This is a genomic window from Paracoccus sp. TOH, assembly GCF_030388245.1.
In the GTDB taxonomy this organism is placed as follows: Bacteria; Pseudomonadota; Alphaproteobacteria; order Rhodobacterales; family Rhodobacteraceae; genus Paracoccus; species Paracoccus simplex.
Window position 1 is genome coordinate 1 of record NZ_CP098360.1, and the last position, 112312, is coordinate 112312.

Annotated in this window: 107 protein-coding genes, 1 tRNA gene and 1 pseudogene (1 of these 109 cut by a window edge); 59 read left to right on the forward strand and 50 right to left on the reverse strand. The window is 66.7% G+C overall.

From position 1 onward, the window contains the following. The 3 genes from dnaA to recF all read left to right on the forward strand — a co-directional run bounded on the left by dnaA (position 1) and on the right by recF (position 3623). Positions 1 to 1347 carry a chromosomal replication initiator protein DnaA gene (gene dnaA / locus NBE95_RS00005; protein ID WP_289893869.1) on the forward strand — a complete coding sequence of 449 codons (1347 nt, stop codon included), beginning with the start codon at positions 1 to 3 and terminating at the stop codon, positions 1345 to 1347. 84 nt (positions 1348 to 1431) lie between these two features. Beyond that, entirely contained in the window at positions 1432 to 2550 is a 1119-nt protein-coding gene (dnaN, locus tag NBE95_RS00010) for a DNA polymerase III subunit beta (RefSeq protein ID WP_289893870.1), read from the forward strand. Continuing rightward, the gene (recF, locus tag NBE95_RS00015) at positions 2547 to 3623 is read left to right on the forward strand and encodes a DNA replication/repair protein RecF (protein WP_289893871.1); all 1077 of its coding nucleotides are present in this window, start codon (positions 2547 to 2549) and stop codon (positions 3621 to 3623) included. Before dnaN ends, recF begins: the two co-directional genes overlap by 4 nt. Before the next feature lie 53 nt (positions 3624 to 3676). Here the strand turns inward: recF and ade are convergent, their stop codons facing one another. Next, positions 3677 to 5458 carry an adenine deaminase gene (gene ade, locus NBE95_RS00020; protein ID WP_289893872.1) on the reverse strand — a complete coding sequence of 594 codons (1782 nt, stop codon included), beginning with the start codon at positions 5456 to 5458 and terminating at the stop codon, positions 3677 to 3679. Between the two features lie 64 nt (positions 5459 to 5522). On the opposite strand from ade, the gene recO reads away from it, so the two are divergent. Further along, positions 5523 to 6251 carry a DNA repair protein RecO gene (recO, locus tag NBE95_RS00025; RefSeq protein WP_289893873.1) on the forward strand — a complete coding sequence of 243 codons (729 nt, stop codon included), beginning with the start codon at positions 5523 to 5525 and terminating at the stop codon, positions 6249 to 6251. Positions 6252 to 6263: 12 nt separating this feature from the next. Here the strand turns inward: recO and NBE95_RS00030 are convergent, their stop codons facing one another. The 3 genes from NBE95_RS00030 to NBE95_RS00040 form a co-directional block, all read right to left on the reverse strand. After that, positions 6264 to 6608 (reverse strand): META domain-containing protein, encoded by a 345-nt coding sequence (locus NBE95_RS00030; RefSeq protein ID WP_289893874.1) that lies wholly within the window; start codon positions 6606 to 6608, stop codon positions 6264 to 6266. A 47-nt stretch (positions 6609 to 6655) separates the two neighbouring features. Beyond that, positions 6656 to 7078 (reverse strand): META domain-containing protein, encoded by a 423-nt coding sequence (locus NBE95_RS00035; RefSeq protein WP_289893875.1) that lies wholly within the window; start codon positions 7076 to 7078, stop codon positions 6656 to 6658. A 77-nt stretch (positions 7079 to 7155) separates the two neighbouring features. Continuing rightward, positions 7156 to 8811 carry an acyl-CoA dehydrogenase family protein gene (locus tag NBE95_RS00040; protein ID WP_289893876.1) on the reverse strand — a complete coding sequence of 552 codons (1656 nt, stop codon included), beginning with the start codon at positions 8809 to 8811 and terminating at the stop codon, positions 7156 to 7158. 577 nt (positions 8812 to 9388) lie between these two features. On the opposite strand from NBE95_RS00040, the gene tssI reads away from it, so the two are divergent. The 3 genes from tssI to NBE95_RS00055 are packed head-to-tail and all read left to right on the forward strand — an operon-like array spanning position 9389 to position 13686. Further along, entirely contained in the window at positions 9389 to 11416 is a 2028-nt protein-coding gene (gene tssI, locus NBE95_RS00045) for a type VI secretion system tip protein TssI/VgrG (RefSeq protein ID WP_289893877.1), read from the forward strand. Continuing rightward, positions 11413 to 12354 (forward strand): hypothetical protein, encoded by a 942-nt coding sequence (locus tag NBE95_RS00050; RefSeq protein WP_289893878.1) that lies wholly within the window; start codon positions 11413 to 11415, stop codon positions 12352 to 12354. The genes tssI and NBE95_RS00050 overlap by 4 nt, the downstream gene beginning before the upstream one ends. Then, a complete protein-coding gene (locus NBE95_RS00055) occupies positions 12355 to 13686 on the forward strand; it encodes a hypothetical protein (RefSeq protein ID WP_289893879.1) in 1332 nt (443 codons plus the stop codon). It abuts the gene before it with no gap. On the opposite strand, the gene NBE95_RS00060 is transcribed toward NBE95_RS00055, so the two are convergent. Continuing rightward, positions 13687 to 13950, reverse strand: a complete 264-nt coding sequence (locus NBE95_RS00060) for a PAAR domain-containing protein (RefSeq protein ID WP_289893880.1) — start codon at positions 13948 to 13950, stop codon at positions 13687 to 13689. Between the two features lie 294 nt (positions 13951 to 14244). On the opposite strand from NBE95_RS00060, the pseudogene NBE95_RS00065 reads away from it, so the two are divergent. The 10 genes and pseudogenes from NBE95_RS00065 to NBE95_RS00110 all read left to right on the forward strand — a co-directional run. Then, positions 14245 to 15027: pseudogene (locus NBE95_RS00065) on the forward strand (IS5 family transposase); the annotation flags it as partial. A 67-nt stretch (positions 15028 to 15094) separates the two neighbouring features. Further along, positions 15095 to 15268 (forward strand): hypothetical protein, encoded by a 174-nt coding sequence (locus tag NBE95_RS00070; protein ID WP_289893881.1) that lies wholly within the window; start codon positions 15095 to 15097, stop codon positions 15266 to 15268. A gap of 858 nt (positions 15269 to 16126) precedes the next feature. Continuing rightward, on the forward strand, positions 16127 to 16357 hold the full coding sequence (locus tag NBE95_RS00075; RefSeq protein WP_289893882.1) for a helix-turn-helix domain-containing protein: 231 nt from the start codon (positions 16127 to 16129) through the stop codon (positions 16355 to 16357). Then, the gene (locus tag NBE95_RS00080; RefSeq protein WP_289893883.1) at positions 16347 to 17207 is read left to right on the forward strand and encodes a DNA-primase RepB domain-containing protein; all 861 of its coding nucleotides are present in this window, start codon (positions 16347 to 16349) and stop codon (positions 17205 to 17207) included. The genes NBE95_RS00075 and NBE95_RS00080 overlap by 11 nt, the downstream gene beginning before the upstream one ends. A 418-nt stretch (positions 17208 to 17625) precedes the next feature. Beyond that, positions 17626 to 17886: a VapE domain-containing protein gene (locus NBE95_RS00085; RefSeq protein ID WP_289893884.1), complete on the forward strand. Its 261-nt coding sequence runs from the start codon at positions 17626 to 17628 to the stop codon at positions 17884 to 17886. Then, positions 17880 to 18509 carry a VapE domain-containing protein gene (locus tag NBE95_RS00090; RefSeq protein ID WP_289893885.1) on the forward strand — a complete coding sequence of 210 codons (630 nt, stop codon included), beginning with the start codon at positions 17880 to 17882 and terminating at the stop codon, positions 18507 to 18509. Before NBE95_RS00085 ends, NBE95_RS00090 begins: the two co-directional genes overlap by 7 nt. Positions 18510 to 19145: 636 nt before the next feature. Then, entirely contained in the window at positions 19146 to 20411 is a 1266-nt protein-coding gene (locus NBE95_RS00095) for a site-specific integrase (protein ID WP_289893886.1), read from the forward strand. After that, positions 20365 to 20598, forward strand: coding sequence for a hypothetical protein (locus tag NBE95_RS00100; protein WP_289893887.1), 234 nt, complete (start codon positions 20365 to 20367; stop codon positions 20596 to 20598). The genes NBE95_RS00095 and NBE95_RS00100 overlap by 47 nt, the downstream gene beginning before the upstream one ends. 51 nt (positions 20599 to 20649) lie before the next feature. Beyond that, positions 20650 to 20940: a hypothetical protein gene (locus tag NBE95_RS00105; protein ID WP_289893888.1), complete on the forward strand. Its 291-nt coding sequence runs from the start codon at positions 20650 to 20652 to the stop codon at positions 20938 to 20940. Between the two features lie 94 nt (positions 20941 to 21034). Beyond that, positions 21035 to 21193 carry a hypothetical protein gene (locus NBE95_RS00110; protein WP_289893889.1) on the forward strand — a complete coding sequence of 53 codons (159 nt, stop codon included), beginning with the start codon at positions 21035 to 21037 and terminating at the stop codon, positions 21191 to 21193. A gap of 4 nt (positions 21194 to 21197) precedes the next feature. Here NBE95_RS00110 and NBE95_RS00115 read toward each other — a convergent pair whose 3' ends face one another. From NBE95_RS00115 to NBE95_RS00125, 3 genes are all read right to left on the reverse strand, one after another. Next, positions 21198 to 21545, reverse strand: a complete 348-nt coding sequence (locus tag NBE95_RS00115) for a hypothetical protein (protein ID WP_289893890.1) — start codon at positions 21543 to 21545, stop codon at positions 21198 to 21200. 120 nt (positions 21546 to 21665) lie between these two features. Continuing rightward, positions 21666 to 21839: a hypothetical protein gene (locus NBE95_RS00120; protein WP_289893892.1), complete on the reverse strand. Its 174-nt coding sequence runs from the start codon at positions 21837 to 21839 to the stop codon at positions 21666 to 21668. Continuing rightward, complete coding sequence (locus tag NBE95_RS00125; RefSeq protein ID WP_289893893.1) at positions 21836 to 22171, reverse strand: hypothetical protein; 336 nt, start codon at positions 22169 to 22171, stop codon at positions 21836 to 21838. Before NBE95_RS00125 ends, NBE95_RS00120 begins: the two co-directional genes overlap by 4 nt. 368 nt (positions 22172 to 22539) lie before the next feature. On the opposite strand from NBE95_RS00125, the gene NBE95_RS00130 reads away from it, so the two are divergent. The 5 genes from NBE95_RS00130 to NBE95_RS00150 all read left to right on the forward strand — a co-directional run bounded on the left by NBE95_RS00130 (position 22540) and on the right by NBE95_RS00150 (position 24676). Continuing rightward, positions 22540 to 22881 (forward strand): helix-turn-helix transcriptional regulator, encoded by a 342-nt coding sequence (locus NBE95_RS00130; protein ID WP_289893894.1) that lies wholly within the window; start codon positions 22540 to 22542, stop codon positions 22879 to 22881. Positions 22882 to 22999: 118 nt separating this feature from the next. Beyond that, a complete protein-coding gene (locus NBE95_RS00135; RefSeq protein WP_289893895.1) occupies positions 23000 to 23524 on the forward strand; it encodes a hypothetical protein in 525 nt (174 codons plus the stop codon). A 32-nt stretch (positions 23525 to 23556) separates the two neighbouring features. Then, positions 23557 to 23949, forward strand: coding sequence for a hypothetical protein (locus tag NBE95_RS00140; RefSeq protein WP_289893896.1), 393 nt, complete (start codon positions 23557 to 23559; stop codon positions 23947 to 23949). Positions 23950 to 24087: 138 nt separating this feature from the next. Further along, positions 24088 to 24303, forward strand: a complete 216-nt coding sequence (locus tag NBE95_RS00145) for a hypothetical protein (protein WP_289893897.1) — start codon at positions 24088 to 24090, stop codon at positions 24301 to 24303. A gap of 133 nt (positions 24304 to 24436) precedes the next feature. Continuing rightward, entirely contained in the window at positions 24437 to 24676 is a 240-nt protein-coding gene (locus NBE95_RS00150) for a hypothetical protein (protein WP_289893898.1), read from the forward strand. Positions 24677 to 25064: 388 nt separating this feature from the next. Here the strand turns inward: NBE95_RS00150 and NBE95_RS00155 are convergent. The 4 genes from NBE95_RS00155 to NBE95_RS00170 all read right to left on the reverse strand — a co-directional run bounded on the left by NBE95_RS00155 (position 25065) and on the right by NBE95_RS00170 (position 28385). Beyond that, positions 25065 to 25139, reverse strand: a tRNA-Val gene (locus tag NBE95_RS00155). Positions 25140 to 25213: 74 nt separating this feature from the next. Next, on the reverse strand, positions 25214 to 25498 hold the full coding sequence (locus NBE95_RS00160) for an HU family DNA-binding protein (RefSeq protein ID WP_289893899.1): 285 nt from the start codon (positions 25496 to 25498) through the stop codon (positions 25214 to 25216). A 67-nt stretch (positions 25499 to 25565) separates the two neighbouring features. Further along, positions 25566 to 27983 carry an endopeptidase La gene (lon, locus tag NBE95_RS00165; protein WP_289893900.1) on the reverse strand — a complete coding sequence of 806 codons (2418 nt, stop codon included), beginning with the start codon at positions 27981 to 27983 and terminating at the stop codon, positions 25566 to 25568. Between the two features lie 201 nt (positions 27984 to 28184). After that, positions 28185 to 28385, reverse strand: coding sequence for a CsbD family protein (locus tag NBE95_RS00170; RefSeq protein WP_019352530.1), 201 nt, complete (start codon positions 28383 to 28385; stop codon positions 28185 to 28187). A 428-nt stretch (positions 28386 to 28813) separates the two neighbouring features. Between NBE95_RS00170 and NBE95_RS00175 the strand changes: the two genes are divergently transcribed. Genes NBE95_RS00175 through NBE95_RS00210 form a run of 8 tightly spaced genes read left to right on the forward strand, consistent with a single transcriptional unit; the run spans position 28814 to position 38022 of the window. Next, positions 28814 to 31087, forward strand: coding sequence for a NosR/NirI family protein (locus NBE95_RS00175; RefSeq protein WP_289893901.1), 2274 nt, complete (start codon positions 28814 to 28816; stop codon positions 31085 to 31087). A 1-nt stretch (position 31088) separates the two neighbouring features. Further along, positions 31089 to 33023 (forward strand): TAT-dependent nitrous-oxide reductase, encoded by a 1935-nt coding sequence (gene nosZ, locus NBE95_RS00180; protein WP_289893902.1) that lies wholly within the window; start codon positions 31089 to 31091, stop codon positions 33021 to 33023. Continuing rightward, positions 33023 to 34363 carry a nitrous oxide reductase family maturation protein NosD gene (locus NBE95_RS00185; RefSeq protein ID WP_289893904.1) on the forward strand — a complete coding sequence of 447 codons (1341 nt, stop codon included), beginning with the start codon at positions 33023 to 33025 and terminating at the stop codon, positions 34361 to 34363. The genes nosZ and NBE95_RS00185 overlap by 1 nt, the downstream gene beginning before the upstream one ends. Then, positions 34360 to 35220, forward strand: a complete 861-nt coding sequence (locus NBE95_RS00190; protein WP_289893905.1) for an ABC transporter ATP-binding protein — start codon at positions 34360 to 34362, stop codon at positions 35218 to 35220. Before NBE95_RS00185 ends, NBE95_RS00190 begins: the two co-directional genes overlap by 4 nt. Then, the gene (locus NBE95_RS00195) at positions 35220 to 36038 is read left to right on the forward strand and encodes an ABC transporter permease subunit (RefSeq protein ID WP_289893906.1); all 819 of its coding nucleotides are present in this window, start codon (positions 35220 to 35222) and stop codon (positions 36036 to 36038) included. The genes NBE95_RS00190 and NBE95_RS00195 overlap by 1 nt, the downstream gene beginning before the upstream one ends. Beyond that, entirely contained in the window at positions 36038 to 36562 is a 525-nt protein-coding gene (locus tag NBE95_RS00200; protein ID WP_289893907.1) for a nitrous oxide reductase accessory protein NosL, read from the forward strand. The genes NBE95_RS00195 and NBE95_RS00200 overlap by 1 nt, the downstream gene beginning before the upstream one ends. Then, complete coding sequence (locus NBE95_RS00205; protein WP_289893908.1) at positions 36552 to 37481, forward strand: FAD:protein FMN transferase; 930 nt, start codon at positions 36552 to 36554, stop codon at positions 37479 to 37481. The genes NBE95_RS00200 and NBE95_RS00205 overlap by 11 nt, the downstream gene beginning before the upstream one ends. 40 nt (positions 37482 to 37521) lie before the next feature. Then, positions 37522 to 38022, forward strand: a complete 501-nt coding sequence (locus tag NBE95_RS00210) for a DUF2249 domain-containing protein (RefSeq protein WP_289893909.1) — start codon at positions 37522 to 37524, stop codon at positions 38020 to 38022. On the opposite strand, the gene NBE95_RS00215 is transcribed toward NBE95_RS00210, so the two are convergent. The 4 genes from NBE95_RS00215 to NBE95_RS00230 all read right to left on the reverse strand — a co-directional run bounded on the left by NBE95_RS00215 (position 38019) and on the right by NBE95_RS00230 (position 40864). Then, positions 38019 to 39233, reverse strand: a complete 1215-nt coding sequence (locus NBE95_RS00215) for an NnrS family protein (protein WP_289893910.1) — start codon at positions 39231 to 39233, stop codon at positions 38019 to 38021. The genes NBE95_RS00210 and NBE95_RS00215 overlap by 4 nt on opposite strands. Positions 39234 to 39312: 79 nt before the next feature. Continuing rightward, positions 39313 to 39747, reverse strand: coding sequence for a pseudoazurin (locus tag NBE95_RS00220; RefSeq protein WP_289893911.1), 435 nt, complete (start codon positions 39745 to 39747; stop codon positions 39313 to 39315). Positions 39748 to 39844: 97 nt separating this feature from the next. Then, positions 39845 to 40585 carry a Crp/Fnr family transcriptional regulator gene (locus tag NBE95_RS00225; protein WP_289893912.1) on the reverse strand — a complete coding sequence of 247 codons (741 nt, stop codon included), beginning with the start codon at positions 40583 to 40585 and terminating at the stop codon, positions 39845 to 39847. A 45-nt stretch (positions 40586 to 40630) separates the two neighbouring features. Further along, the gene (locus NBE95_RS00230) at positions 40631 to 40864 is read right to left on the reverse strand and encodes a hypothetical protein (RefSeq protein WP_289893913.1); all 234 of its coding nucleotides are present in this window, start codon (positions 40862 to 40864) and stop codon (positions 40631 to 40633) included. A 132-nt stretch (positions 40865 to 40996) separates the two neighbouring features. On the opposite strand from NBE95_RS00230, the gene NBE95_RS00235 reads away from it, so the two are divergent. Genes NBE95_RS00235 through NBE95_RS00260 form a run of 6 tightly spaced genes read left to right on the forward strand, consistent with a single transcriptional unit; the run spans position 40997 to position 46313 of the window. After that, positions 40997 to 41449, forward strand: a complete 453-nt coding sequence (locus NBE95_RS00235; protein ID WP_289893914.1) for a cytochrome c — start codon at positions 40997 to 40999, stop codon at positions 41447 to 41449. 12 nt (positions 41450 to 41461) lie between these two features. Continuing rightward, positions 41462 to 42832, forward strand: a complete 1371-nt coding sequence (locus NBE95_RS00240; protein ID WP_019351573.1) for a cbb3-type cytochrome c oxidase subunit I — start codon at positions 41462 to 41464, stop codon at positions 42830 to 42832. Between the two features lie 4 nt (positions 42833 to 42836). Continuing rightward, entirely contained in the window at positions 42837 to 43628 is a 792-nt protein-coding gene (locus NBE95_RS00245) for a CbbQ/NirQ/NorQ/GpvN family protein (protein WP_289893916.1), read from the forward strand. Between the two features lies 1 nt (position 43629). Further along, positions 43630 to 45537 (forward strand): nitric oxide reductase D protein, encoded by a 1908-nt coding sequence (locus NBE95_RS00250; RefSeq protein ID WP_289893917.1) that lies wholly within the window; start codon positions 43630 to 43632, stop codon positions 45535 to 45537. Further along, the gene (locus NBE95_RS00255) at positions 45537 to 46073 is read left to right on the forward strand and encodes a cytochrome c oxidase subunit 3 (protein ID WP_289893919.1); all 537 of its coding nucleotides are present in this window, start codon (positions 45537 to 45539) and stop codon (positions 46071 to 46073) included. The genes NBE95_RS00250 and NBE95_RS00255 overlap by 1 nt, the downstream gene beginning before the upstream one ends. Before the next feature lie 15 nt (positions 46074 to 46088). Next, positions 46089 to 46313, forward strand: a complete 225-nt coding sequence (locus NBE95_RS00260; RefSeq protein WP_289893920.1) for a cytochrome C oxidase subunit IV family protein — start codon at positions 46089 to 46091, stop codon at positions 46311 to 46313. On the opposite strand, the gene NBE95_RS00265 is transcribed toward NBE95_RS00260, so the two are convergent. From NBE95_RS00265 to hmpA, 3 genes are all read right to left on the reverse strand, one after another. Continuing rightward, positions 46310 to 47023, reverse strand: a complete 714-nt coding sequence (locus NBE95_RS00265) for a Crp/Fnr family transcriptional regulator (protein ID WP_289893921.1) — start codon at positions 47021 to 47023, stop codon at positions 46310 to 46312. The two genes, NBE95_RS00260 and NBE95_RS00265, sit on opposite strands and share 4 nt — an antisense overlap. A 95-nt stretch (positions 47024 to 47118) precedes the next feature. Further along, a complete protein-coding gene (locus NBE95_RS00270; protein WP_289893922.1) occupies positions 47119 to 47583 on the reverse strand; it encodes a hypothetical protein in 465 nt (154 codons plus the stop codon). A gap of 12 nt (positions 47584 to 47595) precedes the next feature. Then, a complete protein-coding gene (hmpA, locus tag NBE95_RS00275) occupies positions 47596 to 48804 on the reverse strand; it encodes an NO-inducible flavohemoprotein (protein WP_289893923.1) in 1209 nt (402 codons plus the stop codon). A gap of 115 nt (positions 48805 to 48919) precedes the next feature. Between hmpA and NBE95_RS00280 the strand changes: the two genes are divergently transcribed. Continuing rightward, positions 48920 to 49375, forward strand: a complete 456-nt coding sequence (locus NBE95_RS00280) for an Rrf2 family transcriptional regulator (protein ID WP_289893924.1) — start codon at positions 48920 to 48922, stop codon at positions 49373 to 49375. 12 nt (positions 49376 to 49387) lie between these two features. On the opposite strand, the gene NBE95_RS00285 is transcribed toward NBE95_RS00280, so the two are convergent. The 7 genes from NBE95_RS00285 to NBE95_RS00315 are packed head-to-tail and all read right to left on the reverse strand — an operon-like array spanning position 49388 to position 60265. Beyond that, positions 49388 to 49912, reverse strand: coding sequence for a DUF2478 domain-containing protein (locus NBE95_RS00285; RefSeq protein ID WP_289893926.1), 525 nt, complete (start codon positions 49910 to 49912; stop codon positions 49388 to 49390). After that, on the reverse strand, positions 49909 to 50727 hold the full coding sequence (locus NBE95_RS00290) for a peptidylprolyl isomerase (RefSeq protein ID WP_289893927.1): 819 nt from the start codon (positions 50725 to 50727) through the stop codon (positions 49909 to 49911). Before NBE95_RS00290 ends, NBE95_RS00285 begins: the two co-directional genes overlap by 4 nt. 5 nt (positions 50728 to 50732) lie before the next feature. Continuing rightward, positions 50733 to 51536, reverse strand: coding sequence for a respiratory nitrate reductase subunit gamma (narI, locus tag NBE95_RS00295; RefSeq protein WP_289893928.1), 804 nt, complete (start codon positions 51534 to 51536; stop codon positions 50733 to 50735). Positions 51537 to 51548: 12 nt separating this feature from the next. Continuing rightward, complete coding sequence (gene narJ / locus NBE95_RS00300) at positions 51549 to 52250, reverse strand: nitrate reductase molybdenum cofactor assembly chaperone (protein WP_289893929.1); 702 nt, start codon at positions 52248 to 52250, stop codon at positions 51549 to 51551. Continuing rightward, on the reverse strand, positions 52247 to 53767 hold the full coding sequence (gene narH, locus NBE95_RS00305; protein ID WP_289893930.1) for a nitrate reductase subunit beta: 1521 nt from the start codon (positions 53765 to 53767) through the stop codon (positions 52247 to 52249). The genes narJ and narH overlap by 4 nt, the downstream gene beginning before the upstream one ends. Next, entirely contained in the window at positions 53764 to 57528 is a 3765-nt protein-coding gene (locus NBE95_RS00310) for a nitrate reductase subunit alpha (RefSeq protein ID WP_289893931.1), read from the reverse strand. Before NBE95_RS00310 ends, narH begins: the two co-directional genes overlap by 4 nt. 22 nt (positions 57529 to 57550) lie before the next feature. Then, positions 57551 to 60265, reverse strand: coding sequence for an MFS transporter (locus tag NBE95_RS00315; RefSeq protein WP_289893932.1), 2715 nt, complete (start codon positions 60263 to 60265; stop codon positions 57551 to 57553). A gap of 255 nt (positions 60266 to 60520) precedes the next feature. Between NBE95_RS00315 and NBE95_RS00320 the strand changes: the two genes are divergently transcribed. Together NBE95_RS00320 and NBE95_RS00325 are read left to right on the forward strand one after the other, a co-directional pair. Beyond that, the gene (locus NBE95_RS00320; RefSeq protein ID WP_289893933.1) at positions 60521 to 61261 is read left to right on the forward strand and encodes a helix-turn-helix domain-containing protein; all 741 of its coding nucleotides are present in this window, start codon (positions 60521 to 60523) and stop codon (positions 61259 to 61261) included. A gap of 82 nt (positions 61262 to 61343) precedes the next feature. Beyond that, positions 61344 to 62276: a sugar-binding transcriptional regulator gene (locus NBE95_RS00325; RefSeq protein ID WP_289893934.1), complete on the forward strand. Its 933-nt coding sequence runs from the start codon at positions 61344 to 61346 to the stop codon at positions 62274 to 62276. Between the two features lie 66 nt (positions 62277 to 62342). Here NBE95_RS00325 and NBE95_RS00330 read toward each other — a convergent pair whose 3' ends face one another. From NBE95_RS00330 to NBE95_RS00395, 14 genes are all read right to left on the reverse strand, one after another. Continuing rightward, positions 62343 to 63797 (reverse strand): FGGY-family carbohydrate kinase, encoded by a 1455-nt coding sequence (locus tag NBE95_RS00330; protein ID WP_289893935.1) that lies wholly within the window; start codon positions 63795 to 63797, stop codon positions 62343 to 62345. A gap of 6 nt (positions 63798 to 63803) precedes the next feature. Continuing rightward, entirely contained in the window at positions 63804 to 64460 is a 657-nt protein-coding gene (locus tag NBE95_RS00335; RefSeq protein ID WP_289893936.1) for an HAD-IA family hydrolase, read from the reverse strand. Between the two features lie 3 nt (positions 64461 to 64463). After that, the gene (locus NBE95_RS00340; RefSeq protein WP_289893938.1) at positions 64464 to 65927 is read right to left on the reverse strand and encodes a mannitol dehydrogenase family protein; all 1464 of its coding nucleotides are present in this window, start codon (positions 65925 to 65927) and stop codon (positions 64464 to 64466) included. A gap of 8 nt (positions 65928 to 65935) precedes the next feature. Further along, positions 65936 to 66934 (reverse strand): ABC transporter ATP-binding protein, encoded by a 999-nt coding sequence (locus NBE95_RS00345; protein ID WP_289893940.1) that lies wholly within the window; start codon positions 66932 to 66934, stop codon positions 65936 to 65938. A gap of 13 nt (positions 66935 to 66947) precedes the next feature. Continuing rightward, positions 66948 to 67778, reverse strand: coding sequence for a carbohydrate ABC transporter permease (locus tag NBE95_RS00350; protein WP_019351648.1), 831 nt, complete (start codon positions 67776 to 67778; stop codon positions 66948 to 66950). A gap of 4 nt (positions 67779 to 67782) precedes the next feature. Next, positions 67783 to 68652 (reverse strand): sugar ABC transporter permease, encoded by an 870-nt coding sequence (locus NBE95_RS00355; protein ID WP_289893941.1) that lies wholly within the window; start codon positions 68650 to 68652, stop codon positions 67783 to 67785. A 116-nt stretch (positions 68653 to 68768) separates the two neighbouring features. Next, positions 68769 to 70076, reverse strand: a complete 1308-nt coding sequence (locus NBE95_RS00360; RefSeq protein WP_289893942.1) for a sugar ABC transporter substrate-binding protein — start codon at positions 70074 to 70076, stop codon at positions 68769 to 68771. Between the two features lie 146 nt (positions 70077 to 70222). Next, complete coding sequence (gene queF / locus NBE95_RS00365; RefSeq protein ID WP_289893943.1) at positions 70223 to 70687, reverse strand: preQ(1) synthase; 465 nt, start codon at positions 70685 to 70687, stop codon at positions 70223 to 70225. Between the two features lie 18 nt (positions 70688 to 70705). Then, a complete protein-coding gene (gene queE / locus NBE95_RS00370; RefSeq protein WP_289893944.1) occupies positions 70706 to 71413 on the reverse strand; it encodes a 7-carboxy-7-deazaguanine synthase QueE in 708 nt (235 codons plus the stop codon). Then, entirely contained in the window at positions 71410 to 71763 is a 354-nt protein-coding gene (locus NBE95_RS00375) for a 6-pyruvoyl tetrahydropterin synthase family protein (RefSeq protein WP_289893945.1), read from the reverse strand. The genes queE and NBE95_RS00375 overlap by 4 nt, the downstream gene beginning before the upstream one ends. Further along, positions 71763 to 72464 (reverse strand): 7-cyano-7-deazaguanine synthase QueC, encoded by a 702-nt coding sequence (gene queC / locus NBE95_RS00380; RefSeq protein ID WP_289893946.1) that lies wholly within the window; start codon positions 72462 to 72464, stop codon positions 71763 to 71765. The genes NBE95_RS00375 and queC overlap by 1 nt, the downstream gene beginning before the upstream one ends. 94 nt (positions 72465 to 72558) lie before the next feature. After that, positions 72559 to 73983, reverse strand: coding sequence for an alkaline phosphatase D family protein (locus NBE95_RS00385; RefSeq protein ID WP_289893947.1), 1425 nt, complete (start codon positions 73981 to 73983; stop codon positions 72559 to 72561). A gap of 108 nt (positions 73984 to 74091) precedes the next feature. Next, entirely contained in the window at positions 74092 to 74922 is an 831-nt protein-coding gene (locus tag NBE95_RS00390) for a DUF72 domain-containing protein (protein WP_289893948.1), read from the reverse strand. A 55-nt stretch (positions 74923 to 74977) separates the two neighbouring features. Next, positions 74978 to 76036, reverse strand: coding sequence for a GlxA family transcriptional regulator (locus NBE95_RS00395; protein ID WP_289893949.1), 1059 nt, complete (start codon positions 76034 to 76036; stop codon positions 74978 to 74980). A gap of 629 nt (positions 76037 to 76665) precedes the next feature. Here NBE95_RS00395 and NBE95_RS00400 point away from each other — a divergent pair. Then, positions 76666 to 77244, forward strand: a complete 579-nt coding sequence (locus NBE95_RS00400; RefSeq protein ID WP_289893950.1) for a YciI family protein — start codon at positions 76666 to 76668, stop codon at positions 77242 to 77244. Positions 77245 to 77289: 45 nt separating this feature from the next. On the opposite strand, the gene NBE95_RS00405 is transcribed toward NBE95_RS00400, so the two are convergent. The 3 genes from NBE95_RS00405 to NBE95_RS00415 all read right to left on the reverse strand — a co-directional run bounded on the left by NBE95_RS00405 (position 77290) and on the right by NBE95_RS00415 (position 80000). Beyond that, the gene (locus tag NBE95_RS00405; RefSeq protein WP_289893951.1) at positions 77290 to 77715 is read right to left on the reverse strand and encodes a nuclear transport factor 2 family protein; all 426 of its coding nucleotides are present in this window, start codon (positions 77713 to 77715) and stop codon (positions 77290 to 77292) included. A 47-nt stretch (positions 77716 to 77762) separates the two neighbouring features. After that, the gene (locus NBE95_RS00410) at positions 77763 to 78404 is read right to left on the reverse strand and encodes a glutathione S-transferase N-terminal domain-containing protein (RefSeq protein ID WP_289893952.1); all 642 of its coding nucleotides are present in this window, start codon (positions 78402 to 78404) and stop codon (positions 77763 to 77765) included. A 240-nt stretch (positions 78405 to 78644) separates the two neighbouring features. Beyond that, entirely contained in the window at positions 78645 to 80000 is a 1356-nt protein-coding gene (locus NBE95_RS00415; RefSeq protein WP_012112698.1) for an IS1380-like element ISPme1 family transposase, read from the reverse strand. Here NBE95_RS00415 and NBE95_RS00420 point away from each other — a divergent pair. From NBE95_RS00420 to NBE95_RS00435, 4 genes are read left to right on the forward strand one after another with little or no spacing between them, the layout of a single operon-like run. Then, the gene (locus tag NBE95_RS00420; protein WP_289893953.1) at positions 79999 to 80988 is read left to right on the forward strand and encodes a hypothetical protein; all 990 of its coding nucleotides are present in this window, start codon (positions 79999 to 80001) and stop codon (positions 80986 to 80988) included. The genes NBE95_RS00415 and NBE95_RS00420 overlap by 2 nt on opposite strands. Continuing rightward, positions 80985 to 82817, forward strand: coding sequence for a glycosyl transferase (locus tag NBE95_RS00425; RefSeq protein ID WP_289893954.1), 1833 nt, complete (start codon positions 80985 to 80987; stop codon positions 82815 to 82817). Before NBE95_RS00420 ends, NBE95_RS00425 begins: the two co-directional genes overlap by 4 nt. Positions 82818 to 82854: 37 nt before the next feature. Further along, on the forward strand, positions 82855 to 84006 hold the full coding sequence (glf, locus tag NBE95_RS00430; RefSeq protein ID WP_289893956.1) for a UDP-galactopyranose mutase: 1152 nt from the start codon (positions 82855 to 82857) through the stop codon (positions 84004 to 84006). A gap of 34 nt (positions 84007 to 84040) precedes the next feature. Further along, entirely contained in the window at positions 84041 to 85042 is a 1002-nt protein-coding gene (locus NBE95_RS00435; RefSeq protein WP_289893957.1) for a hypothetical protein, read from the forward strand. A 37-nt stretch (positions 85043 to 85079) separates the two neighbouring features. On the opposite strand, the gene NBE95_RS00440 is transcribed toward NBE95_RS00435, so the two are convergent. From NBE95_RS00440 to NBE95_RS00455, 4 genes are all read right to left on the reverse strand, one after another. Beyond that, positions 85080 to 86459 carry an efflux transporter outer membrane subunit gene (locus NBE95_RS00440; protein WP_289893958.1) on the reverse strand — a complete coding sequence of 460 codons (1380 nt, stop codon included), beginning with the start codon at positions 86457 to 86459 and terminating at the stop codon, positions 85080 to 85082. A 102-nt stretch (positions 86460 to 86561) separates the two neighbouring features. Continuing rightward, entirely contained in the window at positions 86562 to 89693 is a 3132-nt protein-coding gene (locus tag NBE95_RS00445; protein ID WP_289893959.1) for an efflux RND transporter permease subunit, read from the reverse strand. Positions 89694 to 89699: 6 nt separating this feature from the next. Continuing rightward, positions 89700 to 90854, reverse strand: coding sequence for an efflux RND transporter periplasmic adaptor subunit (locus NBE95_RS00450; protein ID WP_289893960.1), 1155 nt, complete (start codon positions 90852 to 90854; stop codon positions 89700 to 89702). 90 nt (positions 90855 to 90944) lie between these two features. Beyond that, positions 90945 to 91511, reverse strand: coding sequence for a TetR/AcrR family transcriptional regulator (locus tag NBE95_RS00455; RefSeq protein ID WP_289893961.1), 567 nt, complete (start codon positions 91509 to 91511; stop codon positions 90945 to 90947). Between the two features lie 221 nt (positions 91512 to 91732). On the opposite strand from NBE95_RS00455, the gene NBE95_RS00460 reads away from it, so the two are divergent. The 13 genes from NBE95_RS00460 (at position 91733) to NBE95_RS00520 (ending at position 105714) form a co-directional block, all read left to right on the forward strand. Then, positions 91733 to 92638: a dihydrodipicolinate synthase family protein gene (locus NBE95_RS00460; protein ID WP_289894873.1), complete on the forward strand. Its 906-nt coding sequence runs from the start codon at positions 91733 to 91735 to the stop codon at positions 92636 to 92638. A 1-nt stretch (position 92639) separates the two neighbouring features. After that, positions 92640 to 94145, forward strand: coding sequence for an aldehyde dehydrogenase (locus tag NBE95_RS00465; protein ID WP_289893962.1), 1506 nt, complete (start codon positions 92640 to 92642; stop codon positions 94143 to 94145). Position 94146: 1 nt separating this feature from the next. Then, on the forward strand, positions 94147 to 95493 hold the full coding sequence (locus NBE95_RS00470; RefSeq protein WP_289893963.1) for an FAD-binding oxidoreductase: 1347 nt from the start codon (positions 94147 to 94149) through the stop codon (positions 95491 to 95493). Further along, a complete protein-coding gene (locus NBE95_RS00475) occupies positions 95493 to 96467 on the forward strand; it encodes a LysR substrate-binding domain-containing protein (RefSeq protein ID WP_289893964.1) in 975 nt (324 codons plus the stop codon). The genes NBE95_RS00470 and NBE95_RS00475 overlap by 1 nt, the downstream gene beginning before the upstream one ends. A 259-nt stretch (positions 96468 to 96726) precedes the next feature. Further along, a complete protein-coding gene (locus NBE95_RS00480; RefSeq protein WP_019351712.1) occupies positions 96727 to 97578 on the forward strand; it encodes a glycine betaine ABC transporter substrate-binding protein in 852 nt (283 codons plus the stop codon). A gap of 74 nt (positions 97579 to 97652) precedes the next feature. Then, positions 97653 to 98717: a glycine betaine/L-proline ABC transporter ATP-binding protein gene (locus tag NBE95_RS00485; protein ID WP_289893966.1), complete on the forward strand. Its 1065-nt coding sequence runs from the start codon at positions 97653 to 97655 to the stop codon at positions 98715 to 98717. Between the two features lie 9 nt (positions 98718 to 98726). After that, a complete protein-coding gene (locus tag NBE95_RS00490; protein ID WP_289893968.1) occupies positions 98727 to 99554 on the forward strand; it encodes an ABC transporter permease subunit in 828 nt (275 codons plus the stop codon). Continuing rightward, positions 99551 to 100381, forward strand: coding sequence for an ABC transporter permease subunit (locus NBE95_RS00495; RefSeq protein WP_289893969.1), 831 nt, complete (start codon positions 99551 to 99553; stop codon positions 100379 to 100381). Before NBE95_RS00490 ends, NBE95_RS00495 begins: the two co-directional genes overlap by 4 nt. A gap of 3 nt (positions 100382 to 100384) precedes the next feature. Beyond that, complete coding sequence (locus tag NBE95_RS00500; protein WP_289893970.1) at positions 100385 to 101386, forward strand: 4-hydroxyproline epimerase; 1002 nt, start codon at positions 100385 to 100387, stop codon at positions 101384 to 101386. 130 nt (positions 101387 to 101516) lie between these two features. Next, positions 101517 to 102647 carry a carboxylate-amine ligase gene (locus NBE95_RS00505; RefSeq protein WP_289893971.1) on the forward strand — a complete coding sequence of 377 codons (1131 nt, stop codon included), beginning with the start codon at positions 101517 to 101519 and terminating at the stop codon, positions 102645 to 102647. A 71-nt stretch (positions 102648 to 102718) separates the two neighbouring features. Further along, positions 102719 to 103216 carry a superoxide dismutase family protein gene (locus NBE95_RS00510; protein ID WP_289893972.1) on the forward strand — a complete coding sequence of 166 codons (498 nt, stop codon included), beginning with the start codon at positions 102719 to 102721 and terminating at the stop codon, positions 103214 to 103216. Positions 103217 to 103382: 166 nt separating this feature from the next. After that, entirely contained in the window at positions 103383 to 103658 is a 276-nt protein-coding gene (locus NBE95_RS00515; protein WP_289893973.1) for a hypothetical protein, read from the forward strand. A gap of 517 nt (positions 103659 to 104175) precedes the next feature. Beyond that, positions 104176 to 105714 carry a CHAD domain-containing protein gene (locus NBE95_RS00520; RefSeq protein WP_289893974.1) on the forward strand — a complete coding sequence of 513 codons (1539 nt, stop codon included), beginning with the start codon at positions 104176 to 104178 and terminating at the stop codon, positions 105712 to 105714. Between the two features lie 409 nt (positions 105715 to 106123). Here the strand turns inward: NBE95_RS00520 and glcF are convergent, their stop codons facing one another. From glcF to NBE95_RS00535, 3 genes are read right to left on the reverse strand one after another with little or no spacing between them, the layout of a single operon-like run. Then, positions 106124 to 107419, reverse strand: a complete 1296-nt coding sequence (glcF, locus tag NBE95_RS00525; protein ID WP_289893975.1) for a glycolate oxidase subunit GlcF — start codon at positions 107417 to 107419, stop codon at positions 106124 to 106126. A 1-nt stretch (position 107420) separates the two neighbouring features. Further along, positions 107421 to 108554, reverse strand: a complete 1134-nt coding sequence (locus NBE95_RS00530) for an FAD-binding protein (protein ID WP_289893976.1) — start codon at positions 108552 to 108554, stop codon at positions 107421 to 107423. Then, entirely contained in the window at positions 108551 to 109996 is a 1446-nt protein-coding gene (locus NBE95_RS00535; RefSeq protein WP_289894874.1) for an FAD-linked oxidase C-terminal domain-containing protein, read from the reverse strand. The genes NBE95_RS00530 and NBE95_RS00535 overlap by 4 nt, the downstream gene beginning before the upstream one ends. A gap of 143 nt (positions 109997 to 110139) precedes the next feature. Between NBE95_RS00535 and NBE95_RS00540 the strand changes: the two genes are divergently transcribed. After that, positions 110140 to 110916, forward strand: a complete 777-nt coding sequence (locus tag NBE95_RS00540) for an FCD domain-containing protein (RefSeq protein ID WP_289893977.1) — start codon at positions 110140 to 110142, stop codon at positions 110914 to 110916. A 59-nt stretch (positions 110917 to 110975) separates the two neighbouring features. Further along, positions 110976 to 112312, forward strand: the 5' portion of a protein-coding gene (locus NBE95_RS00545) for a PLP-dependent aminotransferase family protein (protein WP_289893978.1). 49 nt of this gene lie beyond the right edge of the window; 1337 of the gene's 1386 nt are visible here — the first part of the coding sequence; it begins with the start codon at positions 110976 to 110978; its stop codon lies beyond the right edge, outside the window.

Sequence of the window (112312 nt, forward strand, 5' to 3'; positions counted from 1 at the left end):
ATGGACAGACTTTGGGGGCAGGCACGTGAAGAACTTCAGAAGATCGTCGGGACCGACAGTTTCTCGACCTGGATCGAGCCGCTCCGCCTGACCGGGGTCGAGGACGGCACCGCCACCATCGCCTGCCCGACCCGTTTCCTGTCCGACTGGGTATCGCGCCATTACAGCGACGACATCCTGAAGGTGCTGGACCGCATGGGCGGTCCGGTGCAGCGCCTGAGCTTCCAGACCCGCAGCCAGACCGCCCGCCAGGCGGCCGCGCCGGCCGTCAAGCGCCCCGCCCCCCCGCGCCCCGCCGGCGAGGAGGAATTGGCCGCGCCGCTCGACAGCCGTTTCACCTTCGACAATTTCGTCGTCGGCAAGCCGAACGAGCTGGCCCATGCCGCCGCCCGCCGGGTGGCCGAGGGTGGGCCGGTGACCTTCAACCCGCTGTTCCTTTACGGCGGGGTCGGCCTGGGCAAGACCCACCTGATGCATGCCATCGCCCGCGAGATCCAGGCCCGCCAGCCCGAGGCGCGGGTGCTCTACCTGTCCGCCGAGCAGTTCATGTATCGCTTCGTCCAGGCGCTGCGCGACCGCACGGTGATGGATTTCAAGGAGCTGTTCCGCACGGTTTCCGTGCTGATGGTCGATGACGTGCAGTTCATCGCCGGCAAGGAATCCACGCAGGAGGAATTCTTCCATACCTTCAATACCCTGGTCGATCAGGGCAAGCAGATCGTCATCTCGGCCGACCGCGCGCCGGGCGAGATCAAGGATATGGAGGAGCGCATCAAGTCCCGCCTGCAATGCGGGCTGGTGGTGGACCTGCACCCGACCGATTACGAGCTGCGGCTGGGCATCCTGCAAAGCAAGACCGACAGTTTCCGCGCCCAGTATCCCGGGCTTCTGATCGCGCCGGGCGTGCTGGAGTTCCTGGCGCATCGCATCACCTCGAATGTGCGCGTGCTGGAAGGCGCGCTGCAGCGGCTGTTCGCCTTTGCCAGCCTGATGGGGCGCGAGATCACGCTGGACATGACCCAGGAATGCCTGGCCGACATCCTGCGCGCCAACGACCGCAAGGTCTCGATCGAGGAGATCCAGCGCAAGGTGGCCGAGCATTACAACATCCGCCTGGCCGACATGATCGGGCCGAAGCGCGTGCGCACCGTCGCCCGGCCGCGGCAGATCGCCATGTATCTGTCCAAGCAGATGACCTCGCGCAGCCTGCCCGAGATCGGACGGCGCTTCGGCGGCCGCGATCACACCACCATCATGCATGGGGTGAAAAAGATCGAGGAACTGCGCAGCGCCGATCGCAGCCTGGCGGAAGACATCGACCTGCTGCGCCGGCTGCTGGAAGCCTGATCGCATCCGCTTGACCTTGCGCGGGATTGTGCCACATTGGCGCCCCGCGCCAGGCGCGGCAAGGCCAAGACACAAGGGTGGACCATGAAGTTTTCGATTGAACGCGCCGATCTGGTGAAAGCCGTTTCCCAGGCCCAGTCCGTCGTCGAACGCCGCAACACCATCCCGATCCTGGCCAACGTGCTGATCGAGGCCACGCCCGAAGGCGTCAGCTTCCGCGCCACCGATCTGGATACCGAGATCGTGGACCGCGCCGCGGCCCAGGTCGAGCGGCCCGGCGCCACCACCGTTTCGGCCGGGATGCTGAATGACATCGCCCGCAAACTGCCGGACGGCGCGCTGGTGCAGCTCAGCCTCGACGCCGCCTCGCAACGGCTGGCGGTGCAGGCCGGACGTTCGAATTTCAGCCTGGCCACCCTGCCGCGCGAGGACTTCCCGGTGATGTCCTCGTCGGAATATTCGGCGAATTTCTCGGCCCCCGCCGCGGTGCTGCGCCGGCTGTTCGACAAGTCCAAATTCGCCATCTCGAACGAGGAAACCCGCTATTACCTGAACGGCGTCTACATGCATGTCGCCCAGGGCGAGGACGGCCCGACGCTGCGCTGCGTCGCAACCGACGGCCATCGGCTGGCGCGGATCGACGCGCCGCTGCCCGCCGGCGCCGAGGCGATGCCCGGGGTGATCGTGCCGCGCAAGACCGTGGCCGAGCTGCGCAAGCTTCTGGACGATGACGAGGCCGAGATCGCGGTCTCGGTCAGCGAGACCAAGGTGCGTTTCGCCACGCCCCGGATCACCCTGACCTCGAAGGTGATCGACGGCACCTTTCCGGATTACAGCCGCGTCATTCCCTCGGCCAATGCCCGCAAGCTGGAAGTCGATGCCGGCGATTTCGCCAAGGCCGTCGACCGGGTGGCCACCGTCAGCAGCGAGCGTTCGCGCGCCGTCAAGCTGTCCTTGGACGAGGATCGGCTGGTGCTGTCCGTGAACGCCCCCGATGCCGGCGCGGCGGACGAGGAACTGCCGGTCGCCTATGCCGACGAGCCGCTGGAGATCGGTTTCAATGCCAAGTACCTGCATGAGATCGCCAGCCAAATCGAGCGCGAGAACGCGGTCTTTCTGTTCAACGGCTCGGGCGACGCGGCACTGATCCGCGAGGGCGGCGACACCAGCGCGGTCTATGTCGTCATGCCGATGCGCGTGTGACGCTGACCCAACTGCACCTGACCCAGTTCCGCAGCTGGGCCAGGCTGGAGATCGAGGCCGACCGCCGCCCCGTCGCCATCCATGGCCCGAACGGCGCCGGCAAGACCAATATCCTGGAAGCCATCTCGATGCTGTCGCCCGGCCGCGGCATGCGCGGCGCCGCGCCCGGCGATCAGGCCCGCAAAGGGCCGGATGTCGGCTGGCAGATCCGCGCCCGGATCGACGAGCATGAGGTCACGACCCGCGCCCTGCCCGGCCAGCCGCGCGAGGTGATGATCGACGACAAGCCCTCGACGCAGATCGCGCTTGGCCGGCTGATGCGGGCGATCTGGCTGACCCCGGCCATGGACCGGCTGTGGACCGATGCGCCGGAACAGCGGCGGCGCTTTCTCGACCGGCTGACGCTGAGCTTTATTCCCGGCCATGCCGAGGACGCGCTGGGTTACGACAAGGCCATGCGCGAGCGCAACCGGCTGCTCAAGGATGAGGTCCGCGATCCCGGCTGGTATCGGGCGCTGGAGGCGCAGATGGCCGAGATGGGCGCGGCTGTCACCCGCAACCGGCTGGACGCCATCGCCCGGATCGCGACGGCGCAGGACGGGGCCAGGACTGCCTTCCCCTCGGCCAGCCTGACGCTGCTGCCCGGCGAGGGCTTCGCCGACGACCCCGATCCCGACAGCATCGCCGCCCGGCTGGCCGCAGGCCGCAGCCGCGACATGGCCGCCGGCCGCAGCCTGAGCGGCCCGCATCGCGCCGATCTGGGCGCGCATTGGGGGCCGCAGGCAATGCCCGCAGCGCTGAGTTCGACCGGCGAGCAGAAAGCGCTGCTTCTGTCCCTGATCCTGGCCAATGCACGGGCGCTGGAGGGCGAAAGCCCGGTGCTGCTGCTGGACGAAGTGGCGGCGCATCTGGATGCCGACCGCCGCGCCGCGCTTTACGACGAGATCTGCGCGCTTGGCGCCCAGAGCTGGCTGACCGGCACCGGGCCGGAACTGTTCGAGGCGCTGCGCGGCCGGGCGCAATTCCTGGCGGTCGCGCGCGAGGCCGAGGTCTCGCGCATCATGGGTATTTGAGGAGCAAAGCAGCCGGCTGGGCGTCGATTCGGGTATTTGGAAAACGGTGAAGCTCAGGGGGCGAGCATCAGGTCCACCAATTCGAAACGGGTGACATCAACCAGCCCCAGGTCCGAGATCCGCAGTTCCGGGATCACCACCAGCGCCAGCAGAGAATGCTGCATATAGGCGTTGTTGAGCGTGCAGCCGCAATCCCGCATCGCCTGGACGATGGCCTGCGCGGCCTCGGCGACCTCCTCGGCCGGGCGGTCGGACATCAGCCCGGCGATGGGCAGGGCAACGCTGGCAAGCTCGGCACCGTCGCGGAACACGGTGACACCGCCGCCGATGGCGCCAAGATGGTTCGCCGCCGCCGCCATGCTGTCGCGGTCGGTGCCGACGACGATCATGTGGTGGCTGTCATGCGCCACCGTCGAGGCGACCGCCATCCGGCCCCGATAGCCGAAGCCCGAAACGAAGCCGTTCACCACACCGCCCGTCGCCCGGTGGCGTTCGACCAGGGCGATGTGGCAGGTGTCGCCCTGCCCCTCGATCACGCCGTCGCGGATCGGCAGTTCGGCGGTCAGTGCCTTGGTCGGCGCCTGGTTCTCGACCACGCCGATGACGCGGACGCGGGCGGTGGCGCCCGTGGCGCTGACCTCGAAATCCGGGGCGGCGAGGCGCTTGCCCAGATGCACCGAGTTGCGCGCCGTCTCGGGCCAGGCGATGCGCGGGCAATCGACCAGCAGCCTGCCGGCTTCCGCCACCAGCCGCCCCTGGGCGATCACCGCCTCGATCGGCAGGGTCCGCAGGTCCGAGGTCAGGATCACATCCGCCCGCCGTCCCGGGGTGATGCTGCCGAGTTCGCGTTCCAGTCCGAAATGGCTGGCGGCGTTGACGGTCGCCATCTGGATCGCCACCAGCGGATCGCAGCCGCAGGCGATGGCGTGGCGCACCACCCGGTTCATGTGCCCGTCATGGACCAGCGTGCCGGAATGGCTGTCGTCGGTGCACAGGATGAAGAAGCGCGGGTCGAGCCCCTTTTCGGTGATCGCGGTGATCTGGCTTGCCACGTCATACCAGGCCGAGCCCAAACGCATCATGCAGCCCATGCCCTGACGGACGCGGGCGATGCCCTGCGCCTCGGTCGTGGTCTCGTGATCGTCGTTGGCGCCGCCGGCGACATAGGCATGGAAGGGCCGGCCCAGGTCGGGGCTGGCATAATGGCCGCCCACGGTCTTGCCGGCGGCGCGGGTGGCGGCGATCTCGGCCAGCATCTGCCGGTCGCCGGCGGCGACGCCGGGGAAGTTCATCATCTCGCCCAAGGCCACGATGCCCTCCCAACCCATGGCCTGCGCCACCTCGCCCTCGGTGATCGGCTGGCCGGTGGTTTCCAGCCCCGGCGCCGAAGGCGCGCAGCTGGGCATCTGGGTGAACATGCTGATCGGCTGGAGCAGCGATTCGTCGCGCATCAGCCGCACGCCTTCAAGGCCCAGCACGTTGGCGATCTCGTGCGGGTCGTGGAAGATGGTCGTGGTGCCATGCGGGATCACCGCCGCCGCGAAGCCGGCCGGGGTCAGCATCCCCGATTCGACATGCATATGCGCGTCGATCAGGCCCGGGACCATGAAGCGGCCCGCCGCCTCGACCACCTGCGTATCGGGGCCCACCGAGGGGCCGGCATCGGGGCCGACATAGGCGACGCGACCGTCCGCCACCGCCACGTCGATGCCGGGGATCGCCTCGCGCGTGTGGACGTTCACCCACTGCCCGCCCCGGACCACCAGATCGGCCGGGGCGCGGCCGGCCGCCACCTCGACCAGCCGGGCCTGGGATTGGATCCACGATTTCAACATGCCTGCCTCCCTTGTTCATCGCCCCCAGATTGCGGCAGGGTGGCGCGGAAGGAAAGGCGGCGCGATGGAATGGAGCGGCGAGGCCAGCGTGATGGCGCTGCAAAGGCACGGCGAAAGCGCCGTGATCCTGACCGTGCTGACGCGCGAGGCCGGGCTGATCCGCGGCCTGGTGCCCGGCGGCGCCAGCACCAGGCGCGCCGCCATACTGCAGCCGGGCAGCCGGGTCAGCCTGCGCTGGCGGGCGCGGCTGGAGGACCAGTTGGGCACTTTCGCCGTCGAACCGGTGCGGGCGCGGCCGGGGCTGCTGACCGGCGCCGATGCGCTGGCCGGTGTGAACGCGGTCACCGCGCTGCTGACCTATGCCCTACCCGAGCGCGACCCGCATCCGCGCCTTGTCGACGCCACCGAGGCGCTGCTGGACCTGATGGATTGGGGCGAGACCTGGGCCGAAGCCTATCTGCGCTGGGAGATGCGGCTGCTCGACGAGCTGGGCTTCGGCCTCGATCTCAGCAGTTGCGCCGTGACCGGCTCGCGCGAGGGGCTGGCCTATGTCAGCCCGCGCTCGGGCCGGGCGGTTTCGGCCCAGGCGGCGGGGGAATGGGCGCCGCGGTTGCTGCCCTTGCCGGCCATGCTGGGCGGGCGCGGCAATGGCGGCATCGAGGATGCGCTGGCGCTGACCGGGCATTTCCTGCATGCACGGCTGGCCGAAGCCCATGCCGGTAAGCCGCTGCCGCCCGCCCGCGCCCGGCTGGTCGCCCGGCTTATTGCGTCACCGCCCGCCAGCGGATGGTGACATCGGGACCGGTCATCCGCAATTCCCCGCCCTCCGCCTTGCCTCGCGCACGGCACCGAGCGCCTGGAAGAAGGCGTGCTCGCCGCCCTCCTGCAGGCAGGCGCGGCGGGTCGTGGCCAGTGCGCCCAGATCCAGCGCCGGCAGCGTGGCATTGTTGCGGCCGGTGAACAGGTTGCAGGGCCCCTGCCCCGAGACGGCGCCATCCGCGGCGATGCGCAGCGTGGGCGTGCCCGAAACCGCGACCCCCTCGACCGCGATCAGCTCGTAATCGCCGGGAATGGGCGTATCGTCTCCGGTCTCGGCTTCAGTCACGCAGGCCGCCAAAACCAGCGGCAGGGCGAGGAGAACTTTCCGCATCGCGCGCTCCTTTGCGAAGGGGGCGCCCCGCAGGGCGCGCCGTCCGGTCACTTTTCCTTGCGATAACCCGGCTCGTAGGTCAGGTAGGTCGGGCCCTTGATGGTCAGCACGCCGCCTTCATAGGCGATGCCATTGGCACCCGAGAGCGCCTGGAAATAGCGCGATTCCAACTGCCCGGCCCGGCCGGAACAGCCCATCTTCGTGGTGGTCAGCGCCCCCAGCGCGAAGCCCGGCGGCTCGGCGGTCTGCGGGGCCGTGTAATTGTTGCAGGGCGCCTGGCCCGAGATCGAGCCGTCGGCCTCGATCGTCATGCCGACATTGCGTTGCGGCACCGTGTCCGAGCCGATGCCGACCAGCACATAGGGGCCGGTCGGCACGTTCGAGCCGGGGGTCGAGGGCGCGGTCGGCTCGCAGGCGGCAAGGCCGAGCGTGGCGACAATCGCCGCGGAAATCAGGGGGATGCGGGTCACTGGCAGCTCCGTTCTGTTCTGTTGCCGCCATAATGCCTGAACGGCCCCCGCTGTCCAGCAGGGGCCGGAATTTCATCCTAGTCCAGTAGCCTGCGTGCAATAACCTGGGCCTGGATCTCGGCCGCGCCCTCGAAGATGTTGAGAATGCGCGCATCGCAGAGCACGCGGCTGATAGCATATTCCAGCGCGAAGCCGTTGCCGCCATGGATCTGCAGGGCATTGTCGGCCGCCGCCCAAGCGACGCGGGCGCCCAGCAGCTTGGCCATCCCGGCCTCGAGGTCGCAGCGCCGGCCGTGATCCTTTTCCCAAGCGCTGAAATAGGTCAGCTGACGCGCGATCATGATCTCGACCGCCATCATGGCGAGCTTGTCGGCGACGCGCGGGAACTCGATCAGCGACTTGCCGAACTGCTTGCGGTCGATGGCATATTGCATGCCGATCTCGGCCGCGCATTGCGCCACGCCGACGGCGCGAGCGGCGGTCTGAATCCGAGCCGATTCAAAGGTTTCCATCAGTTGCTTGAAGCCTTTTCCAGGCTCCCCGCCCAGAAGGTTCCCGCCCTTGACCCGGAAGCCGTCGAAGCCCAGTTCGTATTCCTTCATGCCGCGATAGCCCAGCACCTCGATCTCGCCGCCGGTCATGCCGGGGGTCGGGAACGGATCGTCGTCGGTACCGGGGGTCTTTTCCGCAAGGAACATCGAGAGGCCGCGCCAGTCGCTGCTCTCGGGATCGGTGCGCGCCAGCAGCGTCATGACATGGGTGCGCTGCGCATGGGTGATCCAGGTCTTGTTGCCGGTGACCACCCAGTCCTCGCCGTCGCGAACCGCCCGCGTGCGCAAGCTGCCCAGGTCCGAGCCGGTATTCGGCTCGGTGAACACCGCCGTCGACAGGATCTCGCCCGAGGCGAGGCCGGGCAGCCATTTCGCCTTCTGCTCCTCGGTGCCGCCGCAGAGGATCAGCTCGGCCGCGATCTCGCTGCGGGTGCCCAGGCTGCCCACGCCGATATAGCCGCGCGACAGTTCCTCGGTGACGACGACCATGGACGCCTTGGAAAGGCCGAGCCCGCCGAATTCCTCGGGGATGGTCAGGCCGAAAACGCCGAGTTCCGCCAGTTCCTCGACGATCTCCATCGGGATCAGCTGGTCCTTCAGGTGCCATTCGTGGGCATTGGGGATCACCCGTTCCTCGGCATAGCGGCGGAACTGGTCGCGGATCATCTCCAGATCCTCATCGAGCCCCGTGGTGCCGAAGGTCGCCCGACCCCGGTTGTCCTGCATCAGCCGTGCGAGTTCCGCCCGCGCCGGCGCGCTGTTGCCGCGCATCAGCCCCAGCGCCGCCTCGCCCGGCCGCCAGTCGATCCCCAGGTCCGAAAGCCGGGCAAATTCCGTCTGGCTCATCGGAATGCCGCCGGCGATCTGGGTCAGGTATTCGCCCAGACCGATCTGCAGGATCAGCGCCTCGATCCGGCCCAGATTGCCCGCCTCGGCCAGCCGCGCGGCCCAGCCGGTCAACTGGCGAATCGATTCGACATAGGTGGCAAGCCAGGACAGGGCATGGGCGGCGTGCTGGTGTTCCTCCAGCAGCGCCGGCTGCGGCTTGCCTGAGGGCGCCACCAGCGCCCGCAGCGTCTCGGTGGCGCGCGATTGCAGGGTCTCAAGTTCCGGGAGCGTGGCTGCGGCCAGCGCCAGCAGGGCGGAAGGCGTATCGGCAGGCATCGCGGGCATGTCCTTCATGGCAGATTCCTTGTGCGGCGTTGCGGCATAAATACCGCCTTCGCAACCGCAGCGCAACTATCATGCGCCACAATGACCGAGCGTGAACTAAAATGACTCGACGAACAGCCGGAAGCGGCCGAGATGCGGAAACCCTGCGGCCTTGCCGGCGCAGTCCGCACTCCGCCGATCTTCTCGTGCCATGGGGGTCAAGGGCAACGCCCAGCAAGGCGGATGCCGGCATTGACGTTTCGAGGTTATCTCAAAGCACAGACGCCGATATTCCCCTGGTCACGACATGATCGCAGTCCGCCGCTCTCATGGAGACGGCCGTCCTGTCGACTTGCATGAGATGACAGGAGACTGCACGAAAGTGCAGGATTCGAGATGTCTGGGAAGCACGCCCCGGGCAGCGCGCATGTGCAGAAAGGTCGCGGATCGTTCAATCTGGTCGAATCCGGTGCTGGTGACCGGGTGGTGACCGCGCGCACCATCTTGCGGGCTTTGGCAATCTTGCAGTCTTGGCATCGCCGTTCCGGTCATGCACATTTCCCGCAGTTTCAGTTTGACCCATTTTTCCCCCGCGGAGGCCTTTTTCATGAACGCCCCCCTGCGCCAGTCCGAGCGGCTGGGCCGTTTGACGACCGCCCTCGGCCCCGACACGCTGGCGCTTTTGCGCTTCGACGGCACGGACCACCTCAACGACCTCTTCGACTACCGCGTCGAGGCGCTGGCCACCCGCAACGATCTCGACTTCGACGCGCTGATCGGCACCCATGCCACGGTCGAGATCGAGACCCGCGACGGCCCGCAACCCTTCGACGGCATCGTCACCCAGGCCCGCTGGGCCGGCGTGGGTGAGAACGGCCACCGCTACGACCTGACCCTGCGACCCTGGTTCTGGCTCGCCTCCCGCCGCCGCAACCAGCGGATCTTTCACGACAAGACCGTGGTGCAGATCCTGACCGAGCTGCTCTCGGATTACGCGCAGCTCGGCGATCCGGCGGTCGAGTTCCAGCTCTCGCAGGATTATCCGACCCTCGAATACACCGTGCAATATCGCGAATCCGACCTCGGTTTCGCCCGCCGGCAGATGGAGCGGCACGGCATCTCCTTCCATTTCCGCCACGCCCCGGGCAGCCACACGCTGGTGCTGACCGACGACGTGCTGGCGCATGAGACCATCGGTTCGCGGCCCTATAAAAGCTACGACGGCCATCACCAGGCCGAGGGCGAGCATTTCTGGGACTGGTCGCCCGAGCGCAACCTGACCACCGGCGCCATCCGGCTGACCGACTACAATTTCAAGAAGCCCGACCAGGCGATGGAGGCCGACCGGCTGGGCGATGCCGCCCATGCGCAGGGCCAGATCGAGAGCTTCGACTACCCGGGCGACTATCCGGCGCAGGACGTGGGCAAGCTAGTGGCGGGGCTGCGCACCAGCCAGGAACGCGGCGCGGACCGGCGCAACCGCGCGGTGGGCGATTGCGCCAGCCTGCGGGCGGGGCGCCGGGTGACGCTTGCGGGCGACCCGGTGCCGGGGACGGGCGAGACCTATCTCTGCCTCTCGGCCTCGCATCATTTCGTGTCCGAGGCCTATGGCTCCGGCGGTTCGGGCAGCGACGGCTATGCCTTCACCGGCAGCTACGCCCTGATGCCGGACACCGCGCCGATGGTGCCGCCGCGGCGGACGGCGGTCCCCGTGGTGCACGGCCCGCAGACGGCGATGGTGGTCGGCGAGGGCGAGATCGACTGCGACGAATACGGCCGCATCCTGGTGCGGTTCCACTGGGATCTGGCGGGCGCGCATTCGATGCGCTGCCGGGTGTCGCAGAACTGGGCCGGCGCCGGCTGGGGCGGCATGGTCATCCCCAGGATCGGCATGGAGGTCGTGGTCGAGTTCCTGGAAGGCGATCCGGATAAGCCGCTGGTCACCGGATGTGTTTATAACGGTAGGAACAAGGTGCCTTATGAGCTGCCGGCGCAAAAGACCATCAGCACCTTCAAAACCGATACCCATCAGGGGACCGGTTTCAACGAGTTGCGCTTTGAGGATGAAAAAGACAGCGAAGAGATTTTCTTGCACGCGCAGCGCGACATGAACGCCAAGATCGAGCAGCACCGGACCGAGCGCGTCAACAACAACAAGATCGAAAGTGTAGGCGATTCCAAAGCAAGCGAGGTGCATAACATCCTGGATCAGATCGTGGGTGGCGACATGCGCATCTCGGTTGGGCCGGGGCATCGCGGGCGCGTCACCCCCGCCGAAGCCGGGAGCGAAACCCAAGGCATCGGGGGCGCCGCCGCGCTGGTGGGCCGAGCCATCGGCGATTTCGGCGCGGGCAATCTAGAAATCGCGGTTGAGCGCGACATGAACAGTAATATTGGCCGCAATAGCAGCGAAATCCTGGGCAAGTTGAAATCTACCACCGTCGGCGATACCTATTACATTGAAGTCGCCAAGAACTTTGTGGTCGAGGCGGGCCAGCAGATTACCCTGCGCTGCGGGCAAAGCATGATCACGCTGGATCATTGCGGCAACATCGCCATCAACGGCAAGGTGGCTACCGTGACCATGGACCAGCTTTTACGATTGATGTCGGATTTCGTGAAAATCAACGAATGAAATATGTTCTTGTTGCCCTGGCGCTGTGCTGTGCTGTCGGCACCTATGCTTATATCTCACTCCCAAATTGGTTAATGGAGGCCACCGTGACCGAGACGGCCTATCGCGCAGACCGCCTGTTTCAGGCTGAAGATCCGAATTATGATGCGGATATTCACAAGCTGGCCCAGCAGATTGAACGGCGTGAACCGATTGCCCCACAAGACATCCAATGGCTTGGTTCGCGGGTGAACAAGCGTCACGGACAGGATATCACATTGCTGTTTCACGCCCTGGCGTCGGGAAATGTGGCGGCGGTGGATGCCCTGCTTGCCATAGGGGCGGATCCGACGATGCCTGACAAGACTGGATCCCGGCGGGATTTCGTTTATGCGCTGACAATGCCCGGCGGTGACTTGCTGGATCAGGATGCGATGAATGACGTAATCCGCGCATATCTGGCGCATGGCGGCGATCCCAACGGCTCGGGCGGGCTGGATGCACAGGGCCGGCCACTGCCAGGGATCCGAACCATCCTGCCCTATGGTCTGGCGCTGAACGGGAATTATCAGGGGCTAGAGATCGTGCTTGCCGCCGGCGCTGATCCCTGGCTGCCAGAGTTCAACGACGGGGAATATTTCATGAATGCCGTCGACGCTTTGGCCGCCGACCAGCAGTTCGAGCAACTGGATATGCTGATTGACAAGGGATATTTCGATCACCCCACTCAGACCCAGCTGGAGCATTTCCTGAACGCGCTAGGCGGCTATGCCCAACGCCGCGATGAACCAAGTCTGGAGATCAAGCGGATCGCCATGCGGGTGTTGAAGCGCAATCCCCATTATATCGAAACCGTCACGCATGACGCGCGCACGCGTATGATTTTCAAGGACCATTGGAATGACCCCGAACCCGGCCAGATCCCTTGGGATGAAATCCGTTCAGACCGGGTGAACTGAATGAGCTCGACCCATCCCGGCAGCGCCAAATGGACAACTTGCTGGCGGCAGGCCAGTTATCTGTGCAAGCACGTCTATAAAGATCCACCTGGCCCGGCGGGCTTTCAGACGTTCTATCCCGACAAGATGGCCGAGGTAGAACGCAACTGGGAAACATGGGATCTACTGAACAATCAGGCGGCCTCGGGGCTGGTGGCGCGGTTTTACAAGGTGAAATCGTGGAACCCCGCCGATAAGTCGGCGCCGTCCTGCCCGCCATGTCTGGTGTTTCGCGGCACCGATTTCGAAGATATGCGCGATCTTGGCATTGCCACCAATCTTCGTGTGCAGGTCGGGCCGTTCTGGAAGAACTTTCCCTTCAACAAGATCTTTGATCCCAATGTCCCTGCGCGCAACGAAGAGATAAAACGCGAAGAAATGCTGGCGATGGGGTTCAAGGCGATCGGCCTGCTGGACGAATCCGGTCGGGCGGCGGCGGATGGGATCGTTGTCAATCTGGGCATCAAGGCTGACATTATGGCCAAGGAAAATGGCGACTGGGTCAGCAATCTGTATCAGGGGCTAGGACGGGGATCGCCGCAATACAGCGAAGCCATGGCCTATGGCCGGCGCTGTGTTGATCAAAAAATCCTGCCGCTGGCCGACAAAAGGATGGAGATTTCGGGTCATTCTCTGGGCGGTGGTCTGGCGGCTGCGGTGTGTTGCCATCTGGATCATCGCTATCCGCAAGTGGCCCTGCATGCAATGATCTTCAATCCGGCCGGCGTGAATCCCAAGACGATCGCTCCCGCCTCGACCAGCAGCGGCTCGATCAACGCTTTTGCTGTCAAGGACGAGGTGCTGACCACGCTGCAAAGCTATACCACCACCATGCCGTTTATCGGCGCGGTCTTTCGCCATGCCTCGCGGCGGCTGGGCATGGCGGCGATGCCGCCGTCACTGGGAACGATGCGGCGCGTTGCGGGCAGAAGCCCGGGCGGTGCATTGGGCGCCAAGGGTACGCCTTTGCCCGACCTGTTCCCGATGCGGACCGGTAACCGATCCTCTATTCCGGTGCTGGCCGAAATGGACGGACTGTTGCTGGCGGCGCCCAATCTGTCGCAATTCACCGAGAACCTGGCGAAATGGCTGCGCGCGCGCTATGAAAAGCGCGCGTTGGAGGACATCGCGTGGTATTCAACCGTTATTGGCAAATGGTCGCGCATTCTGGAACTGTGGTTTGCCGAACTGCGCCCCGAACTGGCGCTGGTCACGCACGCCTTCAAGCATTCCGCTGAATATCACGGGATGGACGTGGTGATCGCCACCTATGAGGCGACGTTCCCGGCCTGATCAGCCGGGGCGCACTTTTTCTGTGGTCGATCCGGTCGTTATCACGCCACCGCAGCTGGTCCGGCTGCCGATATGGGCGATGGGGCGCCCGTCGATTTTGTTGACGGATGATCCGCTGGTGATTGTCCCCCCGCATTCGGTCACATCGCCAACGGTGGCAATTTCCTTGCCGTCCAGTCTTACGCGCGATTCGACCTGAGCGATGTGGTTCTTGCCATGGATAGGACAGTCATGTTCATCGCCGAGCCGCGCCACTGGTTGCATGTCTTACCTCCATCTTGCTGCCAACAATAATGTGGTGTTTTCGTGTTAGAATCAACCAACAGCGCCGTTATCATATAAACTTAAGGTGCAAGTTGCAGACGTAATGAGTCGGGTCTGAACAAAGTGCAACGCATTGATTTTGTGTGATGGCCCGGCGTTTTTTTTGGTCATGTTCTGCAGGGTTTCGTAATCTGAGAGCCAGAACCCTGGAATTTCTGGTCCCCGATGAAGCCCCATTCCCGCGCCCACGAACAGGATGATCTTCTGCGGCCGAGGCTGGTGGACATGATCGATGCCCGTCTTGCACCGCGGCTGGCCATCCAGGTCGGGCGCTACGCCCATGCCCGCCAGTTCAAGCGCATGCGCAAGGCGCTGCGCCAACTCAGGGGCTATGTCGGCCGGGTGCGTCGCGATCTTCGCCGTCACCTGCAGGACATCCCGCAAGGCCCCCTGCGCGAGAAGATTCTGGACGCGCTATGGCTGGTCGGGCGCCTGCTGGAACAGGGGCCGAAGAGCAAAGACAAGCTCTATTCCCTGCATGAGCCCGAGGTCGACTGCATCTCAAAGGGCAAGGCGCGGATGCGCTACGAGTTTGGCACCAAGGTCAGCCTCGCGACCACCCTCGACGGCGGCCTCATAGTCGGCGCCCGCAGCTTTCCGGGCAATCCTTATGACGGCCACACCCTGGCACCGGCGCTGGAGCAGGTCGAGATCCTGACCGACACGAGGCCCAGCCTCGCCCTGGTCGACCGCGGCTATCGCGGGCATGGCGTCGAAACCACCAGCGTCCTGATCAGTGGCCAGAGGCGCGGCATCACCCCGGTGTTGGCAAAGCTCCTCAAACGGCGCAGCGCCATCGAGCCCGAGATCGGCCATATGAAATCAGACGGCAGATTGGCCAGATGCCCCCTCAAGGGCAGGATCGGTGATGCCATCTTCGCCCTGCTCTGCGCCTGCGGACACAACATCCGAAAGATCCTCGCCCATATCAGGGCTCTTTGGGCCGTCGTCATCCGCTTCATCCCCGCCATCGTTGAGCAAACAGACGGATCCCTGCGGCGGCTCAGCGCAGCATAACCCCCTTGTTCAGCGGCGAAGAATTATAGTCTATACCTTTCCGGGTTGACTGCAAAAGCATGATTCCATGACCCTTGATCCCGCTGCGAGATACGCACTTACCGGTCAGTTCGACTTGGAGCATTACGACCGTGATCGCGAAGATTTTCCGTCTGAGTTTGACGCGAACGGCTGGCCTCTGTTCGGTCAATTCAATCCCTATGCTTTGAAACACCCCATTACCGCAAGGCCGTGGTACTAGGCCCCGCGCGTGCCGTCAGATGCAGAATGCTACCATTCATATGCGGCATGGTTCCGGATTGCTGAGACTTTCGTGAGAATTGATAACGAGATGCTCGAAAGATTGCGAACTACACCGAGACGCGACAGCGAAATTCCTGCTCCGGCAACGAGTGGTCGGTATTATCGTGCAGGGTCCTATAAAAACGGAGTGGAGTTTGGAGTTTGGGGTAATCTGCCTCAGTTTTCTGAAATTCGGCAATGTCTTCTTGTGCTGTTAGAGGATCGACAGGCCACTGTTGAGCTTCTGGAGGTTTGGGGGGATTATCGACAAATTGCTGAGCGCATTATTTCGCCTTTTCCTCAAATGGATCTAAGGCGCGGCAAAAAAAGATAAGGGCGGCAGCGCCTCGGGGAAGGGTGAGCAGATAAAATGGTATATTCATTTCCGTGCTTATTGTGAGGAGCATTTTGGGCTGAGCGGGAATAAGGCAAACAAGATCATCACTGAGTATTGCTGGGATTTATCAAAAAAGCAGTCTTCTCCTGAAAGTAGCGCAGACCATGAATGGTATCGCAAGGTTCTTGGCGAGATAGAAAATCTATCTAATGGGAAGGTGAAGCCCACCAGATCGCTCAGCAACGCCATAAAGCGTTCCGGCTACAGTTCGAAAACAGCATCCGAGTGGCTTCAAGAGTATGAGAAAGAGCGTGACTCGTTGCCACCGTTCCCGCCTATTGATCTCAAGACGAAGTAATCGTGTGCCCCCATAGGGGGCGCAAACCTCTCCGCGTGCAGGTCGGCAGACTGTCTGTCATACCAATCTCACCGGCAAGCCCTTGACGGCACATCCTAAAACCTAACAGGAGTGTCGAAATTATGGCTAACAATCAATGTGGTAGCGGCCCAGAGCTCTACTACTCCATCCCCGCCGCCGCCCGTATCCTGGGCGTGCCCAAGTACACCTTGTACCGGGCGGTCAAAGCCGGGCTGCTGCCGTGCCACTTGCCGTTTTCGTCGCGGCGCCGGGTGCTGCTGTCCGAAGTGCGCGCCGCGATGGCTGCCTATATGCAAGCGGAAGTGCAGCAGGACCAGGCCGATGTCGGGTGAGGATCTGATGCCCGATATTGCAGCTGCGACCAGCTTTCTGCGCGACATGCATGCCGACCGACCCATGACCTTGGTCGCGATCAAAGAAGGGCGGGGCCCCATTGCCAAGGCCTTCGGAATGGATGTCGCAACCGACGCTGTCGACGCCCGGATCTCCGAGCACAACGGGCAGGGTTACAACATCTACTGGCAGGTCAATCGTGCCGTGGAGACCGCCCATAACAAGAAGGCGCGAAAACGGGACATCACCGAGGTCTGGATGCTGCATGTCGATGTGGACGACCTCAGCGATGATGCGCTCGAACGCCTGAAAGCGTTCGAGCCCCGGCCCTCGGTGATCCTGTTTTCCGGGGGCGGGTATCAGGCGTTCTGGTTGCTCGATCAACCGCTGGCCGACATCCCGAAAGCCGAAGCACTGAACCGCCGGATCGCGGCGAAGCTGGGCGGCGACAATTGCCATAACGCGGAACCGTATCATGCGCGTCCCCGACACCATCAGCTGGCCGAATGCCAAGAAACAGAAGGCGGGTCGCAAGCCCGTGTTGTCTCATGTACTCTGATTTCAATCTCAAAGATGGCTCCGAGGAATTCGGGCCACCGGGAACCGTCCAGGGGGTGGCGGCAGTCAAAACTGCTGTGCCCCAAACCATTCGTCCCATGTCGCTGGAAGAGGCCGATATCGACCCGAACAGCGCGCTTGGGCGGCTATTGGTTCGCGGCGACGACTCCGACAGGCCGATGGGCAGCGATAATCCCCGTTACCCGTCTCGCAGCGAAGTCGTCTGGTCCTCCTGCTGCGCCATGGCGCGGCGGGGCACGCCCCCCGAAGCAATCGCGGGCGTTTTGCTGAACCCCCAGCTTGACATCTCGGCCTCGGTTCTGGAGCGCAGCGACGCTATCGCTTATGCATGGCGGCAGGCCCGCCGGGCGATTGCGGTCAACGCGGTGGTCTGGCCGGACATCACGAAGAACGGTGATCCGCGCCAGACCTATGGCAACGCGCTGGCCGGTTTGCAGGGCCTCGGCATCCGGTTTCGCCGTGACTTGTTCAAGCAGCGCACGACGGCGGATGGCGAAGCGATCCAGGAACATGCGGGCGACATCACCGACGACGTCAGCATGATGATCCGCAAGCTGTTCTACGACACGCACGGCTTCGATGCTGGCATGACGAATATCGATGATGGCATTCAGACGCTGGCCCTGGAAAACTCCTTCAACTCGATGAGGGACTATTTCGACGGCTGGTGTGGGATGGGACGTCGCGCTTGTCCAAACTGTTTGCGCGCTATTTTGACGCCGAGGATACCGAGCTTAACAGCGCGTTCGGGATCAAGATGCTGGTTGCGGCCGTTCGCCGCGTCCGGTCCCCCGGCGCGAAGTTCGACACCATGGTCGTGCTCGAGGGCTCGCAGGATTCGGGGAAATCCACAGCCCTCAAGATCTTGGCCGGAGATGAAAACTTCTCCGACCAGCCCATCATCGGCTCGACGCGAAGACTCAGGGCGAGTTGCTGTCCGGCGTGCTGATCTTCGAAATTGCCGAACTGTCTGGGATCAAGAAGGCCGAGACCACCCACGTCAAGGCTTTCCTGTCGCGCGACACGGACCGCTACCGCCCCGCCTATGGGCGCAGGACGGTGCAGGTTCCGCGTCAGTGCGTCTTTATCGGCACCACGAACGACGACAGCTATCTGATGGACGTCACCGGAAACCGGCGCTTCTGGCCGGTGGCGACCGGCACCATCGATCTCGAAGGGCTGAAGCGCGACCGCGACCAACTCTGGGCTGAGGCTGCCCAATTTGAAGCGGCGGGAGAAGACATCACCTTGCCCGAAACACTCTGGGCGGCGGCGGCTCATCTTCAGTCCTCGCGAATGCCGCGCGATCCGTGGCTGGATGCGCTGAATTCGCCCGTGGGCCAACGCGTGATCAATGGCAAATGGCGTATCACCACCCAGCAACTCCTCGGCGAGGACAACCTCGGCATCCTGCCCGGACAGCAGAGCGATTGGGTGGCCAAGCGCTTGAAGCGGGTGATGAACCAGCTGGGCTGGGAGGGGCCGGACCCGTTCAAGAAGGACGGCAAAACCCAACGCGGCTATTCGCGCCCATTTGACCCGGAAACGGAGGATGAGCCCGTAGATTACTGATAGGTTTCGGGGGACACGGGGGACACAGGTCCTGGGTGGCCCCCGGCGCCCGACGCAGGCGCCGGCCCATAGGCCCACCCAGGACGTCCGCGCCTCCGGACCCCATGTGTCATGTGTGTCCCCCGAAACCTCTGATGCAATCTTGGGCACTGCGCTGGCTTCAATCTAGCACGCTTTCGGCGCTGCTCGACGCGCTTCTTGGGGGCCCGGGAACCCATACCCGCCCTCGGCCTTCGGGTCGCATGGGGTATCCTCGCCGGTTCCAACCTCGCGTTTCCCTGCGCCCCGCTGTCACCGCCCCCTGCCCCTCCCGCCCGCCGTGTCGCCCGACATCTTCGTCGATGTCGATGGAATCCGGCCTCCAGGCGCCCCTTGTTCTCTCGCCCCTGACGCTGCCCCGCGACCCGCCCGACCGGCCTCTCTGAGCCTCTGGAACGCCCCTCCGGCCCGTTCCCGGCCCTTATGACCCCCCGCGCCGCCCTCGTCGGCGGCGCCGGCCCCGCCTTCGCCGCCGCGCGACTATTGCGCGGTCATCACAATGTCACCGCTCCGGGATTTCCGCGTGCTTTCAGCAAATTGCGCGACCTTTTCGGGCGTGGTTCCGTTTTCTTGCAAGCAAAGCAAGAAGTTAGCCCCATGACCGATACGATCATCAAGCTCGGCACCTGGAACCGCCGCCGCACGCTGGCATCCGGCAAGACCCAGCGCCAGAAGCTGCACACCCTGAACTGGACCTGCCCCGAGACCGGCAAGAAGCGCCGCCTGTCCTTCGCGACCAAGATCGAGGCCGAGGCGCAGCGCGCCGCCCTGTTGGCCCAGATGCAGGGCAAGCGCTACTTCAACCCCGACAGCAACCCGACCGTGGCCGAGGCGGTCGCGCATTGGCTCGACCTCAAGGCCGCCGACATCAAGCTGCAGACGCTCAAAACCTATCGCATCCTGTGCCGCTGCATCACCGGGCCTTTGCTGCAGGGCACGCCGAAGGAGCGCGCCGCCTTTACCGAGACCGGCGTGAAGCCGCATCGCGACGTCAAGGTCCTGCAGCTGCTCGGGCATCGCCGGATCAGCGAATTGACCACCGCCGAGATCCGGCTCTGGCATGCCACCGTGCGCGAGGAGGTGGGCGAGTTCACTGCCTCCGAGGTCAAGGGCATGTTCAAATCCATCCTCGCCCTGGCCGAGGAGGATTTCGGCGTCCCGGTGCCCAAGATGCCGAGCAACCTGACCCGCAGGAAGCAGAAGCCGCGCAAGTCGATCCTGGAGCCGGCCGAGGTGGCGCAGTTGCTCGACCATGCCCGCAACGATCCGCAGCGCGGCATCTTCTATGCCTTTCCCTTCCTGACCGGCGTCAGGGCCTCTGAACAGCTCGGTTTGCTTTGGCAGGATATCGACCTCGACCGGGGCGTGATCCAGATCCGCCGGGTGCAGGAGCGCGACGGCTCGATCACGCTGGCGACCAAGACCGAGGCCGGCGAACGCGAGATCCCGATCTGCGCCAGCCTGCGCAAGCTGCTCTTGGCCTGGAAGCTGGTCTGCCCGCGCCTGGACGGCGACCTTTACCGGGTGTTCTGCGGCCCCGCGCAGCCGCGCGCCTGGCCACAGCGGCTCCGGAACGCGGGGTCGGCGATCCTCTACAGCAATTTCCTGCGCCGCTATTGGCAGCCGGGCCTGAAGGCGGCCGGGGTGCGCTATGTCACGCATCACTCGGCGCGGCACAGCTTCGTCTCGGTGTTGCAGGCGCAGGGTGTCGAGGTCGGGCTGGTGGCGAAGCTCGCCGGCCATGCCAATCCGGCGGTGACGCTGGGACATTACACGCAGGCGGTGCGCGGCGGCGCCGGGGCGCTGGCGCTGCTTGATGCGGCCTACGGCGGCGCGGCAGCGGGCGCGGGCGCGGGAGGCTGATGGCGCCGGGGGTCGGACCCCTGCCCCGCCGCCCCGGCGATACCGCCTGACCGAGCGGCAGAGCGGCGCGGTCCTCGAGGTCGATGCCGAGGCGCTGGAGCGTATCCTCGGCATCGAGGCCGGCTATGTCGATTGGGGCATCGCCGAGGACGGCGCGTTTGAGAATCGCAGGTGGCGGGTCAGGTGAGGGGGAGGCAAAAAGCTTTGGTTGCAACCTCATGCTTGCTATGATCGTGCCATGATCGATTCCGATTTAGGCATTCTGGCATTGGGCAGCGGGATTCTGGCATCCCTGGCGGTATCCATCGCCCATTGTTTCCATGGCGACCTGCGCCTCAAGGTGCTGGCCTGGATGGCTGGATTTTTGGGATTGACCTGCGCAGGCTTCTTAGGGTGCTGGCATATCGGCTTTTCGCGGCCTGCGGGTGATGCATGGGAAGCCGCCTGCTTTCTGGTGGCTGGGTTGTTTGGCTTGACGGCTGTACTCGTCTTAATTTTGTTCATTATCCTGAATTTAAAAGAAATTTGATCCGAGGGAATGGCCCGCCGCTATGCCCCGCAAAGCTGTTATGGGCTCTTTCATGCACACTGCTGCCGCTCCCTTTCTCCAGGAGATTTCCTGCATGCAAACCGTTCGGCATCCCTTGGCCGCATTCCTGGCCTGCGCCGCGATCCTGTTGCTCGCGGCTTGCGACATGCCCGACAGCAGCGACCCGGCCGGCCCGGCCTATAGCGTCTGCCGCCCGCCGGAGTCGGGCACGAGCTATCAGGTCTGCGGCTAGCCCCTCATTCCTCGGGCGGCGGTTTCCCTGCGGCCCGGCGGCGCTCTTCCTGCTGGCGCTGAAGCTCTTCCCAAACCTGCATGTTGTGGCGCCGACGCCGGTTCATCTCATAGGGCAGGCGCTCGAGGAAGTCGGCCACGAGCTCGCGCAGGTCCTCATCTGCCGTCAGATCCGAGAACACATTCAGGATCTGCGCCAGGATATCGGCCTCCTTGGGCGGATGGTTGCGCGTGGACAGATCCACCAGCGCCCGAAGCAGGTCACCGCGAAGCTGCTGCTGCCAAGCCATGCGATCGGCCGCGAATGCCGCCCTCAGCCGCTGCGCGCCTTCGTCCTCCGGTTTCCCTGTCATCTGCTCACTCCGTCAATCTCGTCCTCGGCGCCCCCGCGCCCCGCATGATGGATACTCCCCCCGACCGGCACCCGGTCGATTGCAATGGGGGGCGCCGTGATGGAGGGTAGCATGTCAGCCTCAATAACGGCGCCATGCCCAGCGGCCCAGGCGCCAGAGCAGCCAGACGAGACCGGCGAACAGCCCGAGAATGACCACCAGCCCCATCAACTGGCCATCGACCGAGGCGAGATAACCCAGCATGGCAAGCACAGCGCAAATGGCCAGGGTCAGGCGAAAGCTGTCAGCGCTCATGGATTTACCTCGCAGAGTTGCCACGGATCTTTCCCGAGCCCTTCCGGCAACTGGTTCATGGCCCGGTCGATCTCGGTCAGCAGATCATCAGCACCCAGGCTGTCGGGATCCAGCGTGGCGATAACGTCCCAATGCTTCGCCGCGATGGCAAACTGCGTCAGATGATGACGAAAGGAGCGTGCGTCAGCGAAAGTGTAGTACTTGGTCAGGAATTTCGCGCCCGGCCCGGTGACGGGGAGTTCGGCCCGCCAGAGTGATCGCCCACCGACCCATTGCCCGTCCACCTTCCGCACACGCAGCATGTTGGTCAGCGCGCAGGCATAGTTCACCACATAGGGCGCACGATGCAGCGCGCGGGCATGAAGGTCTTATGCCATAGCCGGTTGGGCGGCGAAGGGCAGGACCGCAGCAACCCCGAACAGCGCCATGCGGCATGCACGGACTACGGCGTTTCGGTTCCTGGCGTCGGGCCGACGCCGTCCTATCCTGGTTCGGTTGACCCGGGTCACAGACTACCCCGCTGCGGTGGCAGCTTCGGCGTGGGTGCGTAGCTCAGCAGCGCCTGCAGCATCAGAACGCCCACCTGTTTGACCATCTTCATCTCTAATCTTTCCACAAACTTAAATCATGCTTCGTATTCTACAAAAATTCAAACCACGTGCGATTTATTCTGTCAATCCATGAAGCCTACTCCGGCTGCATGACCGAGACGCTCAAACATTTCATCGCCGGGCAGGTGCGGGTCTTCCGCAAGCAGCGCCGCTTGCGGCAGGCGGGGTTGGCCGAGGCCATCGGACGCACCCCCGAGGCCATCTCCAACATCGAACGCGCGAAGTCGCTGCCGGCCCTCGACACGCTGATCGCCATCGCCGGCGCCCTGGAGGTGCCGATCCGCGAGTTCTTCCCCGATGACGGGGTGACCGAGGACAAGAGCCCGAACCGCCTGAAGCTCGACGCCGAGGGCGCCGCCATCCTGCGCAGCCTCAGCGACGAACGCGCAAAGATTGCCATCGGGCAGCTGCGCGCGATGGCCGAGGCGTGAGGGGGCGGCAAACAACAGCCTTGCGATCAACCCCATCTTTCAGGGTCGCGTAATTTTATAATCGAAGAACATCATACAATTCCATTTGAAGCATGCAGATTGAAAACACGAGGTCGCCATGCCAGCACTGATCGCGATATTGGGCCTGATTCTTGCTGCCGGTGTTTGGGCATGGCGTCTACGGATGGCCAAGCAAGCTCTAGACGACGTATCCGGCATTGCCGGCGATGTGATCGCCGCTGCACGCCGGCTCGGGTTCCGTAGGCGCATGAACGCCCATCCGGTCGAAAGCATCGAGGAACCGAGTCTGGCGATATCTGCCTTGGGATTGGCCTTTCTCGATCTTGCTTCCCTGCCCACGGCTGAGCAGCTTAAGAGCCTGAAGCAAGCAGTCCGCAAGGAATTGGCTGTCAGCGAGATTAAAACTGATGAAATGTTGATCGTCAGTCGCTGGCTGGTGAACGAATGCAAAACCCCTCAAATGGCGATTGGTCGGCTTGGAAAGCGGTTAGCGCAGCTGGACAGAACCGGCTTTCAACCCTTGCTGGCGGTTCTCGGAGGTATGGAGGGTGGTACCGACACCTTGAGCCCGCGTCAGCGTGATGCCTTGGACGAGATTGCACGTATTTTTCGCCTGAATTGACACCCAATGAAACTAAAGCAGTTCATCTTGCCATGCATGATGTTGCTCGTCCTGGGATGGCTTATTATTGTTCCGCTTCAAGCAGCGTTGCCCCACTAATTTTGATGGCTACCGATGGATGCGGACAGATCCTTCAACCTGAGAAATTGATGGCCGCAGGAAAACTTTCAAGGCTCCTGCAGTATGCGCTGATCGTTTCGGTTTTAGTGGAGTTCCTAGCGCCCAAAGCACCTTGGTCCCTCTGGGCCTTGGTCTCATTCCCGGTAATTTCTTTTTTACTCAGCAGCAGCGCGGTCTACCTGATGAATGCAGATTTCCTCACGAACTGCGACGTATTCATTCTCGGCCCCGCCGCGACCGTTCAGATAAATCTTCTGAGCATTACTGCGATTGTTTTCATGTCGCTCAAGCGCATGCGCCTATAATGACCATCTACGCTGGCCGAATCTGTGTGGCGCCGTCGCTTTGCTACCCGTTCGATTGTGTTTCCCTGACAACATCTTGCCCGGAAAGCTTTCCCACCCATTTTGTGCGATGCCCCGCCCGCCTGTTACCAATTCCTCATGAGCAACAAGGAGTTGGAAGCAATGGCACAATCCAAGGACACTGCTGTCTGGGGCACGGTGACGCTGGCGATGCCGCAGCTGGTCGAATGGCAGATCGAAGGCGGAGCGGAAAAGCTCGAAGGCCGCAGCCTGCGGGAGTTCGTGACCGCCCTGGCATCGGCCGGCGAAGGACGCGAAGCGGTGTTGCGGTTGAACCTGCTCGTGTCCCTGTGACTGTGGACGACAGCACCCGACCGCATTACCGTGTTCGGGGGCTGCTATGCGGGACGAAGCTGCCGCTCGCCGTGTAAGGTCAACTCTGTTACCGATGTCACTGGCCAGGCAAAAACCCTTTCACGGAAGTGTGATGAGAGAAACGCAGATCAAGAACGAGCGAGGCGGGTCATGGGCAAGGGTTCTCGTATTCGCGGCCGCGTTTACGCTATGCGCATTCGCGCTCGCTTTCGCCGTATTTTACCGAACGGTGGACGCTTTGATCGCCCAGCCACTAGAGGCCATCGTCGACTGGATCGGCAGGATCGAAGTTGAGGATCACGGCGGCGACTACCGCATCACCCTCCCGCCAACTGAAGACGCAGCGCGATAGGGTCTCAACGGGCTGCTGTCTGTCCGATCGTCAGCTAAGAGCCAAAGTACCTCTCCGCCCAGACAGGGAGATCCCGTTTCCCTGTGTTCTTCGCCCGCAGCGGCACTCGTCCGACGCCCGTCCGGAGCACATCACGACCGCCAGGAGAAGCTGCCGAAACGGCTCGTTTCCCCGTGAAGAAAGGACCGCGGTGCATCCGCAATCACGAACGGCGGCTACACGGCGAGCCTCTGGCCTTGCCGCTGCAGGCCACCGGTGACACCGCCGTCCGAATTCCGGTGACCGCGTGGTGACCACGGACATCTTCGGAAATGGTGACAAGATGTCGGGACGGGGATGAAAAAGGCGCTAAGGGGGTGTTAAACCTGCCTTAGCGCCTTCAGAATAATGGTGGGCGATAACGGATTTGAACCGCTGACATCTTCGATGTGAACGAAGCGCTCTACCGCTGAGCTAATCGCCCGGTGCGCGCTAGATAGCCGCAGACGAAGCGCACCGCAAGAGGCTGCAGCCGAAAAAATGCCGCGCTCGCAATCGTCAGGAACCGCGGCGACGCAGGCGCAGGGTGATGATCTCGCCGCCCGCGCCGTCGTGGCGGCGGCTGATGCGCGCCCGCCCCAAAGGCGGCAGCGCCAGCGTCATTCCCGAGGCGATCGCATCGCCCAACTCGGCCAAGGTCGCCTCGACCACGGTCTTGACTTCGCTGTTGCGCAGGCCGGTGCGGCGCGCCACCTGGGACAGGAGCTGCCGCTTCTGCAGCACCTTGGCCGTTTCGGGATCGGCGAAGGCCTCGGGTTCGGATCTTGCCTGTGACCGTGCCATGGAAACACTCCTTTCCCCTGGAGACTCGGTCAAGAAAAAGGCCGCGCGGATGCCGCGCGGCCTCGTATCAGTGGGCGACCGCCGAGTCGCCGCTTCCCTGTTCGCGGGTCGCGGCCAACCGGCTGGCCTCGGCCGCCTCCTCGGCAGCCTCGTCCCATTCGACGGGTTCAGGCATCCGCACCAGCGCCTGCTGCAGGACTTCCCGCACATGGCTGACCGGAATGATCTTCAGCCCTTCCTTCACATTGGCCGGGATCTCGGCCAGGTCCTTCTCGTTATCGACCGGGATCAGCACCGTCTTGATGCCACCCCGAAGCGCCGCCAGCAGCTTTTCCTTGAGTCCGCCGATGGCCATGGCGTTGCCGCGCAGCGAAACCTCGCCGGTCATGGCAATGTCCTTGCGCACCGGGATCTGCGTCAGCACCGAGACGATCGAGGTCACCATGGCAAGGCCCGCCGAAGGGCCGTCCTTGGGGGTGGCCCCGTCGGGCACATGGACATGGATGTCGATGGCGTCGAATTTCGGCGGCTTCACCCCGATCTGGGGCGCGATCGAGCGCACATAGCTCGCCGCCGCGTCGATCGATTCCTTCATCACCTCGCCCAGTTTCCCGGTCGTCTTCATGCGGCCCTTGCCGGGCAGCTTCAGCGCCTCGATCTGCAACAGATCGCCGCCGACCTGGGTCCAGGCCAGCCCCGTCACCACGCCGACCTGATCGTCCTTTTCGGCCAGGCCATAGCGGTGGCGGCGCACGCCCAGATATTCCTCGGCCTTCTCGGGCGTCACCTCGACCGACTTGACCTTGCCCTTCAGGATCTCGGTCACCGCCTTGCGGGCCAGCTTGGCGATCTCGCGCTCCAGCGACCGCACGCCCGCCTCACGGGTGTAATAGCGGATCACATGGGTCAGCGCCTCGTCGGTCACCGAGAACTCGCCCTTGCGCAACCCGTTCGCCTTGATCTGCTTGGGCAGCAGATGCTGGCGCGCGATCTCGCGCTTCTCGTCCTCGGTATAGCCGGCCAGCGGGATGATCTCCATCCGGTCGAGCAGCGGTCCGGGCATGTTGTAGCTGTTGGCCGTGGTCACGAACATCACGTTCGACAGGTCGTATTCCACCTCAAGATAGTGGTCGACGAAGGTCGCGTTCTGTTCCGGGTCCAGCACCTCGAGCATGGCCGAGGCCGGGTCGCCGCGGAAGTCCTGGCCCATCTTGTCGATCTCGTCGAGCAGGATCAGCGGATTCGTGGTCTTGGCCTTTTTCAGCGCCTGGATGATCTTGCCGGGCATCGAGCCGATATAGGTCCGGCGATGGCCGCGGATCTCGGATTCGTCGCGCACGCCGCCAAGGCTGATGCGGATGAACTCGCGCCCCGTGGCCCGCGCCACCGAACGGCCCAGCGAGGTCTTGCCGACGCCCGGAGGCCCGACAAGGCACAGGATCGGCCCCTTCAGCTTGGTCGAGCGGTTCTGCACCGCCAGATATTCGACGATGCGTTCCTTGACCTTTTCCAGCCCGTAGTGATCGGCGTCGAGCACCTCCTCGGCCTTGCCGAGATCCTTGCGAATGCGCGACTTCACGCCCCAGGGCAGCGACAAGAGCCAGTCCAGATAGTTGCGGCTGACCGTGGCCTCGGCCGACATCGGCGACATCGACTTCAGCTTCTTCAGCTCGGCCTCGGCTTTTTCGCGGGCCTCCTTGCTGAACTTCGTCTGGTTGATCTTCTCTTCCAGCTCGGTAAGCTCGTTCGAGCCGTCCTCGCCGTCGCCCAGCTCCTTCTGAATGGCCTTCATCTGCTCATTCAGATAGTATTCGCGCTGGGTCTTCTCCATCTGCGTCTTGACGCGGGACTTGATCTTTTTCTCGACCTGCAGCACCGACATCTCGCCCTGCATCAGGCCATAGACCTTCTCCAGGCGCTCGGCCGTCACCAGGGTTTCCAGCAGTTCCTGCTTCTTGTCCAGCGCGATGCCCAGATGGCCGCTGACCAGATCGGCCAGCCGGGCCGCGTCGCGGGCCTCGGCCACCGCGGCCACGACTTCCTCGGGGATGTTCTTGCGCACCTTGACATAGCGCTCGAACTCCTCGGCGACGGCGCGGGTCAGCGCGGTCAGCGTGTCGGCATCGCCCGGCTCTTCGGCCAGGGATTCGCAGCGGGCTTCGAAGTAATCGTCATTCGGCACGAAATCGGTGACGCGCACCCGTTCGCGCCCCTCGACAAGCACCTTCACGGTCCCGTCGGGCAGTTTCAACAGTTGCAGCACATTGGCCAGCACGCCGGTGCGGAAGATCCCCTCGGCGGCGGGCTCATCGACCGCGGCATCCTTCTGGGCTGCGAGAAGGATCGGACGATCCTGCTCCATCACGGCCTCGAGCGCCCGCACCGATTTCTCGCGCCCGACGAACAGCGGCACGATCATGTGCGGAAACACCACGATATCCCGCAAAGGCAGGACCGGATGGGTGGTTTGGGCGAATTCGTTCATGGAATCAGTCCTTTCTCGCCAAGAGGCGCAACCCCTAAGACAGGCAGTCTGCGCCCCCTGCTGGCTGACAAGATAGGAAGCCGCGCCGTCGGGTTCAATGGCAGATTGGTTCGCATTTTGTTCGCACCGACGGCCGGGAACGCCCGGCTGGGCAAGGCCCCGGGAACCTGCCGAGGCCTTGCCTTGTGATGGGCCGCCGGGTCAGACCCGGTCGCGGAAGAAGCTGTTGATCTGCTCGTCGGCCTTTTCCTTGGTCCAGCCGTATTTTTCCTGCAGCTTGCCGGCCAGCTTGTCCTTCTGGCCCGCCACCTCGGTCAGCTCGTCATCGGTCAGGTCGCCCCATTGCTCTTTCACGCTGCCCTTGAGTTGGTTCCATTTGCCTTCGATGATATCCCAGTTCATTGCGCACTCCTTTCCAAGATGTGGACTGTCTGTGTCATGCGAAACCAACCCCGGCCCGCGGCCAGGGTTCCGGCAATTTTCTTCGCGGAAAGGCGGAACCCGACGGCTGCGAGTGCAAGTCCATGGGCTTCCGGCAGGCTTTCATCACGCGCTCTCGGCCGGGACATGCCCGGCAGGCCACATGACCGAAGCCGGGCGCGGAGTCGGGTCATGCAACCGCGATACTGAGCCGGTGCGGCGCGGAACGGCAAGCGCGCCCGCGCCCGGATCCCGCATTGCGACAGGAAGAAGGCAACGGATCAAGCGTCTTGCGCGATTCACGCTGCGCGACGCCTGACCGGGAAAACGGCGAACCTTGCGCTGGCGCAAAGTCGGGGCCGGCGCGGCGCGGCATGTTGCGCCCGATACCGCAACTGCCCGAGCCTGCCATGTCCATGCCTGTCCGCCTCCTCAAGTCCTGCTGGCTTGCGGTTTTTCTCGTGCTTTGCAGCATGGTTTCCGCAGGCCAGGCGCTGACCCTGGACGAGGCGCTGGCAAAGACCCCACCCTCGCAGCTGTTCGAGGGGGCCGAGAGCTACGGCGCCCCGGAGGGCGAACCGGCCATCGTTCCGGTCCTGAAGGGCGGCGAGACGCTGGGTTACGCCTATCTCAACAGCGATTTCACCCCCTCGACCGGCTATTCCGGCAAACCGATCCGCATCGTCGTCGGCATCGACCGAAAGGGCGTGATCCGCGGCATCCACATGGTCGAACATCACGAGCCCATCGTGCTGATCGGTATCCCCGAGCCCAAGGTGCTGGCGGCGCTGAACGGGTTGATCGGCGCCGATCTGGGCCGCGTCGCGGCGGGCGAGGCCAAGCCGCCGCAGGCCGAGATCGTCTCGGGCGCCACGGTGACGGTGCTGGTCATGGGCGACAGCATCGTGCGTTCGGCGGTCAGGCTGATCCGTTCGGGGCGGCTGGACGGCATCGCCGCCGGCCCCGCCCCGGCCGAGACCCGCCGCGAACTGGACCCCGCCGTTACCGGAACCGAGGACTGGCAGACGCTGCTGGGCGACGGCTCGGTGCGCTCGCTGGTCATGAGCGTCGGAGAGGTCAGCAAGGCCTTCGCCGATGCCGGCCAGCCGCTGGCCGCCCAGCACGCCGAGACCGGCAATCCCGAGGACGCGTTCATCGACCTTTACCTGGCGCCGGTCTCGGTGCCCGCCATCGGCCGCAGCCTGCTGGGCGATGCCGCCTATGACCGGCTGGCGGCGAAGCTGCAACCGGGCCAGGCGGCGGTGCTGGTCGCGGGCGACGGCGCCTATTCCTTCAAGGGTTCGGGCTATGTGCGCGGCGGCATCTTCGACCGGATCGAGCTGATGCAGGACGGTCAGGGCCTGCGCTTCAAGGACCGCGATCACACCCGCATTCCGGTCCTGGCCGCAGCGGGCGCGCCGCGGCTGAAAGAGATCGCGCTTTTCGTCGTGCCGCAGGATTTCACCTTCGACGTGGCGCAGCCCTTCGAGCTGCAGCTTCTGGTCCAGCGCGCCACCCGGGGCCGCGACAAGGCCACCCTACCCTTCGACCTTGCCTACCAGATCCCCGAGCGCTACCTGCTGCCCGCCGCGCCGCCCGCCGCCCCGGCGACCCCGGTCGCCGACACGCCCGCGGCGCAGCCGCAGGTCGGCCAGCCCACCGCCGAGGATGACGGCCCGGCTCTGTGGAAGACAATGTGGCAGATGAACCGGGCGAACATCGCCATCCTCGGCACCGCGCTGGCGCTGCTGACCGCGATCTTCTTCTTCCAGGACGTGCTGACCAAATACCCGCGCACCTTCCTTTGGGTCCGGCGCGGCTATCTGGCCTTCACCCTGCTGTGGCTGGGCTGGCTGGTCCACGCGCAACTGTCGGTGGTGAACGTGCTGACCTTCGTCAACGCGCTGCTCTCCGGCTTCTCGTGGGAATATTTCCTGTCGGCGCCGCTGGTCTTCATCCTGTGGAGCGCGGTGGCGGCCGGCCTGCTGTTCTGGGGCCGCGGGCCGTTCTGCGGCTGGCTCTGCCCCTTCGGCGCGCTGCAGGAACTGTCGAACACCATCGCCCGCAAGTTGCGCGTGCCGCAGATCGACCTGCCCTGGGGGCTGCACGAAAGGCTGTGGCCGATCAAGTACATGATCTTCCTGGGCCTGTTCGGGCTGTCGCTCTATTCGCTGGCCGATGCGGAACGTTGGGCCGAGGTCGAGCCGTTCAAGACCGCGATCGTCCTGAACTTCATGCGCGAATGGGGCTTCGTGCTGTTCGCCCTGGCCTGCCTGCTGCCGGGCCTGTTCATCGAGCGCTTCTATTGCCGCTACCTGTGTCCGCTGGGCGCGGCGCTGGCGATCCCGGGCCGGATGCGCATGTTCGAATGGCTGAAGCGCTGGCCGGAATGCGGCAGCCCCTGCCAGCGCTGCGCCAATGACTGCCCGGTCAAGGCCATCCACCCCGAGGGCCAGATCAACGTCAACGAATGCATCTACTGCATGAATTGCCAGGTGCTCTATCACGACGACACGCGCTGCCCGCACATGATCACCCAGAAAGCGCGGCGCGAGAAGATCGCCCGCAGCGCGCAGCCGAAACCCGCCGCCGCCACCGGCAAAACCGGCCGCGAGCAGCCGCCCGCCTTCCGCGCACAGCGCGCCGCGACCGCCGACAATCCCCCCGATCTCAAAGGAGCATGACATGACCAAAGACAGTGATTTCCGGCCCAACCGACGCCAGCTTCTGGCCAGCGGCATGGCCGTCGCCGCCGGCGCGGGCAGCGTCGCGCCCCGCGCGCTGCTGGGCGCCGGCGCCGGGCTGGGCGCGGCGGCCATCGCCGGACAGGCGGCCGCGCAAGGCGCCGCCGAGGGGCAATCCTTCGAGGTGGCGCCGGGCGAGCTGGACGAATATTACGTCCTGCTCTCCGGCGGCCAATCGGGCGAGGTGCGCATCCTTGGCCTGCCCTCGATGCGCGAACTGATCCGGGTGCCGATCTTCAACCGCGAAAGCGCCACCGGCTGGGGGCAGTCCAACGAATCGATCAAGGTCCTGACCGAGGGGCTGACGCCGCAGACCCGCGAATTCCTCAAGGACAAGGGCGGCTTCTTCAGCAATGGCGATGCCCACCACCCGCATCCCTCGTTCACCGACGGCACCTATGACGGGCGCTATTTCTTCATCAACGACAAGGCCAACACCCGCGTCGCCCGCATCCGCATGGACGTGATGCGCTGCGACAAGATCATCGAGCTGCCGAACCAGCACACGGTCCACGGGCTGCGGCTGCAGAAATACCCCCGGACCGGCTATGTCTTCGCCAATGGCGAGGATGGCGTGCCGCTGCCCAATGACGGCACGGCGCTGAACGATCCCTCGCAATACCACTCGGTCTTCTCGGCCATCGACGCCGACACCATGCAGGTGGCCTGGCAGATCATCGTCGACGGCAACCTCGACAACGTCGACGCCGACTACCAGGGCAAATACGCCTTCGCGACCTGCTACAACTCGGAAGGCGGCGTGACGCTGGAAGAGACGATGGAAAAGGACCAGGACTGGCTGACCATCTTCAACATCCAGGCCATCGAAGCCGCGGTGAAGGCCGGCGAGGGCCAGGAGCTGAACGGCGTGCGCGTGCTTGACGGCCGCGGCGAGGACAACAAGCTGGTGCGCTACGTCCCCGTCCCGAACGGCCCGCACGGCATCAACACCGCGCCGGACGGCATCCATATCGTCGCCAACGGCAAGCTCTCGCCCACGGTCACGGTCTTCGACGTGCGCAAGTTCGACGACCTGTTCGCCGGCAAGATCCAGCCGCGCGACACCGTGGTGGCCGAGCCGGAGCTGGGCCTGGGTCCGCTGCACACCGCCTATGACGGCCGCGGCAATGCCTATACGACGCTGTTCATCGACAGCCAGATCTGCAAGTGGAACATCGAGGACGCGATCCGCGCCCATAATGGCGAGAAGGTCGACCCGATCCGGCAGAAGCTGGACGTGCACTATCAGCCCGGCCACAACCACACCTCGATGGGACAGACCAAGGAAGCCGATGGCAAATGGCTGATCTCGCTCAACAAGTTCTCGAAGGACCGCTTCCTGAACGTCGGGCCGCTGAAGCCGGAATGCGACCAGCTGATCGACATCTCGGGCGACGAGATGAAGATCGTCCACGACAACCCCACCTTCGCCGAGCCGCATGACGCGACGATCATCCACGCCTCCAAGGTGAACCCGGTTTCGCTCTGGGACCGCAACGATCCGTTCTTCGCCGATGCGGTCGAGCAGGCGAAAAAGGACAATATCGACCTGATGATCGACAGCGAGGTCATCCGCGACGGCAACAAGGTCCGGGTCTACATGACCTCTTCGGCCCCTGCCTTCGGGCTCGACAGCTTCACCGTCAAGCAGGGCGACGAGGTCACGGTCTATGTCACCAATATCGACGAGGTCGAAGACCTGACCCATGGCTTCTGCATCGTCAATTACGGCATCAACATCGAGGTCGCGCCGCAAGCCACCGCCTCGGTCACCTTCAAGGCCGACCGGCCGGGCGTCTACTGGTATTACTGCTCGTGGTTCTGCCATGCCATGCACATGGAGATGAAGGGCCGCATGCTGGTGGAGCCGGCCTGATGCTGCGTCCCGCCCTTGGCCTTGGCCTTGCCCTTGCGCTGCTGCTGTCCTCGCCGCTGGCGGCGGACAGGCTGCGCCCGGCCGACGATGCCGGGCTGGCGCAGGCGCTGGCGAATGCCCGGCCGGGGGACGAAATCCTGCTGGGGGCCGGCCGCTGGCGCGGCCCCCTGCTGATCGCGACACCCTTGACCCTGCGCGGCGAACCCGGCGCGGTGGTCGATGGCGCGGGACAGGGCCATGTGATCGCGGTCGATGCCCCGGACGTGCGCATCACCGGGCTCGGCGTCACCGGCTCGGGCAGCGATCTCGACCGGATGGATTCCGGCATCTTCCTGACCAAACGCGCCACCGGCGCGCGCGTGGACGGCAATGTGCTGACCGACAACCTGCACGGCATCCGCATCCAGGGCGCGCGCGACGCGCTGGTTTCGGGCAACCGCATCACCGGCCGCCTGGGCCGGCAGTCCGAGCTTGGCAACGGCGTCAGCGTCTGGAACGCCCCCGGCGCCGCGGTCGAGGATAACGAGATCGCCCAGGGCCGCGACGGCATCTTCGTCTCGGTCTCCAAGAAGAACGCCTTCCGCAACAACCGCATCCACGACACCCGCTTCGCCATCCATTACATGAACACCTCGGACAGCGAGGTCAGCGGCAATGTCTCGCGCGACAATGCCATGGGCTATGCGATCATGTTCTCGGACCGGCTGACCGTCACCGGCAATTCCTCCGAGAACGACCGCGACTACGGCTTCCTGTTCAACTCGGCCAACCGCTCGGTGCTGTCGGGCAACCGGGTGATCGGCCGCCCGGCCCCGGAAAGCCGCTGGCGCGACATGGGCCAGAGCCTCGAGGCCGGCGTGCCAGCCCCCGACCCCGCCTCGGCCGGCAACCGCATCGCGCCCGAGAAATGCGTGTTCATCTACAATGCCAACAAGAACCGCTTCACCGGCAACCATTTCGAGGGCTGCGCCATCGGCATCCATTTCACCGCCGGGGCCGAGGGCAACCTGATGTCGCGCAACGATTTCGTGCAGAACCGCGTCCAGGTGAAATATGTCGGTACCCGCTATCTGGAATGGTCGCTGGACGGCGTCGGCAACTACTGGTCCGACAATGCCGCTTTCGACCTGAACGGCGACGGGCTGGCCGACAGCGCCTATCGCCCCAACGACATGGTGGACAAGGTGATGTGGACCGCCCCGCAGGCGCGGATGCTGCTGACCAGCCCGGCGGTGCAGATCCTGCGTTTCGCGCAAAGCCGCTTTCCCGCCCTGCTGCCCGGCGGCGTGACCGACAGCCACCCGCTGATGTTTCAGAATTCCGAAAGGCCCCTGCCATGACCGCCGCCCCGAACGACCCGACCGTGATCCTTGAAGGCGTGGGCAAAAGCTATGGCGGCCGCCCGGTGGTCAGCGCGCTTTCCTATACGCTGCCGCCCGGCCAGGTTGTGGCGCTGGTCGGCCATAACGGCGCCGGCAAGACCACGCAGATCAAGATGATACTGGGCCTGACCCGGGCGGATGCCGGGCGGATTTCTGTGCTGGGCGCCGATCCCGGCCATGGCCGCGCCGCCCGTGCGCAACTGGGTTACCTGCCGGAAAGCGTGCAGTTCCACCTGTCCTTTACCGGGCGCGAGACACTGGGCTTCTACGCCCGGCTCAAGGGCCTGCCGGCGCGCGGCCATGAGGCGCTGTTCGCGCGGGTCGGGCTGCTGGACGCCGCCGACCGGCCGGTGCGCGGCTATTCCAAGGGGATGCGCCAGCGCCTTGGCCTGGCGCAGGCGCTGCTGGGGGCGCCGCGGCTGCTGCTGCTGGACGAGCCGACCTCGGGTCTCGACCCCGCCCTGCGGCGCGAGCTTTACGGCATCGTCGCCGACCTGGCGCGGCAGGGCGCGACGGTGCTGCTGTCCTCGCACGCGCTGACCGAACTGGAAGGCCATGCCGAGCGGGTCATCGTCATCAACCAGGGCCGCAAGATCGCCGACGGCTCGCTGGCGGAACTGCGGCGGCTGGCCGGCCTGCCCTCGCGCCTGCGCTTCCGCGCCTCGGATGGCGGGCTGCGCCGCATCGACCTGGCCGAGGCCGAGAAGGTCACGGCACTGCGCGCCCTGCTCGACACCGGCGCGCGCGAGATCACCCTCGAGGATCCCAGCCTCGACGACATCTACGCCCATTTCCTGCGCAGCGAGGCCGCCTGATGTCCGCGATCCTGACCATCGCCCGCCGCGAACTGGCCGAGGGCATCCGCAACCGCTGGGTCGTCTCGATGACCGTGGTCATGGCGGCGCTGGCCTCGGTCATCGCCGCGCTGGGTTCGGCACCCACCGGCTCGACCGCGACCGGCGCGCTGGACGTGGTGGTGGTGGGGCTGGCCAGCCTGACCATCTTCCTGGTGCCGCTGATCGCGCTGCTGCTCTCGCATGACGCCATCACCCGCGAGGCCGAGCGCGGCACGCTGCTGCTGCTGCTCAGCCATCCGCTGTCGCGGCCGCAGGTGGTGGCGGGCAAGTTTCTGGGCCAGCTCGCCATCCTGGCGCTGGCCACGGTGATCGGCTTCGGCTTCGCGGCGATCTTCGTGATCTGGCGCCACGGCGCCGAGGGCTGGCAGGCCTTTGCCATGATGACCGCGATTTCGGTGCTGCTGGGGGCGGTGTTCCTGGCACTGGGAACGCTGGCTTCCGCGGTCGTGCAGGAAAGCTCGACCGCGGCGGGCATCGCCATCGGGCTGTGGCTGCTGTTCGTGGCGCTTTACGACATGGCGCTGCTGGCGGCACTGGTGGCGCGCGGCGGCCACGCGGTGCCGGGCTGGATCATGGACCTGGCGCTGCTGCTGAACCCGACCGACGCCTATCGCCTGCTGACGCTGGGCGAAGGCGCCTCGGCCATGCTGTCCGGCATGGGCGGCGTCTATGACAATTCGCAACTGACCCCGGGCCTGCTGGCGGCGGCGCTGCTTCTGTGGTGCGCGTTGCCGCTGACCCTGGCCATGACCGCATTCTCGCGAAGGAACCTGTAATGAAACCGCTGCTGATCGCTGCCCTGCTGACGCTGGCGCTGCCGGCCTGCCGGGACGAGACGACCGCCGCCCTGCCGCCCGTGACCATGACCGCCGAGGCGATCGGGCGCTATTGCGGCATGAACCTGATGGAACACGAAGGGCCCAAGGGCCAGGTGGTGCTGTCGAAGGAAATGGGCGCCTACTGGTTCTCCTCGGCCCGCGACACGGTCGCCTTCTCGATGATGCCGGACGAGGTCAAGGATCACGGCGGACTTTACGTCTCGGACATGGCCAAGGCGGCCAGCTGGGCCGATCCCGGCGCCGACAACTGGATCGACGCGACAAAAGCCTTCTATGTCGTCGGCTCGACCATGCAGGCCGGCATGGGCGGGGCCGAGATCGTGCCCTTCGGCAGCCGCGTGGCCGCCGAGGCATTCGCCGCCGACAAGGGCGGCAGCGTGCAGACCTTCGACAAGCTGACCCCCGACGAGGTTCTGGGCGCCGGCGAAACCGCAGCGGAGGAGGCCGGGGATGCGCATTGACCGCCGCCGTTTCCTGACCATCTCGGCCGCCGCGCTCGGCGCGCCGCTGCTGGCCCATGCCGCACCGGACGATGCCTCGGGCGCGACGGTCTGGCGCGGCCAGGCCATGGGCGCGCCGGTGGCGCTGATCCTGAACCATCCCGACCGCACCCGCGCCCAGGCGCTGATCCGCGAAACCCGGGCCGAGCTGCAGCGGCTCGAGAATATCTTCACCCTCTACCGCGACAGTTCCGAACTGTCCGAGCTGAACCGCAGCGGCCTGCTGGTCACGCCCAGCCCGGAGATGGTGGCGGCGCTGCGGCTGGCCCGGCATGTACACCGGCTGACCGGCGGACGCTTCGATCCCAGCATCCAGCCGCTCTGGCGCGCCCATGCGGCGGGGGACGCGGCGGCGGTGCAGGCGGCGCGGCAGCTGGTCGGATTCGACCGCATCCGGGTCAGCGACGACCGCATCCTGCTGCGCCCCGGCATGGCGCTGACGCTGAACGGCATCGCCCAAGGTATCATCACCGACCGCATCACCGCGCTGCTTCGTGCCGGCGGCGCCGAACACACGCTGGTCGACATGGGCGAGATCCGCGCCATCGGCGGCCGCACCGCCGCCGAACCCTGGCGCGTGGCGCTGGCGGGCGGCGGCGAGGCGTCGCTGATCGACCGCGCCATCGCCACCACCGAGGCGGGCGGCTTCACCTTCGACGCCGCCGGCCGGCTGCCGCATCTGATCGACCCCGACACCGGCGCGGCGCGCGCCGACTGGGCACGGATCTCGGTCATCGCCGACGAGGCGGGGCTGGCCGATGCGCTCTCGACCGGCTTCGCCCTGGCGCCAGCACCGGCGATCCGCGCCGCCCTGCCCGCCCTGCCCGGCGTCGAGGTGCGGGCGCTGGACGGTCAGGGCCGCGAAACCCGCTTTACCTGACCCCGCGCCATGCGCCAGAATGCCACCAGCCGGGAACGCCATGACCGATATCGTCACCCTTGATGTAAGACCGATTCTGGCCGAGGGGCAGGAGCCCCTGGCCGCGATCATGGCTGCCGCCGATGCGCTGGCCGAGGGCCAGACCCTGCGGCTGATCGCGCCGTTCCGGCCGGTGCCGCTGTTCCGGGTGATGGAGCGGCAGGGCTTCCTCCACAGCGAAACCCCGCTGGGCGGCAATGCCTGGCAGATCGACTTCCGCCGCCCCGAACAGGCGCTGAGCCTCGGCAGCGCACTGGAAGCCTTCAGTTGGCCCGAGCCTTCGGCCTTCCTGGACCTGACCGGCCTGTCGGAAGCCGAGGCGCTGGCGCGACTGACCGCGGCGCTGGAGGCCGCGGCGGCGGGCGAGGTGGTCTTCGCCCTGCTCGAGCGCGAGCCCGCAACGCTGCTGCCGCGACTGGCCGAGGCGGGACATCAATGGGCCGGCAACCATGCCGCGGACGGCAGCGGCTACCGGCTGCTGCTGCGGCGGGCCGAAGCCTAGGCGCCGCGCAGGGTCTTGCGCTGGCGCAGCAGCATCGGCGCATGTTCGACGCAAAACAGCCCGAAGGCCAGGATCCAGGCGGCGCCGGTGGCGTGGATCAGCGGCTCATAGGCGCCGAACTCGGCCGCCGGCCGCAGCAGCGCCGCCGCGAAGATCGCCAGATAGCTGAGGCTGGTCGGCAGCGAGGCGGTCAGCTCGCGTCCGGTATGGCCGCGGGTGGCGCGGGTCATCACCGCCAGCATCTCGCCGCCGATGGCGCCGACGCCGAAGACATGCAGCGCCGCCGCGGTGCTCATCACGCCGAAACCGGCCAGGCCCACGGCGGCGAAACCCAGGGCGAGCATCAGGTAGCCGCCATGCAGCGACAGGACCAGCGGCTCGCGCGCGGTCAGCCAGCCGCGCCAGCGCGCCAGCCGGGCCAGGTTCAGCGCCGCCGCCGCGCAGGCGGCCAGCGCCACCGGCAGCGCCTCGGGCGCAAGCACCCAGCCCAGAAGCGTGGCGGCCGAGGCGCAGGAAACCACGGTGTCGAACCTGTTGTAGGGCACCGGCAGCGGCCCCGGGCCCCGCCGCGCCAGCCAGTTGCGGGTGAAGCTGGGGGTGATGCGCCCGCCGATGATGATGATCAGCAGCACATAGGCCGAAATCGCCGCCCGCGCCGCCATCGCCGGGTCGCCGTCGCGCAGCACCGCAAGGTGAAAGCCGATATTGGCCAGCGCCAGCACCGCGACCGCGCCCACCACCTTCAGGTCGCGCCATTTGCGGCCGGCGACGATCTCGGTCAGGAAGACCAGCGCCATCACCGGCAGGAACAGCGATTCCAGCACCACGCCGGGCAGCGGCGAAGCGGTCGGCGGAAAGGTGATCGCCAGGCGCCCGGCCAGCCACAGCGCCGAAAGCGCCATCAGCGGCCGCCCGGACAGCGGCATGCGGCCGGTCCAGTTCGGCACCGCCGTCATCAGGAAGCCGGCCAGGATCGCCGATGAAAAGCCGAACAGCATCTCGTGCATGTGCCAATGGCTGGCGCCATAGGCGCCGCCCGGCGCGCCATGGCCGGTCAGCGCCGCGATCCACAGCAGCATGATCACCACCGCCCAAAGCGCCCCGCCCAGGAAGAACGGCCGAAAGCCATAGGAGAACAGCACCGGGCCGGTCCGCGACAGACCGCGCGGAATGCCGCCCTCGGGGCGCAGGGATTTCGCAGATTTGCCCATGGCATCCTCTCAGACAGAAAGGCCCGCCGCCCGGAACCGGCGACGGGCCAAGGCTCAGGCCCCGTGGGGGGCGAAAGGCTTAGCGCGCGACCTTTTCCAATTGCGCATCCATGCGCTGGCGGGCCTTCTTGGGCAGCTTGCCCCCGGCCACCGCGTCGTAGTTCGAGGCATCGCCGCCGGCCTGGATCAGCGCCACCATGCCCATTGGCAGGTGCGGCTTGCATTTCACCGCATAAAGGCCGGGCTTGTCCACGGTCAGCACATATTGTTCGTTCAGCTTGGATTCGAACTCGGCCACGCCCTCGGGCAGCATGCCGGGCAGCGAGGCCACGTCATGGCTCTTGTCGGTGGGCACGAAGGTGATGGTGTCGCCCACCTCGGCCTGCACGAAGGCGGGCTCGAAGACCATGGCGCCATCCGCGCCCTTGTTCAGCATCTGCACCTGATGGTCCGCGGCCAGCGCCGGAACGGCAAGAAAGGCCAGCGCGGCGGCCAATGTCAGAGAGCGTTTCATTTCCTGTCTCCTTGCGGAAAATCAATCTTCCGGCCCGACAGCTAGCACCCGGGAATCGGCGGGACTTTGCGCTACCTCAAATTGCAGACTGTTCATATCAGGATTGCGCCTGGGCGATGGCTTCCAGCGCCGGCACGTCGGCGATGATCACCTTGCGGCGGGCGCGCAGCAGGATGCCGTCCGCCTCCCAGGCCGCCATGATGCGCGAGGCGGTGTGCAGGGTGTTGCCGCTCATGTCGGCGATGTCCTGGCGGGTCAGGGGAAAGGGAATCTCGACCGGGCCGGGTCGCGGCGGCGGCACCGTGTCGGGCCCCGCATCCTCGCGCGCCAGGCGCAGCAGCAGATGGGCGATGCGGCGGCCCGCCTCCTCGGTGCTCATCTCGCGCAGGCGGATATGCGCCTCGTCCAGCTTGCGCCCCACCGCCTGGATCGCCGAGAAGGCCAGCGAGGGCGCGGCGCCGATCAACGGCTCCCAGCGGGCGCGCGGCCAGGCCAGCAGGCGGCTTTCCACCATGGCCTCGGCGCTGCCGGGATAATGGCTGCGGCCAAGCGCCGGGGCGAAACCGCAAAGCTCGCCGGGATGGACGATGCGGACGATGAACTGCTGGCCGTCCTCGGTCACCTGCGTGACCTTCAGCCGGCCGTCCAGCAGCACGAAGAACCGCGCCGCCGGGTCGCCCTGGGTGAACAGCACCTCGGCCGGCGCCAGCGCCAACCGAGCCATGCCCTGGCGCACCACATCCAGCTGCGCCGGGTCGAGCCCGGCGAAAAGCGGCAGAAGGGAAAGCGGTTCCGGCATCGGATCCCTGCGCATGGCGCCGGCGGGATGGGCCGGCATGGGCAGGGCTAGCACATCGGATCGCGGGCCGCAGCCCCGATCACGCTAGCGCGCCTGTTCAAGCAGATGCCGCACCCAGAGCCCCGAGGCCCAGGCCGCCGGCACGCCCAGCGGCACCGAGAGCGCCAGCACCGTCATCGGCGAAAGCGCCGGCAGTCCCAGCGACTGACCCAGAAGCCCCAGCATGAACAGGTTGATCGCCACCGCCACCGCCGCGAAGACGTAAAGCAGCAGCGCCAGTTTCCAGATCGGCCAGATCGCCGGGGCATGTTCGGTCATCAAACGCTTCTCCTGCATACCCGAGAAATTTGCCCGGAGAATTTCCCCGACGCCTTGACTTTGGTTAAGGTGCCCCGCCGCCCGCCGGCGCATTCAAAGGGCGATTGCCAACTGCTCGCGGAGTCGCTCGCCATGCGCGAAGTCCTGACGAAGAGCATGGCCCGGAACATCTTTTATGGCGGGTCGCTGTTCTTCATTCTCATCTTCATCGGGCTTTTCGCCCATAGTCATTACTATATCACCCATGTCTCGACGGACACGGCCGGGCTGACGCCCGAGGTCGCCGCGGGCAAGCACCTGTGGGAAAAGAAGGCCTGCATCAACTGCCACTCGATCCTGGGCGAAGGCGCCTATTTCGCGCCCGAACTGGGCAACGTGATGAAACGCTGGGGCGTGCAGGACGATCCCGAGACCGCCTTCGAGGCAATGAAGGGCTGGATGGAAGCCCAGCCCACCGGCGTCGAGGGCCGTCGGCAGATGCCGCAATTCCACCTGACCGACCAGGAGATCCGCGAACTGACCGATTTCCTGCTGTGGACCGGGCGGATCAATACCCAGAACTGGCCGCCGAACGATGCGGGCTGAAGGAACGAAGCGATGAAATACCAGACCCAGAAAATCGCGCTGGCCTATATCTACGTGGCGCTCGCGCTCTTTGCCGTGCAGGTCCTGATGGGGCTGCTGATCGGCTATATCTATGTCAACCCGAACTTCCTGTCCGAGACCCTGCCCTTCAACATCGGTCGGATGCTGCATTCCAACGCGCTGATCGTCTGGCTGCTGACCGGCTTCTTCGGCTCGGCCTATTTCCTGATCCCCGAGGAGGCCGAGCGCGAGATCCATTCGCCGCTGCTGGCCTATCTGCAGCTGGCGATCATGGTCGTCGGCACGCTGGGCGCGGTGCTGACCTATGCCTTCAACCTGTTCGAGGGCAATTTCCTGCTGGGCATGCAGGGGCGCGAGTTCCTTGAACAACCCACCTGGGTCAAGGTCGGCCTGGTCGTGGCGGCATTGATCTTCCTCTACAACGTCTCGATGACGATGCTGAAGGGCCGCAAGACGGTCATCTCGACCATCCTGCTGCTGGGGCTTTGGGGGCTGGCGCTGCTGTTCCTGTTCGCCTTCTACAACCCGGTGAACCTGGCGCTCGACAAGCAATACTGGTGGAACGTCATCCACCTCTGGGTCGAGGGCGTGTGGGAGCTGATCATGGCCTCGATCCTGGGCTTCCTGATGCTGAAGCTGACCGGGGTGGACCGCGAGGTGGTCGAGAAATGGCTTTACGTCATCGTCGCCTCGGCGCTGTTCTCGGGCATCCTGGGCACCGGGCACCATTACTACTGGATCGGCATGCCCGCCTATTGGCAGTGGATCGGCTCGATCTTCTCGAGCTTCGAGATCGTGCCCTTCTTCGCGATGATGGCCTTCGCCTTCGTCATGGTCTGGAAGGGCCGGCGCGACCATCCGAACAAGGCGGCGCTGCTGTGGTCGCTGGGCTGCGCGGTGCTGGCCTTCTTCGGCGCCGGGGTCTGGGGCTTCCTGCACACGCTGCACGGGGTGAACTACTATACCCACGGCACCCAGGTCACCGCGGCGCATGGCCACCTGGCCTTCTTCGGCGCCTATGTCTGCCTGAACCTGGCGCTGTTCACCTATGCCATGCCGATCCTGCGCGGCCGCGACCCCTATAACCAGGTGGTGCTGATGGCCTCGTTCTGGCTGATGGCGGGCGGCATGCTGTTCATGACCTTCGTGCTGACCTTTGCCGGCACCGTGCAGACCCATCTGCAGCGCGTGCTGGGCATGAACTACATGGAAGTGCAGGACCAGCTTGCGCTGTTCTACTGGATGCGCTTCGGCGCCGGCGTCGCGGTGGTGCTGGGGGTGGTCCTGTTCATCTGGGCCACGCTGATGCCGCGCCGCGAAGTGATCGAGCCCGGCCCGGTCGTCAAACATGCTGCGGAGTGAGACCATGGACGGAAGCATCACCCCTGCCCCCTTCTACCTGCCGCAGGGCGACGAATGCGAGGTCTTCGCCGCCGCCCATGCCCACGGCCTGCCCTTGCTGCTGAAAGGCCCGACCGGCTGCGGCAAAACCCGCTTCGTCGCCCATATGGCGGCGAGGCTGGGCCGGCGGCTTTATACCGTCTCCTGCCATGACGACCTGTCGGCGGCCGACCTGATCGGGCGCTACCTGCTCAAGGGCGGCGAGACGGTCTGGGTCGACGGCCCCCTGACCCGCGCCGTGCGCGAGGGTGCGATCTGCTATCTCGACGAGGTGGTCGAGGCCAGAAAGGACGTGGCCGTGGTCCTGCATCCGCTGACCGACGACCGCCGCATCCTGCCCATCGACCGCACCGGCGAGGAATTGCAGGCCGGACCCGGCTTCATGCTGGTCGCCAGCTACAACCCCGGCTACCAGAACATCCTGAAGACCCTGAAGCCCTCGACCCGGCAGCGCTTCCTGTCGGTCGAGTTCGGCTTTCCGCTGCCCGAGCACGAGCTGCCGGTGGTCTGCCGCGAAAGCGGGCTGGACGAAAGCCGCGCCAAGCTCTTGATCCGCATCGCCGGCAAGCTGCGCGGGCTCAAGGGCCAGGATCTGGAAGAGGGCGTCTCGACCCGGCTGGTGATTTATGCCGCGACGCTGATCGCCGGCGGCATGGGCTTCGACCGGGCCGTCGCGGCGGCGATGATCGAGCCCCTGACCGACGATGCCGACGTCAAGCGCGGCCTTGTCGATCTGGTCGGCGCGCTGGCAGGCTGACATGGCGCATGATCTCGCCCCATGGGAGCCCGAGGAGACGGTCGGCAAGCTCTGGCACAGTCTGGCCAGCCGATTGGACGCGCCGCCCGATTTCAGCGCCGCGGCGGTGACGCTGGAGCAGATGCAGCCGCGGCTGGCGGTGCTGTTCCGCGGCCTGGGCGGCGGTCCTTCGGTCGAGATCCGGCCGGTGGCGGACGAGGAAAGCGGCCACCGGCTGCGCCTGCGCCGCCGCCTGGCCACCCCGGCCGAACGGGTGGCGCGCGCCAGTTTCGACGGCGAGGTGCTGCGCCTGCCGGCGCGCCTGGCCGAGTTTCCCGATGCCGCGGACAATGCCGCGCTTTACCTGTGGCTGGCGGCCGCCGCCGCCCATGCGCCGCGCCCCGCCCTGCCCGCGGATCCGCTGCGCGCCGATCTGGCCGCCATCGCCGGCGCCCGCGCCATGGTGGCGGCCACCCTGGCCGACGCGCCCGGCCTGCGGCCGGTCTGGGACCGGCTGGCGCAGGCGCATCTGGCGCTGCGGCCGGCCAGCATCGGCGGGACCGAGGGTGCCGTCGAGGCGCTGATCCGCCGGTTGTTGGGCGATCCGGTGCCGGCCGATACCGCGCTGCTGGACGATCCCGGCCGCGCCCCGCCGGCGCCGCGCGGCTATCGCCCGTTCCGGCCGGTGCCGATGTGGCCCGACTTGCGCGCCCCGCGCCTGTCGGCGCCCTCCGAAACCGCCGAACCGGCGACCGGCGGCGATGCCGAGGAAGCCGGGGACGGCCCGGCCCGCAAGGCCCGCCGCCACAAGGCCGACCAGGCCGAGCGCAAGGACAGCATCATCCTTTACAAGTTCGAGGCCCTGCTGAGCTGGACGCAATTCCTGAACCTCAACCGCCGGGTCGAGGATGACGATCTGGAAAACGCCAAGAAGGCCGCCGACGACCAGGACGAGATCGGCCTCGGCCAGGTCTCGAAAGCGCCGGCGACGCGGCTGAAGCTGCACCTGGACCTCGCCCCCGAGGACGTGGACCGCGAGCGGCTGTCCGCAGCCTTCACCTATCCGGAATGGGACGCGCGCGCCCAGACCTATCTGCCCGACCATTGCCGGGTGCTGGCTGCGCCCGCCGGCGGCGATGCCGCGCTGCAGGCCCCGCCCGATGCCGCCGCCCGCCGCCGCATCCGCGCCGTGCAGCGCCGCTTTCAGGCGCTGCGCCCGGCCCGGACCATGCAGTCCGGCCAACCCGACGGCGAGGAGCTGGACCTGGACGCCGCCTTGCGCTCGGTCACAGATCTGCGTGCCACCGGGCGCGGCAGCGACCGCATCTGGCGCCAGTCCCGGCCGGGGCGGCGCGACCTGGCGGTGTCGATCCTGCTCGACGTGTCGCGCTCGACCGAAAGCATGGTCGCGGGCCGGCCGGTGATCCAGATCGCCCGCGAGGCGCTGACCGCGCTGGCCTGGGGGTTGGATAGCTGCGGCGACCGCTTTGCCGTCCAGGGTTTCTCGTCGCTCAGGCGCGACCGGGTCTGGCTGCATGGCTGCAAGGATTTCGACGAGCCGATGGGCCCGGCGGTCGAGGCGCGCATCAACGCGCTGAGCCCCGGCTTCTACACCCGCCTTGGCGCCGCCCTGCGGCATTGCTCGGCCGGGCTCGCCGCACAAAGCCGGGCGCGCCGGCTGCTGCTGGTGCTGACCGACGGCAAGCCCAACGACCTGGACCACTACGAGGGCCGGCACGGCATCGAGGACAGCGCCATGGCGGTGCGCGAGGCCCGTCGCGCCGGCCATGCGGTCTTCGGCATCACCATCGACCGCGCGGCGCAGACCTGGTTCCCGCGCATCTTCGGCCGCGGCGGCTTCGCGGTGATCCGCGATCCCGACCGGTTGGTCGGTGCCCTGCCGGAAATCTATCGCCAGTTGGTGTCGTGATGCGGCTGGACGATCTTCCCGGCGAATTGCTGATGTGGGTGCTGATCGTGTCCGAGTTGCTGGTCTTTGCCGCCGGCATCACGGTGATGGCGGCGCTGCGCCTGCGCGACCCGGCCGGCTTTGCCGAGGCGCAGGCGCTGCTGGACAGCCGCCTGGCCGCGCTGAACACGGTGATCCTGGTCAGTTCCGGCTATGCCGCCGCCCGGGCCGAGCGGGCCGCGGCGCGGGGCCGCAAGCGCGCGGCGCGGCTGGGCCTGGGCCTTGCCGCCCTGGGCGGGCTGGGTTTCCTGGCCCTGAAGGCGGCGGAATATGCCGGCGACTGGGAGCGCGGCATCAGCATGGAGGCCAGCCCGTTCTTCACCTTCTACTACCTGCTCACCGGCTTTCATGCCGCCCATGTCATCGCCGGGGTGGCGCTGCTGGCGCTGGTGGCCTGGCGCGCCCGGTCGGACGCGGTTCAGGCCGGCGCGATGTTCTGGCACATGGTCGACCTGGTCTGGGTGCTGATCCTGCCACCGATCTATCTTCTGGGCTAGGCAATGGACGTTTTGATGAAAACCTGGCTCTGGCTTCTCGCCCTGGTGTTGGTCACGGTGGCCTTGGCGCAGGGCGCGGGACCGCTGGTCGGCGCGGGACTGCTGGCGCTGGCGGCGCTGAAAGCCCGGGCGATCCTGGGACAGTTCCTGCACCTTGCCGGCGCGCCGGGCTGGCTGGCGGCGGTGATGACGCCCTTGCTGCTGTGGCTGGCGCTGATCGGGACGCTGAGCGCGCTCTAGCGCGACCAGGCATCGCCCGGATCGCCCTCGACCACCTCGCGCAGCGCCGGGATCGAGCCGATCTCGGCGCTGTTCTGGCGGATCTGCACGCCATGGTCGCGCAGCCGGGCAAAGGCGCGGCTCAGGCTTTCGGGCTTCATGCCCAAGCGCCCGGCAATCAGCGCCTTGTCATAGGGCAGCGTCACGGTGGCGCGGTCCTCGGCCCCTTCGGGGCACAGTTCCAGCAGGAAGCCCGCCACCCGCTGCGTGCCCGAGCGCGCCTTCAGCTCCTCGATCTGTTCGACCAGCGCCTGCAGGTGCTGGAAGGTCGAGGCGATGATCGAGATCGCCGCCTCGGGTCGCGATTTCAGCGCCGAAAGCAGCGCGTCCGAGGGCAGCGCGATCAGCCGGCAATCGGTCGAGGCCTCGGCCGAGACCGGATAGGCGGCGCGGCGCAGCGCGATCGGCTCGCCGAAACTTTGGCCGCGCGTCATCGTGCCCACCACCGCCTCGGTGCCGCCGGGCGACAGCCGGTAAAGCTTCACCCAGCCCTCAGCCACGATATGCAGGGCGCGGGCGATGTCGCCCTGGTAGAAGATCGGTGCGCCGCGCTGGTACTGCACCACCCGCGCCTGGTCCAGCAACTGCTCGGACAGTGCCGGGGGCATGGTCGAGAACAGCCGCGACTGGCTGGCGATCTGGCGCAGGGCCGGGGTCAGGGGCGCGGACATGGCATCACCATGGAAAAGGAATCTTTCGCAGCGGATCGAAAGGCCATGTTACGACAAGACGGCGGCCGCGGGCACCCGCGATCTGCCGCAGGTTGTCAGAACATGCCATGCGCCCCGCCCACGGCGCCGATCACGGCGACGAGGGCGACGGCCAGCAGCAGGTAATGCATCCGACCCAGCCGGTCGAAATCGCGCTCGGCCTGGGGCGAAGTCGCCATGCGGCGATGCAGGAACAGCGGCTCGATCACGAACAGCATGGCGGCGAAGACCAGCCAGACCGCCAGCATGGCGTGCATCCACCAGAAGGCGGGATCGGAAAAGCGTTGCCACATTTCGCCGCGCCAGGTCATCCACAGCCCGCTGGCCCCGGCCAGCGCCACCCAGAGCCGCGCCTGGGGCGAGAACCGGCCCTCGATGGCGTGAAAGGCGGCCAGCCGCTCGCCCGGCGGATGCAGCCGGCGGATCGCCGGGATCACCACCAGGGTCACGAAACCCACGCCGCCGATCCACATCAGCACCGCGACGACATGGACGATCCGCGCCAGGGTGAAATCGTCCATGCTGCGCTCTCCTCAGGCGGCCAGAAGCTCGTCGGCAGGGCCGAAGAACTCGTAATGGATGCGGTCCGAAGCCACCCCGGCCAGCGACAGCGCCGAGACGGCCGCACGCAGGAAGGGGCGCGGGCCGCAGATATAGTAATCCGCCGTGGCGGCCGGGGTATTGGCCAGCAGCCATTCCTCGGTGATCAGCCCGGCGATGTCATAATCGCGGCCGACGACCTCGCCCGCAAGCGGAGTCTGGTGGAAATCGGTCACCCGGACGTCCCTGCCCTGCGCCGCCAGGGCCCGGACATGGGCGCGCATGGCATGGGTGTCGCGGTCATGGGTGCCGTGGAGGTAATGCACCGTCACCTCGGACCCTTCGGCGACCAGCGATTCCAGCATGGCGACCATCGGCGTCAGGCCCACGCCCCCCGAAAGCAGCACCACCGGGCGCGTCGGCCGGCCGTCCAGGAAGAACTCGCCCGCCGGCGCCGCCACCTTCAGCACCGTGCCCGGCGCCTGCTCGTGCAGCCAGCCCGATGCCAGCCCCAGCGGCTCGCGCTTGACCGAGATGCGATAGGTTTCGCCGTTCGGTGCGGCCGAGATGGAATAGTTGCGCTTGGCCGCCGGATGGCCGGGGATCTCGAACCAGAAGGTCAGATACTGGCCGGGCTTGTGGTCCATCACCGGACCGCCATCGACCGGGCGCAGCACGAAGGACTTGATGACGCTGCTTTCGCGGATCACCTCCTCGATGCGGAAGTCGCGCCAGCCGTTCCAGCCGCCGGCGGCCTCGACCTGGGCACCGTAAAGCCGCGTCTCGCGGGCGATCAGGATATTGGCCAGGAACCAGTAGGCCTCGCCCCAGGCGGCCAGCACCTCGTCGGTCGCCGCCTCGCCCAGCACATGGCGGATGGCGCCCAGAAGCGCCTCGGCGACATGGGGGTAATGCTCGGGCAGGATCTGCAGGCCGACATGCTTCTGGGCGATGCGCTCGACCGCCGGGGCCAGCGCGCCCAGGTTCTCGATATTGCTGGCATAGGCCAGGATCGCCCCGGTCAACGCCCGCGGCTGGGCGTCGGCGGCACCGTGATGCGATTGGTTGAACAGATCGCGGATCGCCGGGTCGCGGAACATGCGGGCATACATCTCGTGCACGATCTCCATGCCATGCGCCTCGAGCGCGGGAACGGTGGCCTTGACCAGCGCGATGGTCTGGGCGCTGAGAGTCTGGGTCATGGGAATTCTCCTGTTCGGGGTTGTCGCGACGCGGGGTCGAAATCATGTATCCGCGATACATCTATCCTTGCGCCGGAAATCATGCAATTCCTGCGCATGTTTTCGGGAAGACGGAATGCGACTGACGCGATACACCGATTTTGCCATGCGGGTGCTGCTGTATCTGGGGCGGCAGCCGGACCGGCTGTGCTCGATCGCCGAGATCGCAAGAGCTTACGGAATCTCGCAAAATCACCTGATGAAGGTCATCAACGACCTGGTGAATGCCGGCTATCTTGCCAGCGTGCGCGGTCGCAATGGCGGCATCCGGCTGGCGCGTCCGCCGGCCGAGATCAGCGTGGGTGCGCTGATCCGTCACACCGAGGACGATTTCGATCTGGTGGGCTGCGCCGGATGCATCATCGCCCCGGCCTGCGGCCTGACCTCGATGCTGGACGAGGCGCTGCAAGCCTTCATGGCGGTGCTCGACGGCTATACGCTGGCCGATGTGCTGGCGCGACGCGGGGATTTCCTGCCGCTGCTGCATCCGACCGGCCGCGGGCCGGAGCAACCGGCCGGACCGGCCGGCTGAGCGGCGGGCGGTTCAGGCGGCGGCGCAGGCCGAGGCCGCCGCGCGGGCGGCGCGGCACCAGCGCAGGACGGCCTCGGGTTCCGGCGGCAGGGCATCGGCCAGGCCGCCGGCAAATTCCAGGAAGGGCGGCAGGTTCAGCCCGTTCACCCCGACCAGCACCGGCAGGCCGCGGGCCAGCGCCTCGGCGATGGTGCCGGCAAGACCCCTGCCCTCGGCCTCTTGCTTGCCGAACTTGTTGACGACCAGAAACTCGGCGCGGTCCAGCGCCCGCTCGGTCCAAAGCACCGAACGCTCCAGCGCTTCGGCATCCAGCCGGCAGCCGCGCGCCTCGGCGCCGCGGTCGACGCTGATGCGCACCGTCGGCCCGTCCGGCAGCAGCCGCAGGTCCATGTCGCAAAGCGGCCGGTCGTCGCGGTCGATATTGGTCTGCACGGTGCCGGCCAGCCGCAGGCCCTCGGCCTCGAGCCGGGCGACCACGCCGGCCAGCAGCGCGTCGATGGCGCCGCGGCCGGACAGGGTGACATAGCCCAGTTTCATCGGTCTTTCCTTTCGGCTTCCGCCGCCAGGCTCACGCCGCTGACCTCGGCCCGCGCCACCAGTTCGGCGGTGAAGGCGCGGCTGGCCACGACCCAGGCGGCTTTCTCGCGCGCCTCGCGCAGATGCGGCAACACCGTCTCGAAGGGCAGGATCGCGCCCCGCGCCTTGGCGTCCAGCCGGATCAGATGGAAGCCGTAGCGCGTCTCGACCGGCTGGGCCGAGATTTCGCCCTCCTCCATCCCGGCCAGCGCCGCCTCGAATTCCGGCACCGTGTCGCCGGAGCTGAGCTGCCCCAGCAGCCCGCCGTTCTGGCGCGAGGAACAGGCGCTGTTCTGCGCCGCCAGTTCGGCAAAGCGGCGCGGTACGCGGCGCAGCTCGTCCAGCAGCGCCAGGGCGGTGTCGCGCGCCACGGCCCGCGCCGCGGCGTCGCCCGCCGGGGCGGCGATCAGGATATGCGCCGCCTCGTAAAGCGAAGGGGCGCGGAACCGCTCGGGCGCGCCATCGTAAAGCGCGCGCAGGGCGAGCTCGTCGGCCGGCTCGGGACGGATGGCGGTTTCCAGAAGCTGGCGGATCATCGCCTCCTCCTCGGTCTCCCACTGACCGGGGGCAAGCTCGGCCGGCTCGGGTGCGATGCCCCGCGCCCGAGCCTCCTGCAGCAGGATCTCGCGCAGGGCCAGGGCACGGGCGGCGGCCTTCCAGGCCTGGCCCGGCTTGCCCTTGGGCGCCGGATGGTTCTGCGCCTCGGCGGCGATGCGCTCGGCCGGGATGGTCACGCCGTTGACCACGATCGGCGGCAGAAGCGGTTTCATCTCCATGGCCATCACTCCGCCGCCTGCGGCAGGGGCTCGGGCCGCTGCCGGGCCAGGTCATGCGCCGCGACCTTGCGGGCCAGCGCCTCGCGCGCCTCGGCGTCGCGGGGCAGCGGGCTCAGGCCGACGCCGCGCCGGGCGCCGCGTTTCGAGCGCACGATCTGGTAGCCGGGCCGCCACAGATAGCGCACCGGCGCCGAGAGCATGTGCACCAGCCGGGTGAAGGGGAACAGCAGGAAGATGGTCAGGCCCAGAACGATATGCACTTTGAAGATCCAGGACACATCCGCCAGATGCGCCGCCGGGTCCGTGCCGAAATAGACCACGCCCTGCGCCCAGTTCATGAACTTGACCATCTCGTGCCCGTCCAGATGCCCGGCCGACACGAAGATCGTCCCCAGCCCCAGCACCAGCTGCAGCATCAGCAGCGCCAGGATGCCGGTATCGGCCAGCGTCGAATTGGCCCGGATGCGCGGATCGGTCAGCCGGCGCTGCAGCAGGATCGCGCCGCCGACCAGCGCCATCAGGCCGGCGATGCCGCCGGCCGCCATGGCCAGGACCTGCTTGGCGCCGTGGCTGATCCCCAGCGCGTCGAAAACCGCGATGGGCGTCAGAAGCCCGACCAGATGGCCGCCCAGAATCACCAGCACGCCGACATGAAACAGCACCGAGCCGATGACGAACTGCCGGCGGCGCAGAAGCTGGCTGGACGAGGATTTCCAGGTGAAGGGATCGCGCTCGTACCGCACGATCGAGCCGAAGACCATCACGGTGATGGCGATATAGGGATATATTCCGAACAGGAAATTGTTCATCTCTTCCTCCTGTTAGCTGGCGGTCCGCGCCGGGTTGCGTTCCGGTGCGGGGTCCATGCGGGCAAGCAGGTCGCGGCTGACCGGGCAGCCGGCATTGGGATCGGGACCGAAGGTGACCTGCGCCTCGGCCCAGACCGCATCGAGGGCCTCCAGATCCTCGGGGTTGTCGTCCTTGCAGGCCAGAAGCGTCTGCACCTCCTCGGTATCGGGATCGGCGCCGGCGACCATGACCAATGCCTCGAGCACCGCGGCATAGGCGGTGTCGCGGCGCGTCAGCCGCTCGGCCAGCGCGACCAGGATATGGCCGGCATCGGCCAGCACCGCCTGCGCCTCGGCCAAGGGCCGGGTCGACAGGTATTCCAGCAGCACCGGCAGGTGGTCGGGCAGCTCGGTCCCGCCCAGATCCAGGCCGCCGGCGCGATACATCTCGAGCAGGTCGACCATGGCGCCGCCGCGGTCGCGGCTTTCGCCATGGATATGCTCGAACAGGTTCAGCGACAGGGTGCGCGAGCGGTCGAAAAGCAGGACATAGCGTTCCTGCAATTCGTAAAGGTCGCCGCGCGCCAGTTCGGCCAGCAGCGGCGCCAGCGCCTCCATGCGCTTGGGGCCCAGCAGCCCGTCGTCGCGCAAGGTCGCCTCGATGGCGGGGATCGCCTCCTGCAGCTCGGCCGAGGGATAGCTCAGCAGCAGCGAGAATGCCTTGAAGGTCTTCATGCGATGAACTCCTGCGGGCTGCGGAACTTCTTGCCCGAGAACAGCTTGCCGCTGCTGTGGCCTGACGAGCAGCCGTTGCCGTCGGTGAAGCTGCAGCCGCCCTTCAGGTCATAGGCATCCTCGACCAGCTCGCGATGCGTGGTCGGGATGACGAAGCGGTCCTCGTAATTGGCGATGGCAAGCAGGTGATACATCTCGTCGATCTGATGCGGGGTCAGGCCGACGCGCTTGGCGACGCCCAGGTTCACCACCCCGTCGACGGTCTTCGAGCGCATGTAGCTGCGCATCGCCAGCATCCGCTCCAGGGCCGAGGCGACCGGGGCCTCGTCGCCGGCGGTCAGCATGTTCGCCAGGTAACGCAGCGGGATGCGCAGGCTGCGCACGTCGGGCATGTCGTCCTGCGCGGCGATCTTGCCGGCCTCGGCGGCGTTCTGGATCGGCGACAGCGGCGGCACATACCAGACCATCGGCAGCGTGCGGTATTCGGGATGCAGCGGGAAGGCGATCTTCCACTCCATCGCCATCTTCCAGATCGGCGAGTTCTGCGCGCCCTTGATCCAGTCCTCGGGGACGCCCTCGGCGCGCGCTGCGGCGATCACCTCGGGGTCGTTCGGGTCCAGGAACACGCCCAGCTGCGCGTCGTAGAGGTCCATCTCCGACTCGGTCGCGGCGGCCTCGGCGATCTTGTCGGCGTCATAGAGCATCACGCCCAGATAGCGGATGCGGCCGACGCAGGTTTCGGAACAGACCGTGGGCTGGCCGCTTTCCAGGCGCGGATAGCACAGGATGCATTTTTCCGATTTGCCCGAGGACCAGTTGTAATAGATCTTCTTGTAGGGGCAGCCGGAAACGCACATGCGCCAACCCCGGCACTTCTCCTGGTCGATCAGCACCACGCCGTCGTCCTCGCGCTTGTAGATCGCGCCCGAGGGGCACGAGGCGACGCAGGCCGGGTTGAGGCAATGCTCGCAGAGCCGCGGCAGATACATCATGAAGGTATTCTCATACTCTCCGTAGATGTCCTTCTGCACGCCCTCGAAGTTGTAGTCCTTGCTGCGCTTCTCGAATTCGCCGCCCAGGATCTCCTCCCAGTTCGGGCCCCATTCGATCTTTTCCATCCGCTCGCCGGTGATCTTGGAGCGCGGCCGGGCGGTCGGGAACGCCTGCATTTCCGGCGCCGATTTCAGGTGGTCGTAGTCGAAATCGAAGGGCTCGTAGAAATCGTCGATCTCGGGCAGGTCGGGGTTGGCGAAGATATTGGCCAGGATGCGCCACTTGCCGCCCTGTTTCGGTTGCAGGTGGCCGGCGCGGGTCCGGGTCCAGCCGCCGTTCCAGCGCTTCTGGTTCTCCCAATCCTTGGGATAGCCGATGCCGGGCTTGGTCTCGACGTTGTTGAACCAGGCGTATTCGACGCCCTCGCGCGAGGTCCAGACGTTCTTGCAGGTGACCGAGCAGGTATGGCAGCCGATACACTTGTCCAGGTTCAGCACCATGCCGATTTGCGCACGAACTTTCATTCCGCTGCCTCCACTTTTTGGGTTGCGGCCCCGATTTCCAGGGGTTGGTCGAGCCAGTCGACCTGATCGAGTTTGCGGACGATGACGAATTCGTCCCGGTTGGCGCCCACGGTGCCGTAATAGTTGAAGCCGTAGGCCAGCTGCGCATAGCCGCCGATCATATGGGTCGGCTTCGGCACGATGCGGGTGACCGAGTTGTGGATGCCGCCGCGCTTGCCGGTGACTTTCGAGCCGGGCGTGTTCACGATCTTTTCCTGGGCGTGATACATGAACATGCTGCCTTCCTTGATGCGCTGGCTGACCACCGCGCGGGCGCTGATGGCGCCGTTGGAGTTGAAGACCTCGACCCAGTCGTTATCGACGACACCGGCCTTGCGGGCGTCGATTTCCGAGATCCAGACCACCGGACCGCCGCGGTTCAGCGTCAGCATCAGCAGGTTGTCGGTATAGGTCGAATGGATGCCCCATTTCTGGTGCGGGGTCAGGAAGTTCAGCACCACGTGCTTTTCGCTGGCGCCCAGCGATTTCGTCGCGGCATGACCCACGGTCTTCAGGTCCACCGGCGGCCGCCAGGTCACGAACCCCTCGCCAAAGGCCCGCATCCATTCGTGGTCCTGGTAAAGCTGCTGGCGGCCGGTGACGGTGCGCCACGGGATCAGCTCATGCACGTTGGTCCAGCCGGCATTGTAGCAGACCTCCTCGCTTTCGATGCCCGACCAGGTGGGCGACGAGATGATCTTGCGCGGCTGGGCAGCGATGTCGCGGAAGCGGATCTTCTCGTCCTCCTTGACCTCGGCCAGGTGCTTGTGGTCAAGCCCGGTCGCCTTGCCCAGCGCCTCCCAGGCCTTGACGGCGACCTCGCCATTGGTTTCGGGCGCCAGCATCAGCACCACCTCGGCGGCGTCGATGGCGGTGTCGATGCGGGCCATGCCCTGGGTCGGTCCCTCCTCGGTGACGGTGCCGTTCAGCGCCTTCAGATGATGCACCTCGGTCGTGGTGTCCCAGGCGATGCCCTTGCCGCCATTGCCGACCTTTTCCATCAGCGGCCCAAGCGCGGTGAAGCGCTTGTAAAGGTTCGGGTAATCGCGCGTCACCTCGATATAGGCCGGCGCGGTCTTGCCGGGGATCAGGTCGCATTGGCCCTGTTTCCAGTCCGCGACCAACGGCTGCATGATCTCGCCGGCGCTGTCGTGCTGCAGCGGCAGCTGCACCACGTCGGTCTCGACCCCCAGCACCTCGGGGGCGATGTCCGAGAATTTCCGGGCGATGGACTTGAAGATCTCCCAATCCGATTTCGACTCGTAAGCCGGGTCGACCGCCGCCTGCAGCGGGTGGATGAACGGATGCATGTCCGAGGTGTTCATGTCGTCCTTTTCGTACCAGCTGGCGGTCGGCAGGACGATGTCGGCATAGACGGCGGTGGTCGACATGCGGAAGTCGATGGTGACCAGCAGGTCCAGCTTGCCCTCGGGCGCCTGGTCGTGCCAGCGCGCCTCGACCGGCTTGACCCCGCCTTCCTCGCCCAGATCCTTGCCCTGCACGCCGTGATCGGTGCCGAGCAGATGCTTGAGGAAATATTCATGCCCCTTGCCCGAGGAACCCAGCAGGTTCGAGCGCCAGACATAAAGGTTGCGCGGCCAGTTCTCCGGCGCGTCCGGATCCTCGCAGGACATTTCCAGCCGGCCGGATTTCAGTCCGCGCGCGACGTAGTCCTTGACCTCGACGCCCTCGGCCCGGGCGGCCCGGCCGACATCCAGCGGGTTCTGGCGCAGCTGCGGCGCCGAAGGCAGCCAGCCCATGCGCTCGGCCCGGATGTTGTAGTCGATCAGGCTGAGCCGGTCCCAGTCGCCCTTGGGGGCGGTCGGCGACAGCAGCTCGCGTGCCGTCACCGTCTCGTAGCGCCACTGGTCGGTATGGGCATAAAAGGCGCTGGTCGAGTTCATGTGCCGCGGCGGGCGCGCCCAGTCCAGCGCAAAGGCCAGCGCCGTCCAGCCGGTCTGCGGGCGCAGCTTCTCCTGGCCGACGTAATGCGCCCAGCCGCCGCCGGACTGGCCGACGCAGCCGCACATCACCAGCATGTTGATGACGGCGCGATAGTTCATGTCCATGTGGAACCAATGGTTCATCGCCGCGCCGATGATGACCATGGACTTGCCATTGGTCTTTTCGGCATTGCTGGCGAATTCCCGCGCCACCTGAACGATCTTGTCGCGGCGCACGCCGGTGATCCGCTCGGCCCAGGCCGGGGTGAAGGGCACGTCGGCGTCATAGCTCTTGGCGACGTTCTCGCCGCCCAGGCCCCGGTCGAGGCTGTAATTGGCGCAGAGCAGGTCGAAGACCGTGGCGACCAGCGCCTGCTCGCCATTGGCCAGGGTCAGGCGCTTGACCGGCACATTGCGGGTCAGCACCTCGCCGCGATCGTCCACCGCGAAGCCGTTGGTCGCGGCACCGCCGAAATAGGGGAAGTCCACCGCCACCACGTCGTCGCGATCCTGGTCGAGGATCAGACTCATGCGCAGGCGGACCTCGTCCTCGCCGGCTTTCTGTTCCAGGTTCCAGCGCCCCTGCTCACCCCAGCGGAAGCCGATCGAACCGTTGGGGACCACGATGCGGCCGCTGGTCTCGTCGATGGCGACGGTCTTCCATTCGGGGTTGTTCGCCTGGTCCAGCGCGCCGTCGAAATCGCTGGCGCGCAGCTGGCGGCCGGGGACCAGCCGGCCGTCCTGATCGTCCAGCCGCACCAGCATCGGCATGTCGGAATAGCGGCGGCAGTAATCCTCGAAATATTCGGCCTGCCGGTCCAGGTGGAATTCGCGCAGGATGACATGGCCGAAGGCCATGCCCAGCGCCGCGTCGGTGCCCTGCTTGACGTTCAGCCAGATGTCGCCGAACTTCGCCGCTTCCGAATAGTCCGGGCAGATCACCGCCGACTTGGTGCCGCGATAGCGCGCCTCGGTATAGAAATGCGCGTCGGGCGTGCGGGTCTGCGGCACGTTCGAGCCCCAGAGCAGCAGATAGCCCGCATTGTACCAGTCGGCGCTTTCGGGAACGTCGGTCTGCTCGCCCCAGGTCTGGGGCGAGGCCGGCGGCAGGTCGCAATACCAGTCATAAAAGGACATGCAGGTGCCGCCCAGAAGCGACAGGTAGCGCGTCCCCGCCGCATAGGAGATCATCGACATGGCCGGGATGGGCGAGAAGCCGAAGACCCGGTCGGGACCGTATTTCCGGGCGGTATAGGCGTTGGCGGCGGCGGTGATCTCGGTCGCCTCGTCCCAGGTGGCGCGCACGAAGCCGCCCTTGCCGCGGATGCGGGTATAGCTTTCGCGCGCCTGCGGGTCGTTCTGGATCGAGGCCCAGGCCTCGACCGGCGCCATGGTCTTGCGCCGCTCGCGCCAGAGCCGCATCAGTTTGCCGCGGATCAGCGGCGTCTTCACCCGGTTGGCGCTGTAGAGATACCAGCTGTAGGAGGCGCCGCGCGCGCAGCCGCGCGGCTCGTGGTTGGGCAGGTCCGGCCGGGTGCGCGGATAATCGGTTTGCTGGGTTTCCCAGGTGACGATCCCGGACTTGACGTAGATCTTCCACGAACACGAGCCCGTGCAGTTCACCCCGTGGGTCGAGCGGACGATCTTGTCGTGCCGCCAGCGGGCGCGATAGGTGTCCTCCCAGTCGCGGCTTTCGATGGTGGTCTGGCCGTGGCCTTCCGCGAAGCGGTCCTTGCGCAGGCTGGTCAGGAAGTTCAAGCGATCCAGAAGATGGCTCATGGCTCTCTCCGTTATTTCCAGGCTATTCGGCGGGGGCGGCGACGGCCGCCCGCCCATGTTCGATGTCGTGCAGCAACCCGCCGCGGCGCGTGTAGACGCCCCAGGTGACGGCGATGCAGATGAGGTAGAAGATCAGGAAGCCCCAAAGCGCCGGACCGGCCCCGCCCGTAAGCTGGATCGAGCTGCCGAAGGCCTTGGGAATGAAGAACCCGCCATAGCCGCCGATGGCCGCGGTGAAGGCGATGATCGCGGCCGATTCCCGCTCGGACCGCCGGCGGCGCTCCTCGGCATCGGCTTGCGGGCAAAGCCGGGCGATCTCCTTGCGCATGATTACCGGGATCATCTGGAAGGTCGAGGCATTGCCGACCCCGCTGAAGAAGAACAGCGCCATGAAGCCCAGGAAGAACAGCATGAAGGAGGTGCTGCCCAGCCCCTGGATGATGACCAGGACCGAGGCGATCATGCCGGCGAAGACCCAGAAGGTGACGCGCGCGCCGCCCATCCGGTCGGCCAGCCAGCCGCTGCCCGCGCGGCTAAGCGCGCCGATCAGCGGCCCGAGGAAGGCGTATTGCAGCGCGTTCACCCCCGGGAAGGCCAGTTTCGTCAGCATCGGGAAGGCGGCGGAATAGCCGATGAAGCTGCCGAAGGTTCCGACATAAAGCAGGCACATGATCCAGTTGTGCCGGCGCGAGAAGATCACCGCCTGCTCGCGGAAGCTGGATTTCGCATCCGCCAGGTCGTTCATGCCCAACCAGGCGGCGGCAGTCGCCATCAGGATGAAGGGCACCCAGATGAACCCGGCGTTCTGCATCCAGACCTGGCCGCCGTCCGAGAGTTGCTGCGGCTGGCCGCCGAGCGCGCCGAACACGCCGGCGGTGATGATCACCGGCACCAGGAACTGCATCAGCGACACGCCGAGATTGCCCAGGCCCGCGTTCAGCGCCATGGCGTTGCCCTTTTCGGCGCGCGGGAAGAAGAAGCTGATATTCGCCATGGACGAGGCGAAGTTGCCGCCGCCCAGCCCGCAGAGCAGCGCCAGCACCACGAAGATCAGATAGGGCGTCTGCGGGTTCTGCACCGCATAGCCGATGCCCATGGCCGGGACCAGCAGCGAGGCGGTGGACAATGTCGTCCACAGCCGGCCGCCGAAGATCGGCACCATGAAGCTGTAGAAGATGCGCAGCGTCGCCCCCGACAGCGCCGGCAGCGCCGCCAGCCAGAACAACTGGTCCTGGGTGAACTGGAAGCCGATCGCCGGCAACCGGGCGATCACCACCGACCACACCATCCAGACCGCGAAGGCCAGGGTCAGCGCCGGGATCGAGATCCACAGGTTGCGCCGCGCGATGCGCTTGCCCTTGCCTTCCCAGAAGGCCGGATCCTCGGGGCGCCAGTCCTCGATCACCCGCGGCATCTCGGTCTTGCCGGGGGTATGGATCTCCTTCAGCTCAGGGAAGGCGGGCAACTGGTCCAGCGCCTTGCCCTGCGCCTGGCGTTCCATGGCGCGGACCGACATGTGCATCCAGGCCAGCGACACCATGACCACCAGCAGCAGCAGCACGAAACACGAGGTATAGACGCCGGTCAGGTCCAGCAGCGCGCCGAAGACGATGGGCAGGACGAACCCGCCCAGGCCGCCGATCATGCCGACCAGGCCGCCCACGGCCCCGACATGGTTCGGGTAATAGACCGGGATGTGCTTGAACACCGCCGCCTTGCCCAGGCTCATGAAGAAGCCCAGCGCGAAGATCGTCGCCACGAAGGGCCACAGGTCCATGCGGGTCGAGAAGGCGATGGCGCCGTCCTTGCCGTGGATGACGTAATCCGTCGGCGGATAGGACAGCATGAACAGGAACACGATCGAGAAGCCGAAGGTCCAGTACATCACCGTCCGCGCCCCGAAGCGGTCCGACAGCGCGCCGCCATAGGCACGGAACACGCTGGCCGCCAAGCTGAACGAGGCCGCGGCCATGCCGGCGGTGCGCACGTCGACGTCATAGACGGCGACCAGGTAATGCGGCAGCCACAGCGCCAGCGCCACGAAGCCGCCGAAGACGAAGAAATAATACAGCGAGAAGCGCCAGACCTGCAGGTTCTTCAGCGGCGCGAACTGCTCGGCCAGCGTCGGACCCTGCACGCCGCGCGCGCGGCGCTCGGCAAAATCCGGGTCGTCCTTGGCCAGCAGATAGAAGGCCACGCCCATCAGCGCGATGGCGGTGGCCCAGATCTCGGCCACGCCCTGCCAGCCCATGGCGACCAGCACGAAGGGCGCCAGGAACTTGGTCACCGCGGCGCCGACATTGCCCATGCCGAAAGTGCCCAGCGCCAGGCCCTGCTTTTCGGCCGGGAACCATTTGGACACATAGGCCACGCCGATGATGAAGGATCCGCCCGCCAGACCGACGCCCAGCGCCGCCAGCAGGAAGGTGGCATAGCTGTCGGCCAGTGTCAGCGCATAGGTGGCAAGGCCGGTCAGGACCATCTGCGCGGCAAAGACCAGCCGGCCGCCGTAACGCTCGGTCCAGACGCCAAGGATCAGCCGCGTCAGCGAACCGGTCAGCACCGGCGTCGCGATCAGCAGACCGTATTCGAACTCGGAGAGGCCCAGCTCTGCCTTGATGGTGATCCCGATGATCGAGAAGATCGTCCAGACCGCGAAACACAGGGTAAAGGCCAATGTGCTGAGCCACAAGGCGCGTTGCTGGTCGCTGCGGGACGGAATGGGATGTTCCGACATGACTTGCTCCTGATTCCCCGAATGCAGAGATGCCTGCGGGTTTCGGCAACAGCGGCACCATGAAAGCCCCCTCTCGAAACTTGACCTGAATCAATCCAGCGCCGGTTGCCGGGAAAATCGGACCGGAATTGCGTTATTCTGCTGTCGCGAATAACCGATACGCCTTCATGACTTGACGTTATCCGATCCTGTTCTTGCGCCATCTGCATTTATGGCTTATCAAAAATCAACTGATTTTGACCGGGACGACGATTCGTGCGCGACGAGGAAAAGCCAGCCATCCGCAATCTGCCGCTGTTCCGCTCGGTCGCGACCCCGACCTTCGAGGGGCTGATGGCGACCACCTATTCGCAGAGCTTCCCGCCGCAGCTTGAACTGTTCCGCCAGGGCGACCACCCCGATTTCCTGCATATCCTGGTCGAGGGCGCGGTCGAGCTGCACGCCGAATGGAACGGCCGCGACGCGGTGATGGCGGTGCTGCGCCCGGTCTCCAGCTTCATCCTGGCGGCCTGCATCCGCGACATGCCCTATCTGATGTCGGCGCGCACGCTGGAACGCTCGCGCATCCTGATGCTGCCGGCGGTCGACCTGCACGCGGCGATCCGGCGCGACCCGGAACTGGCGGCGGCGGTGATGACCGAGCTGGCCGGCAGCTATCGCGGCATGGTGCGGCAGGCCAAGAACCTGAAGCTGCGCACCGCCCGCGAGCGGCTGGCGGCCTGGCTGCTGAACCAGTCCCAGCGCGAAGGCGACGTCCCCAGCTTCGTGCTGCCGGTGGAAAAACGCCATCTCGCCTCGTATCTGGGCATGACGCCGGAAAGCCTGTCGCGCACCCTGGCGGCGCTGAGGAACGAGGGCATCGCGCTGGACGGCCCGCGCATCATCATCGTTGACCGCGCCCTGCTGACGCGTGCGGCAGGGCTGGACCCGCTGATCGACGATCTGGGTGCCGAGGATCCGACCGTCGAGGCGATGCTTCCGCGGCCGTCGCGATGACGGGCCGCGCTGGACAGCGCGGCCGGCGGCAAGCTAGACACGGACACCAACCAGGACAATCTCGGGGCGGCGCGCGCGATCCATGACCAACCAGGGCCGGAAACTGGAACAGGCGGCCAAGGCGGCGTGGCTCTCCTATGTCGCGGGCAAGACCCAGGACGAGATCGCGGGGATCATGGGCGTCTCGCGCCAGACCGCGCAGCGCCTTGTCGCGCAGGCGATGGCCGAAGGCATCGTCAAGATCCGCATCGACCATCCTTTCGCCCAGAGCATGGACCTGGCCGCCGGGATGCGGCGGAAATGGGGGTTGGAGCTGTGCGAGATCGCGCCGGCCGACGCCCCGGAATCCGGGGTGGCGCTGATGCTGGCCGATGCGATCGAGCAATGGCTGCGTCGGCCCGAGCCGCTGACCCTGGCCATCGGCACCGGCCGCACCCTGCGCAGCGCCATCGCGCAATTGCCGCATTTCGACTGCCCGCAGCACCGCGTCGTCTCGTTGACCGGCAATATCGCCCCCGACGGCTCGACCGCCTATTACAACGTGCTGTTCACCCTGTCCGACCTGGTGACGGCCCGCTGCTTTCCCCTGCCGCTGCCGGTCATCGCGCCCACGGTGCACGAGCGGCAGGCGGTGAACGGCCAGCCCAGCATCGAGCGGCTGATCCGCCTGTCGGCCGAGGCCAGCGTCGCCTTCGTCGGCATCGGCACGGTGAACGACCGCGCCCCGCTGATGCTGGACGGCTTCCTGTCGCGGCCCGACCTTGACGCGCTGGTCGCCGCCGGCGCGGTGGGCGAGATCACCGGCTGGGCCTATGATGCCCATGGCCGGCTGGTCGAGGGTCTCAGCAATGACCGCGTCGCCTCGGCGCCGATCCCGCCGCGCGAGACGACGCTGGTCATCGGCGCGGCGCATGGCGCGGAAAAGATCCCGGCCATCCGCGGCGCGTTGCGGGGCGGCTTGATCAGCGGGCTGATCACCGACGCGACCACCGCGGCGGCGCTGCTGAAGGACTAAGGCATATCCAGCAAAAGCGGATCCCGGCCTTGCGCCCGGCAAGGCGTATAAGCAAAAGCCAGAAGCCTACATCGCGGCGATCTCGGCCCGCTGCTGCTGCATCCGCCGGAAGATGCGCCAGTCGCGCTCGCGCCGGGCCCGGGCGGCGGGATCGGGGCGGGTGATCTCGGCCGGGTGCGAGAAGCGGGCGCGCGCCGCCACCAGCCCCCCCATCAGCGGCGCCGCGGCGGCGATGGCGGTGCCGCGCAGCACCGCGTCCTCGGGCTGCCAATGGATCTCGGCGCCGATGGCATCGGCATAGAGCTGGCGCAGCAGGGCCGAGCGCGCCTGCCCGCCGGCCATGGCCAGCGCGGCGGGGGCCAGGCCCATATGGGCGATGACCTGCCGGGTTCCCAGCGCGATCCCGACCGCCGCACGCCAGTAGAACCCGTCCAGCGCCGCGGGGCTGCCGTCCAGCGACAGGCCGTGGATGGTGCCGCGCATCAGCGGATCGGCAAAGGGCGTGCGGCTGCCCTTGAAATCGGGCAGAACGTGCAGCCCCTGGCCCGGCTCGTCCTTCGCCGCGGCAAGACGCGCCAGGATCTCGTCATGGCTGGCCGGGCGCGGATAGAGCCGGCGGATCCGCTCCAGCAGCGCGCCGGTGGCGGATTGCCCGCCCTCGCTGACCGCCTCGCCCGGCAGGATCGCGTCGGGATAGGGGCCCCAGAGCGCCGGCGCCGCCGCCAGCCCCGCCGCCATGACGCAGTTCGAGGTGCCGGCGATCAGCGCCGGCATGTCCGGCGCCGCGCCCAGCGCCCCGGAGAAAGCGTCGATCAGCCCGACGGCGACCAGCGTTTCGGGCTCCAGCCCCAGTTCGGCCGCGCCCCGCGGCGAAAGCGGGCCGATGCGGCTGCCCGGCGGCAGGACCGGGCCGGGGCGCGGGAAATCCGCGATGCCGATCCGGGCCAGCAGATCGGTCTGCCAGCCGCCCCGATCGGGCAGCCAGGGCCATTTCGCCGCCGCCGCGCAATGCGAGCGCACCTCGAGGCCGGTGGCGCGAAAGGCCAGATGGTCGCACAGGTCGCGCACCCCCTGCAACGCCGCCCAGATCTCGGGCCGGCGGCGCCTGAGCCACATCAGCTTCGGCGTCTGCATCTCGGGCGAGACCGAGCCGCCGGCCCGCACCACCACCTCATGCGCGATGGCGCCAAGCTCGGCCGCCTCGGCGATGGCGCGATGATCGTGCCAGGCGATCACGTCCGGGGCGAAGCCCGGCGCCTGGACCACCAGCGAACAGGTGGCGTCGAAGGCCAGGGCACGGATCTGCGCCGGGCTGGCGCCGGCCTGGCGCCGCGCCTCGGCCAGCGCCTCGGCCACCGCCTGCCAGATCTCGGCGAAATCATGCATGGCCTGGCGGTCGGGACCGGCGATGGTGGAAAAGCCGCGGCTTGCCCGCGCGACCAGTCGCCCCCCGGCGGTGAACAGCCCCGCCCGCGCGCGGGCCGAGCCCACATCCACGGCCCCGATCAGCAATTCGCCCACTCCCCCTCAGCGCAATCCGGCCAGAGTTTTGGGCAAATCCCGGGCATGGTCAATCAGCGCGTCCGGGTTTTCGGCGGCCAGCTTCCCGGCCAGCCGCGCCTGGTCGGCATGGCTGCCGCCCAGAAAGCCGATCACCCGCATCCCCGCGGCGCGGGCGGCGCGCAAGCCGGCCGGGCTGTCCTCGATCACCACGCAATCGGCCGGGGCAACGCCCAGATGCCCGGCGGCGAACAGGAACAGGTCCGGCGCCGGCTTGCCGTGCTCCACCTGGGTCGCCGAATAGACATGCGGGCCGAACAGCGGCGCCAGCCCGGTCAGCGCCAAAGACAGCGCCAGCCGGTCCGGCGCGCTGGACGAGGCCACGGCGCGCGGCCCGGATAGCTGCGCCAGCACCTCGACCATGCCAGGAATGGGCCGCAGATCGCGGCGAAAGCGCCGGGCCAGCGCCGCGGAAAAGCCGGGCAGCGCCGGGCCAAGGTCGATGCCGTAGCCGCGCGCCGCCTCGACGATGGTCGAGACCGAGCGGCCGAGGAATTCGTCATAGATGCGCGCGCTGGAGATCGGGGCGCCCAGCCCCTGCAGCAGGATCTCCAGCTCGGCCACCGCCAGCGGCTCGGAATCGACCAGCACCCCGTCGCAGTCGAAGATCAGCCCGCGCACCACCGCCTAACCCTTGAGATAGGCATCGAGCGTTGCGCGCGTGCCCTTGTCCCACAGCATCGCCAGCCAGCGCGCGAAGGGTTCGGCAAAGCGCGGATCGCGCCCCGTGGCGCCATAGATCTCGGCCATGCCGAGCCAGGCCGCGGGATCGTGCCGCGCCGCCTGCGCCCGGGGCAGCAGGCTGTCCCAGTTCGGGTCGTTCGGCTCGATCTCGGCGCCGCTGTCGGTCACGCCGGCGCAATAGCGGCACCACAGCGCCGATTCCAGCGCCAGCCCCTCGACCGGCAAGCCGGCCTGCAGCCGATGCGCGACGGTCGGCACGATGAACTTCGGCTGCCGGTTCGAACCGTCAAGGCAGAGCCGGCGCACCGTGTCGCCGATCTTGGGATTGGCGCAGCGCTCGGCCACCTTGGCGAAATAGGCCTGCAGGTCGGTGCCGGGCACCGGCGGCACGGCGGGGATGATCTCGTCGGCCTCGATCTTTTCCAGGAAGGCGCGGACCTGCGCGTTCGCCATCGCCTCATGCACGAAATGGATGTCGAGAAGGCCGGCCGGATAGGCGATCACCGCATGGCCGCCGTTCAGGATGCGGATCTTCATCAGCTCCCAGGGCGTGACGTCGGCGACGAATTCGACGCCGGCTTTCTCAAGCGGCGGGCGGCCGGCGGGGAAATTGTCCTCGAGCACCCATTGGATGAAATCCTCGCAAAAGACCGGGGCCTCGTCGGGGATGCCGAAATCCTCGCGCACCATGCGGCGTTCGCGATCGCTGGTCGCCGGGGTGATGCGGTCCACCATGGCGTTCGGGAAGGCGACATTGGCCGCGATCCACGCGGCCAGTTCCGGGTCCGACAGCCGCGCGGTTTCGGCCACCGCCTCGCAGGTGACCTTGCCGTTATGCGGGATGTTGTCGCAGCACATCACGGTGAAGGGCGGATGACCCGCCGCCCGCCGCGCCTTCAGCCCGGCGACGATCAGGCCGAATACGGTCTGCGGCGCCTCGGGATTGGCCGCATCCGCCGCGATGGCGGGATGCGCCCTGTCGAAATGACCGGTGGCGGCGTCGATGAAATAGCCGCCCTCGGTGATGGTCAGCGCCACGATGCGGATCGCCGGATCGGCCAGCGTGGCGATGATCCGTCCGTGATCGCCCGGCGCGATGTAATCCACGATCGGCCCCAGAACGCGGGCGTCCGAGCGATCAGCCGATTGCTCGACCAGCGTGTAAAGATAGTCCTGCGCGGCCAGCGTGTCGCGCATGCGCACGTCGCCCGGCATGACGCCGGCGCCAATGATGGCGAAATCCTGCGCCAGCCCCATGTTCATCAGCCGGTCCAGATAGGCGGCCTGATGCGCGCGGAAGAAATTGCCGACACCGAAATGCAGGATGCCGGGGCGCAGGGCGGCGCGGTCATAGCCGGGACCGGGCTGGTCCAGTTGCGCAAGCGTCTGGTTGGAAAGCCTGTCCATCTTGTCCCTCACAGCGCCAGACCCTGCCGGTCGAAGCGATAGACCCGGCCGTCCTGCGGGGTCAGCCAGATGCGGTCGCCGTGATGGACCGGGAACTCGCCCGCCGCCCGCGCGACGATATGCGGCCCGCCGTCCAGGTCGATATGCAGGAAGGTGTCCGAGCCCAGATGTTCGGCCACGCCCACCCTGCCGGCGAAAGCGCCGTCGGTGGTGGACATGGTGAAATGCTCGGGGCGCACGCCGATGGCATGGGCGCCCATGCGCTCCGCCGCCTCGCCCTCGATGAAGTTCATGTTCGGGCTGCCGATGAAGCCCGCCACGAAGCGGTTCGCCGGCTTGCGGTAAAGCTCCAGCGGGCTGCCCACCTGCTCGACCCGGCCGGCGCGCAAGACGACGATCTTGTCGGCCATGGTCATCGCCTCGACCTGATCGTGGGTGACATAGACCATGGTGGTGGCAAGCTTCTTGTGCAGCTCGCTGATTTCCACCCGCATGTTCACCCGCAGCGCCGCGTCGAGGTTCGACAGCGGCTCGTCGAACAGGAAGGCCGAGGGCTCGCGCACGATGGCCCGGCCGATGGCGACGCGCTGGCGCTGGCCGCCCGAAAGCTGGCCGGGGCGGCGGTCGAGATAGTCGGTCAGGTTCAGGATGCCGGCCGCGTGCTGGACGCGCCGCTCCTGCTCGTTCGCCGCCATGCCGGCCATCTTCAGCGGAAAGGCGATGTTCTTCCTGACCGACATATGCGGATAGAGCGCATAGCTCTGGAACACCATCGCCAGCTTGCGCCGGGCCGGCGCCGCCTGGGTCATGTCCTGCCCGTCGATGACGATCCGGCCCGAGGTGACGTCCTCGAGCCCGGCGATCAGCCGCAGGAGCGTGGACTTGCCGCAGCCCGAGGGACCGACGAACACCACGAACTCGCCGTCGTTGATCTGCAGATCGACGCCCGGAATGACCTCGACATCGCCGAAGGTCTTGCGAACCTGTTGAAGCGTGATGCTACCCATCATTCCTTCCCTTTCATTTCACCGCGCCGAAGGTCAGGCCGCGCACGAGTTGCTTCTGGCTGAACCAGCCGAGGATCAGGATCGGGGCGATGGCCATGGTGCTCGCCGCCGAAAGTTTCGCATAGAAAAGCCCCTCGGGACTGGAATAGCTGGCGATGAAGGTCGTCAACGGCGCCGCCTGCGAGGTGGTCAGGTTCAGCGTCCAGAACGCCTCGTTCCAGGCCAGGATCACATTCAGCAGCAGGGTCGAGGCGATGCCGGGCACCGCCATGGGCGTCAGGACGTAAAGGATCTCCTTCGACAGGCTGGCGCCGTCCATCCGCGCGGCTTCCAGGATCTCGCCCGGGATCTCGCGGAAATAGGTATAGAGCATCCAGGTGATGATCGGCAGGTTGATCAGCATCAGCACGACCGTGATGCCGATGCGGGTATCCAGAAGCCCCCAACTGCGGAACAGCAGATACATCGGGATCAGCACGCCGGCCGCCGGCATCATCTTGGTCGACAGCATCCACATCAGCAGATCCTTGGTCCGCTTGGCCGGCTGGAACGCCATCGACCAGGCGGCCGGGATGGCGATCAGCAGCCCGAGCAGCGTCGAGCCGACCGAGATGATGACCGAGTTCAGGAAGTGCCGGAAATAGGGCGAGCGCGACTGCACCTCGGCATAGTTCTCGGTCGTCCAGTCGAAGAACAGGAATTTCGGCGGGCTGGCAATGGCGTCGGCCTCGGACTTGAAGCTGGTCAGGATCGTCCACAGGATCGGGAAGAAGATCGCCAGCGCCACGCCCCAAGCCAGGATGGTGAAGGTCCAGCGGCGGGTTTCGGTGACTTTGCGGGCCATGGGATCACTCCAGCGTCTTGCCGATCATCCGCATCAGGAAGATCGCAACGATATTGGCCAGGATGACGGCGACGATGCCGCCGGCGGAGGCGCCGCCCACGTCGTATTGCAGCAGCGCCTGCGAATAGACGAGGTAGGTCAGGTTGGTCGAGGCATAGCCCGGCCCGCCATTGGTGGTGACCAGGATCTCGGCAAAGACCGAGAGCAGGAAGATGGTCTCGATCAGGATGACCACGGTGATGGCGCGCGACAGGTGCGGCAGGATCAGATGGGTGAACTTGGCCCAGGCGCCGGCGCCGTCCATCTCGGCCGCCTCCATCTGCTCGCTGTCGAGCGATTGCAGCGCCGTCAGCAGGATCAGCGTGGCAAAGGGCAGCCATTGCCAGGCGACGATCAGGATGACCGACATCAGCGGATATTGCGCCAGAAAGTCGACGGGCTGCGCGCCCATGGCCTTGGCAAGCCAGGCGAACAGCCCGTTGACCGGGTTCATGAACATGTTCTTCCACACCAGCGCCGAGACGGTCGGCATGATGAAGAAGGGCGCGATTACCAGGATGCGCACGATGCCCTGGCCGAACATCGGCTGGTCCAGCAGCATGGCCAGCAGGATGCCGCCGCCCACGGTGATGACCAGCACGCCCCCGACCAGCAGCAGCGTGTTCCGCATCGCCGTCCAGAAGGCGGGATCGGACAGGAAATACTTGTAGTTGGTCCAGCCGATGAATTGTTCCATGCCGGGCGAGAGCAGGTTGTAGCTCTGGAAGCTGAACCACAGCGTCATGGCCAGCGGCACGATCATCCAGCCCAGCAGCAGCAGGACCGAGGGCGCGACCATCAGGCGCGCGAGTGTTTTCTGATGTCGGGTAGCCATCGGCGCGCCTCCCCACGCAAGCGACGAAAATGACGGATGAACATTCCGGTTCGGGAAGCAAGGGACGGCATGTCCGTCCCTTGCGTGATCGTGAAGGGGTTACGGGCTGACCAAGGTCACTTGGGATAGCCGGCCTTGGCCATCTCGCGCTCGGCGATCTGCTGGGCCATCTGCAGCGCCTGGTCGACGCTCGCCTGCCCGGCCAGCGCGGCCGAGAATTGCTGGCCGACGGCGGTGCCGAGCGCCTGGAACTCGGGGATGCCCACCCATTGCGTGCCGATATAGGGCACTTCCACGGTGGTCGGGTTCTTCAGGTCGGCCGACATGATGCTGTCCAGCGTCGGCTTCGCGAAGGGCGCGGCCTTCTGGTATTCCAGGTTCTCGTAAAGCGAGGTGCGGGTGCCCGGCGGCACGTTCGCCCAGCCCTCGGCGGCCGCGACCTGCTCGGTATAGGCTTTCGAGGTCGCCCAGGCGACGAACTTCTTCGCCGCGTCCGGCGCGTCGGTCGAGGACGGCACGGCCAGGGTCCAGGCCCAAAGCCACATCTGCGGCTTCTCGCCCTCGGGGGCCAGTGCATAGCCGACCTTGTCGGCGACGGTCGACTCCTTGGGGTTCGACACGAAGCTGGCGGCCACGGTGGCGTCGATCCACATGCCGCATTTGCCGGTCTGGAACAGCGCCAGGTTCTCGTTGAAACCGTTCGACGAGGCGCCGGGCGGGCCGGCCTCGGTCATGATGGCGACGTAATCGGTCAGCGCCTTCTTCCAGGCCTCGCCCGAGAATTGCGGCTTCCACGCCATGTCGAACCAGGGCGCGCCGTAGCTGGCGCCCATCGAGGTCAGGAAGGCCATGTTCTCGCCCCAGCCGGCCTTGCCGCGCAGGCAGATGCCATAGACCTCGTTGGTCTTGTCGGTCATCTTGCGCGCCGCGTCATAGACAAATTCCCAGGTCGGGCGCTCGGGCATCTCCAGCCCGGCCTTTTCCATCAGGTCCGTGCGATACATGATCATCGCGGATTCGCCGTAGAAGGGCGCCGCGTAAAGTTTGCCGTCCAGCGACAGCCCCTCGCGGATCGGCGGCAGGATGTCTTCGGCGTCGTAATCGGCGCCCATGTCCTCAAGCGGGGTCAGCCAACCCTGCTTGGCCCAGATCGGCACCTCGTAATTGCCGACGGTCACGATGTCGTATTGCCCGCCCTTGGTGGCGATGTCGGTGGTAACGCGCTGGCGCAGCACGTTCTCCTCCAGCGTGACCCATTCCAACTGGATGTCCGGGTTCGCGTCGGTGAACGGCTTGGTCATCTTCTGCATGCGGATCATGTCGCCGTTGTTCACGGTGGCGATGGTCAGCGTCTCGGCCATGGCGGGCGCCGCCAGCGCCGTCATGGCGCAAGCCCCCATCAGGCCGCGCAGCATCATGCTCATTCGATTGTCCTCCCCTGCGGATCAGCATTTGCTAATGCGATGGGCAAATGCTCACATATTCGCGACGAGGCTGTCAAGCGAAATCGGCGCGGCCCGATACCCGGAGCCGCGCCGACCGATAGCTTCTTGCAGATGGGGGCCCGGCTTCAGCCGCGGCCGCGATAGGGCGGCACGCCCTGATCGGGGATCCAGACCGCCTCGGGCAGCGGGCCGCTCTGCCAGAACACGTCGATGGGGATGCCGCCGCGCGGATACCAGTAGCCGCCGATGCGCAGCCAGCGCGGCGCAAGGAACCCGGCCAGCCGCCGGCCGATCGAGACGGTGCAGTCCTCGTGAAAAGCGCCGTGATTCCGGAAACTTCCAAGATAAAGTTTCAGCGATTTCGATTCGACCAGCCAGTCGCCGGGCACATAGTCGATCACCAGATGCGCGAAATCCGGCTGCCCGGTCATCGGGCAGAGCGAGGTGAACTCGGGCGCGGTGAAGCGCACGTTATAGGCCACGTCGGCCTGCGGGTTCTGCACCCGCTCCAACTCGGCCTTGTCGGGGCTTTCGGGCAGCCGGGTGGCGCCGCCCAATTGCGTGAGGCCGCTGTAGATCGTTTCGGTCATGCTTCCCTCCGGGATGTCTCAGACGCCGCGCCGGTTGCCCCAGATCAGGACATGCAGCTGCGGCAGGATGCGGGGTTTCAGCCAGCCGCGGCCGACCGTGTTCTCGACCAGCCAGAGCAGCCGGTCGGCCAGGGCCTGCGGATCGACCGGCAGGGCGGGATCGGTCTCGGGATTGCCGGGTTGCAGGTAGAGCGGCAGTTGGGGATGGCGGGCGGCGACCGCGCGCGCCCAGTCCAGGTCGCGCTGGTCGAAGATCACGATCTTCAGCACCCGCTGGCCGGCGCCCTCGCCCGCCTGCACACAGCGGTCGAAGACGTCCCAGTCGACCACCTGCCCGCTCGAGGGCGGTTTCGGCGACAGCACCAGCATGGACAGATCCGCGAACCAGGGCTGCGCGACCGAGCCCTGCGTCTCGCAGGCGAAGCGATAGCCCTGCCCGCGTCCCAGCGCGATCAGCGGCGCGAAATCCTGGATCGCCGGGTTGCCGCCGGACAGCGAGATGGTCAGCGGCTGGCCGCCGGACAGGCGCCGGACCTCGGCCCAGACCGCCGCGGCGCTCATCGGCCGCCATTCGTGGCGGTGGCGGCTGTCCACGGCGTGCAGGCTGTCGCACCAGAGGCAGCGATAATCGCAGCCGCCGGCGCGGACAAAGACCGTGGGCTCGCCGATCAGCGCGCCCTCGCCCTGGATGGTCGGGCCGAAGATTTCCGCGATGCGCAGCGTCATGGCCGATACTCGGCCCAGGTCTTGGGCGTCTCGGACACCCGGACCGCCACCGTCTCGGGCCAGCGCGCCTTGCACCAGTCATGGAAATGCCGCGCCATGGCCTCGGCGGTCGAAGGGCCGTCCAGAACGTCGTTCAGGTGGCGATGATCGAAATGCGTGTCGATATAGTGCTTTAGCGGCGCAAGCTCGTGATAGTCGCACACGAAGCCGTCGGCATTCAGCTCGGCCGCCGCCAGTTCGACCACGACGATGTAATTGTGCCCGTGCAGCCGGGCGCATTGATGATCCGGCGGCAGATGCGCCAGCTGGTGCGAGGCCGAGAAATGGAACTCCTTCGCGATGCGGAACATCAGGCTTGCCGCCGTTCTGCGATGGCCTGCCGCCAGAAATCGGCGTCCGCATAGCCGGTCGGGTCGGGGATGCCGGCCAGGTGGAAGGCCTCGCGCCGCTCGACGCAGGTGCCGCAGCGGCCGCAATGGCGGGCGCCGCCCTTGTAGCAGGACCAGGTTTCGGCAAAGGGCGTGCCGTGGCGGGCGCCCTCGGTGACGATATCGGCCTTGGTGCGATGCACGAAGGGGGTCAGCAGCCGCACTTGCGCATAGCCGTCCAGCGCCGCGTCCTGCATGTGCTGGAAGGCCTCGGCGAAGGCGGGGCGGCAATCGGGATAGATGAAATGATCGCCGCCATGCACGGCGGTCGCCACTGCCCGGTCGCCCATCGCCGCCGCCATGCCGAAGGCCACGGTCAGCATGATGGCGTTGCGGTTCGGAACCACGGTGATGCGCATGGTTTCCTCGGCATAATGCCCGTCCGGCACCTCGGCGCCGCCGGTCAGCGCCGAGCCGGTCAGCACCGCCCCCACGCCGCGCATGTCGATGAGGTGATGCGGCACGCCCAGCCGCCGGGCGGCGGCGGCGGCGCAATCCAGCTCCTTGCGGTGGCGCTGGCCATAGTCGAAGGAGACCAGGCGCGAAAGCCCGCCCTGCGCCGCGACCATATGCGCCAGCGACACGGAATCGAGTCCGCCCGAGCAGACAACTGTCGTCTTCATGATGTGACCCTTGTTTTGATGACCGGGTAGGCTGCGACCGGTATGGGCGCCCGACATAGCGGGCTTTGGCGGGCGGCGCAACCGCCCGCCGGCGTCAGTCGGACAGATCCAGCGCCGGGGTTTCGCCGCTGTCCTCAAGGTGCCAGACCGCCTGCCAGCGCCCGTCGCGGCGGGCAAGGGTCAGGTAGTTCCGTTCGGCCACGTAGCGGTGGCGCTGGCCGGGCAGCGGGTGGATGCGGATCGGATGGCCGGGCAAGGGCGCCTCGCCCAGCCCGGCGAACAGCCCCAGGCTGCGCGCATAGGCCTTGGGCGGGGCGCGATGCGAGATGCCCGAGGCGACCAATTGATGCACGCACTGCGCATCCGGCCCCATGACGGCGCGGGTGGCCAGATGGATCTCGCCCGACAGCGCGGTGACAGGCGCATCGGTGCGCCATTTCAGCACCTCGCGCAGCATGCGCTGCCATTCCTCGCGATGGGCGCGGCTTTGCCATTGGTCGCGCAGGTCGTCCTCGTAATGCTGCATGCGCGGGATCGCCATCATCAGCCGTTCCAGAAGCGACAGGCGCGGCCCCAGCAGCGGCACGCTGGAGACCAGGAACACCTGCGCGCCCCGCGGCGCCAGCGCCTCGACCGCCCGCCAGCCCGCCGGGCCGAGGATACGGTGGCGGTCGCGTTCGGACCGCAGGTCCGGCGCGGCGATGGTCAGGCCCGGCAATTCGCGCTTCCAGCTGAGGCTGGCCCCCGAGGCATCGAGGAACAGGTCGGGAATGTCGCCTTCCACCGCGCCGTGCTGGAACAGCAGATAGGTCTCGCGCGCCACGGCGAACAGGGTTCGGCCGACGGCCGAGCGGCTGCGCTTCTCGGGCAGCGAGCCCCAGCCGTCGCAGATGTCGTGATCGTCCCAGACCGACAGCACCGGGACCCGCGCCGCCATCCAGGCATAGCCGCGCGCCTGCAGCACATGCAGATAACGCTCTACGAAGCGGTGGCGCAGATGCTCGGCCAGGCCGGCCAGCGCGGCGGGGTCGTCGACCTCGGACGCCTTGTCGGGCCAGTCATGGCTCAGCGGGTGGCCCTGCGTCGCCTCGTCGGCATAGACCTGATCGCCGCCCTGCAGCAACAGGGCGAAGGGCGCGCGGGCGTGGTCGCGGGCCAGCCGGGCCCACATCAGGTTGCGCTCCTCGCCGTCGCGGTCCAGATCGCCATTCTCCTCGCCATTGCAGGAGACGAAGGCGATGCGCAGGTCGCCGTCGAACTCGGTCGCCACCTCGTAGTGCTCGCCCTCGAGCTCATAGCCCGGATCGCCGGCGGCCAGGGTGAAATCGTAGCGCCAGGCGGTGATGCCGGCGATGGCGGCCAGGCGCCGCGGCGCGATCTCGGCGCCCGCGGCGCGCAGGCTTCCCGGCGCCGTGTCGTCGCGGCGGATCACGATGGCCGCAAGCCGGATCGCCTGGCCCTCGATGCCGCGAAAATGCAGGATCGGCCCGGCCTGTGCCGGTTGTCGTCCTTCGCCCACGAATGTTCCTTCCCGGTTTTGCGTTGCAGCGAGATATAGGCGCGATGCGGCGAAGCGCAATTCGACGGCGCCGCGACAGCGGGAAATCGCTGGCCCTGCAACCGGGGATCAGCCGCCCTGCCCCAGCCTTTCCATCAAGGCCATCGCCGCCTGTGGATTGCGCCGCTTGCAGCCGCTGATCACGTAAAGGAACACGTCGCGCGGCGCCCCGGCATCGTTGCCGCCGACATGGTCAAGCCCCTCGGGCAGGCCGCCGGCGGCCCAGATCCGCGCCCGTTCCGCCCACAGGTCCAGCTTGTCCGGCGCATAGCCCAGCGGCTCGTCCTCGCGCGTGCCCATGATGCGGGCATAGACGAAGGGCGCGGTGGGATCGGCGATCTGCGGGAAATCGCCATCGGCCGAAACCACCGCGGCGACGCCATGGCCGCGGATCAGCCCGATGAAGTCCGGGCTGCGGAAGCTTTCGTGCCGGACCTCGACGACATGGCGCAGCGCCCTGCCGTCCAGCGATGCGGGCAGCAGATTCAGGAAGGCGGCGAAATCCTCGGGGTCGAATTTCTTCGTCGCCATGAACTGCCAGTTGATCGGCCCCAGCTTGTCGCCCAGCAGCAGGACGCCGCTGTCGAAGAAGCGCGCGATGGTCTCGCCCGCATCCGCCAGTACCCTGCGGTTCGTGGCATAGCGCGGCGCCTTCAGCGAAAAGACGAAATCCTCGGGCGTCTCGTCATGCCATTTGCGGAAGCTCTCGGGCTTCTGGCTGCCGTAATAGGTGCCGTTGATCTCGATCGAGGTGAGCTGGCGGCTGGCATGTTCCAGCTCGCGCCGCTGCGGCAGACCCTCGGGATAGAAGCTGCCGCGCCAGGGCTCATAGGTCCAGCCGCCGATGCCGATGCGGATGCGTCCCGCCTGGCCGCCGCCTTTGCCTCCGTCCTTGCCCATGCCGTTCCCCTTCGCCAGCGTTCCCGGGGCAGCATACACGCAATCGCGCCAAGGCTCAGCCCCGCTTGCGCGTCAGCGAGAACTTGTGCGGAGAGATGCCGTAATGCGAGCGGAACACCTTGGAGAAATAGGAGGACGAACCGAAGCCGCAGGCCACCGCCACCTCCATCACGCTGAGATTGGTCTCGGTCAGCAGCGAGCGCGCGTGCTGCAGCCGCACCCGGTTGAGATATTGCAGCGGCGTGGTGTCCAGATAGCGTTGGAACAGCCGCTCGAGCTGTCGGCGCGAGATGCCCAGATAGCCGGCGCATTCGCCCAGGTCCACCTCGTCCTCGACATGCGCCTCGATATAGGCGACGGCGCGGATCAGGTGGTCGTTGCGGGTGCCCAGCCGCACGGAAAGCGAGCTCAGTTGCTCTTCCTCGCCGCGCCGGATCTGGCCGAGCAGGCACATGTCCATCACCGCCTGCATCAGGTCGGTGCCGTAGTAATCCTCGATCAGCTTCAACGCCAGCTCGGTCGAGGCGACGCCGCCGGCACAGGTGACGATGCGGTCGTCGATGCAGAAGATGCGCCGCTCCGGGGCCAGGTCGGGGTGCTTCTCGGTGAAGTTGGGGATGTTTTCCCAATGCAGGGTGAAACGGCGGCCGTTCAGGATGCCGGCGCGGGCCAGCGCATAGGCGCCGGTGCACAGCCCGCCCACCGTGCGGCCGTGGCGCCATTGCTTGCGCAGCCAGTCGGTCAGCTCTGCGCTGCAGCCGGCATCCGGCTCGACCCCGCCGCAGACCAGGACGTAATCGCTGGCCGGGGCCGAGGAAAGCGGGGCATCGGGCACCACCGGCACGCCGTTCGAGCAGCTGATCGGCTGGCCGGTCTCGGTCAGGACGTGCCATTTGAACAGCAGCTTCTCGGTCAGCTGATTGGCGACACGCAGAGGCTCGATGGCCGAGGTGAAGGCCAGCATGGTGAAGCGCGGCATCAGCACGAAGGCGACCTCGATCGGCGCCTCGACGGCGGCCGCCAGCTTCATATGGGCGATGCCTCGGGCGATGTAGCGTTCGCTGTCCTGCGATGATTGCACCACGGTCGTGTTTCCCGGATCTGCGGTCCCCATGATTCCGCATTGCCACAAAGCGCAAGCCGCTGCCATGGGCTTGATGCGGGTGCCTGCGGGGCTCCGCGGACTTCCGGGCCGTGCCGATTTGTCCCCGCTGACGCAGGGTCATCGGCAAAACTCCGCCGATGCGGGCGAACCGTCCGGTCTGGCCGTCCGGCCCGCGGCAAGCATTCATGCTTTCCCAGGCAATCAGAATGGGCTAGACCGCGCCCAGCCTGCCGGGGCCCGGCAGGACCATGCCCGCATCGGAAGACCGCTGATCGAGATCCAACCCAGTGACCCAACCGCTTCATATCGGCCTTTACATCGGTCATCGCATCCAGAGATCGCATTCGCCGGCAGCCTCCCTCGCGGAAAGCGGTCCTTCGCCCTTCTTTCGTCCGGTCCGCCCTGCCGCCTCGCACCGCCGCCGGACGCATTTCAATAACGCCGCCAGGACGTGATCTGAGCCATGAAAGTGATATGCCATATCGGCACGCCCAAGACGGCCTCGACTTTTCTGCAAAACACTTGCGCCGCGAACAAGAAATGGCTGCATCGGCATGGCGTCCTGTATCCGGACATGCTGCAGCCGATTGCCAACCATATGACTCGGCATGTCCCGCGTGAGCTGCCGCTTCTGCATCATGTCCAGCCTGCCCGACCTTGCAGCGGCCGCGCGCCAGCCGGAGGCCGCGCCGCTCTACCGACGCATGGTCACGCTTGAGGCTGATAGCGGCTTTGCCTTCCAGGGCGGGCGCTGGCTGGGCGACATTGCGCCGGATCTGCTCGATGCCGATCTGCGCGACCGACTGGCGCGCGCAAAGGAGATCGCCGCCATCCGCTCCAGCATCGAGGCGACAATCCCGAAGAACATGCTCTATGTGAAAGGCTGGCCCACCCGTCCGCTGACCGACGAAGAGGCCGTGTTCTTGGCTGGCATCCGACAGAAAATCACCGCTCTAAAGGCCCATGCTCATGATGCGACGCTGCAGAAAGACGGAGCGTTGATGGGTATCGCGGGCGCTCCTGTGCAAGTGCGCAATCCCGACGCCGCTCAGGTGGAAACGGCAAATGGACCGTTCATGACGTCGTCCTTGCCGGTGGCTGGCTTTGCCATAATCGAAGCTGCCGATTTGGCCGAGGCCATAGACATGGTCTCGCGGACCCCCTGCGCTGTCGCACACGGCGTCGTCGAGGTGTGGCCACTGGAGCAACCATCGTAGAACGGCAACAGGTCTCATTGCGCCCCGAGGCGCGAAGCATTTCAGCTATTCTGTATGTGGTGGTGCTTCGATTGCCCAGCTCGGATCGGCGCCAAAGGGGTGGTCCAGGAAGAAGACCCAGGTCCCATCGCTTAGGCGCCGGTGAACTTCCATGCCATGATGATGCACTTTCGTCGGCTTGCCCTCCTTGTCCATGCCCCTGATCAACCACTGCGAGCGTGTCATCGCAAAGTCGCCGGAAACGGTCGTGTGGTGGGTGATCACATCCATATGGGGCTTCAGCCCGATATAGCCGGCCATCGTTTTACGGATAGCCTCGGCGCCGCGCGCGATGCTGGTGCCGCCATGGACCTCGTCGACCTGAACGATCGACGCTTCGGGATGGTACATGGCGGCAGCGGCTTCGACGTCCTGCGCATTGAAGGCGCGCGCAAGCCAAAGATTGCAGAGTTCGGGAGAGGGAGCGCCCATCTTTGTTCTCCTTTTGCGAGTAGCGGCTATGAGACACCCGCGAATTTCTATGGGAGCGTTTCCTGGTCATCGTGAGCCGGAACGCGGAGACCGCGTTGCACAGCCGGCCGCGCCGCGATTTCAGCAAACCAGCGGGCGACATTCGGGTATTGGCCGAGATCGACATCAAGCTTGGATACGGCAGCGTTGATCCATGGCCAGGTCATCACGTCGGCGACACCGAAAAGATCGCCGACAAGATATGGTCTTGGTTCCAATTGGCCATCCAGCACCCGCAGGATGCGGGCTGTCTCCCGTTCGAAACGGGCGATCACCTGCGGGAGCCTTTCGGCGGCAAAGATCTTGTAGTTCCAGAGCTGGCCGAGCGTCGGCCCGACATGCCCCGCCTGAAAGAGCATCCATTGCAGCGTGAGCCCGGCCTCGATGTCGTTCGCCGGCTTCAGCACACCCGAGCGATCAGCAAGGTAGAGCAGGATCGCGCCACTCTCGAACACCGTCCGGCTCCGGTCGGGGTCAACGATCACCGGGATCTTGTTGTTGGGGTTCAGTGCGAGAAATTCTGGCCGGAACTGGTCGCCCTTTTCGATATCCACGACATGGACGACATAAGGGAGCCCTGTTTCCTCGAGCATGATCGAGGCCTTGTGGCCGTTGGGAGTCTGGTAGCTGTAAAGCTGGATGGGGGTCATGATTGTGCCTGCCAATATCCCGACATTCCCCAAGTGGCCTGCCGCTTGACTTCAAGATCGCCTGATTTTGCTCGCTGGGCAAGCGTTTTTCGCCCCGAGCGGTGTCTGTCGTCGCGCAAACGGCCGAAGTCGGGTGGATCAAGCCTCGAACCCGCAGCATTCTGGCCCGGCAGAGCCGCTTTTCCGCGCGGCAGACGGACCTGTCCTGCCGCTTTCGTTCAGCTTGGGCATGGATCGTGGTCATGCGCATGACGGAGGCGTTCGAAGACGGCGGATGGCGGCAAGGACGGCCCGCACCATCGGGCCGGTGACGGCGACCTCGGCCAACTGGAAGGTAATGGCGCGGGCGTGGCGGACGACGCGGGCGCCGATCTTGATCAGCTTGAGTTGCAGGCTGGTCAACGACCAGTCCGCCATGGCCTCGGGCAGTTCGATGCAGCGCAGGAAGGTTGCCAGGTTGTAGGCCAGCGCGTGCAGTTGCAGCCGCACCTCGTTGTGCCGGAACTTCCGGCATGACAGCCGCGTCCAGCGAAAGGCATATTTGCCTTCCTTGATGTGCTGCTCTGCGGTGCCGCGCTGGTTGTAGAACCTCACCACCCAGTCTGGCTCCATCGGCAGGTTGGTGACGATGAAGCCGACTTTGGGGAACAGCTCGCCCGGATGCCATTCGATCTTGGCGATGACGCGGCGCGGCTTGTCCCAGGACGCCGCCTGATACTCGAAGTCCTCGAAGAACCGTTTGACCTTGGTCAGCGAAGGCCGTCCCACGGGCCGTGTCAGCCGATGCGCGATCTTCTCGCGCAAGACGGCGTTGGCGGGCAGACGGATGGCGTAGAAGAACCTGGCTTCTTCCAGCCGCATATAGATCGCGGGGATCGCGTAGGCAGCGTCGGCCCGGAAGAAGCGTCCACCAAGGTCGCGGCCAGCATATCGGGCAATGACGGGATCAAGGACATCCCGCCAGCCATCGGCGCTGTGGACATTGCCGTTACGCAGGGCGCAGCGCTCCAGCATGCCAAACTGGTTGAACAAGAAGATGGGGTGATAGCAGGTGCAGTCGAAATGCCCGTTCCAGGCAGCACCTTCCTGATCGCCGTGGGTGGGGCTGACCGAGCTGTCCATGTCCAGCACGATGTATTTCAACCCGTTGCGGTCATGAAACCGGTCGATCCATTGGCCGTTCAGATCGGCCAGCGCCGCCCGGTTCGCGGCCAGAGCCAGCGTCTCGGTCTCGAACCGTCCCATCTGCGATGCCGAAGCAGCTTGCGCCTCGACGGCCCTGCCGCCAACGACCTGACGCATCACGGGATCGAGGGCCAAGCGGTCGGCATCGTTCACATCCTCGTATCCGGCCAGTCGTCCGAACACCGATTGCCGGAACAATCCGTCAAGCCGATGGAGCGTGTTCTTCCCGGTGCGGCTGTCTCGCAGCGCCTCCGACGCCAGATTGGACAGGCCGAGCACGTCATCAAGCTCGCGCATCACCAGCAGGCCACCGTCTGAACTGATCTGCGCACCACGGAACTCCAGACGCACACGGCGGTCGAAATCAACCCGATCTCCCCGCGCCAAGCCCGCACCCTCCAGGTGATCCATGAAACGCGCCCCTCGCAGCCGTCAACGCCATGATTTATATGCGAAATATCACGATTACGACAGCGAAATCAGCGACTTACTTGGAGAATGTGGGATGACGCTGTTCTTTGCGTCGGCCTGCTATATCCATGATTTCTCGCGCGACTATGGCATCCATACGCTGGAGCAGGTGGAAAAGTTTCGCCACAAACTTGGCAATCACCTGAAAAATCAAGCCCATCAGAATCACGGCAAGGTTCACACCGTCCTGCTTTCTTCCGAGAACCTGACCGGGAATATTAGCGGCCAATGCGGGGTGCAGAATTTTCACGACTTCCTTGTGAATATTTTTGACGAGATCGAGATCGTCATCTATCTGCGGCGGCAGGACGATTCGCTTCTCAGCATGTATGGGGAATACCTCAAACGCGGCTATGCCGGACCGCAGTTCGACGGGTTCGTGGAAGAGGCATTGAGGAACCGCGGCATGGTTCCCTATATCTTCTACAAGCACATCCTGGGTCTCTGGCAGAAATCCTTTGGCGCCGAGCGCATCAAGGTGCGGATTTTCGATCGGAAGGAATTGGTCGGCGGCGACATTCTGATCGACCTGTTCGATCTGATCTTTCAAGGCGACATCCCGGATCTTTCCGAACTTGTGCGCACAAAGAACGACAATACCGGGTTTTCCGCTCCGGCATTGGAGTTCCTGCGCCGCATTCATCCCTATATCCCGTTCCGCGAGAACGGAGCGCCCAACCAGACTCGCCAGCGCCTGCAGGGGCGCATCGACCAGTTGCCGATCGAGCCGCGGCCGCGGCTTTCCGCCGAGCAATCCAACCGGATCATGAAATATTTCGAGGCGGATAACGAATGGGTCCGCTCTACTTTCCTGCCCGATCATCCCGCACCGCTTTTCCCGCATCGCAGCGACCAGAATGCTTCCAGCAATCTGGGCCAGATCTCGCTTGACGAATTTGCCCAGTTCACGGGACTGCTTCTCAAATGACCCAATCCGGCATCAGTTACCACACCCTGCAATCCCTGCTCTGGCCCGAGCGCGGGATCTCGACCGAGCATCTGCTCTATCTGCGACTGTTCGGGCCGGCGGCCTATTCGGACAGCGCGCACAGCATCGTCTTTTCGGCCGGCGGCACCGTGGAGTTCAACACCGCCGCCAACCTGTTCAACCTCGGCAAATGGCGGCGGCATTGCGCGCTCGAGGATTTGGGACTGCGGCTCGAGGGTGAGGGGCGCTTCGAGCTGGTGGTGTTCCAGACCCTGCCGCAGCGGTCCTGGGAACGGCCGGTCAACGAGCTCATCGAGCTGCAGGCCGGCGAGCCTTTCCGGCTGGACCTGACGCCGCTGCTCGAGGCCGAGCCGGTGGGGCTGGTCTATTTCACCCTGCGCGCGCTTGGCGAGGGCAAGCTGACCGCCGCCGCCTGGGAAACCCGACAGGCGCCGCGCCGCCTGCCGCAGCTGGCGCTGTCGATCACCACCTTCAAGCGCGAGGCCGCGGTCGAGGCCAGCGCCGCGCGGTTCGAGACCTTCATGGCCGAGACCCCGCTGGCGCCGCATCTGCACCTGATCGTGGTGGATAACGGCCGCAGCGCCGCGATCCAGCCCTCGAAACAGGTCACGCTGATCGGCAATGAGAACCTGGGCGGCTCGGGCGGCTTCGCCCGCGGGCTGCTGGAGGCCGAGGCGCGCGGCGCCTCGCATTGCCTGTTCATGGATGACGACGCCTCGGTGCATATGGGCGCGGTCGAGCGGACCTGGACCTTCCTCGCCTATGCCACCGATCCGAAGACCGCGGTGGCCGGCGGCATGACCATGGCCAACCACCGCTGGGCGCTGTGGGAGAACGGCGCCGTCTTCAACCGGCATTGCCAGCCGCAATGGCTGGGCGTCGACCTGCGCAATTTCGACCAGGTCGCGCAGATGGAAATGCAATCGACCAGGGACAAGCCGCATAATTTCTATGGCGGCTGGTGGTATTTCGCCTTTCCGATCGCCGAGACCAGATACCGTCCCTTCCCGTTTTTCGTGCGCGGCGACGACATCAGCTTCTCGATCGCCAACGATTTTGACATCGTGACGCTGCCGGGGGTGATCTGCTTCCAGGACGCGGATTTCTCGGACAAGGAATCGGCGCAGACGCTTTATCTCGACATGCGCAGCCACATCATCCATCACCTCGCGCTGCCGCAGATGGATATCGGCCTGTTCAAGACCCTGACGATGCCGGGCTGGTTCTTCATGCGCAGCCTGTTCCAGTGCCATTACGAATCGCTCTCGGCGCTGAACCTGGCGGTCGAGGACGTGATGCGCGGCCCCGCCTTCTTTGCCGAGAATGCCGACATGGCCGAGCGCCGCGCCGCCATCGCCGCCTTCCGCAAGGACGAGGCCTGGAAACCGCTGACCGGCCCGCTGCCGCAACAGCGCATCCGCCTCAACCCACACAGATGGCTGCCGCGGCTGCTGATGAAATTCACCCTGAACGGCCATCTGCTGCCGTTCTTCCGGCTCTACGGCAACCGGCTGGTGCTGCAATCCGGCCAGCGCGGCCGAATCCGCGAAACCTGGGGCGCCGCCGAGATCACCTATGTCAGCGCCGACGGCAAGCAAAGCTTCACCGTGCGCCATTCCAAGCGCGCGGCGTTGCGCCAGGGCTGGCGGATGCTCAGGAACGGCATCCGGCTGATGCGCGACTATCCCCGGCTCAAGACCGAATGGCGCAAGGGCTATGCCGAGCTTGCCAGCACGGACTTCTGGACAAGACGGCTGGAAATCGCGCCCGAGCCGGCCCCGGGCTCTGCCCCGATGGCGGCGCAATAACCCGCGCCTTGAAAATCACACTGCCCCGGAGAATTTGATGACGAAACATTACCTCATGGTCGGTGCAGGCCTGTCCGGCGCGGTGATCGGCCGCATGTTGGCCGAAGCCGGCCATCGCGTCACCGTGGCCGATGCCCGCCCCCATGTCGCCGGCAACTGCCACACGACCCGCGACGAGGCGACCGGCGTCATGGTCCATGTCTACGGGCCGCATATCTTCCACACCGACGATGCCGAGGTCTGGGATTACGTCAACCGCTTCGAGACCTTCCTGCCCTACAAGAACCGGGTCAAGACCACCTCGCAGGGCGCGGTCTATTCGCTGCCGGTGAACCTGCACACGATCAACCAGTTCTTCGGCCAGACCCTGCGTCCCGACGAGGCGCGCGCCTTTCTGGAAGGCAAGGCCGACACCTCGATCACCGACCCGCAGACCTTCGAGGAGCAGGCATTGCGCTTCGTCGGCCCCGAACTCTACGAGGCCTTCTTCAAGGGCTATACGCTGAAGCAATGGGGCTGCTCGCCGACAGAACTGCCGGCCTCGATCCTCAAGCGCCTGCCGGTGCGCTTCAATTATGACGACAATTACTTCTTCCACAAGTTCCAGGGCATGCCGGAAAACGGCTATACCGCGATGGTCGAGCGGATCCTGGACCATCCCGGCATCAGCGTGAAGCTGAATACGACGGTCGGCCGCGACGAGGCCGCCGATTACGATCATGTCTTCTATTCCGGCCCGATCGACGGCTGGTTCGGTTACGAACTGGGCCGCCTTGGCTATCGCACCTTGGATTTCGAGCGTTTCGATTACCAGGGCGATTACCAGGGCTGCGCGGTGATGAATTACGGCGACGTGGGCGTGCCCTATACCCGGATCACCGAGCACAAGCATTTCGCGCCCTGGGAAAACCATGACGGCTCGGTGCTCTATCGCGAATTCTCGCGCGAATGCGGGTCCGAGGACATTCCCTATTACCCGATCCGGCTGGTGGCGGAAAAGGCGATGCTGGCCGATTACGTCGCGCTGGCCGAGGCCGAGTCGAACGTGACCTTCGTGGGTCGGCTGGGCACCTATCGCTATCTCGACATGGACGTGACCATCCGCGAGGCGCTGGATTGCGGCCGGCGCTGCCTGGCGACGCTGGATACCGGCGACAGGATGCCGGCCTTCACGGTCGATCCGCTGTAAGATATTGCGCGGCAAGAGCTGTTCCGGGGTTTTGATGCTGACCAAAGACGAACTGCTTTCCAACAGTTGGACGCTGATGCGCGGCGACGGTCTGGTCCTGGCACCATCAGTACAGTTCGATCCCTCAGGCCGGCTCGAAGAACTCGATCATCACGGCGAGGCACGCTGGGAACTATCGGCCGATGCGCTGCGCTTTTTCACCGAGACGGGCGTCACAAGCTCGACCTTCGCGCATTGCCAGGGCCTGCAGCGCGGTGAAAGGCGCCTGGTGGGATGGTTCGACCTGGAGGGCGCCGAGCGGTTCCTGCACATCCTGCGTCCCAACGAAGGCTTTCCCGCCCGCCGGCTCGCTTCGATCTACGAGGATCTGGGGCGTTCCGACGTCCTGACAGTCATCTTCAATTCCGCCGGCAATCTGCTGAAACCCTTTGCCGAGACCCAGTGGGAATTCTATCGGCTTCCCTATACGATGGGCACGGATACCGTCCGCTTCGCCGAAGGTAGCCAGCCACATTGGTATCTGGATCAGCGGGACCAGATCATCGGCCAGCTTCGTCACATCATCACCGGAAAATATCGCAAGATCCTGTTCCTGGGAATCAGTTCGGGCGGCTATGCGGCCATCTATTTCTCGGAGGAAATCGCCCGGCTTTGCCCAGGATACGAGATTTTCTGCTACGCGATCCAGCCGCAGGTCATGCAGAATCAGCAGGCGCGGCGGGATTTCGTCTCGCGTTTCGATATGCCGATGCGCTCCATCATCCTGACCGATCACGCAGCCCGGAACATCGGCCCGCTGGTGCTTGATCTGCCGGTGCTGGTGCGGCGCGGACAGGCGCGCGAGCGGCCGGTCCGGCACCAGATCTACTTCGATGGGGAAAATCCGTCCGAGATCTTCCATGTGAGCAACTTGGAGGGATTCAACAACGTGACGCTGAACCCCCTTCCCCTGGGCCTGCCCCATGCCAAGGGCTGCAACGCGATCTTCCGCAGCTTCCGCGTCCAGTCCGAGATGATGCTGGAAGCCTGCCGCTAAGCCCGATGCCGGGACAGGCCTGCACCGCGCGGCGTTCTCAGATCGCCGGCACGCCCACCCCGCCGGCCGCCGCCGCGCTCAGCTTGATGAAGTTCACTGCCTGATCGCGCAGCGCCGCAGCCAGTTCCTGCCGGGCCGAAAGCAGGCTGCGCTCGGCGTCCAGCACCGGGAAGAAATCCGACTCGCCCAGATCGTAAGAGCTGCGGGTCAGGTTCACCGTCTCGCGGGCATTCTCGACCAGCCGCGACTGCGCCGAGACGGCGCGAGCGTCGCGGTTGTAACCGGCCAGCGCGTTCTCGACCTCCTCGACACCGTTCAGCACCGAGGCCTGCCAGGCCAGCCGCGCCTGCTCGGCCCGCGCCTGCGCCGCCGACAGGTTCGCCTGGTTGGCGCCGCCCGAGAACAGCGGCAGCGAGATCTGCGGGCCGAAGCTCCAGGTCTTGGAACTGCCGCCGCTGATGTTCGCGGGCGTGATCGAGCCCGACAGCGTCAGCTTGGGATAGAAGGCCGCCTGCGCCTCGCCCACGCCGGCGACGGCAGCGGCCAGGTTGCGCTCGGCCACGCGGACGTCGGGACGCACGCGGATCACGTCGGCCGGAACGCCGACGCTGGCGCGGTAGCGCGCCCGCGGCTGGCCGCCGCCCTTGCGCAACCGCGCGGCGATATCGGCGCTGCGCCCGGCGGTCAGGGTGGCAAGCCGGTTCACCGAGCGGTCAAAGCCGACCTCGAGCCCCGGCAGCGCGGCCTCGGCCTGGGTCACCAGCTGCTCGGCCTGCAGCACTTCCAGCCGGGTGGCGCTGCCGAATTCGTCCTGGGTGCGGGTCATCGACAGCGAGCGCTTGCGGCTGTCCAGGCTCTGCTGGGTCAGGGCCAGCGCCTCTTGGTAATAGCGCGCATCGACATAGGCCTGGGCGATGGCGCTGGCCACCGTCAGGCGCGAGACCTCGGCCGACAGATAGGCGGCGTCGAGCCTGGCCGAGGCCCCCTCGCGCGCGGCGCGGTTCTGGCCGAACAGGTCGATGAGCCAGGACACCCCCAGCGTCGCCGAGCTGGTTTCGCCGACGGCGCCGGTCTCGTTGCGGCTGCGGCCGGCCGCGCCCGAGGCATCGACCTGCGGCAGGTCGTTCGCGCCCACCAGCCGGGCATTGGCCTGCGCCTCGCGGATGGTCGCGACCGCGGTCAGCACGTCGAGATTGCGCTTCAGCCCGGCGGCGACCAGCGCGTCCAGCTGCTTGTCGCGGAAGGCCGCCCACCAAGCGTTGGCGGCGGCGCGGCGGGCGGGCGAATTGCCGGCGAAGGCCGAGGCGAGCTCGGCCCGGGGCGGGGCGTAACCGACCTGGCTGCAGGCGGCCAGCGCCAGGCTCGAGGCCAGCCCGCCCAACAGGCCGCGGCGGGAAAGGGACAGGATCTGCGTCATCCGAAAACTCTCTGCTTGCAGCGGCCCGCCAAAGGGGCCGCGAAAAAGGATGGAAAGGCACGGGCGGACCAGGCCCACCCGTGCCGGCGGCGCGGCCGGAGCCTAGCCCGCCGCATCCGCCCGGGCCGGATCGGCCCCGGTCCGCGCCTTGCCGCCCAACCGGCTGAACAGGCCCAGAACGAAGACGAAGAACACCGGCACGAAGAAGATCGCCAGCACCGTGGCCGCGATCATGCCGCCGATGACGCCGGTGCCGATGGCATTCTGGCTGGCGGCCGAGGGCCCGGTGGCGATGGCCAGCGGCAGCACGCCCAAGGTGAAGGCCAGCGAGGTCATCAGGATCGGCCGGAAGCGCAGCCTTGCCGCCGTCACCGCCGCCTCGATCAGACTTTGCCCCTGTTCGCGCAGGTCTTTGGCGAATTCGACGATCAGGATGGCGTTCTTGGCCGAAAGTCCGATGATCGCGATCAGGCCGACCTTGAAGTAAATGTCGTTGGGCATGTCGCGCAGCATGACCGCGATCACGCAGCCCAGCACGCCCAGCGGCACCACCAGCATCACCGACAGGGGAATCGACCAGCTTTCGTAAAGCCCCGACAGCAACAGGAAGACGAACAGGATGCTCATCGCGTAAAGCAGCGTCGCCTGGCTGCCGGCCTGGATTTCCTCGAGCGATTGCCCGGTCCATTCATAGCCGAAGCCCTGCGGCAGCTCGGCCGCCAGCCGCGCCATCTCGGCCATGGCGGCGCCGGAACTGTGGCCCGGTGCGGCCGAACCGGCGATGCGGACCGCGGGATAGCCGTTATAGCCCACGACCTGCGACGGCCCCTGTTCCCAGCTGACGCTGGCGAAGGAGGAAAACGGCACCATGCCGCCATTGCTGTTGCGCACCGTCAGCTTCAGGACGTCCTCGGCCTGCATGCGACTGTCGTCCTCGGCCTGCATGACCACGCGCTGCATCTTCCCGGCATTCGGGAAGTCGTTGATATAGGCCGAGCCGAGATATTGCGAGATGGTGGCCGAGATGTCGGCGAAGGTCACGCCGAAGGCATTGGCCTTTTCGCGGTCGATGGTCACGAAGACCTGCGCGGCCGAGGGCAGCCCCTCGATGCGCAACCCGGTGACGACACCGCCCTCCTGCGCCTGCGCCATGATCTGCTGGGCGGCGGCCAGCAGCGCCTCCTGGCCCTGCCCGCCGCGATCCTGCAGGCGGAAGCTGAAGCCGCCGGTGGTGCCGAAGCCGGGGATCGGCGGCGGCGACAGCGCGAAGGCCTGCGCGTCCCGATAGCCGAACAGCTGCATGTTCGCGGCATCGGCGATGTCCTGCGCCGATTGCTCGCGCTCGGCCCAGTCCTTGAAGGTGGTGAAGATCAGCCCGGCATTCGGCCCCTGCCCCGAGAAGCTGAAGCCGCGGATCGAAACGACGTTCTCGACCGCCTCCATGTCCCGGTACATCTGCGTGGCCTCGGCCAGCACCTCGTCGGTGCGGTTCGAGCTGGCGGTGGCCGGGGTCTGCACGTCGCTGATGACGAACCCCTGATCCTCGTTGGGCAGGAAGCTGGTCGGCAGGCGCAGGAAGCCCATGCCGGTGGCGACCACCAGCCCGACATAGAACACCATCATCACCAGCCGCCGGCGCGTCACCAGCCCCACCGCGCGCGCGTAGCGCCCAGTCAGCCGGTCGAAGTTGCGGTTGAACCAGCCGAAGAAGCCCTTCTTTTCGTGATGGCCGCTGATCGGCTTCAGGAAGGTGGCGCAAAGCGCCGGGGTCAGCGTCAGCGCGAGGAAGGCCGAGAACAGGATCGACACCACCATGGTCAGCGCGAACTGCCGATAGATGATCCCCGACGAGCCGGGGAAAAAGGCCATCGGCACAAAGACCGCCGCCAGGACCAGGGTGATGCCGACAATGGCGCCCGAGATCTGGCCCATGGCCTTCTGCGTCGCCTCGCGCGGGGGCAGGCCCTCGGTCGCCATGATGCGCTCGACGTTCTCGATCACCACGATGGCGTCGTCGACCAGGATGCCGATGGCCAGCACCATGGCGAACATGGTCAACACGTTGATCGAGAAGCCGGCCGCCAGCATGACCGCCACCGTCCCCATCAGCGCGATGGGCACCACGATGGTCGGGATGATCGTGTAGCGGAAGTTCTGCAGGAACAGGAACATCACCACGAAGACCAGGGCCACCGCTTCGACCAGCGTGTGCAGCACCTTTTCGATCGAGGCCTCGACGAAGGGGGTGGTGTCATAGGGGATGGTGTAGGCCACGCCCTGCGGGAAGAAGCGCGACAGCTCCTCCATCTTCTGATGCACCGCTTCCGAGGTGTTCAGCGCGTTGCCGGTGCTGGAAAGCTGGATCCCCAGCGCCGCCGCGGGCTTGCCATCCAGCCGCGAGGCGAAGCTGTAGGTCTCGGCCCCGACCTCGATGCGGGCGACGTCGCGCAGCAGCACGGCCGAGCCGTCGGGATTGGCGCGCAGCACGATCCGGCCGAATTCCTCGGGATCGGCAAGCTGGCCCTTGATCAGCACGGTCGCGGTCAGCTGCTGGCCGATGGGGTTGGGATCGGCCCCGACCTTGCCGGCCGCGACCTGGGCGTTCTGCGCCCGCACCGCGGCGACGATCTCGGCCGAGGAAAGGTTCAGGCCGGTCATCTTGGCCGGATCGACCCAGATGCGCAGCGCGCGTTCGGGCGCGAAGACCTGCGCCCGGCCGACGCCCTCGATCCGCCGCAGCTCGCCGGCGACGTTGCGGTTGATGTAATCGCCCAGCGCGATGTCGTCCATCGACCCGTCTTCCGAGGTCAGCGCCACCATCATCAGGAAGCCCGAGCCGGCCTCCTCGATCAGCACCCCCTGGTCGACCACGCTTTGCGGCAGCAGCGGCTCGACCCGCGACACCGCGTTCTGCACGTCCACCTGGGCGCGGGCCACGTCGGTGCCGGGCTCGAAGGTCGCGGTGATCTGCATGGCCCCCGAGGAATCCGAGACGGATTCGTAATAGGCCAACCCCTCGACGCCGTTCAGCTCATCCTCGATGGGCTGGGCGACGGCCTGGTTGATCTCGCCCGGCGCGGCGCCGGTGTAGGAGGTCGAGATGGTGATCTGCGGCCAGGCCACCTGCGGGTATTGCGCCACCGGGATGTTCGGCAGCGCCAGCAGCCCGGCGATGACGATGAAGATCGAGATGACCCATGCCAGCACCGGCCGGCGAATGAAGAACTGTGCCATGCTGCCTTATTCCCCGGCCTTGACGTCGCTGGCGGGCAGCGCGGCCTCGGGCGTCTCGGCCGCGGCGGCGGCCCCGGCGGGCACCGGCCTTGCGGCCACGACCGGCTGCGGCTTCACCTTGGCGTCGGGATAGAGTTTCTGCGCCCCGGCGACGACCACCCGCTCGCCGGGCTTCAGCCCTGCCTCGACCAGCCAGCGGTTGTCGCTGGTCTGGCCCAGGGTGACGTCGCGCCGCTCGACCGTGTCCTTGTCCTTCAGAACATAGACATAGGCCTGGCCGGACTGGTCGCGCTGCACCGCCATCTGCGGAATGGTCAGCGCATTGTCCCGCATCGCCTGTTCGATCCGCACCCGGACATAAAGGCCGGGCAGCAACTCGCCCTCGGGATTGGGAAATTCGGCCCGCAGGGTGATCTGCCCGGTGGAACTGTCCACGCTGGCTTCCGAGAACAGCAGCTTGCCGGGATGGGCGTAACCGCTGCCGTCGTCGAAGACCAGCCGCACCTCGGCCTCGTCGGCCGACATCATCGCCAGCTGCCCCGCCGCCAGCGCCCGGCGCAGCGCGAACAGCTCGGACGAGGATTGGGTGAAGTCCACATAGACCGGATCGAGCTGCTGGATCGTCGCCATGACGTCGGTCTGCGCGTTGACCAGCGCCCCTTCGGTCACCAGCGCCCGGCCGACCACGCCCGAAATCGGGGCGGTGACCACGGTATAGCCGCGGTTCAGCTCGGCCTCCTGCAGGGCGGCGCGGGCGATGGCCACGTCCGCCTCGGCCTGGGCCAGCGCCGTGGTGGCATTGTCCAGATCGGCGCCCGCCGTCACCTTGCGCTCGCGCAGGGCCCGGGCGCGCTTTTCCTGGTCGGCGGCGTTCAGCGCCGTGGCCTGGGCGCGCGCCAGCGTCGCCTTGGCGCTGGCGACGCGCACATCATAGGGCGCGGGGTCGATGCGATACAGCACGTCGCCGGTCTCGACCTTGCCGCCCTGCTCGAAGACGCGCTCGATGACGATGCCGCCGACCCGGGGCCGCACCTCGGCGATGCGGGTCGCGGCCACCCGGCCGGGCAGTTCGTTGATGACCGGCAGCGCCTCGGGGGTGAGCTCCTGCACGCTGACCTGCGGCGGCGGAAGCTGCTGCGCCGCCAACGGAGAAGCTGCCATCAGGCAGCAAAACACAAGCCCGGCGGCAACGCCGGGGGAAAATTTCATCGTCATGGATCGGTCTTTCCTGGGAGTCTGGATGGGTGGAGGTCAGTCTCCGGGCACGCCGGGATCGCTTTCCGCGACCGCCATCAATTCATCAAGGATCTCATTGCGGGTTTCCTGGTCGAAACGGTAAAAGCCGAAATATTCAAGGTAGGCCATGCCATGCAGGGTCAGCAGCGTCATCAGCATCCGCTGCCGGTTGCCCGCCTGGGCCGCGACCATCTCGGCATCGCCGGCCAGCTTCTCGCTCATGATCTCGCGGCATTCGGCATGTTCGCCCATGCTGGCGCTGATCAGCAGCGCCATGGCCAGTTCTTCCTCGGTCGGAACGCGGCGGTATTCGTCGATCATCTCGCGCAGCCGGGCATTGGGCTTGCCCTTATGCCGGGCCTGGATGTCGGGCAAACGACCGCAATGCTGGGCCATCTTGTGGCGGATGAAGGCCGCCAGCAGCCCGGCCTTGCTGTCGCAGTCATAGACCACGCTGGACTTGCTGATCCCCGCCTCCTTGGCGACGGCGTCGATGCTCAGCCCGGCAATGCCCGAACGGCGGGCCACCCGCTCGATGGCCTGCATCAGTTCGTCCCGGTCGATCGAGCGCTTGCGTCCCATGGCGGCCCAGATAATTTCAGCACGACCGTTCGTTTATAATTCGGGGACGAGGCTGTCAACCCGCCGCGCCCGTCGGGACCGGCGAGACCCTAGTTTTTCTAATGCCCAATCCCTGAACATTCTCCTTTGCGGGCTGCCGGCCTGTGGACTTACCTCATGGCAGGGATACGCCCCGCCCGGGGCGGTTGCAGAGGAATGGAGGCCGCGACATGACACCCCGCATGGTTCTGGAAGGCATTTACACCCCGGTGATCACGCCGTTTCACGCCGATGGCGCGATCGACCATGACGCCCTGGCCGATCTGGTCGAGCGGCTGGTCGCCGGCGGCGTGCACGGGTTGATCTCGGGCGGTTCCACCGGCGAGAACTATGCCGAGACCGTCGAGGAGCGGCTGGAACTGGCCCGCTTCATCACCGAGCGCGCCGATGGCCGGCTGCCGGTCATCGTCGGCACCGGCGCCATGCGCACCCCCGATTCCCTCGCGCTGGCCGAAGGCGCCCGCGAAATGGGCGCCGATGCGATCCTGCTGGGCACCCCGCCCTATTCCGTCCCGACCGAGGCCGAGAACGCCGCCAACGCGCTGGAGATCGACCGCGCCGCCGATCTGCCGGTCATCCTTTACAATTATCCCGGCCGCATGGGCGTCAGCATGGGGCGCGAATTCCTCGACATCGTCAGCCAGTCCAGGAACGTCATCGGCATCAAGGAAAGCTCGGGCGACGTGAACCGCATCCACACGCTGGCCTGCGACTATCCGCAGATCCAGATGAGCTGCGGCATGGACGACCAAGCGTTGGAATTTTTCGCCTGGGGCGCGCGCAGCTGGATCTGCGCCGGCTCGAACTTCCTGCCCGAGGAGCATGTCGCGCTTTACGAAGCCTGCGCCGTGCGCGGCGATTTCGCCAAGGGGCGCGCGATCATGGCGGCGATGATGCCGCTGATGGCGGTGCTGGAACAGGGCGGCAAGTTCATCCAATGCGTCAAGCACGGGGTCGAGACCACCGGCTTGCGCGCCGGCCCGATGCGCCCGCCGCTGCAGGGGCTGAACGCCGACGAAAAGGCCGAGCTGGAAGCCGTCATCGCCACGCTGAAAACCGCCGTCCAGGCCATTGTCGAGGGGAAGTAAGATGACCGATCTGCTGACCACCGAAGAATACAAGGCCATCGCCGCCGGCCTGACCTTCCCGACGCTGGCCTTCATCGACGGGGGATTCCGTCCCGCGCTTTCGGGCAAGACCTTCACCACCACCAACCCGGCCACGGGCGAGCCGCTGGCCGAGATCGCCGCCTGCGGCCCCGAGGACGTGGACCTGGCCGTGACCGCCGCCCGCGCCGCCTTCGAGGACGGGCGCTGGTCGAAGCTGCATCCGGGCGAGCGCAAGGAAACCCTGTTGCGCCTCGCCGCGCTGATGCAGGAACACGCCCGCGAACTGGCGGTGCTGGAAAGCCTCGACGCCGGCAAGACCATCTTCGATTGCGAAACCGTGGACGTGCCCGAGACGATCCATGTCATCAAATGGCATGCGGAGCTGATCGACAAGATCTACGACCAGGTCTCGCCGGCCTCGGACAACCACATCGCCATGGTGGTGCGCGAGCCGGTGGGGGTCGTGGGGCTGGTGCTGCCCTGGAACTTCCCGCTTTTGATGCTGGCCTGGAAGATCGGCCCGGCGCTGGCCGCCGGTTGCTCGGTGGTGCTGAAGCCGGCGGGCGAAACGACGCTGACCACGTTGCGGGTGGCGGAACTGGCGGCCAAGGCCGGGCTGCCGGCCGGGGTGCTGAACATCGTCACCGGCTCGGGTTCGCAGGTAGGAGAGCCGCTGGGCCGGCACACGGACGTGGACATGGTCAGCTTCACCGGCTCGACCGCGACCGGGCGGCGTTTCCTGACCTATTCCACCGACAGCAACCTCAAGGAGGTGGTGCTGGAGCTGGGCGGCAAGAACCCCTGCATCGTGCTGGACGATGCCGAGGATCTCGACGCGGTGGCGGCGCATGTCGTGAACGGCGCCTTCTGGAACATGGGCCAGAACTGCTCGGCCGGCTCGCGCCTGATCGTGCAGCGCGGCATCAAGGACCGGCTGCTGGAGAAGGTCCGGGCCGAGGCGGCCGGGTGGCAGGTCGGCGATCCGCTGGACCCAAGCATCCGCGTCGGCGCGCTGATCTCGCAATCACATTTCCAGAAGGTCAGCAGCTATCTTGAGGCTGCGCGGTCCGAGATGGTGCTGATGGGCGGCAAGGTGGTTTCGGAAGGCTTCATCGAACCGACCATCGTCGAGACCGGCCGCGATTCCCGGCTGGCGGTGGAAGAAATTTTCGGCCCGATCCTGACCGTGATCGCGGTGGACAGCTTCGAGGAAGCGATCGCGGTGGCCAACGATACCGAATACGGGCTGGCCGCCTCGATCTTCTCGGCCAACGGCAAGCGGGCGCTGCGCGGCGCGCGGGCCTTGCGGGCCGGCACGGTGACGGTGAACAGCTTCGGCGAGGGCGACGTGACCACCCCGTTCGGCGGCTACAAGCAGTCGGGCTTCGGCGGCCGCGACAACTCGATCCACGCCCATGACCAATATACCCAGCTGAAAACCATCTGGCTGGACCTGACCGACAACGCCGCAGCGGGCCTCGACTGACATGGGCCGGCATCAGGCCGTCCGCACCCCGGTCTTCAACGGCCCGGCCGGGTGGAGCGTCATCCTGCCGCCGGTCGCGCCCCGCGCGCGGCTGGACGGCAGCACGGGCTGCGACGTCGCCATCGTCGGCGGCGGCTTCGCCGGACTCTCGGCCGCCCGGCGCCTGCACCAGATCGACCCGGGCCTGGATGTGGCGATCCTGGATGCCGCGCGGATTTCCGAAGGCGGCACCGGGCGCAATTCCGGCTTCATGATCGACCTGCCGCATGAGCTGACCTCGTCGGACTATGCCGGCTCGGGCGACAGCCACGACCGGCAGCTGACGCGGCTGAACCGCCATGCCATCGACTTCGCGGCGCAGGCGGTGGCGGAATACGGCATCCCCGAGGGCTGGTTCCAGCGCTCGGGCAAGATCAACGCCGCCGCCTCGGAGGCCGGGCTGGCCGCGAACGAAAGCTATGCCAGGCATCTGCACGACCTGGGCGAAGCGCATGAGCTGCTGGACGCCCGGGCCATGCACGAGATCACCGGCACCGGCTATTACCGGGGCGGGCTCTATACCCCCGGCACGGCGATGATCCAGCCGGCCGGCTATGTGCAGGGCCTGGCCGCCGGGCTGGAGCGCGGCGGCGTGCGCATCTATGAGAACTCGCCGGTGCTGACCATCGAGACCGCGCCGCAGGGCTGGCGGCTGGCGACGGCGCAGGGCGCGCTTCTGGCGCAGCGGGTCATCATGGCCAATAACGGCCATCTGGAAAGCTTCGGCTTCAAGCGCGGCCGGCTGATGCACATCATGCTGAACGCCTGCATGACCGAGGAACTGTCGCCCGAGGCGATCCGCGCGCTTGGCGGCCAGGAATGCTGGGGCGCCACGCCCTCGGACCCGATGGGCACCACGGTGCGCCGGATCGGCCCGGCGCAGGGCGGCAACCGCATCGTCATCCGCCAGGGCGGCTATTACCGGCCGGACATGCAGACCAGCGCCGCCGACCTGGCCCGCCTGGTGGACCACATGCGGCAGAAATTCGACGCGCGTTTCCCGATGCTGAAGGGACTGCGCTTCGCATATTGCTGGTCGGGGCACCTGTGCCTGTCGAAAAACGGCGTCTCGGTCATGCGCGAACTGGAACCCGGGCTGTTCGCCGCCTGCGTGGACAACGGCCTGGGCACCACCCGCAGCACCCTGACCGGCATCGGCGCGGCCGAGATGCTGTGCGGGCGGTCGAGCATGATCACCGAGTTCTTCACCGCCGAGGCCGAGCCGGGCCGCCTGCCGCCGCATCCCTTCGACACCATCGGCGCCAATGCCTATATGCGCTGGAAAGAGTGGCAGTCCCGGTTAGAATGATGTCCCGATCAACAGGGAACGTCACCGCCATGCCGCCGATCAAGCGCCGCTACCTGCCCTCGCTCGGTTCGTTCGCGACATTCGAGGTGGCGGCGAAGCATCTCAGCTTCACCCTGGCGGCGAAGGAACTGAACGTGACCCAGGGCGCGGTCAGCCAGCAGATCCGCCTGCTGGAACGCGCGCTGGACACCGCGCTGTTCGTGCGCAAGCACAATGCGCTGGAACTGACGGCCGAAGGCGCAAGCCTGCATTCGGCCGTCACCGCCGGGCTTGACACCATCAGCGCCGCGGTGTCGGTGCTGACCGGCGACGAGGGGCCGCAGACCGTGACCGTCTCGGCCACCGACGCCATGGCGCTGTTCTGGCTGCAGCCGCTGATGGACAGCTTCCGCGCCCAGCATCCCGAGATCGGCTTCGTGGTGCTGGCCTCGGATGCCGACGACACCCTGCGCAACTATTCCGAGGTGGACATCTCGTTCCTCTGCGGCAACGAGCGCTGCGAGGTCGGCGAGGAACTGCATTTCCTGTTCCAGGAGATCGCCCAGCCGGTCTGCACCCCGGCCTTCCTGGCCGAGCACGGCCCCTTCGACGAGGCCGATGCCCTGAACCGCGTCAACCTGCTGCACCTGCACGACCGGCATTGGAGCGCGGATGCCATCGGCTGGCAGCCGCTGGGCTGGGCGGAATGGTTTCGCGCCCAGGGCGCCGAATGGAACAAGGCGCCCTCGACGCTGTCCACCAACAAGGTCAGCCTGCTGATGAACGCCGCCTTGCGCGGCGAGGGGGTGATGCTGGGCTGGCACCACATGGTGCAGGCCCTGATCGGCCAGGGCCGGCTGGCCTTCGCCCATCCGGCACCGATCACCGCCGGACGAGGCAACTTCCTGAACTGCAAGCAGAAATCGCTCAAGCGCCCCGGCGTGGCGGCGTTTGTCGAGCATGTGCTGGCGGCATTGCGGGAACAGGCAGGCTGATCCCTGCGGCCGCGCGCCGTAGATTTTCTAATGCCCAACCGAAGCAAATTCTCGTTTGCCCGGAATCCGGCGCCAAGGGATAAATTGCGGCATTCAGGATAGGGGGAATCCTGAGACGACCAATCCGTAACCCTCTGGAATAACGCGGCCCCTGCCGGGCTGCGCCGGAACGATCCCGCCGTGGCGCGTGCCGCGGCGAAGGCCGGGTGATGTCCATGGCCCGGACCACCCAGGAAGACCAATCAGCGGAGGAATCTGAATGCGCAAACTGTTCAAAGCCATCCTTGCCGGCGCCGTGGCGCTGGGGCTCGCCTCGCCGGTGCTGGCGCAGGACAAGGTGATCAAGATGGGCACCCTGTCCTGGGAAGACCTGACCCCGATCACGGGCATCACCAAGAAGGTGCTGGAGGACAAGGGCTTCACCGTCGAGCTGACCGAGTTCTCGGAATGGGGCATCGCCTATGCGGCGCTGGCCAAGGGCGACGTGCAGATCATCGCCTCGCAGATCGATTACGTCGCCCAGGATTACTGGCAGCGCAACAAGAACCGGCTGGAGAAGATCTCGCCGGTCTCGCACGGGCTTTATCAGGGCATCGCGGTGCCGAAATACGTGCCCGTGGAATCGATCGAGCAGCTGAACGAGAATGCCGACAAGTTCGGCGGCAAGATCGTCGGCATCGAGCCGGGATCGGGCCTCATGCGCGAGGCCAGCGATGCGGTATCCGCCTATGGGCTGAACCTCCAGCTGGTCGAGGGCAGCTCCGCCGCCATGACTGCCGCCCTGAAATCGGCGACCGACCGGCAGGAATGGATCGCGGTGACGATCTGGGAGCCGTCCTGGATGGTGCAGAAGTTCGACACCAAATTCCTGGCCGATCCCAAGGGCGTCTTTGCCCCGCCGCAGGGCTATTACTGGATCGGCCAGAAGGGCTTTTCGGAAGAAAACCCCGAAGCGCGCGAGGCCATCGCCAGCGTCTACGTGCCGCTTGCCGACATCACCGCGATCAACGCGGCGGTGAACGAGGGCAAGAGCATGGACCAGGCCATCGCGGACTGGATCGAGGCCCATGCCGACCTGATCGGGCGCTGGGAAAACATCAAGTCCTACTGATGCCTCCGGCACGGGCGGCCCGATCGCGGGCCGCCCGGCAATGGCACGAGCAAAGGCGCGACAGGGAAATGGAAATGACGCAAGCAGACACCAGCGACGTTCTGATCGATTGCCAGTCGGTCTGGAAGGTCTTCGGCGACCGCAATGCCGAGGCGATCCGCGCGATCACCGAACGCGGCCTGACCAAGAAGGACATCCTGCAGGACTACAATTGCGTGGTCGGCGTCTCGGATGCCACGCTGCAGGTGCGCCGCGGCGAGATCTTCTGCATCATGGGCCTGTCGGGTTCGGGCAAGTCGACCTTGATCCGGCTGCTGAACCGGCTGATCGAGCCGAGCCTGGGCAAGGTCGTGGTCAAGGGCCACGACATCTCGACCATGGACGCCGCCACCCTGCGCGAGACCCGCGCCCGCCACATCGGCATGGTGTTCCAGTCGGTGGCGCTGCTGCCGCAGCGCACGGTGCTGGAGAATGCCGCCTTCGGCCTTGAGGTGCAGGGCGTGTCGCGCGACGAGCGCAACCGCGCCGCCGAGGCCGCGCTGGCCAAGGTTGGGCTCTCGGACTGGAAGGCGCGCTATCCCTCGGAACTGTCGGGCGGCATGCAGCAGCGCGTCGGTCTGGCCCGCGCCCTGACCTCGGACCCCGAGATCATCCTGATGGACGAGCCGTTCTCGGCGCTCGACCCGCTGATCCGCCGGCAATTGCAGGACGAGTTCCGGCAATTGACCAAGGATCTGGGCAAGTCCGCCGTCTTCATCACCCACGACCTCGACGAGGCGATCCGCATCGGCGACCGCATCGCCATCATGAAGGACGGCGTCATCATCCAGACCGGCACCGCCGAGGAGATCGTGATGAACCCCGCCGACCAATATGTCGCCGATTTCGTCGCCGGCATCTCGCGGCTGCATCTGGTCAAGGCGCATTCGGTGATGATCCCGCCCAAGCAATGGCCGGGCGCCGCCGACGGCCTGCCGCGCTGCTCGCCCGAGGCCGATATCGACACGCTGATCGGCCTGATCACCGAGACCGGCAGCGATGCCATCGTCGTCGAGGACGGCGGCCGGCCGGTCGGCATCGTCACCATCCGCAACCTGCTGCAAGGCGTGCGCGGCGAGCCCGACGCCCGCGCAGCCTGAGGGATGGCCATGGAAAACTTCGTGACCGCCTTTGACACGGCCGTCGACAACGCGCTGTTCTGGCTTTCCGACCACGCCGCCTTTGTCTTCGACTTCTTCCGCCTGGTGCTCGAGGGGCTCTATGACGGGGTGCTCTGGCTTCTGATGCTGCCGCCCTTCTCCGTCATCGCCGCGCTGGCCGGGCTGCTGGCCTGGCGGGTTCTGGGCCTTGGCGCCGGCATCGCCACCGCCGTCGCGCTGGTCGCCTGCGCCGCCATGGCGCTCTGGCCGGAAACCATGAGCACGCTGGCGCTGGTCATCGCCGCCACCGTCATCGCCCTGGCGCTCAGCCTGCCGCTCGGGGTGCTGGCCGGGCTGATGCCGCGGCTCGACCGGGCGCTGACCCCGGTTCTGGACCTGATCCAGACCATGCCGCCCTATATCTACCTGCTGCCGGCCATCGCGCTGCTGGGCTACGGCCCCGCGACCGCGCTGGTCGCCACGGTGATCGTCGCCATGCCGCCGGCGATCCGGCTGACCGCGCTCGGCATCCGCCAGACGCCCAACGAGTTCATCGAACTGGGCCATGCCACCGGCGTAACCCCGGCGCAGATGTTCTTCAAGATCCGCCTGCCCTTTGCCGTGCCCTCGATCATGGCCGGCATCAACCAAAGCCTGATGATGGCCTTCGGCATGGTGGTGATCGCGGGCATCGTCGGCTCGGGGGGCCTGGGCGAGACCATCTACGGCGCCATCCGCACGCTGGACATCGCCACCTCGATCAACGCCTCGATCGCCATCGTCATCCTGACCATGGTGCTGGACCGCGTGACGCAAGCCGCAGCGAGGGTGAAATGACCTTCAATCCCGGAGCCGTCCTGGCCCCCGTCGTCGATTGGCTGAACGCCAATTTCCACCCGTTCTTCGCTCTGGTCACGCAGGTGATCGAGGCGGTGCTGGGCGCCATCGAGGCCGCCTTCCTGGCCCTGCCGCCCGCCGGGCTGATCGCCCTGGTGGTGGCGCTGGCCTTCTTCGCGGCCGGGCTGCGGGTGGCGGTCCTGGTCGGCTGCTGCCTGGGTTTCTGCTGGCTGATGGGGCTGTGGCAAGCCTCGATGCAGACCATCGCGCTGGTGCTGGTCGCGGTGCTGATCGCGGTCGCCATCGCCTTTCCGCTGGGCATCCTCGCCGCCCGGCGGCCGCGGGTCGAGGCGGCGCTGCGCCCGGTCCTCGACGTGATGCAGACGGTGCCGCCCTGGGTCTACCTGATCCCGGCGGTGATGATCTTCAGCCTGGGCCGCGTCCCGGCCATCATCGCCACCATCGTCTACGGCATCCCGCCGATGTTGCGACTGACCACGCTGGCCTTCCGCGGCGTGCCGACGGACCTGAAAGAGCTCGGCCAGGCCATCGGCGCCAAGCCCCGCACCATCCTGTGGAAGATCGAGTTCCCGGCGGCGAAGCCCACGCTGCTGGTCGGGCTGAACCAGTGCATCCTGCTGTCGCTGGCCATGGTGGTGCTGGCAGGCCTGGTCGGCGCCGGCGGGCTGGGCGCCGAGGTGACGCGCGGCCTGACGCGGATGGAGATGGGCCTTGGCCTGCGCGCCGGCCTTGCCATCGTCGCCGTGGCGCTGCTGCTCGACCGCCTGTCGCGCGGCGCGCTCGACCGCCGGCGGAAGGCGGGCTGACCGATGCGCCATCGCTTCTTCTGCATCGACGCGCATACCTGCGGCAACCCGGTCCGGGTCGTGGCCGGTGGCGCGCCGCTGCTGCCGCATCTGCCGATCTTTGAGCGCCGCGACCTGTTCCTGCGCGACCACGACTGGGTGCGCACCGCGCTGATGTTCGAGCCGCGCGGCCATGACATCATGTCGGGCGCCATCCTCTATCCTGCCCATCGCGAGGATTGCGACCTCGCGGCGCTGTTCATCGAGGTGTCGGGCTGCCTGCCGATGTGCGGCGCCGGCACCATCGGCCTGGCCACCGTCGCCATTGAGGAAGGGCTGGTCACACCGAAGACCCCCGGCCGGCTGGCCATCGAGACCCCGGCCGGCCGCGTCGACGTGGACTACACGATGGAGGGCGCGCGCGTCGCCTCGGTGCGGCTGTTCAACGTGCCGAGCTTCCTGCACAGCGCCGACATCGCCGTCGAGGTGCCGGGCCTTGGCCCGCTGACCGTGGACATCGCCTATGGCGGCAATTTCTACGCGGTGATCGAGCCGCAGGAAAACTGGCCCGGCCTGACCGGCATGACCGCATCCGAGATCGTGACCCACAGCCGCGCCCTGCGCGAGGCGCTGGCCGAGATCGGCGACAAGGTCGTCCACCCCGAGGACGCGCGTATCCGCGGCGTCCATCACGCCATCTGGTGCGACGGGCCGGACGGGCCGGATTGCGATGGGCGCGATGCGGTGTTCTATGGCGACAAGGCCATCGACCGCTCGCCCGGCGGCACCGGCACCTCGGCGCGCATGGCGCAACTTCATGGCAAGGGTCGGCTGGCGGTGGGCGAGAGTTTCCGCAACAAAAGCCTGATCGGCACCGTCTTCGAAGGCCGGGCCGAGCAGGCGGCGACGGTGGGCGACCATGCCGGCATCCTGCCCAGCATCGGCGGCTGGGCGCGGATCATCGGCCACAACACCATCCTGGTCGATGACGACGACCCGCTGCGCCACGGCTTCCAGATCGCGTGAACGGCCGCCGCCGGAGCCGGGGCCTTCGCCGCGCCCGGCGGCGGGGCGCCGGCCTGCCCTGAAACTCCGGGAACATCGCGCAGCCCTTCCGGGTTCGGCCGGACAGCGTTCTGACAGGAAAGGGCCGGCCATGGCAGAGGAGATCCCGTTCACCCTGGGCATCGAAGAGGAATATCTGCTGGTCGACGCCGAAAGCGGCGATCTGCACGAAGCGCCCGAGGCGCTGATGCAGGCCTGCAAGGCCGAGCTGGCCGACCAGGTCGGCCCGGAATTCCTGCGCTGCCAGATCGAGATCGGCACCCCCATCGCCGCCGACGTGACCGAGGCGCGGGCGCATCTGGCGCGGCTGCGCGACAGCATCGCCCGCCACGCCGCCGAATTCGGCCTGGCACCGATCTCGGTCGCCTGCCATCCGGTCGCGGACTGGCGCATGCAGGGCCGCACCGACAAGGACCGCTACCGGCAGATCTCGCAGGAAATGGGCGGCGTGTCGCGGCGCATGCTGATCTGCGGCATGCATGTCCATGTCGGCATCCCCGACCAGGCGCTGCGCATCGACCTGATGAACCAGCTGTCCTGGTTCCTGCCGCATCTGCTGGCGCTTTCGGCCTCGAGCCCGTTCTGGCTGGGCGAGGACACGCTGCTCGCCTCGTATCGCACCACGGTCTTTGCCGGCTATCCGCGCACCGGCCTGCCGCCGCGCATGGGCAGCTGGGACGAGTTCGAGCGTTCGGTCGCGGCGCTGACCGGCGCCGGCATCATCGAGGACGGCAGCAAGATCTGGTGGGATCTGCGGCCCTCGGCGCGGTTCCCGACGCTGGAGACGCGGATCTGCGACGCCTGCCCCCGGCTGGACGACACCATCACCCTGGTGGCGCTGGTGCAGGCCACGCTGCGGATGCTGTGGCGATTGTCGCGCAAGAACCTGCGCTGGCGGCAATATGACAATTTCCTGCTGGGCGAGAACCGTTGGCGGGCCACCCGCTATGGCCTGACCGAGGGGCTGATCGACTTCGGCACCCGCCGCATCATCCCCTTCGACGAGATCGCCGAGGATTGGCTGGCGGCGATCGCCGAGGATGCCGATGCGCTGGACTGCCAGCCCGCCGTGGCCGGCCTGCGCGACATGATCCTGCGCGGCAACGCGGCCGAGCAGCAGCGGACCATCTTTGCCACCGCGCTTGCCGCCGGGGCCAGCCGCGAGGAAGCCTTCCGCGCGGTGATGATGTGGCTGATCGCCGAGTTCCGCCGCGACCTGTGAGCGCCTGGCCGGGAACAAAGTCCCGAGGCGCGGGTTGCCCTTCCCGACATGCCTGGACTGGAGGAAAAGCGATGCACAGATATTTCCTGGCCCTCGGCCTTGCCCTGCTGCCGATCTCGGCCCAAGCGCAGGATGCGACGGCCGGTTTCGTCGATGCCAAGGGCAAGGAGGCCGGGCAGGCGACGCTTGTCGCCACCCCGAACGGCGTGTTGATCGAGGCCGAGGTGACCGGTCTGCCGCCCAGCAGCTGGGTGGCGTTCCACATCCACGAGACCGGCAGCTGCGATCACAGCACCGGCCACGATTCCGCCGGCGGGCATTTCAATCCTTCCGCGGGGCCGCATGGCGTGTTGTCCGAGGGTGGGCCCCATGCCGGCGACATGCCCAACCTCTGGGTCGATGCCGAAGGCACGGCGCGCGCCCAGGTCTTCAACCCGCTGGTCACGCTGGCCGCAGGCGACAATGCCATCAAGGGCCGGGCGCTGATGATCCATGCCGGCCCCGACGATCACCAGAGCCAGCCCAGCGGCGACGCTGGCGACCGGCTGGCCTGCGCGGTCATCGAATAGCGGGCCGCCGATGCTGGGCGCCATCGTCGCGCTTCGTCGCGGGCGGTGGCGCCGGCCGAGCGGCTTCAGGCCGGGAATGCGGGGCGATGCCGGGAACAACCCGGCTGCCCGGCGGGTTGCGTTCCTGCCGCAGCCGAGGGCCGTCAGACGGAATAGGAGGTTTGCCATGTCCGCACCCCGCACCAATATCGACAAGCAGACGCGCCACCATCTGGTGCCGATCATCGGCATCATCGTGGCGGTGCTGATCGCCATCCTGGGCTTTCTGTGGTGGTTCGACGACGAAACCAGCAACCCCGAGATCCCCGGCGAGGTGCCGGGCCCGGTCGACGAGGTGCCCGCCCCTGCCCCGGCTCCGGCCACCGGAACCGAGACTGCCCCCGCCACCGCCCCCGATACCACGACACCCGCCCCCGAAGCCGGCGGCGCCCCGGCAGAGTGATCTGTTCCGCCCGACCGCATCAGGACCGACGCGATGCCGAACCGGGAAATCCCCCTCCTGCATGTCGCCGGACGGCTATCGGGCATTGCCTGCGTGATGCTCACCGACGAGCCGGCGCTGTATCCGCGGCCTATACCCGCACGGCATTTGCGTGCCCCGCCGCGCCGCCCCCAAGGCGCCGGCCCGTGCCGCAGGCCGGACCCGACGATGATGGAGATGATGCCGCGCCCCCGCGCCATGGCGCGGGTTCCGGTGCAGGACCGGCGCTGGCCGCCGATCTGGTGGTCGATGCCGGGAAACCGGCGCCGGCCTTCCTGCCGCGTCCGGACTTCGGCGCGGGATATCGGCGCGCTGCTGGTCTTGCCGAGCCAGCGGGTCTGGCATCAGCAGAGGATGTCCCCGAATGGCCGATCGCCTCCCTGGGCCTGCGCGGATTTAACGCAGCCCGTCAAGCGGACGACATATTATCTTCATCGAATCCCCGCATAGGCATCGGGAGATAATGAAGCGGCCGACCATGAGCGACAGGACAGAAGACGACCAGAACGGAAAGCCAGCGGTCCCCGGGCCGTCCCGGGCAAGCGATCCTTTCACCCCCAGAGGCCCGGTCGCGGCGGATGCGCTGCGGCTGGACCTTGCCCCGGATGCGGCGGCGGCCCTGGCCGGGTCCGAGCTGCTGTCGGGCGCACCGCAGCCGATCCCGGTCCGCACCACCTATTTCGATACAGCCGGCGGCGACCTGGCCGCGGCCGGCTTCACCCTGTGCATCCGCGAACAGGCCGGCGACCGGCTGCAGATCCTCGAGGCGCCCGGCGCGCCGCCGGGGCTTTTCGTGCTGCCGGAATGGCGCCGCGACATCGCGGGCGACCAGCCGGTGCTGGACGATTCCATGCCGGTCCCGGCGCTGCTTGGCACCCGCGCACAGGACCTGGCCCCCATCTTTGCGCTCAGCACCCGGCGCCGGCTCTGGACCCTGGCCCGGGACGGCGCCAGTATCCGGCTGGCGCTGGACCAGGGCGAGATGACGGCCGACGGCCGCCGCGCCACCCTGTGCAGCCTTGGCCTGGATCTGCTGGACGGCCCGGCAGCGGCGCTGTTCTCGCTGGCGCGGCAGCTTGACGGCATCGCGCCGCTGCGACTTGGCCTGCTGGACGAGGCCGGGTGCGGCTTCCTGCTGCGCGGACCGCTGCAGCGCATGCATCGGGCGGCCCCGGTGGTCCTGACCCGGGACATGACCGCCGGAGACAGCTTCCGCCAGATCGCCGCCGCCTGCCTGCGCCAGTTCCGGCTGAACGAGCCGCTGATCGACCGCGCCAACCCCGAAGCGGTGCATCAGGCCCGCGTGGCGCTGCGCCGGCTGCGCTCGGCGCTGTCGATCTTCCGGCCCGTGCTTCAGGACGGGACCGCCGGCCGGCTGGCCGAGGAAAGCCGCTGGCTGGCCGCCATGCTGGGTCAGGCGCGCGACCTGGACGTGCTGCGCGCGCGCTGCAAGACCGACGCCTTGCTGGCAAGGATCGAGCCGGCGCGCGAGGCGGCCTATGCCCGGGCCCGGGCGGCGCTGGCCTCGCGCCGGGCCCGGCTGCTGATGATCGACCTGGCGGAATATCTGGCCATCGGTCCCTGGCAAGCCCAGCCCTCGGCCAGCGAAAGCCGCGACATGGCGACGCGGGAATTCGCCGCCGCGGCCCTGGACCGCCTGCGCCGCAAGGTCAGGAAAGGCGGCGCCGACCTGGCCGAACTGCCGGACGACGCCCGGCACGAGGTCCGCAAGGACGCCAAGAAGCTGCGCTACGCCGCCGAATTCCTCGCGCCGCTGTTCGCCGAGAAGCGCCGCAAGCGAAGGGCGGCGCGGTTTCTCGACACGCTCGAAGCGCTGCAGGACCGGATGGGGGCGCTGAACGACCTGGTGACCGCGCCCGAGGTGATCGCCCGGCTTGGCCTGCAGGACGACCCGGCCGCGACCGCGCTGGCCGGCGATGCCGACAAGCGGGCGCTGATCGAGGCCGCCGCCGAAGCGCATGACGCCTTCGCCGATGCCAAGCGGTTCTGGCGCTAGGCTTCAGGACCGCGTGCTTGCGCCGCGGCACCGGAGAAATCCAGATGCGTCAGCGCCTCGACTGCGCGCAGCATGGCCGGGACGTGCGGAACCTGCGCCAACTCCTCCTCCCGTCGGTCCAGAACCGCATCGGAAACCGACCGCGAAGCGGTTCCCGGCGTTGATGGTGTTGACGACCAGCGTCAGCTCGACACGTTCTACGGCGCTGAACCGCGCGGCAAGGGCATCGTAATCGCCCCGCGGCGCGCATCGACGGCCGGGGTGCCGGCCGAACGCGCCTCGGGGGCGGCTTTGAAATAGTCGAGCCGTGGGGTCATGCTCCGTTTCTCCGTCGGGCGTCTTGCAGAACCATGACGAGCCAGGGCGCGGGTTTGCGACGGGACTCCGCGATCTTTTCTCGCGAAGCCGTTCAGGCGCCGCGGGCCAGGGCCGCCGGCTTCGGCCCGCCGGTCGCCCAGTCGAGCAGCTCGGCGGTATGGACCACCGGCACCCCGGTCCCCGAGCCGATCTGCATCATGCAGCCGATATTGCCGGCGCTGATGACCTGCGGGGTCAGGGCCTCCAGCGTCTCGACCTTGCGACGCTTCAGTTCGGCCGAGATCGCCGGCTGCATCAGGTTGTAGGTTCCGGCCGAGCCGCAGCAGATATGCGCGTCCCTGGGTTCCAGCACGGTAAAGCCGGCGGCGGCCAGCAGTTCCTTGGGCGCCGCACGGATCTGCTGGCCATGCTGCAGCGAGCAGGCGGCGTGATAGCCGACGCGCAGCGGCTCGGCATGGCCGGGCTCGCGCAGGCCCAGATCGGCCATGATCTCCGTTATGTCCTTCGCCAGGCTCGCCACCCGCGCGGCATCCCCGGCCAGCGGGTCATCCGCGAACATATGGCCGTAATCCTTGACCGTGGTGCCGCAGCCCGAGGTGTTGATGACCACGGCGTCCAGCCCCTCGCCCGCCATCTCGGCCATCAGCGCGCGGATATTGGCGGCGGCCATGGCGTGGCTTTCGCCGGTCTTGCCCATGTGATGGGTCAGCGCGCCGCAGCAGCCCAAGCCGCGCGGGATCACCACCTCGCAGCCGTGCCGGCGCAACAGGCGGATGGTCGCGTCGTTGATGTCGGTGTTCAGCGCCCTTTGCGCGCAGCCGATCAGCAGCGCCACCCGCTTGCGGCGCGGCGCCTCGGCGGCAAAGACCTGCGGGCGGTCGTTCAGGCTGGGCGGCGGGATGTCGCGCGGCGCCATGTCCAGCATCGCCCGCAGCCGCGCATCCGGCAGCAGCCGGCGGAAGGGCCGCGCCAGCTTCGCGCCGCGCAGCGCCAGCCGGAAGCGGCCGGGATAGGGCAGGATCCGCGCCAGAAGCCAGCGCAGCGCCCGCTCGGCCGGGGGGCGGCGATAGGTCTTTTCGATATAGTCGCGGGCGTGGTCCACCAGATGCATGTAATGCACGCCCGAGGGACAGGTGGTCATGCAGGACAGGCAGCCGAGGCAACGGTCGATATGGCCGACGGTCTTGGCGTCGGGGATCTTGCCGTTCTCCAGCATGTCCTTGATCAGGTAGATGCGGCCGCGCGGGCTGTCCAGCTCGTCGCCCAGCACCTTGTAGGTCGGGCAGGTCGCGGTGCAGAAGCCGCAATGGACGCAAGAGCGCAGGATCTCGTTGGCCCGGGCGGTGCCGGGATCGGCCAGTTGCCGGGGGGTGAAATTGGTCTGCATGTCACTGATCCATCAGGCCGGGATTGAGGATGCCGGCGGGGTCGAACCTGTGGCGCAACCCGGCCGAAAGCCGGGCGACCGCCGCGGCCTCGGGCGGAAAGGCCGGGCCGTCAAGCCCGCCGCGCCGCACCAGCGTGGCATGGGGCGCCACCCGCCGCACGGCCTGCGCCGTCCCCGGCCCGCAATACCAGACCAGCCCGCCGCCCCAGTCAAGCGAGACCGCACCGCCAAGCGCCTGCAGCGCCCGCGCCGTGGCCGGTGCGTCGCCGGACTTGACCAGCACCCGCCAAAGCGGCGCGTCGAAGCCGGCGAAATGCGCCAGGTCGCGCAGGTCGTGCCACAGGGCCACGGTGGCCTCGGCATCCAGCAGTTCGGCCTTGCGCGGCGTCAGCAGCGCCAGCAGCCGGTCGCGGCGATAATCCATCTGCGGCCCAAGCCCCTCGACGCGCAGCCAGGCCGAGCCGTCACGGAAGGCGGCGCCCGACACCTCGAACGGCGTCGCCAGCGCGGCCGAGAAGATCGCCACCGCTTCCTCGACCGTGACGCCGTGAAAGCCCAGCGTGCAGCGGTCGGGCAGATGCGGCAGGGTCTTCAGCGCCACCTCGGTCAGCACGCCCAGCGTGCCATGCGCGCCGCAAAGCAGCTTGCCGAGGTCGAGGCCGGTGACGTTCTTCATCACCCTTCCGCCGTTCTTCAGCACCCTGCCCTGCCCGTCGACGAAGCGCACGCCCAGCAGATGGTCGCGGCAGGCCCCGGCCAGCAGCCGGCGCGGGCCGCTGGCATTGGCCGCGACCGCGCCGCCGATGGTCGGCGTGCCATCGCGGCCCAGCACGCGGCGCATGTCGGCGGGCTCGAAGGCCAGCGCCTGCCCCTCGGCGGCCAGCATGGCCTGGATCTCGTCCAGGGGCGTGCCGGCGCGGGCGATCAGCGTCATCTCGCCCGGCTCATAGGTCACGACGCCCGAGATCGCGGCGGTCGACAGGATGTCGCCCGGCACGGCGCCGGTCTCGACCCGCGTGCCGCCGCCGGCGATGCGCAGGGGCTGGCGGGCGGCGAACCGCTCGGCGATCAGGACGGCAAGCTCGGCCTCGCCGGCGGGGCTGAGGCCCGCGCGGCTGGGGGTGTCGGGGATCATCGGGCGGCTGCCTCCTCGCGCCAGGGCCGGCTCGCGTCCAGCGGAAACACCTTGGCCGGATTCAGCAGCCAGCGCGGGTCAAAAACGTCCTTGACCGCCATCTGGATCGCCAGGTCGGGGTCGTCATATTGCTTGCCCATCAGGTCGCGCTTTTCGATGCCCACGCCATGCTCGCCGGTCAGGCAGCCGCCGACATCGACGCAAAGCCGCAGGATGTCGTTGCCGAAAGCCTCGGCGCGCTCCAGATCGCCGGGCTTGTTGGCGTTGAACAGGATCAGCGGATGCATGTTGCCGTCGCCGGCATGAAAGACGTTCGCCACCTCCAGCCCGTGCCGGCGCGACAGTTCCCCGATCATCTTCAGCGTATAGGGCAGTTGCCCCACCGGCACCGTGCCGTCCAGGCAGATATAGTCGCCCAGCCGGCCCATGGCGCCAAAGGCCGATTTGCGGCCCTTCCAGATCGCCATCGCCTCGCCCTCGTTGCGGCTTTCGCGGAACTCGACCGGGTTCAGCGCATCGGCGATCTCGCGGATGCGGGCGATCTGGTGGTCGATCTCGGCCGGCGAGCCCTCGACCTCGACAATCAGCACCGCGGCACAATCGGGATAGCCGGCCTGGGCGAAGGTCTCGACCGCGCGCAGGCAGACATCGTCCATGTATTCGATGGCGACCGGCAGCACGCCCGAGCGGATGATCCGCGCCACGCATTCCCCCGCCACCTCGGCGCCGTCGAAGCCGATCAGCACCGGCCGCGCCCCCTCGGGCCGCGGCAGGATGCGCAGGGTCGCCTCGGTCACGATGCCGAGCTGGCCTTCCGAGCCGCAAAGCAGGCCCATCAGATCGAGGCCCATCGGCCCCATCTCGGTCCCGCCCAGTTCGACCACCTCGCCGGTGGGCAGGACCACGGTGGCGCCCATCAGGTTGTTGGTAGTGACGCCGTATTTCAGGCAATGCGCCCCGCCCGAGTTCATCGCGATATTGCCGGCGATGGTGCAGGCCAGCTGCGAGGACGGGTCGGGCGCATAGAAGAAGCCGTGCGGCTCCAGCTCGGCGCTGACCGACAGGTTGGTCACGCCGGTCTGCACCCGGATGAAGCGGTTCGCGGTGTCGATCTCCAGCACCTCGCGCAGGCGCAGGGTGGCGATGATGACCGAATCCGCCGTGGGCAGCGCGCCCCCGGCCAGCGAGGTTCCCGCGCCGCGCGGCACCACCGGCACCCGCATTTCGTGACAGACGCGCATGGCGGCGGCAACTTCTGCGGTCGTGCGCGGCAGCACCACCGCCAGCGGCGGGCAGCGATAGGCGGTCAGCGCGTCGCATTCATAGGCGCGCGTCTCCTCGGGATCCCAGATCACGGCATCCTGGGGCAGCACCGCGCGCAGGGCCGCGACGATCTGCGGCGCGCGCGCCAGGATGCCCGCATCGGGCTGGGGCATGGCGATACCGGACAAGCTCTCCTCCCGCGGTCGGCAATACTGTCTTTTTGGTATAATTTTCAAACCATGATCGTCAATCGGTATTTTTCTGGACCGGAATTGCGCCCTATGCTTACATGGCCGCCAGTCCGACAACCGCATGAGCGCCCATGACCCAGGCTTCCGTCAAATCCGAACGCGCCGCCGAGGCGGTGGCCCAGCATATCGAGGCACTGATCCTGGAAGGCTCGCTGCGCCCCGAGGAGCGGCTTCTGCCCGAGCGCGAGCTGGCCGAACGGCTGAACGTGTCGCGCTCGACGCTGCGCGACGGGCTGAAGATCCTGGAAGAGCGCGGGCTGCTGACGGGCGCCGGCGGGCGCGGCAGCCGCGTGGCGGCCCTGGGCCGGGCGGCGATCACCGACCCGTTGCTGGCCATGCTGGCCCGCCATGCCGAGGCGGCGGACGACTACCTGGAATTTCGCGGCATCGTCGAAAGCGCGGCCGCGGGGCTGGCGGCAGAGCGCGCCACCGAGGTCGAGCTGGCGCGCATCCGCGACTGCCTCGGGCGCATGGACCGCGCCCATGCCCAGGCCGATCCCGGCGAGGAGGCCGAGGCGGATGCCGAGCTGCACCTGCTGATCTACGAGGCCAGCCACAACCTGACGCTCTTGCAGATCATGCAGGCGCTGGCGGGTGTGCTGCGGTCGGACGTGATGCAGAACCGCAGCCGGCTGTTCGCGGTGCCGGCCATCCGCGAGCTGCTGCGCCAGCAGCACCGCGCCATCGCCAAAGCCGTTCTCGATCGCGATGCGGAAGCTGCCCGGCGCGCGGCCGGCGAACATATCCGCTATCTGCGCCAGGCCAGCCACGAGATCCGCACCGCCGAGGCGCGGCTGGAGCTGTCGCTGCGCCGGCTGAACGGCGGCCATGCGGCGGCCCGGCGATAACCTATCGCCGCAAACCAAAACATTCTTGCCATCCGCCATAATTGTCCTAAGTTAATTTCATGACAATCTGGTCCCCCGATCCCGGCACCCTGCACCGGCCAGCCTATCTCTCGCTTGCCGAGCAATATGCCCGGGCGATCCGCGAGGGCCAGCTTCCCGCCGGCACCCGGCTGCCGCCGCAACGCCGGCTGGCCGACGATCTGGGGCTGTCGGTGCAGACCGTCTCGCGCGCCTACGAGGAGCTGATCCGCCGCGGCCTGGTGGTCGGAGAGATCGGGCGCGGCTCCTTCGTGCTGCCGCCGGGGGCCGAGAACACGCCGCCCTATCTGGCCGAACGGCTGGGCGAGCTGGTGGATCTGTCGATCCTGAAGCCCGTCACCGAGCGGATGCATGTCGAGACCTTCCGCGAAGGACTGCATTGGGTGGCCGAGAACCTGACCGCCCCGGCGGCGCTGTCCTTCCGGCCGAACTCGGTGCTGCCGCAGCACCGGCAGGTCGCGGCCGACTGGCTGCGCCGCAAGGGCATCGAGGCGGCGCCCGACAACATCACCATCACCGACGGCGCCACATCCGCCATCACCACCGCGGTGATGAGCGCGGTGCCGGCGGGCGGCACCCTGGCCGCCGCCGCGCTGACCCATCACCTGCTGATGCCGCTGTGCAAATACCTGGGCCTGCACCTGGAGGGCCTGCCGATCGACGAGGACGGCATCATCCCCGAGGCGCTGGACCATCTGGCCCGCAAGGGCAGCCTCTGCGCGCTCTACATGCAGCCGGCGGCGATCAATCCCATGGCGATCATGACCGGCACCGAGCGCCGGGCCGAGCTGGCCGCCGTCGCCCGCCGCCACGACCTGCTGATCATCGAAAACGACATGCTGAACGCGATGATCCCGGACCGCCCGCCGCCCATGGCGGTGCTGGCGCCCGAGCGGGTGCTGCATATCCATGGCTTCACCAAGACCACGCTGCCGGGGCTGCGGGTGGCCTGGCTGCTCTCGCCGCCGCGCATCGCCCCGGCCACCGCCAACCGGCACCTGGTCACCAACTGGATGGCCACCCCGGCCATGGTCGAGCTGCTGAGCCATTGGATCACCGACGGCACCGTCGACCGGCTGATCGGCTGGCAGCGCGATGCCCTGGCCGGCCGCCACCGCATCGCGCGCGAGGTTTTGGGCGCCACGCCCTTCCGCGCCCATCCGCAAAGCCTGCATATCTGGCTGGAGCTGCCGCCCGGCCGCGACGAGGAGGAATTCGTCGCCCAGGCCCGGCAGCGCGGCGTCGCCATCGCCTCGGGTCGCGCCTTCCGGCTGAGCGAGCGCAGCCGGCGCGACGCGGTGCGAATCGCGCTCGGCTCGACCAGCGCCGACGAATTGCGCCGCGGCCTGACCCTGGT

Bases quoted from the DNA above. Each gene is read 5' to 3' on its own strand.
- dnaA (WP_289893869.1), top strand. From the start codon at position 1: ATGGACAGACTTTGGGGGCAGGCACGTGAAGAACTTCAGAAGATCGTC.
- dnaN (WP_289893870.1), top strand. From the start codon at position 1,432: ATGAAGTTTTCGATTGAACGCGCCGATCTGGTGAAAGCCGTTTCCCAG.
- ade (WP_289893872.1), bottom strand. From the start codon at position 5,458: ATGTTGAAATCGTGGATCCAATCCCAGGCCCGGCTGGTCGAGGTGGCG.
- recO (WP_289893873.1), top strand. From the start codon at position 5,523: ATGGAATGGAGCGGCGAGGCCAGCGTGATGGCGCTGCAAAGGCACGGC.
- NBE95_RS00030 (WP_289893874.1), bottom strand. From the start codon at position 6,608: ATGCGGAAAGTTCTCCTCGCCCTGCCGCTGGTTTTGGCGGCCTGCGTG.
- NBE95_RS00040 (WP_289893876.1), bottom strand. From the start codon at position 8,811: ATGAAGGACATGCCCGCGATGCCTGCCGATACGCCTTCCGCCCTGCTG.
- tssI (WP_289893877.1), top strand. From the start codon at position 9,389: ATGAACGCCCCCCTGCGCCAGTCCGAGCGGCTGGGCCGTTTGACGACC.
- NBE95_RS00050 (WP_289893878.1), top strand. From the start codon at position 11,413: ATGAAATATGTTCTTGTTGCCCTGGCGCTGTGCTGTGCTGTCGGCACC.
- NBE95_RS00055 (WP_289893879.1), top strand. From the start codon at position 12,355: ATGAGCTCGACCCATCCCGGCAGCGCCAAATGGACAACTTGCTGGCGG.
- NBE95_RS00060 (WP_289893880.1), bottom strand. From the start codon at position 13,950: ATGCAACCAGTGGCGCGGCTCGGCGATGAACATGACTGTCCTATCCAT.
- NBE95_RS00070 (WP_289893881.1), top strand. From the start codon at position 15,095: ATGACCCTTGATCCCGCTGCGAGATACGCACTTACCGGTCAGTTCGAC.
- NBE95_RS00075 (WP_289893882.1), top strand. From the start codon at position 16,127: ATGGCTAACAATCAATGTGGTAGCGGCCCAGAGCTCTACTACTCCATC.
- NBE95_RS00080 (WP_289893883.1), top strand. From the start codon at position 16,347: ATGTCGGGTGAGGATCTGATGCCCGATATTGCAGCTGCGACCAGCTTT.
- NBE95_RS00095 (WP_289893886.1), top strand. From the start codon at position 19,146: ATGACCGATACGATCATCAAGCTCGGCACCTGGAACCGCCGCCGCACG.
- NBE95_RS00100 (WP_289893887.1), top strand. From the start codon at position 20,365: ATGCGGCCTACGGCGGCGCGGCAGCGGGCGCGGGCGCGGGAGGCTGAT.
- NBE95_RS00105 (WP_289893888.1), top strand. From the start codon at position 20,650: ATGATCGATTCCGATTTAGGCATTCTGGCATTGGGCAGCGGGATTCTG.
- NBE95_RS00110 (WP_289893889.1), top strand. From the start codon at position 21,035: ATGCAAACCGTTCGGCATCCCTTGGCCGCATTCCTGGCCTGCGCCGCG.
- NBE95_RS00115 (WP_289893890.1), bottom strand. From the start codon at position 21,545: ATGACAGGGAAACCGGAGGACGAAGGCGCGCAGCGGCTGAGGGCGGCA.
- NBE95_RS00120 (WP_289893892.1), bottom strand. From the start codon at position 21,839: ATGAGCGCTGACAGCTTTCGCCTGACCCTGGCCATTTGCGCTGTGCTT.
- NBE95_RS00130 (WP_289893894.1), top strand. From the start codon at position 22,540: ATGACCGAGACGCTCAAACATTTCATCGCCGGGCAGGTGCGGGTCTTC.
- NBE95_RS00135 (WP_289893895.1), top strand. From the start codon at position 23,000: ATGCCAGCACTGATCGCGATATTGGGCCTGATTCTTGCTGCCGGTGTT.
- NBE95_RS00140 (WP_289893896.1), top strand. From the start codon at position 23,557: ATGCATGATGTTGCTCGTCCTGGGATGGCTTATTATTGTTCCGCTTCA.
- NBE95_RS00145 (WP_289893897.1), top strand. From the start codon at position 24,088: ATGAGCAACAAGGAGTTGGAAGCAATGGCACAATCCAAGGACACTGCT.
- NBE95_RS00150 (WP_289893898.1), top strand. From the start codon at position 24,437: ATGAGAGAAACGCAGATCAAGAACGAGCGAGGCGGGTCATGGGCAAGG.
- NBE95_RS00160 (WP_289893899.1), bottom strand. From the start codon at position 25,498: ATGGCACGGTCACAGGCAAGATCCGAACCCGAGGCCTTCGCCGATCCC.
- lon (WP_289893900.1), bottom strand. From the start codon at position 27,983: ATGAACGAATTCGCCCAAACCACCCATCCGGTCCTGCCTTTGCGGGAT.
- NBE95_RS00170 (WP_019352530.1), bottom strand. From the start codon at position 28,385: ATGAACTGGGATATCATCGAAGGCAAATGGAACCAACTCAAGGGCAGC.
- NBE95_RS00175 (WP_289893901.1), top strand. From the start codon at position 28,814: ATGTCCATGCCTGTCCGCCTCCTCAAGTCCTGCTGGCTTGCGGTTTTT.
- nosZ (WP_289893902.1), top strand. From the start codon at position 31,089: ATGACCAAAGACAGTGATTTCCGGCCCAACCGACGCCAGCTTCTGGCC.
- NBE95_RS00185 (WP_289893904.1), top strand. From the start codon at position 33,023: ATGCTGCGTCCCGCCCTTGGCCTTGGCCTTGCCCTTGCGCTGCTGCTG.
- NBE95_RS00190 (WP_289893905.1), top strand. From the start codon at position 34,360: ATGACCGCCGCCCCGAACGACCCGACCGTGATCCTTGAAGGCGTGGGC.
- NBE95_RS00195 (WP_289893906.1), top strand. From the start codon at position 35,220: ATGTCCGCGATCCTGACCATCGCCCGCCGCGAACTGGCCGAGGGCATC.
- NBE95_RS00200 (WP_289893907.1), top strand. From the start codon at position 36,038: ATGAAACCGCTGCTGATCGCTGCCCTGCTGACGCTGGCGCTGCCGGCC.
- NBE95_RS00205 (WP_289893908.1), top strand. From the start codon at position 36,552: ATGCGCATTGACCGCCGCCGTTTCCTGACCATCTCGGCCGCCGCGCTC.
- NBE95_RS00210 (WP_289893909.1), top strand. From the start codon at position 37,522: ATGACCGATATCGTCACCCTTGATGTAAGACCGATTCTGGCCGAGGGG.
- NBE95_RS00215 (WP_289893910.1), bottom strand. From the start codon at position 39,233: ATGGGCAAATCTGCGAAATCCCTGCGCCCCGAGGGCGGCATTCCGCGC.
- NBE95_RS00220 (WP_289893911.1), bottom strand. From the start codon at position 39,747: ATGAAACGCTCTCTGACATTGGCCGCCGCGCTGGCCTTTCTTGCCGTT.
- NBE95_RS00225 (WP_289893912.1), bottom strand. From the start codon at position 40,585: ATGCCGGCCCATCCCGCCGGCGCCATGCGCAGGGATCCGATGCCGGAA.
- NBE95_RS00230 (WP_289893913.1), bottom strand. From the start codon at position 40,864: ATGACCGAACATGCCCCGGCGATCTGGCCGATCTGGAAACTGGCGCTG.
- NBE95_RS00235 (WP_289893914.1), top strand. From the start codon at position 40,997: ATGCGCGAAGTCCTGACGAAGAGCATGGCCCGGAACATCTTTTATGGC.
- NBE95_RS00240 (WP_019351573.1), top strand. From the start codon at position 41,462: ATGAAATACCAGACCCAGAAAATCGCGCTGGCCTATATCTACGTGGCG.
- NBE95_RS00245 (WP_289893916.1), top strand. From the start codon at position 42,837: ATGGACGGAAGCATCACCCCTGCCCCCTTCTACCTGCCGCAGGGCGAC.
- NBE95_RS00250 (WP_289893917.1), top strand. From the start codon at position 43,630: ATGGCGCATGATCTCGCCCCATGGGAGCCCGAGGAGACGGTCGGCAAG.
- NBE95_RS00255 (WP_289893919.1), top strand. From the start codon at position 45,537: ATGCGGCTGGACGATCTTCCCGGCGAATTGCTGATGTGGGTGCTGATC.
- NBE95_RS00260 (WP_289893920.1), top strand. From the start codon at position 46,089: ATGAAAACCTGGCTCTGGCTTCTCGCCCTGGTGTTGGTCACGGTGGCC.
- NBE95_RS00265 (WP_289893921.1), bottom strand. From the start codon at position 47,023: ATGTCCGCGCCCCTGACCCCGGCCCTGCGCCAGATCGCCAGCCAGTCG.
- NBE95_RS00270 (WP_289893922.1), bottom strand. From the start codon at position 47,583: ATGGACGATTTCACCCTGGCGCGGATCGTCCATGTCGTCGCGGTGCTG.
- hmpA (WP_289893923.1), bottom strand. From the start codon at position 48,804: ATGACCCAGACTCTCAGCGCCCAGACCATCGCGCTGGTCAAGGCCACC.
- NBE95_RS00280 (WP_289893924.1), top strand. From the start codon at position 48,920: ATGCGACTGACGCGATACACCGATTTTGCCATGCGGGTGCTGCTGTAT.
- NBE95_RS00285 (WP_289893926.1), bottom strand. From the start codon at position 49,912: ATGAAACTGGGCTATGTCACCCTGTCCGGCCGCGGCGCCATCGACGCG.
- NBE95_RS00290 (WP_289893927.1), bottom strand. From the start codon at position 50,727: ATGGAGATGAAACCGCTTCTGCCGCCGATCGTGGTCAACGGCGTGACC.
- narI (WP_289893928.1), bottom strand. From the start codon at position 51,536: ATGAACAATTTCCTGTTCGGAATATATCCCTATATCGCCATCACCGTG.
- narJ (WP_289893929.1), bottom strand. From the start codon at position 52,250: ATGAAGACCTTCAAGGCATTCTCGCTGCTGCTGAGCTATCCCTCGGCC.
- narH (WP_289893930.1), bottom strand. From the start codon at position 53,767: ATGAAAGTTCGTGCGCAAATCGGCATGGTGCTGAACCTGGACAAGTGT.
- NBE95_RS00310 (WP_289893931.1), bottom strand. From the start codon at position 57,528: ATGAGCCATCTTCTGGATCGCTTGAACTTCCTGACCAGCCTGCGCAAG.
- NBE95_RS00315 (WP_289893932.1), bottom strand. From the start codon at position 60,265: ATGTCGGAACATCCCATTCCGTCCCGCAGCGACCAGCAACGCGCCTTG.
- NBE95_RS00325 (WP_289893934.1), top strand. From the start codon at position 61,344: ATGACCAACCAGGGCCGGAAACTGGAACAGGCGGCCAAGGCGGCGTGG.
- NBE95_RS00340 (WP_289893938.1), bottom strand. From the start codon at position 65,927: ATGGACAGGCTTTCCAACCAGACGCTTGCGCAACTGGACCAGCCCGGT.
- NBE95_RS00345 (WP_289893940.1), bottom strand. From the start codon at position 66,934: ATGGGTAGCATCACGCTTCAACAGGTTCGCAAGACCTTCGGCGATGTC.
- NBE95_RS00350 (WP_019351648.1), bottom strand. From the start codon at position 67,778: ATGGCCCGCAAAGTCACCGAAACCCGCCGCTGGACCTTCACCATCCTG.
- NBE95_RS00355 (WP_289893941.1), bottom strand. From the start codon at position 68,652: ATGGCTACCCGACATCAGAAAACACTCGCGCGCCTGATGGTCGCGCCC.
- NBE95_RS00360 (WP_289893942.1), bottom strand. From the start codon at position 70,076: ATGAGCATGATGCTGCGCGGCCTGATGGGGGCTTGCGCCATGACGGCG.
- queF (WP_289893943.1), bottom strand. From the start codon at position 70,687: ATGACCGAAACGATCTACAGCGGCCTCACGCAATTGGGCGGCGCCACC.
- queE (WP_289893944.1), bottom strand. From the start codon at position 71,413: ATGACGCTGCGCATCGCGGAAATCTTCGGCCCGACCATCCAGGGCGAG.
- NBE95_RS00375 (WP_289893945.1), bottom strand. From the start codon at position 71,763: ATGTTCCGCATCGCGAAGGAGTTCCATTTCTCGGCCTCGCACCAGCTG.
- queC (WP_289893946.1), bottom strand. From the start codon at position 72,464: ATGAAGACGACAGTTGTCTGCTCGGGCGGACTCGATTCCGTGTCGCTG.
- NBE95_RS00390 (WP_289893948.1), bottom strand. From the start codon at position 74,922: ATGGGCAAGGACGGAGGCAAAGGCGGCGGCCAGGCGGGACGCATCCGC.
- NBE95_RS00395 (WP_289893949.1), bottom strand. From the start codon at position 76,036: ATGGGGACCGCAGATCCGGGAAACACGACCGTGGTGCAATCATCGCAG.
- NBE95_RS00400 (WP_289893950.1), top strand. From the start codon at position 76,666: ATGTCCAGCCTGCCCGACCTTGCAGCGGCCGCGCGCCAGCCGGAGGCC.
- NBE95_RS00405 (WP_289893951.1), bottom strand. From the start codon at position 77,715: ATGGGCGCTCCCTCTCCCGAACTCTGCAATCTTTGGCTTGCGCGCGCC.
- NBE95_RS00410 (WP_289893952.1), bottom strand. From the start codon at position 78,404: ATGACCCCCATCCAGCTTTACAGCTACCAGACTCCCAACGGCCACAAG.
- NBE95_RS00420 (WP_289893953.1), top strand. From the start codon at position 79,999: ATGAAACGCGCCCCTCGCAGCCGTCAACGCCATGATTTATATGCGAAA.
- NBE95_RS00415 (WP_012112698.1), bottom strand. From the start codon at position 80,000: ATGGATCACCTGGAGGGTGCGGGCTTGGCGCGGGGAGATCGGGTTGAT.
- NBE95_RS00425 (WP_289893954.1), top strand. From the start codon at position 80,985: ATGACCCAATCCGGCATCAGTTACCACACCCTGCAATCCCTGCTCTGG.
- glf (WP_289893956.1), top strand. From the start codon at position 82,855: ATGACGAAACATTACCTCATGGTCGGTGCAGGCCTGTCCGGCGCGGTG.
- NBE95_RS00435 (WP_289893957.1), top strand. From the start codon at position 84,041: ATGCTGACCAAAGACGAACTGCTTTCCAACAGTTGGACGCTGATGCGC.
- NBE95_RS00440 (WP_289893958.1), bottom strand. From the start codon at position 86,459: ATGACGCAGATCCTGTCCCTTTCCCGCCGCGGCCTGTTGGGCGGGCTG.
- NBE95_RS00445 (WP_289893959.1), bottom strand. From the start codon at position 89,693: ATGGCACAGTTCTTCATTCGCCGGCCGGTGCTGGCATGGGTCATCTCG.
- NBE95_RS00450 (WP_289893960.1), bottom strand. From the start codon at position 90,854: ATGGCAGCTTCTCCGTTGGCGGCGCAGCAGCTTCCGCCGCCGCAGGTC.
- NBE95_RS00455 (WP_289893961.1), bottom strand. From the start codon at position 91,511: ATGGGACGCAAGCGCTCGATCGACCGGGACGAACTGATGCAGGCCATC.
- NBE95_RS00460 (WP_289894873.1), top strand. From the start codon at position 91,733: ATGGTTCTGGAAGGCATTTACACCCCGGTGATCACGCCGTTTCACGCC.
- NBE95_RS00465 (WP_289893962.1), top strand. From the start codon at position 92,640: ATGACCGATCTGCTGACCACCGAAGAATACAAGGCCATCGCCGCCGGC.
- NBE95_RS00470 (WP_289893963.1), top strand. From the start codon at position 94,147: ATGGGCCGGCATCAGGCCGTCCGCACCCCGGTCTTCAACGGCCCGGCC.
- NBE95_RS00475 (WP_289893964.1), top strand. From the start codon at position 95,493: ATGTCCCGATCAACAGGGAACGTCACCGCCATGCCGCCGATCAAGCGC.
- NBE95_RS00480 (WP_019351712.1), top strand. From the start codon at position 96,727: ATGCGCAAACTGTTCAAAGCCATCCTTGCCGGCGCCGTGGCGCTGGGG.
- NBE95_RS00485 (WP_289893966.1), top strand. From the start codon at position 97,653: ATGACGCAAGCAGACACCAGCGACGTTCTGATCGATTGCCAGTCGGTC.
- NBE95_RS00490 (WP_289893968.1), top strand. From the start codon at position 98,727: ATGGAAAACTTCGTGACCGCCTTTGACACGGCCGTCGACAACGCGCTG.
- NBE95_RS00495 (WP_289893969.1), top strand. From the start codon at position 99,551: ATGACCTTCAATCCCGGAGCCGTCCTGGCCCCCGTCGTCGATTGGCTG.
- NBE95_RS00500 (WP_289893970.1), top strand. From the start codon at position 100,385: ATGCGCCATCGCTTCTTCTGCATCGACGCGCATACCTGCGGCAACCCG.
- NBE95_RS00505 (WP_289893971.1), top strand. From the start codon at position 101,517: ATGGCAGAGGAGATCCCGTTCACCCTGGGCATCGAAGAGGAATATCTG.
- NBE95_RS00510 (WP_289893972.1), top strand. From the start codon at position 102,719: ATGCACAGATATTTCCTGGCCCTCGGCCTTGCCCTGCTGCCGATCTCG.
- NBE95_RS00515 (WP_289893973.1), top strand. From the start codon at position 103,383: ATGTCCGCACCCCGCACCAATATCGACAAGCAGACGCGCCACCATCTG.
- NBE95_RS00520 (WP_289893974.1), top strand. From the start codon at position 104,176: ATGAGCGACAGGACAGAAGACGACCAGAACGGAAAGCCAGCGGTCCCC.
- glcF (WP_289893975.1), bottom strand. From the start codon at position 107,419: ATGCAGACCAATTTCACCCCCCGGCAACTGGCCGATCCCGGCACCGCC.
- NBE95_RS00530 (WP_289893976.1), bottom strand. From the start codon at position 108,554: ATGATCCCCGACACCCCCAGCCGCGCGGGCCTCAGCCCCGCCGGCGAG.
- NBE95_RS00540 (WP_289893977.1), top strand. From the start codon at position 110,140: ATGACCCAGGCTTCCGTCAAATCCGAACGCGCCGCCGAGGCGGTGGCC.